Annotated in this window: 103 protein-coding genes and 3 pseudogenes (1 of these 106 cut by a window edge); 42 read left to right on the forward strand and 64 right to left on the reverse strand. The window is 71.5% G+C overall.

Features of this window, described 5'->3' with window-relative positions; all coding sequences use genetic code 11:
* Nucleotides 1-118 precede the first annotated feature (118 nt).
* The 3 genes from PCA76_RS22565 to PCA76_RS22575 all read left to right on the forward strand — a co-directional run bounded on the left by PCA76_RS22565 (nt 119) and on the right by PCA76_RS22575 (nt 2210).
* Complete coding sequence (locus PCA76_RS22565; protein WP_272612477.1) at nt 119-883, forward strand: TetR/AcrR family transcriptional regulator; 765 nt, start codon at nt 119-121, stop codon at nt 881-883.
* Between the two features lie 189 nt (nt 884-1072).
* Nucleotides 1073-1702, forward strand: a complete 630-nt coding sequence (locus tag PCA76_RS22570) for a DUF6230 family protein (RefSeq protein ID WP_272612478.1) — start codon at nt 1073-1075, stop codon at nt 1700-1702.
* A gap of 1 nt (nt 1703) precedes the next feature.
* Complete coding sequence (locus PCA76_RS22575) at nt 1704-2210, forward strand: DUF6114 domain-containing protein (protein ID WP_272612479.1); 507 nt, start codon at nt 1704-1706, stop codon at nt 2208-2210.
* 1 nt (nt 2211) lies between these two features.
* Here PCA76_RS22575 and murD read toward each other — a convergent pair whose 3' ends face one another.
* Nucleotides 2212-3558, reverse strand: coding sequence for a UDP-N-acetylmuramoyl-L-alanine--D-glutamate ligase (gene murD, locus PCA76_RS22580; RefSeq protein ID WP_272612480.1), 1347 nt, complete (start codon nt 3556-3558; stop codon nt 2212-2214).
* 82 nt (nt 3559-3640) lie between these two features.
* Between murD and PCA76_RS22585 the strand changes: the two genes are divergently transcribed.
* A complete protein-coding gene (locus PCA76_RS22585) occupies nt 3641-4990 on the forward strand; it encodes a hypothetical protein (protein ID WP_272612481.1) in 1350 nt (449 codons plus the stop codon).
* 95 nt (nt 4991-5085) lie between these two features.
* Here the strand turns inward: PCA76_RS22585 and PCA76_RS22590 are convergent, their stop codons facing one another.
* The 3 genes from PCA76_RS22590 to PCA76_RS22600 form a co-directional block, all read right to left on the reverse strand.
* The gene (locus tag PCA76_RS22590) at nt 5086-7005 is read right to left on the reverse strand and encodes a PucR family transcriptional regulator (protein WP_272612482.1); all 1920 of its coding nucleotides are present in this window, start codon (nt 7003-7005) and stop codon (nt 5086-5088) included.
* 68 nt (nt 7006-7073) lie between these two features.
* Nucleotides 7074-8525 carry an argininosuccinate synthase gene (gene argG / locus PCA76_RS22595; protein ID WP_272612483.1) on the reverse strand — a complete coding sequence of 484 codons (1452 nt, stop codon included), beginning with the start codon at nt 8523-8525 and terminating at the stop codon, nt 7074-7076.
* Nucleotides 8526-8606: 81 nt separating this feature from the next.
* On the reverse strand, nt 8607-9416 hold the full coding sequence (locus PCA76_RS22600) for a TrmH family RNA methyltransferase (RefSeq protein ID WP_272612484.1): 810 nt from the start codon (nt 9414-9416) through the stop codon (nt 8607-8609).
* A gap of 132 nt (nt 9417-9548) precedes the next feature.
* On the opposite strand from PCA76_RS22600, the gene PCA76_RS22605 reads away from it, so the two are divergent.
* Nucleotides 9549-11396, forward strand: a complete 1848-nt coding sequence (locus PCA76_RS22605) for a thiamine pyrophosphate-requiring protein (RefSeq protein ID WP_272612485.1) — start codon at nt 9549-9551, stop codon at nt 11394-11396.
* A gap of 114 nt (nt 11397-11510) precedes the next feature.
* Here the strand turns inward: PCA76_RS22605 and PCA76_RS22610 are convergent, their stop codons facing one another.
* The 4 genes from PCA76_RS22610 to PCA76_RS22625 all read right to left on the reverse strand — a co-directional run bounded on the left by PCA76_RS22610 (nt 11511) and on the right by PCA76_RS22625 (nt 16332).
* The gene (locus PCA76_RS22610; RefSeq protein WP_272612486.1) at nt 11511-13706 is read right to left on the reverse strand and encodes a transglycosylase domain-containing protein; all 2196 of its coding nucleotides are present in this window, start codon (nt 13704-13706) and stop codon (nt 11511-11513) included.
* Between the two features lie 124 nt (nt 13707-13830).
* Entirely contained in the window at nt 13831-14598 is a 768-nt protein-coding gene (locus PCA76_RS22615; RefSeq protein WP_272612487.1) for a hypothetical protein, read from the reverse strand.
* Between the two features lie 151 nt (nt 14599-14749).
* Nucleotides 14750-15853 carry an SPFH domain-containing protein gene (locus PCA76_RS22620; protein ID WP_272612488.1) on the reverse strand — a complete coding sequence of 368 codons (1104 nt, stop codon included), beginning with the start codon at nt 15851-15853 and terminating at the stop codon, nt 14750-14752.
* A gap of 5 nt (nt 15854-15858) precedes the next feature.
* The gene (locus PCA76_RS22625) at nt 15859-16332 is read right to left on the reverse strand and encodes an NfeD family protein (RefSeq protein ID WP_272612489.1); all 474 of its coding nucleotides are present in this window, start codon (nt 16330-16332) and stop codon (nt 15859-15861) included.
* Between the two features lie 120 nt (nt 16333-16452).
* Here PCA76_RS22625 and PCA76_RS22630 point away from each other — a divergent pair, with 120 nt between their 5' ends.
* A complete protein-coding gene (locus tag PCA76_RS22630) occupies nt 16453-17766 on the forward strand; it encodes a serine hydrolase domain-containing protein (protein ID WP_272612490.1) in 1314 nt (437 codons plus the stop codon).
* 442 nt (nt 17767-18208) lie between these two features.
* On the opposite strand, the gene PCA76_RS22635 is transcribed toward PCA76_RS22630, so the two are convergent.
* Nucleotides 18209-19021 carry a DUF3097 domain-containing protein gene (locus tag PCA76_RS22635; RefSeq protein ID WP_272612491.1) on the reverse strand — a complete coding sequence of 271 codons (813 nt, stop codon included), beginning with the start codon at nt 19019-19021 and terminating at the stop codon, nt 18209-18211.
* Nucleotides 19022-19588: 567 nt separating this feature from the next.
* Here PCA76_RS22635 and PCA76_RS22640 point away from each other — a divergent pair.
* The gene (locus PCA76_RS22640; RefSeq protein ID WP_272612492.1) at nt 19589-20383 is read left to right on the forward strand and encodes a hypothetical protein; all 795 of its coding nucleotides are present in this window, start codon (nt 19589-19591) and stop codon (nt 20381-20383) included.
* 407 nt (nt 20384-20790) lie between these two features.
* Here PCA76_RS22640 and PCA76_RS22645 read toward each other — a convergent pair whose 3' ends face one another.
* The 4 genes from PCA76_RS22645 to fabG form a co-directional block, all read right to left on the reverse strand.
* A complete protein-coding gene (locus PCA76_RS22645) occupies nt 20791-21570 on the reverse strand; it encodes an HAD-IIA family hydrolase (protein WP_272612493.1) in 780 nt (259 codons plus the stop codon).
* 15 nt (nt 21571-21585) lie between these two features.
* A complete protein-coding gene (locus tag PCA76_RS22650) occupies nt 21586-22614 on the reverse strand; it encodes a ferrochelatase (RefSeq protein ID WP_272612494.1) in 1029 nt (342 codons plus the stop codon).
* A gap of 99 nt (nt 22615-22713) precedes the next feature.
* The gene (gene fabI, locus PCA76_RS22655) at nt 22714-23481 is read right to left on the reverse strand and encodes an enoyl-ACP reductase FabI (protein ID WP_272612495.1); all 768 of its coding nucleotides are present in this window, start codon (nt 23479-23481) and stop codon (nt 22714-22716) included.
* Between the two features lie 29 nt (nt 23482-23510).
* Entirely contained in the window at nt 23511-24215 is a 705-nt protein-coding gene (gene fabG / locus PCA76_RS22660; protein ID WP_272612496.1) for a 3-oxoacyl-ACP reductase FabG, read from the reverse strand.
* Nucleotides 24216-24370: 155 nt separating this feature from the next.
* On the opposite strand from fabG, the gene PCA76_RS22665 reads away from it, so the two are divergent.
* The 4 genes from PCA76_RS22665 (at nt 24371) to PCA76_RS22680 (ending at nt 28511) form a co-directional block, all read left to right on the forward strand.
* Nucleotides 24371-25609: a sensor histidine kinase gene (locus PCA76_RS22665; RefSeq protein ID WP_272612497.1), complete on the forward strand. Its 1239-nt coding sequence runs from the start codon at nt 24371-24373 to the stop codon at nt 25607-25609.
* Nucleotides 25606-26268, forward strand: coding sequence for a response regulator (locus PCA76_RS22670; RefSeq protein ID WP_272612498.1), 663 nt, complete (start codon nt 25606-25608; stop codon nt 26266-26268). Before PCA76_RS22665 ends, PCA76_RS22670 begins: the two co-directional genes overlap by 4 nt.
* Before the next feature lie 99 nt (nt 26269-26367).
* Complete coding sequence (locus tag PCA76_RS22675) at nt 26368-27270, forward strand: alpha/beta hydrolase (RefSeq protein ID WP_272612499.1); 903 nt, start codon at nt 26368-26370, stop codon at nt 27268-27270.
* Nucleotides 27267-28511: an acyltransferase family protein gene (locus PCA76_RS22680; protein ID WP_272612500.1), complete on the forward strand. Its 1245-nt coding sequence runs from the start codon at nt 27267-27269 to the stop codon at nt 28509-28511. Before PCA76_RS22675 ends, PCA76_RS22680 begins: the two co-directional genes overlap by 4 nt.
* A 308-nt stretch (nt 28512-28819) precedes the next feature.
* Here PCA76_RS22680 and PCA76_RS22685 read toward each other — a convergent pair whose 3' ends face one another.
* The 3 genes and pseudogenes from PCA76_RS22685 to PCA76_RS22695 all read right to left on the reverse strand — a co-directional run bounded on the left by PCA76_RS22685 (nt 28820) and on the right by PCA76_RS22695 (nt 31852).
* Nucleotides 28820-29770: a VWA domain-containing protein gene (locus tag PCA76_RS22685; protein ID WP_272612501.1), complete on the reverse strand. Its 951-nt coding sequence runs from the start codon at nt 29768-29770 to the stop codon at nt 28820-28822.
* Nucleotides 29767-30767: pseudogene (locus PCA76_RS22690) on the reverse strand (DUF58 domain-containing protein). Before PCA76_RS22690 ends, PCA76_RS22685 begins: the two are co-directional and overlap by 4 nt.
* On the reverse strand, nt 30746-31852 hold the full coding sequence (locus PCA76_RS22695) for an AAA family ATPase (RefSeq protein ID WP_272612502.1): 1107 nt from the start codon (nt 31850-31852) through the stop codon (nt 30746-30748). Before PCA76_RS22695 ends, PCA76_RS22690 begins: the two are co-directional and overlap by 22 nt.
* Before the next feature lie 241 nt (nt 31853-32093).
* Here PCA76_RS22695 and PCA76_RS22700 point away from each other — a divergent pair, with 241 nt between their 5' ends.
* From PCA76_RS22700 to PCA76_RS22710, 3 genes and pseudogenes are all read left to right on the forward strand, one after another.
* Nucleotides 32094-32324, forward strand: coding sequence for a hypothetical protein (locus PCA76_RS22700; protein WP_272612503.1), 231 nt, complete (start codon nt 32094-32096; stop codon nt 32322-32324).
* A 56-nt stretch (nt 32325-32380) separates the two neighbouring features.
* Nucleotides 32381-32875, forward strand: coding sequence for a PH domain-containing protein (locus tag PCA76_RS22705; protein ID WP_272619526.1), 495 nt, complete (start codon nt 32381-32383; stop codon nt 32873-32875).
* A 43-nt stretch (nt 32876-32918) separates the two neighbouring features.
* Nucleotides 32919-34426, forward strand: a pseudogene (locus PCA76_RS22710) (PH domain-containing protein).
* Nucleotides 34427-34700: 274 nt separating this feature from the next.
* Here the strand turns inward: PCA76_RS22710 and PCA76_RS22715 are convergent.
* On the reverse strand, nt 34701-35792 hold the full coding sequence (locus tag PCA76_RS22715) for a phosphatase PAP2 family protein (protein ID WP_272612504.1): 1092 nt from the start codon (nt 35790-35792) through the stop codon (nt 34701-34703).
* A gap of 138 nt (nt 35793-35930) precedes the next feature.
* Between PCA76_RS22715 and PCA76_RS22720 the strand changes: the two genes are divergently transcribed.
* Together PCA76_RS22720 and PCA76_RS22725 are read left to right on the forward strand one after the other, a co-directional pair.
* Nucleotides 35931-36335 (forward strand): thioesterase family protein, encoded by a 405-nt coding sequence (locus PCA76_RS22720; protein ID WP_272612505.1) that lies wholly within the window; start codon nt 35931-35933, stop codon nt 36333-36335.
* A complete protein-coding gene (locus PCA76_RS22725) occupies nt 36332-37162 on the forward strand; it encodes an MBL fold metallo-hydrolase (protein ID WP_272612506.1) in 831 nt (276 codons plus the stop codon). The genes PCA76_RS22720 and PCA76_RS22725 overlap by 4 nt, the downstream gene beginning before the upstream one ends.
* 110 nt (nt 37163-37272) lie before the next feature.
* Here the strand turns inward: PCA76_RS22725 and PCA76_RS22730 are convergent, their stop codons facing one another.
* Entirely contained in the window at nt 37273-38208 is a 936-nt protein-coding gene (locus PCA76_RS22730) for a PfkB family carbohydrate kinase (RefSeq protein WP_272612507.1), read from the reverse strand.
* A gap of 109 nt (nt 38209-38317) precedes the next feature.
* Nucleotides 38318-39469 carry an XdhC family protein gene (locus PCA76_RS22735; protein ID WP_272612508.1) on the reverse strand — a complete coding sequence of 384 codons (1152 nt, stop codon included), beginning with the start codon at nt 39467-39469 and terminating at the stop codon, nt 38318-38320.
* A 356-nt stretch (nt 39470-39825) separates the two neighbouring features.
* Here PCA76_RS22735 and PCA76_RS22740 point away from each other — a divergent pair, with 356 nt between their 5' ends.
* Nucleotides 39826-40956 (forward strand): lytic polysaccharide monooxygenase auxiliary activity family 9 protein, encoded by a 1131-nt coding sequence (locus PCA76_RS22740; protein WP_272612509.1) that lies wholly within the window; start codon nt 39826-39828, stop codon nt 40954-40956.
* A gap of 83 nt (nt 40957-41039) precedes the next feature.
* Here the strand turns inward: PCA76_RS22740 and asnB are convergent, their stop codons facing one another.
* Nucleotides 41040-43001: an asparagine synthase (glutamine-hydrolyzing) gene (gene asnB, locus PCA76_RS22745; RefSeq protein WP_088951893.1), complete on the reverse strand. Its 1962-nt coding sequence runs from the start codon at nt 42999-43001 to the stop codon at nt 41040-41042.
* 133 nt (nt 43002-43134) lie between these two features.
* Between asnB and PCA76_RS22750 the strand changes: the two genes are divergently transcribed.
* The 3 genes from PCA76_RS22750 to PCA76_RS22760 all read left to right on the forward strand — a co-directional run bounded on the left by PCA76_RS22750 (nt 43135) and on the right by PCA76_RS22760 (nt 48639).
* Nucleotides 43135-44616, forward strand: coding sequence for an aminopeptidase P family protein (locus PCA76_RS22750; RefSeq protein ID WP_272612510.1), 1482 nt, complete (start codon nt 43135-43137; stop codon nt 44614-44616).
* Nucleotides 44617-44914: 298 nt separating this feature from the next.
* Entirely contained in the window at nt 44915-46672 is a 1758-nt protein-coding gene (locus PCA76_RS22755; RefSeq protein WP_272612511.1) for a right-handed parallel beta-helix repeat-containing protein, read from the forward strand.
* A 302-nt stretch (nt 46673-46974) separates the two neighbouring features.
* The gene (locus PCA76_RS22760) at nt 46975-48639 is read left to right on the forward strand and encodes a hypothetical protein (protein WP_272612512.1); all 1665 of its coding nucleotides are present in this window, start codon (nt 46975-46977) and stop codon (nt 48637-48639) included.
* A 97-nt stretch (nt 48640-48736) separates the two neighbouring features.
* On the opposite strand, the gene pulA is transcribed toward PCA76_RS22760, so the two are convergent.
* The 5 genes from pulA to PCA76_RS22785 form a co-directional block, all read right to left on the reverse strand.
* Nucleotides 48737-54232 carry a pullulanase-type alpha-1,6-glucosidase gene (pulA, locus tag PCA76_RS22765; RefSeq protein WP_272612513.1) on the reverse strand — a complete coding sequence of 1832 codons (5496 nt, stop codon included), beginning with the start codon at nt 54230-54232 and terminating at the stop codon, nt 48737-48739.
* Nucleotides 54233-54353: 121 nt separating this feature from the next.
* Nucleotides 54354-55031, reverse strand: coding sequence for a cellulose binding domain-containing protein (locus PCA76_RS22770; RefSeq protein WP_272612514.1), 678 nt, complete (start codon nt 55029-55031; stop codon nt 54354-54356).
* Between the two features lie 101 nt (nt 55032-55132).
* A complete protein-coding gene (locus PCA76_RS22775) occupies nt 55133-55813 on the reverse strand; it encodes a hypothetical protein (protein WP_272612515.1) in 681 nt (226 codons plus the stop codon).
* 134 nt (nt 55814-55947) lie between these two features.
* Nucleotides 55948-56337 (reverse strand): hypothetical protein, encoded by a 390-nt coding sequence (locus PCA76_RS22780; protein WP_272612516.1) that lies wholly within the window; start codon nt 56335-56337, stop codon nt 55948-55950.
* A gap of 37 nt (nt 56338-56374) precedes the next feature.
* On the reverse strand, nt 56375-57070 hold the full coding sequence (locus PCA76_RS22785) for a hypothetical protein (RefSeq protein WP_272612517.1): 696 nt from the start codon (nt 57068-57070) through the stop codon (nt 56375-56377).
* A 19-nt stretch (nt 57071-57089) separates the two neighbouring features.
* Between PCA76_RS22785 and PCA76_RS22790 the strand changes: the two genes are divergently transcribed.
* From PCA76_RS22790 to PCA76_RS22800, 3 genes are all read left to right on the forward strand, one after another.
* Nucleotides 57090-57278, forward strand: a complete 189-nt coding sequence (locus tag PCA76_RS22790) for a hypothetical protein (RefSeq protein WP_272612518.1) — start codon at nt 57090-57092, stop codon at nt 57276-57278.
* A gap of 64 nt (nt 57279-57342) precedes the next feature.
* The gene (locus tag PCA76_RS22795; RefSeq protein ID WP_272612519.1) at nt 57343-58065 is read left to right on the forward strand and encodes a dienelactone hydrolase family protein; all 723 of its coding nucleotides are present in this window, start codon (nt 57343-57345) and stop codon (nt 58063-58065) included.
* Between the two features lie 1049 nt (nt 58066-59114).
* The gene (locus tag PCA76_RS22800) at nt 59115-59774 is read left to right on the forward strand and encodes a C39 family peptidase (RefSeq protein WP_272612520.1); all 660 of its coding nucleotides are present in this window, start codon (nt 59115-59117) and stop codon (nt 59772-59774) included.
* An 81-nt stretch (nt 59775-59855) separates the two neighbouring features.
* Here the strand turns inward: PCA76_RS22800 and PCA76_RS22805 are convergent, their stop codons facing one another.
* A complete protein-coding gene (locus tag PCA76_RS22805) occupies nt 59856-60512 on the reverse strand; it encodes a DedA family protein (RefSeq protein ID WP_272612521.1) in 657 nt (218 codons plus the stop codon).
* A 282-nt stretch (nt 60513-60794) separates the two neighbouring features.
* On the opposite strand from PCA76_RS22805, the gene PCA76_RS22810 reads away from it, so the two are divergent.
* Nucleotides 60795-63647 carry an aconitate hydratase gene (locus PCA76_RS22810; protein ID WP_272612522.1) on the forward strand — a complete coding sequence of 951 codons (2853 nt, stop codon included), beginning with the start codon at nt 60795-60797 and terminating at the stop codon, nt 63645-63647.
* A 121-nt stretch (nt 63648-63768) separates the two neighbouring features.
* Here PCA76_RS22810 and PCA76_RS22815 read toward each other — a convergent pair whose 3' ends face one another.
* On the reverse strand, nt 63769-64014 hold the full coding sequence (locus PCA76_RS22815; protein WP_272612523.1) for a hypothetical protein: 246 nt from the start codon (nt 64012-64014) through the stop codon (nt 63769-63771).
* A gap of 60 nt (nt 64015-64074) precedes the next feature.
* The gene (locus PCA76_RS22820) at nt 64075-64506 is read right to left on the reverse strand and encodes a hypothetical protein (protein WP_272612524.1); all 432 of its coding nucleotides are present in this window, start codon (nt 64504-64506) and stop codon (nt 64075-64077) included.
* Between the two features lie 114 nt (nt 64507-64620).
* On the opposite strand from PCA76_RS22820, the gene PCA76_RS22825 reads away from it, so the two are divergent.
* Both PCA76_RS22825 and PCA76_RS22830 read left to right on the forward strand, forming a co-directional pair.
* The gene (locus PCA76_RS22825; protein WP_272612525.1) at nt 64621-65388 is read left to right on the forward strand and encodes a DUF5753 domain-containing protein; all 768 of its coding nucleotides are present in this window, start codon (nt 64621-64623) and stop codon (nt 65386-65388) included.
* Nucleotides 65379-65567, forward strand: coding sequence for a DUF397 domain-containing protein (locus tag PCA76_RS22830; protein ID WP_272612526.1), 189 nt, complete (start codon nt 65379-65381; stop codon nt 65565-65567). The genes PCA76_RS22825 and PCA76_RS22830 overlap by 10 nt, the downstream gene beginning before the upstream one ends.
* 17 nt (nt 65568-65584) lie before the next feature.
* On the opposite strand, the gene PCA76_RS22835 is transcribed toward PCA76_RS22830, so the two are convergent.
* The 9 genes from PCA76_RS22835 to PCA76_RS22875 form a co-directional block, all read right to left on the reverse strand.
* Nucleotides 65585-66811, reverse strand: a complete 1227-nt coding sequence (locus tag PCA76_RS22835) for an RNA polymerase sigma factor (protein ID WP_272612527.1) — start codon at nt 66809-66811, stop codon at nt 65585-65587.
* Between the two features lie 28 nt (nt 66812-66839).
* Nucleotides 66840-67166, reverse strand: coding sequence for a YciI family protein (locus tag PCA76_RS22840; protein ID WP_442930277.1), 327 nt, complete (start codon nt 67164-67166; stop codon nt 66840-66842).
* 104 nt (nt 67167-67270) lie between these two features.
* The gene (locus tag PCA76_RS22845; RefSeq protein WP_272612529.1) at nt 67271-67882 is read right to left on the reverse strand and encodes a GTP-binding protein; all 612 of its coding nucleotides are present in this window, start codon (nt 67880-67882) and stop codon (nt 67271-67273) included.
* Nucleotides 67863-68249 (reverse strand): DUF742 domain-containing protein, encoded by a 387-nt coding sequence (locus PCA76_RS22850; protein WP_272612530.1) that lies wholly within the window; start codon nt 68247-68249, stop codon nt 67863-67865. Before PCA76_RS22850 ends, PCA76_RS22845 begins: the two co-directional genes overlap by 20 nt.
* A 5-nt stretch (nt 68250-68254) precedes the next feature.
* Nucleotides 68255-68677, reverse strand: coding sequence for a roadblock/LC7 domain-containing protein (locus PCA76_RS22855; RefSeq protein WP_272612531.1), 423 nt, complete (start codon nt 68675-68677; stop codon nt 68255-68257).
* Between the two features lie 90 nt (nt 68678-68767).
* A complete protein-coding gene (locus PCA76_RS22860; protein ID WP_272612532.1) occupies nt 68768-71323 on the reverse strand; it encodes a sensor histidine kinase in 2556 nt (851 codons plus the stop codon).
* A gap of 123 nt (nt 71324-71446) precedes the next feature.
* Nucleotides 71447-73063: a prenyltransferase/squalene oxidase repeat-containing protein gene (locus tag PCA76_RS22865; RefSeq protein ID WP_272612533.1), complete on the reverse strand. Its 1617-nt coding sequence runs from the start codon at nt 73061-73063 to the stop codon at nt 71447-71449.
* Complete coding sequence (locus PCA76_RS22870; RefSeq protein ID WP_272612534.1) at nt 73056-73973, reverse strand: terpene synthase family protein; 918 nt, start codon at nt 73971-73973, stop codon at nt 73056-73058. Before PCA76_RS22870 ends, PCA76_RS22865 begins: the two co-directional genes overlap by 8 nt.
* Nucleotides 73970-75307, reverse strand: coding sequence for a cytochrome P450 (locus tag PCA76_RS22875; RefSeq protein ID WP_272619528.1), 1338 nt, complete (start codon nt 75305-75307; stop codon nt 73970-73972). Before PCA76_RS22875 ends, PCA76_RS22870 begins: the two co-directional genes overlap by 4 nt.
* Nucleotides 75308-75629: 322 nt before the next feature.
* Here PCA76_RS22875 and PCA76_RS22880 point away from each other — a divergent pair, with 322 nt between their 5' ends.
* Entirely contained in the window at nt 75630-75878 is a 249-nt protein-coding gene (locus PCA76_RS22880; RefSeq protein WP_272612535.1) for a DUF2630 family protein, read from the forward strand.
* A 43-nt stretch (nt 75879-75921) separates the two neighbouring features.
* On the opposite strand, the gene PCA76_RS22885 is transcribed toward PCA76_RS22880, so the two are convergent.
* The 4 genes and pseudogenes from PCA76_RS22885 to PCA76_RS22900 form a co-directional block, all read right to left on the reverse strand.
* Entirely contained in the window at nt 75922-76854 is a 933-nt protein-coding gene (locus tag PCA76_RS22885) for a serine protein kinase RIO (RefSeq protein WP_272612536.1), read from the reverse strand.
* A 220-nt stretch (nt 76855-77074) separates the two neighbouring features.
* Nucleotides 77075-77719, reverse strand: coding sequence for an HAD family hydrolase (locus PCA76_RS22890; protein WP_272612537.1), 645 nt, complete (start codon nt 77717-77719; stop codon nt 77075-77077).
* Nucleotides 77720-77784: 65 nt separating this feature from the next.
* Complete coding sequence (locus PCA76_RS22895; protein ID WP_336298013.1) at nt 77785-78573, reverse strand: carbon-nitrogen hydrolase family protein; 789 nt, start codon at nt 78571-78573, stop codon at nt 77785-77787.
* Nucleotides 78506-78643 (reverse strand): annotated as a pseudogene (locus PCA76_RS22900) (carbon-nitrogen hydrolase family protein); the annotation flags it as partial. The pseudogene PCA76_RS22900 and the gene PCA76_RS22895, both read right to left, overlap by 68 nt.
* A gap of 79 nt (nt 78644-78722) precedes the next feature.
* Here PCA76_RS22900 and PCA76_RS22905 point away from each other — a divergent pair.
* From PCA76_RS22905 to mug, 6 genes are all read left to right on the forward strand, one after another.
* A complete protein-coding gene (locus tag PCA76_RS22905; protein WP_184176807.1) occupies nt 78723-79295 on the forward strand; it encodes a TetR/AcrR family transcriptional regulator in 573 nt (190 codons plus the stop codon).
* A gap of 81 nt (nt 79296-79376) precedes the next feature.
* Complete coding sequence (locus PCA76_RS22910) at nt 79377-80306, forward strand: TIGR04222 domain-containing membrane protein (protein ID WP_272612538.1); 930 nt, start codon at nt 79377-79379, stop codon at nt 80304-80306.
* On the forward strand, nt 80303-81121 hold the full coding sequence (locus tag PCA76_RS22915) for a DUF692 domain-containing protein (RefSeq protein ID WP_272612539.1): 819 nt from the start codon (nt 80303-80305) through the stop codon (nt 81119-81121). The genes PCA76_RS22910 and PCA76_RS22915 overlap by 4 nt, the downstream gene beginning before the upstream one ends.
* Entirely contained in the window at nt 81118-81678 is a 561-nt protein-coding gene (locus PCA76_RS22920; RefSeq protein ID WP_272612540.1) for a hypothetical protein, read from the forward strand. Before PCA76_RS22915 ends, PCA76_RS22920 begins: the two co-directional genes overlap by 4 nt.
* The gene (locus PCA76_RS22925; protein WP_272612541.1) at nt 81663-82424 is read left to right on the forward strand and encodes an SDR family oxidoreductase; all 762 of its coding nucleotides are present in this window, start codon (nt 81663-81665) and stop codon (nt 82422-82424) included. The genes PCA76_RS22920 and PCA76_RS22925 overlap by 16 nt, the downstream gene beginning before the upstream one ends.
* On the forward strand, nt 82421-83083 hold the full coding sequence (mug, locus tag PCA76_RS22930; protein ID WP_442930150.1) for a G/U mismatch-specific DNA glycosylase: 663 nt from the start codon (nt 82421-82423) through the stop codon (nt 83081-83083). Before PCA76_RS22925 ends, mug begins: the two co-directional genes overlap by 4 nt.
* Nucleotides 83084-83188: 105 nt before the next feature.
* Here the strand turns inward: mug and PCA76_RS22935 are convergent, their stop codons facing one another.
* From PCA76_RS22935 to PCA76_RS22945, 3 genes are all read right to left on the reverse strand, one after another.
* Nucleotides 83189-85165: an ABC transporter ATP-binding protein gene (locus tag PCA76_RS22935; protein WP_272619535.1), complete on the reverse strand. Its 1977-nt coding sequence runs from the start codon at nt 85163-85165 to the stop codon at nt 83189-83191.
* A gap of 114 nt (nt 85166-85279) precedes the next feature.
* Nucleotides 85280-86047 carry an enoyl-CoA hydratase/isomerase family protein gene (locus tag PCA76_RS22940; protein ID WP_272612542.1) on the reverse strand — a complete coding sequence of 256 codons (768 nt, stop codon included), beginning with the start codon at nt 86045-86047 and terminating at the stop codon, nt 85280-85282.
* Nucleotides 86048-86093: 46 nt separating this feature from the next.
* Complete coding sequence (locus PCA76_RS22945) at nt 86094-86321, reverse strand: helix-turn-helix domain-containing protein (RefSeq protein WP_007462679.1); 228 nt, start codon at nt 86319-86321, stop codon at nt 86094-86096.
* 216 nt (nt 86322-86537) lie between these two features.
* Here PCA76_RS22945 and PCA76_RS22950 point away from each other — a divergent pair, with 216 nt between their 5' ends.
* Complete coding sequence (locus PCA76_RS22950) at nt 86538-87137, forward strand: cadmium resistance transporter (protein ID WP_272612543.1); 600 nt, start codon at nt 86538-86540, stop codon at nt 87135-87137.
* Nucleotides 87138-87191: 54 nt separating this feature from the next.
* On the opposite strand, the gene PCA76_RS22955 is transcribed toward PCA76_RS22950, so the two are convergent.
* Nucleotides 87192-88796: an ABC-F family ATP-binding cassette domain-containing protein gene (locus PCA76_RS22955; protein WP_272612544.1), complete on the reverse strand. Its 1605-nt coding sequence runs from the start codon at nt 88794-88796 to the stop codon at nt 87192-87194.
* Nucleotides 88797-89058: 262 nt separating this feature from the next.
* On the opposite strand from PCA76_RS22955, the gene ypfJ reads away from it, so the two are divergent.
* A complete protein-coding gene (gene ypfJ, locus PCA76_RS22960) occupies nt 89059-89976 on the forward strand; it encodes a KPN_02809 family neutral zinc metallopeptidase (protein WP_272612545.1) in 918 nt (305 codons plus the stop codon).
* Between the two features lie 61 nt (nt 89977-90037).
* Here ypfJ and PCA76_RS22965 read toward each other — a convergent pair whose 3' ends face one another.
* The 11 genes from PCA76_RS22965 to PCA76_RS23015 all read right to left on the reverse strand — a co-directional run bounded on the left by PCA76_RS22965 (nt 90038) and on the right by PCA76_RS23015 (nt 99582).
* Entirely contained in the window at nt 90038-90403 is a 366-nt protein-coding gene (locus tag PCA76_RS22965; RefSeq protein WP_272612546.1) for an SgcJ/EcaC family oxidoreductase, read from the reverse strand.
* A gap of 181 nt (nt 90404-90584) precedes the next feature.
* Nucleotides 90585-91247 carry an acVLRF1 family peptidyl-tRNA hydrolase gene (locus PCA76_RS22970; RefSeq protein WP_272612547.1) on the reverse strand — a complete coding sequence of 221 codons (663 nt, stop codon included), beginning with the start codon at nt 91245-91247 and terminating at the stop codon, nt 90585-90587.
* Nucleotides 91248-91316: 69 nt separating this feature from the next.
* Nucleotides 91317-91949 (reverse strand): LysE family transporter, encoded by a 633-nt coding sequence (locus PCA76_RS22975; protein WP_272612548.1) that lies wholly within the window; start codon nt 91947-91949, stop codon nt 91317-91319.
* An 840-nt stretch (nt 91950-92789) separates the two neighbouring features.
* Nucleotides 92790-93251, reverse strand: coding sequence for a metal-sulfur cluster assembly factor (locus PCA76_RS22980; RefSeq protein ID WP_272612549.1), 462 nt, complete (start codon nt 93249-93251; stop codon nt 92790-92792).
* Nucleotides 93248-93721: a Fe-S cluster assembly sulfur transfer protein SufU gene (sufU, locus tag PCA76_RS22985; protein WP_272612550.1), complete on the reverse strand. Its 474-nt coding sequence runs from the start codon at nt 93719-93721 to the stop codon at nt 93248-93250. The genes PCA76_RS22980 and sufU overlap by 4 nt, the downstream gene beginning before the upstream one ends.
* Complete coding sequence (locus tag PCA76_RS22990; protein ID WP_272612551.1) at nt 93721-95025, reverse strand: cysteine desulfurase; 1305 nt, start codon at nt 95023-95025, stop codon at nt 93721-93723. Before PCA76_RS22990 ends, sufU begins: the two co-directional genes overlap by 1 nt.
* Before the next feature lie 20 nt (nt 95026-95045).
* Nucleotides 95046-95819, reverse strand: coding sequence for a Fe-S cluster assembly ATPase SufC (gene sufC, locus PCA76_RS22995; protein ID WP_272612552.1), 774 nt, complete (start codon nt 95817-95819; stop codon nt 95046-95048).
* Nucleotides 95819-96145, reverse strand: a complete 327-nt coding sequence (locus PCA76_RS23000) for a non-heme iron oxygenase ferredoxin subunit (RefSeq protein WP_272612553.1) — start codon at nt 96143-96145, stop codon at nt 95819-95821. The genes sufC and PCA76_RS23000 overlap by 1 nt, the downstream gene beginning before the upstream one ends.
* Complete coding sequence (gene sufD / locus PCA76_RS23005; RefSeq protein ID WP_272612554.1) at nt 96145-97293, reverse strand: Fe-S cluster assembly protein SufD; 1149 nt, start codon at nt 97291-97293, stop codon at nt 96145-96147. The genes PCA76_RS23000 and sufD overlap by 1 nt, the downstream gene beginning before the upstream one ends.
* Nucleotides 97294-97354: 61 nt before the next feature.
* A complete protein-coding gene (sufB, locus tag PCA76_RS23010) occupies nt 97355-98785 on the reverse strand; it encodes a Fe-S cluster assembly protein SufB (RefSeq protein WP_088949238.1) in 1431 nt (476 codons plus the stop codon).
* Entirely contained in the window at nt 98782-99582 is an 801-nt protein-coding gene (locus PCA76_RS23015) for a helix-turn-helix transcriptional regulator (protein ID WP_442930151.1), read from the reverse strand. Before PCA76_RS23015 ends, sufB begins: the two co-directional genes overlap by 4 nt.
* A 98-nt stretch (nt 99583-99680) precedes the next feature.
* On the opposite strand from PCA76_RS23015, the gene PCA76_RS23020 reads away from it, so the two are divergent.
* The gene (locus tag PCA76_RS23020; protein WP_272612555.1) at nt 99681-100646 is read left to right on the forward strand and encodes a COX15/CtaA family protein; all 966 of its coding nucleotides are present in this window, start codon (nt 99681-99683) and stop codon (nt 100644-100646) included.
* A gap of 255 nt (nt 100647-100901) precedes the next feature.
* Here PCA76_RS23020 and PCA76_RS23025 read toward each other — a convergent pair whose 3' ends face one another.
* From PCA76_RS23025 to PCA76_RS23035, 3 genes are all read right to left on the reverse strand, one after another.
* Complete coding sequence (locus tag PCA76_RS23025; protein ID WP_272612556.1) at nt 100902-101822, reverse strand: ATP-grasp domain-containing protein; 921 nt, start codon at nt 101820-101822, stop codon at nt 100902-100904.
* 13 nt (nt 101823-101835) lie between these two features.
* Complete coding sequence (locus PCA76_RS23030; protein WP_272612557.1) at nt 101836-102171, reverse strand: hypothetical protein; 336 nt, start codon at nt 102169-102171, stop codon at nt 101836-101838.
* Nucleotides 102172-102470: 299 nt separating this feature from the next.
* The gene (locus PCA76_RS23035; RefSeq protein ID WP_272612558.1) at nt 102471-103424 is read right to left on the reverse strand and encodes a heme o synthase; all 954 of its coding nucleotides are present in this window, start codon (nt 103422-103424) and stop codon (nt 102471-102473) included.
* 266 nt (nt 103425-103690) lie between these two features.
* Between PCA76_RS23035 and tkt the strand changes: the two genes are divergently transcribed.
* The 6 genes from tkt to pgl all read left to right on the forward strand — a co-directional run bounded on the left by tkt (nt 103691) and on the right by pgl (nt 112315).
* Nucleotides 103691-105829, forward strand: a complete 2139-nt coding sequence (tkt, locus tag PCA76_RS23040) for a transketolase (protein WP_272612559.1) — start codon at nt 103691-103693, stop codon at nt 105827-105829.
* A gap of 15 nt (nt 105830-105844) precedes the next feature.
* On the forward strand, nt 105845-107023 hold the full coding sequence (tal, locus tag PCA76_RS23045) for a transaldolase (RefSeq protein WP_272612560.1): 1179 nt from the start codon (nt 105845-105847) through the stop codon (nt 107021-107023).
* Complete coding sequence (locus PCA76_RS23050; protein WP_272612561.1) at nt 107020-108669, forward strand: glucose-6-phosphate isomerase; 1650 nt, start codon at nt 107020-107022, stop codon at nt 108667-108669. Before tal ends, PCA76_RS23050 begins: the two co-directional genes overlap by 4 nt.
* A gap of 159 nt (nt 108670-108828) precedes the next feature.
* Nucleotides 108829-110343 carry a glucose-6-phosphate dehydrogenase gene (zwf, locus tag PCA76_RS23055; RefSeq protein ID WP_272619539.1) on the forward strand — a complete coding sequence of 505 codons (1515 nt, stop codon included), beginning with the start codon at nt 108829-108831 and terminating at the stop codon, nt 110341-110343.
* Nucleotides 110344-110377: 34 nt separating this feature from the next.
* The gene (locus PCA76_RS23060; RefSeq protein WP_272612562.1) at nt 110378-111394 is read left to right on the forward strand and encodes a glucose-6-phosphate dehydrogenase assembly protein OpcA; all 1017 of its coding nucleotides are present in this window, start codon (nt 110378-110380) and stop codon (nt 111392-111394) included.
* Nucleotides 111395-111544: 150 nt separating this feature from the next.
* Nucleotides 111545-112315, forward strand: coding sequence for a 6-phosphogluconolactonase (pgl, locus tag PCA76_RS23065; protein WP_272612563.1), 771 nt, complete (start codon nt 111545-111547; stop codon nt 112313-112315).
* Nucleotides 112316-112347: 32 nt separating this feature from the next.
* On the opposite strand, the gene PCA76_RS23070 is transcribed toward pgl, so the two are convergent.
* From PCA76_RS23070 to gap, 5 genes are all read right to left on the reverse strand, one after another.
* The gene (locus PCA76_RS23070) at nt 112348-112689 is read right to left on the reverse strand and encodes an RNA polymerase-binding protein RbpA (RefSeq protein ID WP_272612564.1); all 342 of its coding nucleotides are present in this window, start codon (nt 112687-112689) and stop codon (nt 112348-112350) included.
* A gap of 141 nt (nt 112690-112830) precedes the next feature.
* Nucleotides 112831-113091 (reverse strand): preprotein translocase subunit SecG, encoded by a 261-nt coding sequence (secG, locus tag PCA76_RS23075; protein WP_272612565.1) that lies wholly within the window; start codon nt 113089-113091, stop codon nt 112831-112833.
* 95 nt (nt 113092-113186) lie between these two features.
* Nucleotides 113187-113978: a triose-phosphate isomerase gene (gene tpiA, locus PCA76_RS23080; protein WP_272612566.1), complete on the reverse strand. Its 792-nt coding sequence runs from the start codon at nt 113976-113978 to the stop codon at nt 113187-113189.
* Entirely contained in the window at nt 113979-115172 is a 1194-nt protein-coding gene (locus PCA76_RS23085; RefSeq protein ID WP_272619541.1) for a phosphoglycerate kinase, read from the reverse strand.
* Nucleotides 115173-115233: 61 nt separating this feature from the next.
* Nucleotides 115234-115343, reverse strand: partial view of a type I glyceraldehyde-3-phosphate dehydrogenase gene (gap, locus tag PCA76_RS23090; RefSeq protein ID WP_030491582.1) — the 3' end only. Its footprint extends 895 nt past the window's final position; 110 of the gene's 1005 nt are visible here — the last part of the coding sequence; its start codon lies off the right edge, out of view — the gene reads right to left on this strand; its stop codon occupies nt 115234-115236.

Below are 115343 nucleotides of genomic sequence, written 5' to 3' on the forward strand. Positions count from 1 at the left end.
ACGAGTCAGGGCGACCATCCGGGGAGATCACCATAGGTAACTGGACACCAACCGAGCGTGAAGAAAGTTATAAACCCCGGAGGGTCGTAAAGTCAACGCATCAAAGGGGGTCAATGAGTTGACCACGCAGAGCCGCCCGCAGCCAGCGTCGGTGCCCCTGCCGGGTGCGCGTCCCGGTCGCGACCCCGACCGCGCGATCAAGCGCGGCCCGCGCCGGGTCTCCGCCGAGGTGGTGGCCGCGACCCAGCGTGACCGCCTCTTCGACGGGCTCGTGCACGAGGTGGCGACGAAGGGCTACGACACCGCCCGGGTCAGCGACATCTGCCACGCCGCCGGGGTGACGCGGCCGGCCTTCTACGCTCTCTTCACCGGCAAGGAGGACGCCTTCCTCGCCGCGTACCGACACGGCATCGCCGTGGTGTCACAGCTGATGGATATCGCCTACCGCGAGGCCGGCCCGGCCTGGCCGGACGCCGCCCGCGCCGCACTGCGCACCCTGCTGGAGGTGCTGGCGAGCGTGCCCGCGTTCGCCCGGATGGCGCTCGTCGAGGTGGACGCCGCCGGCCCGGACGCCCGCCGGGAACGGGACGCGCTGCTCAGCAGCTTCCGCCGGTTCTTCGCCGACGCCGGCCCGGGACCGGCGGTCGCCGGCGTGGACCGCGACGCGCTGGTGTCCACAGTGGTCGGCGGTGTCTACGCCACCATCCGCGGCCGCGTGGCACAGGGGCGGGCGGCGGAGTTGCCGCAACTGCTGCCGGTGCTCACCTACGCCTCCACCGCGCCGTTCCTTGGCACCGAGGGTGCGGCTCGGGCGACCCGGCCGATACGCCCGGACGACGGTCCGAGCACGACCGCGCCGTGCGCGCCGACCCTCCAGTCCTGACCACACGGTCGGAAACCGCAGCGGTTTTTCACTTTGGCCGCATTTGACAAATACCGCGCAACTGGCTGCTGCTACACGCTGTTGACCCGCCCTTTACCCGGCGGTAACTTCGGCTCTGCGCCTCGATACGCAGCATCCCGGGTCGCAATTCCCATTGTCACCGATGAATGATCTCTAAGGAGAGCACCCATGTCGGAGGAGACCGCACCAATCGAACCCGATCCGCCGCGGAGCGGTGTGCGCTGGCGCCGGTTCGCCGCCACGTTCGGCACCGTCGCGGCGGGTGCCGCCGGCATGATCGTGCTCACCGCCCAAGGCGTGCTGGGCGCGCAGTTCGCCATCTCGGGCATGCCGTTCACCGTCACCGCCGACAAGCTCACCGGCACCGGGTTCGAGCAGTTCGCCACCCTCGACCAGATGATCCCGGACAGCCCCAACCAGGGCGACACCGGCGGGCAGGTCCTGGTGATGGTCTCGGCGATCGACAAGGCGGAGCTGACCAACCTCTGCCAGAGCATCAACCTGGGTGGCGTCTTCCTGAAGATCACTGCCGGCAGCGGCGACAAGCCGGTCACCGCCCGGACCCTGGTGGTCGACGGTGACGAGATCGCCGGCAACGCCTCCTTCAAGAACATCGACATCGGCCAGGACGCCAGCACCCTGGACAAGGTGCCCGGCGTGAAGGGCAACCCCGGCGTCTTCTCCCAGCAGGCGGACTCGATCGTCATCGAAAACCTGCGGCAGAACAACTACGCCACCACGGCCGCCGTCTTCAACCTGCCCAACCTGCGCATGGCGTTCACCCCCGACGGGTGCTGACGTGAGCGCAAGACGACACCAAGCAGCGCCGGCCGTCCGCGAACCCCGTGGGCGGTGGCGCCGCTGGCGGCGGGGCCGCCCATTCACCGCCGCAGTGCTGATCGCACTCGGCGGCACGGAGATGCTGGTGACCCTGCGCGCGCCGCTCGGGGTGCTGCTGCACATCGGGCCGCAGGGGCTCGCCGCGTACCTGGTACCCACCATCCTGGTGCTCTGCGGGGTGCTGCTAATCACCACCCCGCAGCAGCGGGTCTTCTACGCCCTTGTCTCGCTGGTGCTCGGGCTGGTCTCCTGGTTGACCTCGAACCTGGGCGGCTTCGTGATCGGGATGCTGCTGGCCCTGGTCGGCGGGGCACTCGCATTCGCCTGGACCCCGGACAAGCACAGCCCGCCGGTCGTCGCGGCGGAGCCCGAGACACCGGAGCCGAGGGAGTCCGAGGACGACGCCGACACCGTGCTGCTGCCCGGAATGCAGACGCCGGACCCGGCCCCGGCCGACCGGGGCTGATTCAGCGGGCGGTGTCGGCGACCGCCTGCGCGAACACCTCGGAGCGGTGCTCGAAGTTGCGGAACCGCCCGTAGCTCGGCGCAGCCGGCGACAGCAGCACCACCCCGCCGGCCGGGGTCACCTCCCGGGACAGCCGCACCGCGTCCACCAGATCGTCGACCAGCTCGGTACGCACCTTGGGCAGCCCGGCGAGCGCCTCGACGATGCGGGGGCCGCTGTCCGGGATGCCGATCACGGTCAACTCCCGTTCGGCCAGGTGCTCGGCCAGCGGCGTGTAGTCCAGACCCCGGTCGTTGCCCCCGACGATCACGGTCAACGGCCGCCCGTCGTACGCGTCGATGGCGTGCATGGCCGCGTACGGGCTGGTGGCCAGGGTGTCGTCGACGAAGGTCAGCCCGGACGGGTCGGTGATCTCGGTGAGCCGGTGGGCCAGCCCCTGGAACTCGGCGACCGCGATGGCGAGGTGGTCCTTGCCGGCCACGACGTCGATGCCGAGCGCGTCGAGCACGGCGAGCGCCACGCACAGGTTGCCCTCGTTGTGCCGACCCACCAGCGGCAACACGGCCCGCGGAAAGAGCGGCTGGTCACCGAGGTGGAACCAGGGAGTGCCGTCCGCGCCCTCGGCGACGTGGGTGGTGTCGGGGCGGCCCGCCCGCACTGCCGGCAGCTCCCCCAGCTCGGCGGCGAGCCGGGGGTCTCCGCCGTTCACCACGATCGTCTGCGGGTCGTGGGCGAGCAGGTTGAGCTTGTCCCGGTAGTACTCCCGCTCCCCGCCGTGGGCGTCCAGGTGCTCGGGGAAGAGCGCGGTGACCACCGCCACCCGGGGCGAGTCGGTGAGGTCGCTGCACTGGTAGCTGGACAACTCCAGCACGTACAGCTCCGCGTCCGGCAGGTCCAGCGTCGGCACCCCGATGTTGCCGCCGAAGACGTTCGGCCGACCCGTCGCGGTGAGCAGGTGACTGATCAGGCTGGAGGTGGTGCTCTTGCCCTTGCTGCCGGTGACCCCGACGGTGCGCGCGGCGTGGTCGGCCATCCACAGCGCGGTGCCCTGGGTGACCATGACCCCGCGTCGGCGCAGCTCGACCAGCCACGGGTGGGTCTGCGGCACACCCGGGGAGCGGACCACCACGTCGGCGGCGGCCAACCGATCGAAGCCCGCCTCACCGGTGACCAGCGGCGCCGCCTCGGCCAGCGGGCCGTCCCAGGGCAGCGAGAGGAAGTTCGCGCTGTCGTCGACGGCGACCAGCTCGGCCGGGCCGTGCGCGGCGATCGCGGTCACAGCGGCCCGGCCCTCCCGGCCGGTGCCCCAGACGGCGACGGTACGTCCGCGCAGGTCAGACAGGCGCACGGGGCTCTCCTCGGGGGTCGCGGCGGCGTCAGGGCGGGCCCGGTCCGGACACGGCCGGACGAACCAGGGCCTAGTATGGCGTGTGCCCAACGAGCAGCTCCGGCGGATGGACGCCTTCACCTTCCCGTCATACTCGATCGACTTCGCCACCGGCGAGGTGTTGTTCGACTACGCGCTGACCGGCCCGGCCGGTGAGCAGCGATTCACCGAGGTGATCACGCTTCCGCTGCCGGCGGAGCCGCCCTCGGACGAGACGGTGGCGACCCTCGGCCGGGTGCTGGAAGTGCTGCACCTCGTCGCCGGCGTCAGTTACTACAAGGCCGCCGCACCACCCCGGCTCGTGCTGCCGGCGCCGCTGGGCGCGGCCACCGCCGACTACGTCACGGCCGTCTACACCAAGGGCCTCGCGGAGTACGCGTACCGCAACCAGCTGCCGCACGTGTTGGAGCTGCGCCCGGAGGTGCCGGCCGGCTCACCGGAGTCGCCACGCGTGTACGACGACTCCGACCGTCGTCCGCTCTCGGCGGTCGGTGGCGGCAAGGACTCGATCGTCAGCCTGGAGGCGCTGCGCCGCGCCGAGCTGGACCCGGTGCCGTTCTCGGTCAACCCGAACCACGTGATCGTCGCGGTGAACGAGGCGTCCGGGCTGACCCCGCTGGCCGCCCGGCGGCGGATCGACCCGGTGCTGTTCGACCTGAACGCGGCCGGCGCGCTGAACGGGCACATCCCGGTCACCGCGATCAACTCGCTGATCGCGGTGGCCACCGCTGTGCTGCACGGCCTGGGTCCGGTGGTGATGTCCAATGAGCGCTCGGCGTCCGACCCCAACCTGGTCTGGGACGGGCACGAGATCAACCACCAGTGGTCCAAGGGTGTCGAAGCGGAAGGGCTGCTGCGGGCGGCGCTGGCCGAGCACGCCGGCCTGACCGAACCGTACTTCTCGCTGCTGCGCTCGCTGTCCGAGCTGCACATCGCCCGGCTGTTCGCCGAGTTCACCCGCTACGACGACGTGGTGACCAGCTGCAACCAGGCGTTCAAGCTGCGCGACGCGAGCGAGCGCTGGTGCCGTGACTGCCCGAAGTGCCGGTTCGTGTTCCTGGCCATGGCCCCGTTCATGCCGCGTGAGCGGGTCACCCACATCTTCGGCGGCGACCTGCTCGCCGACGAGTCGCAGATCCCCGGTTACCGCGAGCTGCTGGGCGTGGACGGGCACAAGCCGTTCGAGTGCGTGGGCGAGGTCGAGGAGTCGGTGGTGGCCCTCGGCCTGCTCGCCGAGCAGGACCAGTGGCGCGACGCCCCGGTGATCCAAGCCCTGGTAGAAGCCGTCCCGGCAACAGCCTGGTCCGCGGTGGCCCAGTCGGACGTCTTCACCCCCGGCGGCCCCAACCACATCCCCCCCACCTACGCCAAAGCCCTAACCCCCCTCACCTAACCCCCACCCCCCGCCCCCCGACTTCGGTGATCAAGAGGTTTGCGTCATTGAGAGCGGGATTTCTGACGCAAACCTCTTGATCAACGCGGGGTGGGTTAGGGGGTGCGGACTGCTTCTAGGGCTAGGAGCGCTACGTGTAGGGACAGGGATGCCTCTACCGAGTCGAGGTCGACGTCGAGGATGCGGGCGATGCGGGCCAGGCGCTCGTAGAACGCGGGCCGGGACAGGTGGGCGGCGGCAGCGCCGGCGGTCTTGTTACGCCCCTGCTCCAGGTACGCACGCAGGGTGTCGAGCAACTGCTCCCGGGGGTGTCGGGCGTCGTAGTCCAGCAGGGCGCCGAGCTCGCGTTCCACGAAGGTCTGCAGGCGGGGCTCGTCGCGTAGCAGGTGCAGCAGCCCGGCAAGACCGACGTGCGGCAGCCGGAAGATCGGCAGCTCCCGTCGGTCCCGTCGGGCCGCCTCGGCGATCTGCCGCGCCTCGACGAGCGACCGTCGCGCCTCCCGCAGGCTGCCCACGCCGGAGCCGGCGGCCACGATGACCCCACCCGGCGCACTGCCGGCACTCCGGGACGGATCAGCACCGCCCGTCACCCGCCCGGCGTCCGTGCCGAACGCCGAGCGGGACGCGTCCGCGCCGAACGCCGACCGGGACGCTTCCCCACCGGATAACGACCGGGACGCCTCCGCGCCGAAGGCCGATCGGGACCCATCCGCGCCGAACGCCGACCGGGGTACGTCGCCAGCGGATGTAGCCCGGGACGCCTCGGCGCCGGACGTTGCTCGACCGGTGCCGGCGTCGAGGCGTACCCGACGAAGTGCGCTGGCGAACGCGGACAGCGCGCGGTCCTCGGCGGCCGGGTCGGTCAGGGCCAGCAGCGCGCCCACCGAGTTGTCGTCGACCGCGCTGGTCAGCGCGGTCAGCTTCGCCTCCCGCAGCGCCTGGCCGACCGCCTCGGACAGGTCCCGCAGACGGGCCTGAGCCGCCTCCGGGCCGCTCTCCCCGACCGGGTCCTCAGCCCGGTGTCGGACCATCACGCCGACCAGGTGCCGGCGTTCGAGCACCACGCCGAGCGCCTTGGCCCGCAGCGCGACTTCGTCCACCGGCCGGGAGTGGTCCAGGAGCGCGGTGAGCAGGGTGCGGTGGATCTGTCGCTCCAGCCCTTCGGCGTCGCGGCGGATCAGCCGGCCCAGCGCGAGGGTGGACGCGGCCCGCTCGATCAGGATGGTGAGCCGGGTGGGCGGTCCGACCTCCGGCGCGATCGGCTCGCTGGCCCGGCGGGTGACCACCTCCCCGCTGGCGGGCCAGCGCAGCAGCAGCCGCCCCCAGTCCTGCCCCCGGGCGCCGACGACCGTCACCAGCCAGCCGCTGTCCAGGTCGTACGCGGTCCGCCCGGCCGGTCGGATCCGGCGGGAGTGCTGCTCCCAGCCGTCGAGCAGCAGTTCGGCGCTCTCCCCCGCCGGGTCGTACCCCAGCACCTGCCGGGACAGGTTCTCCAGCACCACCGGGCAACCGGACAGCTCGGCGGCCTGCCGGATCACCTCGGCGGCGTCGGCGCCCTCGACGGACAGGTCGTTGAAGCGCTGGTGGATCTCCTCGGTGGCGCGCAGCTCGGTGAGCTGCGCGTCGACGATCAGTGCGTGCACCGCCTCGGTGATCCGCACGAACGGGGTGGCCCGCCGCAGCTCCACCAGGGGCAGCCCGCGCCGCTCGGCGGTGGCGACCATCACCCGGGGCACCCCGCTGACGTAACGGCGGCCCAGTTCGACGACGAGCCCGGAGACGCCGACGTCGGCCAGGTCCCCGATGAACGCGCGCAGCCCAGCGTCGTCCCCGGGCAGGCCGATGCCGGTGGTGAGGACCAGTTCGCCGCCGCCGAGCAGGGTGGCGATGTCCGGCACCTCGGCGACGTGCACCCAACGGACCGGCCGGTCCAGCCCGGCTTCCCCGGCGACCACGCGCGGTGCGCCGTGGCGGACGGGGTCGAGGGCGAGGACCTCACGGACGGTAGGAAACACGGCCGACACGCTACCGTCCGTGACGCCAGATCTCGACATTTGGTGCCCAGCGCGGCGGGTGGCCGGGCTCAGTCGACGCCGAACTCCATCGCGGCACGGTCGAGCGCCTCGTCGGCGGCGGAGGCGACGCCCCGGGAGGCGATGGCTTCCGCGCCGCCCTGTGGCATCGCGCCGATCAGCCCGGTCGAGGCCGCCTGCGCGGCGCCGATCATCCGCTGGGGTGTGCCGCCGCCGACCATGCCGATGGAGGCGTACTGCTCCAGCTTCGCCCGCGAGTCGGCGATGTCCAGGTTGCGCATGGTGAGCTGGCCGATCCGGTCCGACGGGCCGAACGCCGAGTCCTCGGTACGCTCCATCGACAGCTTGTCGGGGTGGTAGCTGAACGCCGGGCCGGTGGTGTCCAGGATCGAGTAGTCCTCGCCCCGGCGCAGCCGCAACGTCACCTCACCGGTGACCGCCGTGCCCACCCAGCGCTGCAACGACTCGCGCAGCATCAGCGCCTGCGGGTCCAGCCAGCGGCCCTCGTACATCAGCCGACCGAGGCGGCGACCCTCGTTGTGGTAGTTCGCCAGGGTGTCCTCGTTGTGGATGGCGTTGACCAGCCGCTCGTACGCGGCGTGCAGCAGCGCCATGCCGGGTGCCTCGTAGATGCCCCGGCTCTTGGCCTCGATGATCCGGTTCTCGATCTGGTCCGACATGCCCAGGCCGTGCCGGCCGCCGATGGCGTTGGCCTCCAGCACCAGGTCGACGGCGCTGCCGAACTCCTTGCCGTTGATCGTCACCGGGCGGCCCTGGTCGAAGCCGATCGTGACGTCCTCGGTCGGGATCTCGACCGACTGGTCCCAGAACCGGACTCCCATGATCGGGCTGACCGTCTCGATGCCGGTGTCGAGGTGCTCAAGGGTCTTCGCCTCGTGTGTGGCGCCCCAGATGTTGGCGTCGGTGGAGTATGCCTTCTCGGTGCTGTCCCGGTATGGCAGGTCGCGTTCGAGCAGCCACTCCGACATCTCCTTACGCCCACCCAACTCGGTGACGAAGGCGGTGTCGAGCCACGGCTTGTAGATGCGCAGCAGCGGGTTGGCCAGCAGCCCGTACCGGTAGAACCGCTCGATGTCGTTGCCCTTGAAGGTCGAGCCGTCGCCCCAGATCTGGACGTCGTCGGAGATCATCGCTCGCACCAGCAGGGTCCCGGTCACCGCCCGGCCCAGCGGGGTGGTGTTGAAGTACGCCCGCCCGCCCGAGCGGATGTGGAAGGCACCGCAGGTCAACGCCGCGAGGCCCTCCTCGACCAGGGCGGCGCGGCAGTCGACGAGGCGGGCGACCTCCGCGCCGTAGCTGAGCGCGCGACCGGGCACCGAGGCGATGTCGGGCTCGTCGTACTGGCCGATGTCGGCGGTGTAGGCGCAGGGCACGGCGCCCTTGTCGCGCATCCACGCGACCGCGACAGAGGTGTCGAGGCCGCCGGAGAAGGCGATGCCGACACGTTCGCCGATGGGCAGGGAGGTGAGAACCTTAGACACGGGAAAATTATGCAACAGAACGCATGGCCATGCAAGCCGGAGTCGCATGGTCCAGCACGGCCACATGGAGCGACGTCCGCGTCAGACAGGGTCCTCCCGGCCCAGCTCCCAGAAGGCGACCGCCGCCGCCGCGGCGACATTGAGTGAGTCGACGCCTCGGCGCATCGGAATCACCACCCGCACGTCACTCGCCTCTTGAGCGGCCGAGGTGAGCCCCGCACCTTCGGCGCCCAGGAGCAGCGCGGCACGCCTGCGCTGCTGCTCGGTCAGCCGCTGGATCGGTACGGCGTCCGGAGCCGGCGTCATGGCGAGCACGGTGAAACCCGCCGCCTGGATCTCGGCCAGCCCGTCCGGCCACGGCTCGATCCTGGCGTACGGCACCGCGAAGACCTCGCCCATGCTGACCCGCACGCTGCGCCGATAGAGGGGGTCGGCGCAGGAGGGCGACAGCAGGACGGCGTCCACTCCGAGTGCGGCCGCACCCCGGAACACCGCACCGAGGTTGGTGTGGTTGTTGACGTCCTCAAGGATCACCACCCGGCGCGCGGCGGCGAGCACCTCGGCCGCCGTCGGCAGGGGCCTGCGGTGGAACGACGCCAGCACCCCCCGGTGTACGTGGAAACCGGTGGCCCGTTGCAGCACGTCCTGCGTGGCCGCGTAGACCGGCGCGTCGCCGGTGTCCAGGTCGGCGAGTTGGTCGATGCGCTTGGCGTCGACCAGGTACGACCGGGCCGGGTAGCCCGCGCGCAGCGCCCGGCGCAGCACCAGCTCCCCCTCGGCGATGAACAGGCCGTGTGGCGGCTCCCAGCGGGTGCGCAGCTCGACGTCGGTGAGCGCTCGATAGTCGGCGATCCGGTCGTCGTCGGGGTCGGTGATCTGGTGGACGGGCACCCGACGATTCTGCCGGACGACGGTCCGGTCCTTCCGGGGCCGGTCCGGCGACCTCTCCGCTTGGGTGTTTTGTCCGGAAAGTAACGGGAATGGCGGGAGGCGTATGGGGACTCGACGGGAAGGACCAGCCAGGTGAGTACAGACCACGCCGCACCGGGCGAAGCAGGTGCCCTGCCTCGGCGCCCGACCGTCGCGGACCACATCGTGTCGCGACTGTTCAGCTGGGGCGTGCACCGCTACTTCGGCTATCCCGGCGACGGCATCAACGGCCTCACCTCCGCGCTGCAACGCACCAACGGGCGGGTCCAGTTCATCCAGGTACGGCACGAGGAGACCGCCGGTTTCGCGGCCTCCGCGCACGTCAAGTACGGCGGCGGGCCGCTGGGCTGCGCCCTGGTGACCAGCGGGCCCGGCGCCATCCACCTGCTCAACGGCCTGTACGACGCCAAGCTCGACCACCAGCCGGTGGTCGCCCTGGTCGGGCACACCGCGGTCACCGCCGAGGGCGGCGGCTACTACCAGGAGGTCGACCTGCTCGCCCTCTACAAGGACGTGGCCGCGGCGTTCCTGGCCCAGCTCGACCACCCGGCGCAGGTCCGCCACCTGGTCGACCGGGCCTGCCGCACGGCGTTGGCACGGCGTACCGTCACCGCCCTGATCCTCCCCCTGGACCTGCAGGACGAGCCGGCCGTGCTGGACCCACCCCACGCGCACGGCTACTACCAGACCAGCAACGTGCCCAGCAGTACGCCGACCGTGCCACCGGAGGTGGACGTACGACGGGCGGCCGAGGTGCTCGGCGGCGGGAAGCGGGTGGCCATGCTGGTCGGGCAGGGCGCGCTCGGCGCGCAGGAGGAGGTCCGCGAGATCGCCCAACGGCTCGGAGCCGGTGTGGCCACCGCACTGCTCGGCTTCACCGTCGTCGACCACCGGGAGCCCTGGGTCACCGGTGCGATCGGGCTGCTCGGCACCCGGCCCAGCTGGCAGCTGATGACCGGCTGCGACCGGCTGCTGATCGTGGGCAGCAACATGCCGTACTCGGAGTTCTACCCGCCGCCCGGGCAGGCCCGCGCCGTACAGATCGACCTGGACGGCACCCAGCTCGGGCTGCGGTACCCGACCGAGGTGAACCTCACCGGCGACGCCCGCCCCACCCTGCGGGCGCTCCTCCGCGAGCTGGGCCCCGGCCCCGGGCCGACCGCCTGGCGGGCGGAGATCACCGAGGCCACCTCGGCGTGGCGCCGCGTGCAACGCGACCTGGCCGAGCAGACCGCCGACCCGGTCAACCCGCAACTGCTCTTCCACACCCTCAATGAGCGACTGCCCGACGACGTGATGCTGGCCGTGGACTGCGGCACCGCCACCGCCTGGTACGCCCGCCACATCCAGGTCCGCCCCGGGATGCTGGCCAGCCTGTCCGGCACGCTGCTGTCCATGGGCGGCGCCATGCCGTACTCGCTGAGCGCCAAGTTCGCCCACCCGGAACGGCCGCTCGTCGCGCTGATCGGCGACGGCGCCATGCAGATGAACGGCGTCAACGAGCTGATCACCGTGGCCAAGTACTGGCGCAGTTGGGCCGACCCGCGATTCGTGGTGCTGGTGCTCAACAACCGGGATCTGGCGTTCGTCAGCTGGGAACAGCGCTCCACGGAGGGGACACCGATGTTCCCGGACAGCCAGCAGTTGCCGGACATCGCCTACCACCAGTGGGCGCAGGTGCTCGGGTTGCACGGTGAGCTGGTCGACTCGCCGGAGCAGGTGGCGGACGTGTGGGACCGCGCGCTCGCCGCCGACCGACCGGTGGTCATCAACGCCCTGGTCGACCCGGCCGAGCTGATGCTCCCGCCGCACTTCACCGCCGAGCAGGCCCGCAAGACCGCGGCGGCGGTGCTGCGCGGCGACACCGACTGGGCCGGAATAATCCGCCGCGGCCTACCCGCGACGATCAGCACCTACCGTCCCCGCCGCCGCGACCGCTGACCCCTCCCCACCCGCGCGATCTTGCACTCTCTGCCCCGGCGAAAGGGGCAAGTCGGGCGAGCCGCCGACGGAAAGTGCAAGATCGCGGGGTGCGAGGGGTCGGGGGTCAGGGGGTCAGCCGCGGCGGTCGAGCCAGCGTTGCAGGGCCGAACGTGGGTCCTCGGTGCGTTGTTCGCGGTCCGGGACGGCGGGGCGATCCACCGGGCGACGCGGTTCGCCGGCCAGCTCCCGGGTGGGCGCGGTGAACGCCTTCTCCGGTTGACCCTTCACGGCCGTGGCGATGACCCGGGCGACCGCGTCGATCACCTTGGTCTGCACCGCGGAGCCCACCGCATCGGCCGGGTCGTCCGGGTTGGCGGCGATGCCGGCCACCGCGACCTGCGGGGTGAAGCCCACGAACGTCTCGGTGGAGTTCTGCTCCGAGCTACCCGTCTTACCGGCCACCGGCCGGCCGTCCAGGATGTCGTTCACACCGGTGGCGGTGCCGCCGTTGCACTGCCCGAACGCCGACTGCTGGCCCACCGGGCAGCGAGCGGCGTCGGTCGCGGCACGGGCCACGTCTGCGTCGATGACCCGCTTGCAGGACGGCTGCCCGACCGGCACCTTCTCGCCGTTCGCGGCGGTCACCGAGACCACCGGCACCGGCGTGCAGTAGGTGCCCTCGGCGGCCACCGTGGCGTACGCGTTGGCCAGGTCCAGCGGGGTGGTGGCGGCCACGCCGAGGGTGAACGAACCCCAGTTCGCGGCGTTGTCCTTGGCGAAGGCGGCGTCCGAGTCGGCGCGGAAGGTGATGCCGAGCCGCTGCGCCATCTCCACCACCTTGTCCTGGCCGACCTGCTCGGCCAGCCAGACGAAGTAGGTGTTCACCGAACGGCCGAAGCCGTCCCACATCATCCGGTACCCGTCCATCCAGTCCGGGTTGGCGTTCGCCGGGCACCAGTGGCCGTCACAGCTGCCCGGGCCCTCGGCGGCGTACCGAGTGGGTAGCTTGGCGGGCGCGTCGAAGCCGGTGGAGAGGGTACGGCCCGCCTCCAGCGCGGCGAGCATGGTGAACAGCTTGAACGTCGAACCCGCCTGGTACCCGTCGACGCTCGACCCGCCGGAGATCAGCGGGTTGACGGTGTTCGGGTAGTTGGCCTGCCCGGCCGGGTTGTCGGCCAGGCTGAAGTGCCGGTTGACCGCCATCGCCAGCACCTGCCCGGTGCCCGGCTGGACAGCCGCGATCGGCAGGGCGCGCTTGTTGTCGTACCCGTAGACCTTGGTGGCCTGCTGCTGCGCGGTGGCCTGGATCTTCGGGTCCAGCGAGGTGACCACGGTGTAGCCACCCGAGCGCAGGGCCTGCTCGCGCTCCGCGACCGTGGCCCCGAACGCCGGCTGGGCCAGCCACCAGCTGCGCAGGTAGTCACAGAAGTAGCCCCAGTCGTCGTGGCCCTGGGAGACGGCGGTGCAGCCGTTGGGCTGCGCGGTGGGGCGCAGGGTCAGCGGCTCCGCCTTGGCCTGGGCCGCCTGCGCAGCGGTGATCGCGCCGGTGGCGACCATCGAGTCCAGCACGTACGAGCGGCGGCCCAGAGCGCCGTCCTTGTTCCCGTCGATCGGGCTGTACGCGTCCGGAGACTGCAACAGGCCGGCGAGCAGGGCCGACTCGGCGAGGGTCAGCTGCGCCGGAGGCTTGCCGAAGTACCGCTGGCTGGCCGCCGCGATCCCGTACGCGCCGGAGCCGAAGTAGGCGATGTTCAGGTACCGGTCGAGGATCTCGTCCTTGCCGAGGCTCTTGTCCAGCGCGCTCGCGTACCGGATCTCCTGGATCTTGCGCCCGACGGTGGGGTCGGTGGCGGCGGCGCGCTCCTCGGCGGTGCGGGTGGGGTCGGTCTTGAGGACGTTACGGACGTACTGCATGGTCAGCGTCGAGCCGCCCTGCTCGTTGCCGCCGCCCTTCACATTCGCCACCACCGCCCGGGCCAGGCCGCGCAGGTCCGCGCCGCCGTGGTCGTAGAAGCGCCGGTCCTCGGCCGCCACGATCGCCTGCCGCATCGTCGGCGCGATGTCCTCCAACGCGACGTCTGTGCGGTTCACCTCGTAGAACGTGGTGATCAGCGTCTTGCCGTCGTTGGCGTAGAGGTACGAGCGCTGCGGAGTGACCGGGGTGCGCAGCGCGGCAGGCAACGAGGCATACGACTTGAGCGCGGATCGGGCGGTGAACCCGAGCAGCAGGTTGCCCGGCAGTGCGGCGGCTGCCAGGACAAGCCCCGCCAACAAGCCGGCGAGCAGCACGGTGAACAGCCGCGACAGCGGCGAGCGAGAGGCGGCCATGCTCCCCAGGATTGCCACGAAAGCCGCCAACCGGCCACCCCCGCAGGCCGATTGTCAGCAATTTCACGGCCCCCCACCAACCTCCTCCCAGCCCCCTTCACCAGGCAGAAGCCGGGTGTGTGGATCAGGGGGTTGGGGTGGAGAGGCTGGCGCTGGCTGCGTCGCGGGCGGTTTCGCGGGGCATCAGGCGGCCGGAGCGGTAGCCGATGCCGATGCCGGCGATCAGTACGAAGATCGCCCCGAACGTCTGCAGCGAGCCGATCAGGGCGCCGCCGAGGCCGAGAAGCGGCGCGGCGATGATCAACATGACGCCGTCGCCGAGGCTGAAGGTGCCCGAGCGGGCCACCGCCCACCCGGTGAAGAACCAGCCCACGCTGTAGAACGACGCTCCGAGCAGGACCAGCGAGCGCGCGGTGGTGCCGAAGACGGGCGTCTGCTCGGCGAGCCCGGCGAAGGGCAACATCAGCACGGTGCCGGCGATGCTGACCAGCAGCCCGGCGGCGGCCACCCGGCGGCTACGAGTCGCGGCCAGCAGACCGGTGAGGGCCAGCAGCGCGAGCAGCCCGAGCCAGACCGCGGCCACCCAACCAATCAGATACACCGCCTGGCCGTCGGCCGGATAGGGGTCGTTGCCCACCCCTCCGTCACTGGCCATCGCCACCGCGCCATAGAGAATGGCGTACGCCGGCAGCAGCCACACCGCCGCCCGCGCGAACCGACGTAGCGACCAGGCCCAACTGGCGTTCGTCGCCGGGCCGGCCGGGGTCGGCTCGCCAACGAAGGGCAGTACGCCGAACCCTCCGCCGGCCCGTCGGGAGCCCAGTGGGCCGGCCGGGTCGTGCGCGCCGGGCACCGGGGCGGAGGACCACATCCGATTCGCCGGATCCTTCATGCGTCACCTCGCTCGTCCACGAGCGGTGCGAGACGCGCCGGGGCGCCCCGATTGCCTGGTCACCACCCGTCCTAGGACCGATCGTGGCAGGCGTCGGAGCGCCCCATGAGTCTTTCTCGCATTTAGCCGGCCGGGCGGCCGGCGTACTGGATCAGCCGCGCTCGCGCTGCTCGGCCGGATCGTTGACCAGGCTGGTCGGAGACACCGGCTCCGGCGCGGGCAGCCCCTGCGGCTTGTTGCCACCGGTGGCCTGCGCCTCGGCGACGCGTACCTCGTCGTGGATCTGCCGGGCCGCGGCGGCCGCGGCCTCAGCGACCTCAGCGGCCTCGCGCTCAACCTGGCTCGCGTGGTCAGCGGCCTCGGGCGTGGGAAGATCCCCCACCATCTGGCTCAGCCCACCGAGAGCGCCACCCATCCCCTCCAGGGCCTTGGTCAGCTCGGCCGGGATGATCCAGACCTTGTTGGCGCTGCCCTGGGCGATCTGCGGCAGGGCCTGCAGGTACTGGTAGGCGAGCACCTTCTGACTCGGGTTCGCCTGGTGGATCGCGTCGAACACCGTCCGGATCGCCTTCGCCTGACCCTCGGCCTGCAGGATCCGGGCCTGCCGGTCACCGTCGGCGCGCAGCACCGCCGACTGCTTGTCACCCTCGGCGGTAAGAATCACCGACTGCTTGTGCCCCTCCGCGGTGAGGATCGCCGCCCGGCGGTCCCGCTCGGCGCGCATCTGCTTCTCCATCGAGTCACGGATGCTCGCCGGCGGCTCGATTGCCTTGATCTCCACCCGGGTCACCTTGATGCCCCAACGGCCGGTGGTCTCGTCCAGCACCCCGGAAAGGTGCCGGTTGATCTCGTCCCGGCTGGTCAGCGCCCGCTCCAGGTCCAGCGAGCCAATCACGTTACGCAGGGTCGTGACGGTCAACTGCTCGATGGCCTGCAGGAAGCTGGAGATCTCGTAGGTCGCCCGGACCGAGTCGACCACCTTGAAGTAGAGCACCGTGTCGATCGAGACCACGAGGTTGTCCGAGGTGATCACCGGCTGCGGCGGGAAGCTGACCACCTGCTCCCGCATGTCGACCTTGGTGCGCACCGCGTCGACGAACGGCACCAGCAGGTTGAGGCCGGGGCTGAGGGTGCGCTTGTACTTGCCGAGCCGTTCCACCACGTCCTGGCGCTGCTGCGGCACGATCCGCACCGCCTTGGCCAGCGTTATCACGGCGATCAACGCCACCGCGATCAGCAGCACTCCTATAACCATCCCGTTCACCCTCTCGCTTCCGGCAGCTCGCCGGCGGAAGAAACATCGTCCTGCCAGACCAGGGCGGTCGCGCCCCGGACCTTTATCACCCGAACCCGTTGACCAGGGTCGAAACTCTGCGTCGTGTCGTACGAGCGGGCACTCCACAGCTCACCGTCGATCTTGACGAGGCCACGGTCAGCGTCCACCCGCTCCAGCACCAGCGCCGTGGAGCCCTCGATCGCCTCCACGCCGAACGGCTGTTCGCCACTCTCCAGCGCCGAGCGCTGATGCCGCCGGAGGACCGGCCGGGCCACCACCAGACTCAGTGCCGACACCACAGCGAAGACCAGCGCCTGCACCGCCACCGGCGCGCCCAGGGCGGCCGCACCTGCAGCGGCGAACGCACCGACCCCGAACATGATCAGAAATAACGTCGTCGTAAAAATCTCGGCGACCGTCAGCAGCACACCCAATACGATCCACACCACGGCGTCCACCCCCCGATCGTGACACGGAAACGCACGCGCGACCTCCCCGCGAAGATCAGTAGGCTCGGCGAAGCCCTTTCCGGCCCGCTAAAACACTCCGAATCGGCGGCCCCACCCGAGGAGATCACGTTGACTCTGCTGCCCGAGACCGCCCGACAGATCGACACCCAGGTCGCCCAGGCACAGGCCGACGGTCACGCCCCGTCGCTGGTGGTGGGCGTGGTCCGCGACGGCGCACTGGTCCACCTGGCCGCCGCCGGCGAGCATCCCCACCCGGACGTCGACCTGCAGTACCGGCTGGGCTCGATCAGCAAGACGATGACCGCCACCCTGATCATGCAGATGCGCGACGCCGGCCGACTGGCCCTGGACGACCCGCTGGAACAACACCTGCCGGGCACCGGTGTGGGCTCGCTCACCCTGCGCCAACTCCTCGCGCACGCCAGCGGCCTACAGCGCGAACCCGAGGGCGACTGGTGGGAGCGGACCGCGGGCGTCGACCTGCCCACCCTGCTCGCCGGGCTCACCGTCGACAAGATCGCCTACCCGCCGCACCGCACGTACCACTACTCCAACCTGGCGTACGGGCTACTCGGCGGATTGCTCGAACGGCTCAGCGGAAAGCCCTGGGTCGACCTCCTCGCCGAACGGCTCCTCACCCCGCTGGGCATGCGCCGCACCACCTACGCGGCCACCGAGCCGTACGCCCGCGGCTACGTCGTACACCCCTGGCACGACACGCTGCGCGAGGAACCCCGTACCGACACCGGCGCCATGGCCCCCGCCGGGCAACTCTGGTCGACGATCGAGGACCTGGGCCGGTGGGCGGCATTCCTGGCCGACCCCGACCCGTCGGTGCTGGGCGCCTCGACGCTGACCGAGATGTGCTCCCCCGTGGTGATCAGCGACCTGGAAGCCTGGACCCACGGGCACGGCCTCGGGCTGGAACTCTTCCGGGAAGGCAACCGGGTGTACGTCGGGCACGGCGGCTCGATGCCCGGCTACGGCGCCGCGCTGGCCGTGCACCGCCCCAGCCGCACCGCCGTGGTCAGCCTGGTCAACGCGTACACCCTGCGGGGCGTGCACCTCGGCGCCCTCGGACGGCAACTGCTCACCCTGGTGCTGGACGCCGAACCCGCGCCGGTCACCCCCTGGCGGCCAGCGGCCGCCCCGCCGCCCGCCGAACTCGCCGAGCTGACCGGCCGCTGGTGGTGGATGGGCACCACCATCGAGGTGTACGCGGACGCAGCCGGCGAACTGCACGCCGGCCCGATCGGCGCACCGGACCTCCACTTCGTCGCCGAAGGCCCGGACCGCTGGCGAGGCCGGGCCGGCGGGCAGGACGGCGAGATCCTCACGGTGCGCCGCGACGAACAGGACCGGGCGGTCGCTCTGGACATCGCCACCTTCGTCTACACCCGCACCCCCGACCAGCAGCCCTGAGTCGCGCGCTACCCCCATCCAGTGCCGGACCCGCCCCGCCCTGGCCCGGCCCGCCCTGGCCCGGCGCGCCCCGCCCTGGCCCGGCCCGCCCCGCCCTGGCCCGGCGCGCCCCGCCCTGGCCCGGCGCGCCCCGCCCTGGCCCGGCGCGCCCCGCCCCGCCCAAGATCCGCGCAACATCCCTGATGTTGCTGCCTCCGGGAGCCTCGAGGCAGCAACATCACGGAAACTGGGCGGATCTTGCAAGCGGCGCGGGGCGGCGGGCGGCGCGGGGCGGCGGGCGGCGCGGGGCGGCGGGCGGCGCGGGGCGGCGGGCGGCGCGGGGCGGCGCATTGCCGGGGTCGGGCGGTGCGGGGAGCGTTCGGGCGGCGCGTTGCGGGGCGGGCGGCGCATTGCCGGGGCGGGCGGCGCTCCCGGCGTGGGGCGTGCCGCTGCTGCGGGCGGGTCAGGTTGGCTCGGTGACGAAGTCGATCAGGCGTTCCATCGCGTTGATCAAGGGTGTTTCCACGTCGGCGAAGCTGTTCACCCGGGACAGGATGTGCCGCCACATGTCGGCCGGCTCCGCTACCCCGAGTGCCGCGCAGACGCCCTCCTTCCATGGCCGTCCCGGCGGCACCACCGGCCACGCCGAAATGCCCAGCGCCGCTGGCTTGACCGCCTGCCAGACATCCACGTACGGGTGTCCGGTCACCAGCACATACGGCGAGTCCACGCGGGCCACGATCCGGCTCTCCTTGCTGCCCGGCACCAAGTGGTCGACGAGCACGCCGAGTCGTCGGGTCGGGCCGGGGCCGAAGTCCCGTACCTCGGTGTCGAGGGCGTCGATGCCGTCCAACGGCTCCACGACCACGCCCTCGATCCGCAGGTCGTCACCCCAGATCCGCTCGACCAGCGCGGCGTCGTGGATGCCCTCCACCCAGATCCGGCTGGCCTTGGCCACCTGCGCCCGAACGTTCTCCACCGCCACTGAACCGGACGCGGTCCGCCGACGCGCCGCCGGCACCGACGCGCGGGTCGGGCGGCGCAGCGTCACCGGTCGACCGTCGAGCAGGAACGCCGCCGGTAGCAGCGGGAAGTTGCGCCGTCGGCCATGCCGGTCCTCCAGCACCACCGCGCCGGCCTCGAAGCCCACCACCGCTCCGCAGAATCCGGAGTCGGCATCCTCCACCACGAGATCCGCGTCGGCGTCCACCTCGGGGGTGACCTTCCGCCGTCGCCAGTCCCCCGCCAACACGTCCTCGCCGTATCGCCCAGCCATGTCGATCACGCTAACTCCCGCGCCACCAGCCTCGCCTCCCGACACACCGCCCCACACCACCCCCCACTCCGTCGACCATGGAGTTGTGGTGCCTCACGAAACGCCCGCACGGGGAACTATCGCCCACCACAACTCCATGATCGACATGGGTGAGGGTCGGGCGAGGGCCGGCGCGGGGCGGGGTGCGAGCGGTGGGGCGGAGGCGGGCTCGGACGCCGGGGCGCGCGAGGGGTGGGCGGCGGGGCGGGCGCGAACGGCGGGCGCGAACGGCGGGCGCGAACGGCGGGCGCGAACGGCGGGCGCGAACGGCGGGCGCGAACGGCGGGCGCGAACGGCGGGCGCGAACGGCGGGCGCGAACGGCGGGCGCGAACGGCGGGCGCGAACGGCGGGCGCGAGCGGCGGGCGCGAGCGGCGGGGCCGAGGCGGGCGCGGACGGCGGGGGCCTGCGAGGGGCGGGCGGGATTGCGCGAGGGGCGGGATCGGGGCGAAGGGGGCAGTTCGGGGCAGGCCGGGCGGCGGGAGCGGCAGTCGAGACAGGGCCGGTCGTGACCACGTACCCTTTCGGCATGTCCACCCCCGCAACGGGCGCGGCCACACTCGCGCCGCGCCGGTCGAGCCGGTTCGTTGCCTGGGTGCGCGCGTGGCGCGCCGGGTTGGTGCCGTACGACGAGGTCGCCGACGCCATCGCTGGCGACGAGGAGCATCTCGTCGCGGACGCCCCCGGCACCTGGACCGACGTCCCGCTGGGCGCCGCGCTGCCCACCCTGGCCAAGCTCTCCCCGGACGACATCCGCCTGGTGCTGCCCGCGCCGGGTGATCCCCGAGGGCTGCCCGGCCCTGGCGACTTCGCCGGTGCGGCACTGGTGACGGGCGAGGCGGTGGTCGCCGGTGGGCTCGGGTTGATTCCCCAGGTGCGGATGCACACCTCCGGCTCGGGGGACTGTTTCGAGACGGTGCTCTGGCGGGTGTACCCGTTGCCGGCCAACGCGCCGGCCGCCTCACTCGCACTGCCTGGTGCCGCCGAGGCGGAGGCCGAGCTGGCCGCCGCACTGGCCGAGACGACCGCCGCGCTGACCCGTCTCGACGTTGCCCAGTGGCGGCCCGAGTTGGCCGGTGCGCTGGCGGCCCTACGCCGCCCGGACGGCGCCACCGACCTGCCACCGGGCTTCGACCCGCGTGCCCGCCGGCTCTTCGCCCGGGCCGCGGTGCTCGACCGGGTGCTCGCGTTGGCCGGGCACGCCGCGCCGGGTGGCGCGATCAACAACTACGAGGCGCAGCAACGGGACGCGGCTCTCCGCCCGCTCACCACGGCCTGCCGCCAGGCGCTCGTCGCCGCCTGCAACGCCCCACTGCGCCCCTGACTCCACCCGCCGCTCCACGGCGCCCACGCAAAGCACCCCACCGCGCCCCATCCACCGCGCCCACGCACCGCGCCCACGCACCGCGCCGCACCCCACCGCACCGCGCCGCACTCCACCGCGCTGCACCGCGCCGCGCCCCACCGCGCCGCACCCCACCGCACCCCACCGCGCCGCACCCCCGCCGCGCGCCACCGCCACCGCGCCGCGGCAATGCCGACCGGACCTAGGCATGATCGTGCTCGATCCAGGATGCAGTGGCCTCCGGTGGGAGGGTGACCACTACATCCTGGTTGCAGCGCGATCAGCACCGAGCCAGCACCGAGCCAGCGCGATCAGCACCGAGCCAGCGCGATCAGCACCGAGCCAGCACCGACAGCCAGCACCGACCCAAGGGCGGCGGACGCCCGTCAGATCTCGTCGAGCAGGTCCGCGACCGAGTTGATGATCCGGGACGGGCGGTACGGGTAACGCTCCGCCTCGGTGCGGCTGCTGATTCCGGTGAGCACCAGGATGGTCTCCAGCCCAGCCTCCAGGCCGCACAGGATGTCGGTGTCCATCCGGTCGCCGATCATCGCGGTGCTCTCCGAGTGCGCGTTGATGGTGTTGAGCGCCGAGCGCATCATCATCGGGTTCGGTTTGCCGACGAAGTACGGCTCCACCCCGGTCGCCTTGGAGATCATCGCGGCGACCGACCCGGCGGCGGGCAGGGCGCCCTCGACGGACGGGCCGGTCACGTCGGGGTTGGTGCAGATGAACCGGGCTCCGTCGTTGATCAGACGGACCGCCTTGGTGATCGCCTCGAAGCTGTAGGTGCGCGTTTCGCCGAGCACCACGTAGTCGGGGGCGAAGTCGGTGAGCACGTAGCCGACCGCGTGCAGCGCCGTGGTCAGTCCGGCCTCACCGATCACGTACGCGGTGCCGCCCGGCCGCTGGTCGGCGAGGAACTGGCCGGTGGCCAGCGCGGACGACCAGATCGACTCCTCCGGCACGTCCAGCCCCATCCGGCTGAGCCGGGCCGTCAGGTCGCGCGGGGTGTAGATCGAGTTGTTGGTCAGCACCAGGAACGGCTTGCCGGAGGAACGCATCCGGTTGATGAACTCCGGTGCGCCGGGCACCGGCTGGCCCTCGTGCACCAGCACGCCGTCCATGTCGGTCAGCCAACTCTGCACGGGTTTGCGGTCCTGCATGATGATCCTCAGAGGTCAGGGGCGACGGGTCGGCACGCAACAGACGGTCGCGCAGGTGTCCCACATCGGCAGCTCGCCCAGGCGGCGGCGTAGTTGCGCACCGTCCGGGTCGGTCCGCTCGGTGACCAGCTCACGCACCATTGTCACGAAGCGCGGGTCGGTGCCCGGGGTGGCGGCCCGGACGAAGTCCAGGCCGAGCTGCTTGGCCGTCTCCAGCGCCTCGGTGTCCAGGTCCCACACGACCTCCAGGTGGTCGGAGACGAACCCGATCGGGCTGACCACCACACCGGTGGTGCCGCCCTGCGCGAGGGCGGTCAGGTGGTCGTTGATGTCCGGTTCGAGCCACGGCATCTGCGGCGGGCCGGAGCGGCTCTGCCAGACCAGGTCGTACGGCAGGTCGGGTGCGGCGGCCGCGGCGACGAGCCGGGCGGTCTCGTGCAGCTGCGCCTCGTACCGGCCGCCGTGCGGGCCGGCGTTGGCGGCCATGGAGGTGGGGATGGAGTGGGCGGTGAAGACCAGGCGGGTGGTGTCCCGTTTCGCCGGGTCGAGCTGGCCCAGGGCTGCCCGGACCGCGTCGGTGTGCGGCTCGACGAAGCCGGGGTGGTCCCAGAACTGGCGCAGCTTCTCGATCACCGGGGCGTCCGGGCCGACGGCGGCCCGCGCGGCGGCGATGTCCTCCTGGTACTGCCGGCAGGACGAGTAGCCGCCGTACGCGCTGGTGACGAAGGCCAGCGCCCGGGTGACCCCGTCGTCGCGCATCTGGGTCACGGTGTCGGCGAGCATCGGGTCCCAGTTGCGGTTGCCCCAGTAGACGGGCAGGTCGACACCGTGTGCGGCGAAGTCGGCGCGGACGGCGGCCAGCAGGTCTCGGCACTGCTGGTTGATCGGGGACACCCCACCGAAGTGCTGGTAGTGCTCGGCGACCTCGGCCAGCCGCTCGGGCGGCACGCCCCGGCCCCGGGTCACGTTCTGCAGGAACGGCATCACGTCCTCGGGCCGCTCCGGCCCGCCGAAGGACACCAGCACCACCGCGTCGTACGACATGGGTTCATTCTCGCCCCTGGGCCGTGACGGCCCGGCGACGCCCCCTGCTCCGGACGCGTGGGTCACGCGGACGGTGGTCGGGGGCGTCGTCGGGGGACGTCAGGAGCCGATGGCGTGGTAGCCGCCGTCGACGTGGACGATCTCGCCGGTGGTGGCCGGGAACCAGTCGGAGAGCAGCGCCAGGCAGGCCCGGGCGGCGGGCTCCTGGTCGGTGAGGCTCCAGCCCAGCGGGGCCCGCTCGGCCCAGGCGTCCTCGAACTGGTCGAAGCCGGGGATCGACTTCGCGGCGATGGTGCGCAGCGGCCCGGCGGCGACCAGGTTGCTGCGGATGCCCTGCTTGCCCAGGTGCATTGCCAGGTAGCGGGACGCCGATTCCAGGCCGGCCTTGGCCACGCCCATCCAGTCGTAGACCGGCCACGCCTTCGTCGCGTCGAAGGTCAGGCCGACCACCGCGCCGCCGGGCGACATCAGCGGCAGCGCCGCCATGGCCAGCGACTTGTACGAGAAGGTGGAGACGTGCAGGGCGGTCGCCACGTCCTCCCAGGGGGCGTCGAGGAAGCCGCCACCCAGGCAGCTCTGCGGGGCGAAGCCGATCGAGTGCACGACGCCGTCGAGCCCGTCGACGTGCTCGCGCACCCGGTCGGCGAGGCTGGCCAGGTGTTCGGTGTTGGTGACGTCCACCTCGATGATCGGGGCCGGCTCGGGCAGCCGCCTGGCGATCCGCTCGACCAGGGAGAGCCGGCCGTAGCCGGTGAGCACGACCTGCGCGCCGTTCTCCTGGGCGAGCTTCGCCACCGAGAAGGCGATCGAGGCGTCGGTGATGACACCGGTGACGAGCAGCCGCTTACCGGCGAGCAGTCCGGACATGCAGTGGTTCCTCCGTACGTAGATAAGGGTCAGTGGCCCATGCCGAGGCCGCCGTCGACCGGGATCACGGCGCCCGAGACGTACCCGGCGCTGTCGGAGGCCAACCAGGTGACCACCCCGGCGACCTCGTCCGGGCTGGCCATCCGGCCGGCCGGGATCGACTTGCGGATCTCCGCCTTGCGGTCCTCGGACAGGCCGGCGGTCATGTCCGTGTCGATGAAGCCGGGCGCCACCACGTTCGCGGTGATGTTGCGGCTGCCCAGCTCGCGGGTGATCGAGCGGGCCACGCCGACGAGACCGGCCTTGCTGGCGGCGTAGTTGACCTGCCCGGCGCCGCCGGCGAGGCCGACCACCGAGGAGATGAAGATCATGCGGCCCCACTTGGCGCGGAGCATCTTGCCGGAGGCCCGCTTGGCGACCCGGAACGCACCGGTGAGGTTGGTGTCCAGCACACCGGTGAACTGCTCCTCGGTCATCCGCAGCAGCAGCGTGTCGGCGGTCATGCCGGCGTTGGCGACCAGCACCTCGACCGGCCCCAGCTCGGCCTCGACGGCGGTGAACGCGGCGTCGATCGAGGCCGCGTCGGTGACGTCGGCGCGTACGCCGAACAGCCCTTCCGGAGCCTCGCCGCTGCGGTGGGTGACCGCCACCCGGTCGCCCTGCTTGGCGAAGGCCTGCGCGATCGCCAGGCCGATCCCCCGGTTGCCCCCGGTCACCAGCACGGTACGGGCCACTGTTCCCCCTTGCGAATGGTCAGCACGGACGCGTCGGAGCCTAGGCGTTACCGGCAGGTAAGCGCTAACGGGAGTCAGGTCACACTGGGGTACGACACCGGGATCAACCCCTGGTGGCACGCCTCGCGGCGGGGTCGGCCCGTAGCCTCCCGATGGTGAGCCGGCAACCGATCGCCGTGGCCCTGCGGGCCCTGCGGCAGACCCTGCTGGGCCCGGACGCCCCGGCCGGCCGGCCGCTGGCGGCCCGCTGGCCGCGGCTGGCCCCTTACGCCGCACCGGTCGGCCTGCTCGCCGCCCTCGGCCTCTTCCTGATCACGCTGACCGTGGAGAGCGACTGGGGCCTGCCGACGACGATCGCGGTCCTGTTCGCGGCGATGACCGTGGCGCCGCTGCTGGCGCTGCCCCGGCGTCCGCTGCTGGCCTGGCGGCTGACGGTGCTGGCTCTGCTGATCTGCACGTTCAACGCGCCAGCCGGCCAGGCCTGGCCGTGGACCCCGCCGCTGGCGCTCGGGTCGATCGCGGTGCTGGCGGTGGTCGTCGCGCGGGTCGACCGGCCGGTGCTGGCCTGGGTGGTGACGATCAGCACGGTGCCGGTGCTGTTCCTGGTCCACCCCAACAACCGGGTCCCTGTCCTGCTGCTGCTCGGCGCCCTGGCGATCGTCGGCGACCTGATCCGGCACAACCGGCTGTCCCGGCACGCGCTGGCCGCGCAGACCGAGCTGAGCGAGCGGGAGCAGGAGCGCCGCGCGGTGCTGGAGGAACGCACCCGGATCGCCCGGGAGATGCACGACGTGGTGGCCCACCACATGTCGTTGATCGCGGTGCAGGCGGAGACCGCCCCGTACCGGCTGACCGACGTGCCGGCGCCGGCAGCCGCGGAATTCGTCGCCATCGCCGCCTCGGCCCGCGACGCGCTGAACGACATGCGGCGGCTGCTGGGGGTGCTGCGCAGCGAGTCGACCGGGCCACAGACCGCTCCGCAGCCGGACCTGACCGACCTGGGCGCGATGGTGGACGCGGCCCGCCGAGCCGGCATGCCGGTGACCCTGGACGCCGGTCCGGTGGACGACGGACAGGTGCCCGCACCGGTCGGGCTCGCCGCGTACCGCATCGTGCAGGAGGGCCTGGCCAACGCGGCCCGGCACGCGGCCGGGGCCGCGGTGCGGGTCACCGTCCGCGCCGGTCCGTCCACCCTGGGGGTACGCGTGCAGAACGCGCCGCCCGGCGACGTGCGGGCCGATCCGGACACCGAGACGGACGCCGGGCACGGGTTGACCGGCATGCGGGAGCGGGCCAATTCGTTGGGCGGTACGTTCACCGCCGGGCCGCTGCCCGACGGGGGTTACGCGGTGGCGGCCGAGTTGCCGTACGACGCGGAGGGCGGGGACCGATGATCCGGGTGCTGATCGCCGACGACCAGGCGATGGTCCGGCAGGGTTTCGGTGCGCTGCTCGCCGCCCAACCGGATCTGCTGGTGGTGGGGGACGCCGCCGACGGCGCGCAGGCGGTGGCCGCCGCCCGCCACCTCGACCCGGACGTGGTGCTGATGGACGTGCGCATGCCGGTCATGGACGGGCTGGAGGCCACCCGCAAGCTGCTCGGTGACCGGTCGGCCCAGCGACCCCGGGTGCTCATCCTCACCACCTTCGACCTGGACGACTACGTGTACGAGGCGCTACGCGCCGGGGCCAGCGGCTTCCTGCTCAAGGACGCGCCGGCGGCCGATCTGGTCCAGGCGGTGCGGGTGGTGGCGGCCGGGGACGCGCTGCTCGCCCCGGCGGTCACCCGCCGGCTGATCGCCGAGTTCGCGGCCCGCCCGGACCGCCGCCGGCCGCGCCCCACCGACCTGGCCGGGCTCACCCCACGGGAGACCGAGGTGCTGCGGTTGATCGCCCGAGGCCGCAACAACGCGGAGATCGCGGGTGACCTGGTGGTGGCCGAACAGACCGTGAAGACGCACGTCGGGCGGATCCTGGCCAAGCTGGGGCTGCGCGACCGGGCCCAGGCCGTGGTGCTGGCATACGAGACAGGTCTGGTGGCCGCCGGCGAGTAGCCCCGTGGAGCCACCCCGCAGACGGCTCCCCGGAACGACGACCGAGCACCGCCCTCCCGCGCACTCTCCCAACGGACGACATTCCGGAGGGAGAACGTGATGCGACGACGAGGTGCCAGCCGTGTGGCGGTGGCCGCGCTGCTCGGCGTGAACCTGGTCCTACCGACCCGACCCGAGCCGGTCGCGGCGGCGGGGTTCGTCGAGGCGTACCCGGGCACGGCGGCGGCGATGCGCGCGGCCGGCCGCCCGTACGCGGACTGGGCGGCCGACGGGCGCCGGTTCCTGCTGTTCGACCCGCGTGGCGACGGCCGCGCGGTCGAGGTGCTCGGCGACCTGGCCGGCGCGGACCGGATCGCGGTGCTGGTGCCGGGGGTGGGCAGCACCCTCGCGGACTTCGACCGGGGGTTGGGCGGGGTGGCCCGCCGGGCACCGGCGGTGCAGGCCGGGCAGCTCTACCGGGAGCTGCGGGCGAGCGACCCGACGGCGCGGGTCGCGGTGCTGGCCTGGCTCGGCTACGACCCGCCCGACGGGGTGTTGACCGCCGCCGGTGGTCTCGGCGCCCAGCGGGGCGCGGCCGGGCTGGCCGTGCTGTTGCGGGAGCTCGCGACACGCAGCCCGGCGGCGACGATCACGCTGGTCGGGCACAGCTACGGGGCGCTGGTGGTGTCGCTGGCGGCCACGGACGCCCCGGCCCAGGTCACCGACGTGGTCAGTCTGGGCGGCGTCGGTGCCGGGGTGCAGCGCGCCGACGATCTGCAAGGACGACGGTTCTGGGCTGCGGAGGCGCCCACCGACTGGATCCGTCGGGTGCCGCAGGTGCGACTGCTCGGCCTCGGCTTCGGCCGACGCCCCGGCGATCCGGCGTTCGATGCCCGGCCCCTGCCGGTGGGCGGGGTGGCCGGGCACGACGGCTACCTCGCGTCGGGCAGCGCCGCGCTGGTCGCGGTGGCGGCAGTCGTCCTGGGCGCCGCCGACACCGACCGGGTCGGGGACGCCCGATGAGCCGCGACCGTACCGTCGACGCGCTGCGGGCGTACGCCATCGGCGGGGTGGTGCTGGGGCACTGGCTGGTAACCGGGCTGGTGCTGACCGGTGACGGTGGGCTGCACCAGGCCAGCCCGCTGACCGCGTTGCCCGGTCTGGCCCCGGTGACCTGGGTGCTGCAGACGCTCGGGTTGTTCTTCTTCACCGCCGGGTTCGGATCGGCCCGGTCGCTGGCCCGCCACGGGGGTGGCCCCGGCGGTTGGCTGGCCCGTCGACTGCGCCGGCTGCTGCTGCCCACGGTGGCGCTGCTGGGGGTGGGCGCCGCCGTGCTGCTCGCCGCCACCGTCGTCGGCACCCCGGACGACACGCTCACCGTCGCGCTGCGGCTCGCGGTCAGTCCGTTGTGGTTCCTGGTGCCGCTGGTCTTCCTGGTCGCGATGACCGGCCCGGTGCGCGCCGCCGTACGTCGATGGGGGGTGGCGCGATGCGTCGCACCGGCGGTGGCGGTGATCGCGGCGGCCGACCTGGCCGTCCGCCTGCTGCCGAACGGCACCGACCTGCCACCGGTCACCGTGGTGGTGGCCTGGTCGGTGCCGTACCTGCTGGGCGTCGCGCACGCCGATGGGCGGTTGGACGGCCGGCGGGCGGCGGGCGCCCTCGCGGGCGGCGGGGCCGCCGCACTGGCGGCGCTGCTGGCACTGGGCTACCCGGTGAGCGCCGTCGGAGTGCCCGGGGACGGGGTGTCCAACCTGAGTCCGCCGTCGCTGCTGGCAGTGGCGCTGGCGGTCACCCAGGTCGGGCTGGGGCTGCTCGCTCGGCCGGCGCTGGAACGGCTGGTGGCCCGGCCACTGCCGGGCCGAGCGGTGACCGAGGTGAACCGTTCCGCGGTCCGGATCTACCTGTGGCACCAGCCGGTACTGGTGGCGGTGACCGCGCTCACCGCCCGCAGCGGGCTGACCCTGCCGGGGCTGCACACCGTTCCGGACGACCTGGGCTGGGTGCTGGCGCGCTGCTGCTGGCTGCCACTGCTCGCCGCGGTGCTGGTCACCGTGGCGCGAACGGCCCAGCCGGCCGGTCACCTGAGGAGGCGGCGTCAACCGGGCGGTGGAGGGGTCGCCGGCCGCTCGGCCGAGTGCGTCCCGTCGGCACCGCAGGTGTACGATCATCGACGTTCCGGCCCGCCCGACTTGCAGGAGGTGATCGCTGTGCGAGATAGCGATCCTCCCAGTCGTGGCCGGGCCGATGGTCAGCCCCGCTGAGCCACGTCTCAGACTGGTGAGCTGACCCCGCTCCGCTCCCCCACCGCTTCGGTCCAGGCCGAGGTGCGTGTGCCGCGCCGCCCGATCCCGGGCGGTCGCCGGGAGCCGCCCGGTCACGACTTCGTGTGCGCGTCCCCACCCCCTGCGGTCCGCCCCCGCAAGCGGACCGTCCAGCCGCCACCCGGAGCCGTCCATGAGCCGCTACGTCGCCCCGCTGGGCTTCACCCTCGCCGCCGTCTGGGTGGCCATCGTCTTCGTGCTGGCCGGCGGCGGTCACTGAGTCGCGCTGACCACCGCCGGCCAGCCGCTCAGAGCATCCGCGACGACCAGAGCAGGCTGAGCGCACCGGCGCAGAGCGCCAGCAGCAGCGCCAATCCGGCGTACCACTGGGTCACCTCACGCGGCTCGGTGCGGAAGCCGATCGAGCTGCCCATGTCCTGATAGACCTGCTTCAGCTCGCTCACCGAGGCCGCCTCGTAGAAGTAGCCCTCGGTGGTCTCGGCAAGCTCAGCGAGGGCCAACCGGTCCACCGGCACCCGCTGCAACTGCCCGCCGATGTCGACCTGGCCGGTGTCGGTGCCGAAGGCGATGGTGGAGACCGGGACGTTGGCCGCCTGCGCGGCGGCCGCCGCCTCCTCCACCGCCCGCCCGGAGGTGCGGAACCCGTCGGAGAGCAGCACGATCCGCGCCGGCGGGATGCCCGCCGCGCCGTCGGCCGGCACCGACCGGATCGCCTCCAGGCAGGTGAAGACGGCCTCGCCGGTCGCGGTCGCCTCGGCCAGCACCAGCCCGTCGATGGCACTGGTCACCGCGTCCCGGTCCTTGCCCGGCGGCACCAGCACGTTGGCCGCCTTGGCGAACGACACGAGCCCCAGGTTGTAGCTCTCCGGCAGCTCACTGACGAACTGCTTGGCCGCCTCCTGCGCCGCTTCCAGTCGGTTCGGTGCCACGTCGTCGGCCTGCATCGACAACGACACGTCGATGGCGAGCATCACGGTGGCCCGCTCCAGCGGCTCCTTGGTGTCCACCGCGGGCCGGGCCAGTGCGGTGGCCAGCACCAGCAGGCAGAGCAGGAACGCGGTCGCCGGGACGTGCCGACGCCAACCGAGCCCCTTCGGCGCCACCGTACGCAGCAGGTCCACATTGGTGAACCGGATCGCGTACGCCCGGCGGTGCAACTGCCGCCAGACGTAGAACGCGGCAAGTGCGAGCACCGGCAGTACGGCCAGCAGCCACCACGGTTGCATGAAACGGATCATCGTGTCGTCCCCCGGGTGCGCGCGTGCCGCTGCGCGGCCACGAATCGCACCATGTCCAGCAGCCAGTCTCGGTCGGTACGCAGACGCAGGTGGGCCGCGCCGGCGCCACGCAGGGCGGCGGCGATCGTGGCCCGTTGGGCGGTGGCGGCATCGGCGTAGCGCTGCCGCAGCCGCGGGTCGGCGGTCTGCACCTCGTGCAGCTCACCGCTTTCCGGGTCGACCACCGGCAACACGCCAACGTCGGGCAGTTCCAGCTCTCGCGGGTCGATCACCTCGATGGCCAGCACGTCGTGGCGGACCCGCAGCTTGCGCATCGGCCGCGCCCACTGCTCGACCGGCGCGAGGAAGTCTGAGACCACCACGGCCACCCCGCGTCGGCGGGGCGGACGGTTGAGCATCTCGATCAGGGCACCGAGGTCACCACGGCCAGGCTGGATGGTGGTGCCGGCGACGGCACGGAGCAGAACCTGCGCCTCCTTGCGGCCGGAGCGGGCCGGCAGCCGGGTGAGCACCCGGGCCCGGCCGGCGGCGGTCCACCTCGCCAGCGCCGGGCCGGCGCGGACGCACCGCCGCCGGTGCCGATCACGGCGCCGATCCGGTTGCCACCGCGCACGGTCAGATGCGTGATGGCGGCCGTGGCGGCCACCACCACCTCCCGCTTCAACCATTGCCCGGTGCCGAAGTCCAGGCTGGCGGAGAGATCCAGTGCGAGCCAGGTTTCCAACTCCCGGTCGGCGACCGTACGCCGCACATGCGGTGTCGTGGTTCGCGCGGTGACCGGCCAGTCCATCCGGCGCACATCGTCGCCCGCGCGGTACTCCCGCGACTCACCCGCCTCGCTGCCCGGTCCGGGCAGCAGACCGGCGTAGTCGCCCTGGAGCAGACCGTCGAGCTTGCGGGTGACGAGAAGCTGAAGCCGGGACAGCACGGCCTCGCTACGGTCGGCGAGGGGGGCGGGGCGAGGGGTGGGTGAGGTCACGGGCGCTGCCCGGGCCAGCCAGCGCCCGGCGGCGGCACGGTCGACGACGGGGTGGCCTGCTGCCGGGGCGAGACCGCCGGAAGTGGGATGGTCGACATCACCCGGTGCACGATGTGGTCGGCGGGCACGTCGTCGGCGAGCGCGTCGTAGCTGAGCACCAACCGATGCCGCAGGATGTCCGGGGCGATGTCCTGCACGTCCTGCGGCAGGGCGTAGTCGCGCCCCCGCAGCAGCGCCAGCGCACGGGTCGCCCGGACCAGACCGAGCGAGGCGCGCGGGCTGGCCCCGTACTGGATCAGTTGCGCGACGTCGGGCATGCCGTGCTCGGCCGGGGCGCGGGTGGCCAGCACCAGCCGGACCGCGTAGTCGACCAGGGCATTGTGTACGAAGACCTGGTCCGCCTTGCGTTGCAGGGCGATCAGCTCGGGTGTGTCGAACACCGCGGTCGGCTCGGGCGCGGCCACGCCCATCCGGTAGACGATCTCCCGTTCCTCGGCATCGGTCGGGTAGCCCACCACGATCTTCATGAGGAACCGGTCCCGCTGCGCCTCCGGCAACGGGTAGACGCCCTCCTGCTCGATCGGGTTCTGGGTGGCCATCACCAGGAACGGCTCGGGCACCCGGTGGCTCTCCCCGCCGATGGACACCTGCCGCTCGCTCATCACCTCGAGCAGCGCGGACTGCACCTTCGCCGGAGCCCGGTTGATCTCGTCGGCGAGCAGGAAGTTGACGAAGACGGGGCCCAACTCGACGTCGAACTTCTCGCTCGACTGCCGGTAGATCCTGGTACCCATGATGTCGGACGGCACCAGGTCCGGGGTGAACTGCACCCGGGCGAAGGATCCGCCGACGACCTTCGCGAGAGTCTCCACCGCCAGGGTCTTGGCGACCCCGGGCACCCCTTCGATCAGGCAGTGACCGCGGGCGAGCAGCGCGACGAACATCCGCTCCACCATCCGGTCCTGCCCGACGATCACACGTTTGATCTCGAACAGCGCCCGCTCCAGCAGGGTGGCGTCCTGCGCGGGTGTGGTCACCGGCGCAGGTGTCTGCGGTGCCGCCCCGTTCGGCGTCGGGGCGTCGGGCATGGTCGGCTGGGCCACCGGTCCTCCACAGCGTTGGTCGGTCGTCGCGGCTCGTGCGGTATCAAGACTCGCACGCCTTGCTGAGTGTCGAGGTGGGGAGAAGCCGATTTTCGCCGCGCCGTCCGGAGCAGCCGAATTGCGCATCGCGGGTGTGCACGGACCGGCCCGTCGCGTGTACGATTCACCCGTCGCCGGGCGGCTCCCCCCGTGGTCGCCCGGCGCTTAACATCTCGCATCCCGCCGCCCTACACTGGCCGGGATGAGCATCCCCTCCCCCGCCGACGAGGCCCTGGTCTGCTCGGCCCGGGGTTGCCGAGCCGTCGCCGTCTGGGCGCTGGAGTGGAACAATCCCCGTCTGCACGACGCCGATCGGCGCAAGACCTGGCTGGCCTGCGCCGAGCACCGGAGCAGCCTCGGTGACTTCCTGAGCGCTCGCGGCTTCCTGCGTGCCATCACTCCGGTGCCCGGATCGCCTACGCTCGACACGTGAGCACCCCCGGCGTCCCATCGCCTCCCGGACCCGATGCCATCTCGGCGGCTGCACCGATGGGCCGGGGGCCGCTGGAGCCCTGGCCGGACAGCGTCCACTGGCAGCCGATCTCGTCCGACCTGATCTGGGTGGAGCTGATCCGGCTGGCGGTCGTGGTCGCCATCGGGCTGGCGGTGACGGCGGTCGGCTGGGCGTTGAGCGGCCACTGGCTGTTCGGGCTCGCCCTCGCCTTCGTCCTGGTGCTCGGCGTGTGGCGGGCCGTCGCGATCGTCCGCGCGGTCCGGGCGTGGGGTTACGCCGAGAGGGAGAACGACCTGCTGGTCCGGCACGGGCTGCTGGTCCGCCGGCTCTCCATCGTTCCGTATTCGCGGATGCAGTTCGTCGACGTCAGCGCCGGCCCGTTGGAGCGCGCCTTCGACCTGGCCACCGTGCAGTTGCACACGGCGGCTGCCGCGAGCGACGCCCGGGTGCCCGGGCTGCGCCCGGCGGAGGCGTCCCGGCTCCGCGACCGCCTCACCGCGCTCGGCGAGGACCGGGCGGAGGGGCTGTGACCACCCACGCGGGCGACCGCCGACCGTGCCGGGGGCCGGCCCGATGAGCGACAGCCCCGCCGAGCCGAGCACCGTGCCACTCGGTCCGACGCCCGACGAACCGGTGCCAGCCGCCGGCCCGGCGCCCCACGCTCCGGCACCCCAGGCTCCGGTGCCACCCGCTGCCTCGGTGCCCCACGCTCCGGTGCCGCCGGTGGCGCCCGCTCCGTGGCCGGCACCGTCGAGCGGTGGCGAGGGCGAGCCCCGGCAGCGACTGCATCCGCTCAGCCCCGTACTGCACGGTGCCAAGTCACTGGTCGTGGTGATCGCCGGGTTGTCCTGGTCGACGTTGTCCCGGGTGGGCTTCGGCTGGTTCGCGGCCATGGTGGCGGTGCTGGCGCTCGGCGCGACCGTGCTGTCGGTGATCAGCTGGTACAACACCGGCTACCACGTGGTCGGCCGCGAGCTGCGGGTGTACGAGGGGCTGCTCTGGCGGCGTACCCGGGCCATCCCGTTGGAGCGATTGCAGGCCGTGGAGGTGGTCCGGCCGCTGCTCGCCCAGCTCACCGGCCTGGCCGAGCTGCGCCTGGAGGTGGTCGGCGGCGGCAAGACCGAGGCGCCACTGGCGTACCTCGGGGTGGCCGACGCGGCCCTGCTACGCGAGCGTCTGCTGGTGCTGGCCGGGCGGGTGGCGCAGGCGCCCACACCGGGCGACGCGGCGCCCGCGGCAGTCCCGGGGCGGCGGCGCCAACGGCCGTCGCCGGCCGGCCACTGCACGCGGTACGCAACCAGAGCCTGCTGATCAGCCAACTGCTCACGCCGCAGGCGTTCCTGCTCCCATTCGGTGTGGCCTTCGTCGTGGTGCAGTTCCTCACCGCGGGGTCGTGGTCGTTCGTCGCGGTGGCGAGCACGTTGACCGCGATGGCCGGTGTGCTGCTGCAACCGATCCGCCGGGTCCTCGACGACTGGAACTTCCGGCTGGCCCGCGACGGCGGCACGCTCCGGGTGCACAACGGCCTGTTGGAGACGCGGGCACAGACCGTGCCGCTGGAGCGGGTGCAGACCGTGCGGGCCACCTGGCCGCTGCTCTGGCGGGTGAACGGCTGGCTGCGGCTGCGCCTGGAGGTGGCCGGGTACTCCGTCGCGGAGGCCGACGACCGCAACCGGCCCGACCGCCTGCTGCCGGTCGGTGACCTGCCGACGGCGACGATGATCGTCGCCGAGGTGCTTCCGGGGGTACGCCTCGACGCGCTCGCGCTGAGCCCGCCGCCGCACCGGACCCGTTGGCTGCATCCGCTGGGCCGTAGCGCGTTCGGTGCGGGGCTGTTCGAGCGGGTGTTCGCCACCCGGTCCGGGCGGCTCACCCGACAGTTGGTGATCGTGCCGTACGCCCGTATCCAGAGTGTGCGGGTGGTGCAGGGGCCGGTCCAGCGCCGCCTCGGGCTGGCCTCCGTACACGCGGACACCGCGGGCGGGTCCGGTGCCACGGCCCAGGACCGGGACCTGGCCGAGGCGTGGGCGTTGGCGGCCGAGCTGAACACCCGAGCGCACGCCGCCCGCAACCCCCGCTAACCCAACGCCCAGCCCTCGTCCCCCACGTCGGTCCAGCGATCTTGCAGGTTCGGTCGCCGTTTTGCGTGACATGCCCCTTAGGTCGGGGCAGAAAGCGCAAGATCGCGCAGGCGGAAGCGCCAGCCTCGTCGATCATGGAGTCGTGGTGCCCGTTTGGCGCTATGAAGGACGCTTTGTCGCCCACCACAATTCCTTGATCGACGAGGCAAGCCCACCCCGGGCAGGGGCCCGGGGGTGGGGGTGGGGGTGGGGGTGGGGGTGGGGGTAGGGGTGGTCAGCGGTCGGCGGGTATTGGTGGGTGGTCGGTGGTCTCTGGGGTCGGCTGGTCAGTGGCCGACGGTCCGGCGGGTGCGGCGGGGTCGGTCGGGTGCCCTGGTGGTTCCTCGACGGCTGGTTGCGTCGCGCCCCTCGGGTGGCTGGCCCGCCACGCCGCCCAGCCGCGCTCGGCCAGGCCGACCACCAGGAAGGTCAGCCCCACGTACGCCCAGCCGACCAGCACGTCGATCACGTAGTGCTCACCCGAGTAGACCAGGGTGAACGTCATCGCCAGCGGGTACGCGAGCAGCAGCGGCCACCAGCGGCGGCGGGTGCTGGTCAGGAAGAACAGCACCACGAACAGCGCCCACGCGGTGTGCAGCGACGGCATCGCGGCGACCGGGTTGGAGGCGATCTGGCCGGCGTTGAGCACGTTGCCGGCGCCGTGCATGCCGAACGCCTTCCAGCCCCGGGTGGAGATCCGGGCGACCTCGGTGATCAGCCCGTTCTGCGCTGCCCACCAGGGCGGGGCGGCCGGGTAGATGAAGTAGGTGACCAGGCCGGCGGCGCAGAGGAAGCCCCAGCGCCGCATGTACGCGGCCCAGCGGTGCCGGTCGCGTATCCAGAGCACGGCGGCGGCGGTCAGTGCCACCACGAAGTGCGAGAAGTACACCCAGCTCGCCGCGACGTCCCACCAGTGCACCTGCGGGTGGTAGAGGTGCTGCTGCAACCAGACGGTGGGCACCTCACCGCCGGTGGCCCAGCCGAACATGAACCGGTCGGCGACGATCAACTCCATCGCGTGCGGGGTGGCCCCGTTGTCGGCGAACCCGCGCGACAGGTTGTAGAGGACGAACAGCAGCACCACCGGCACCCAGTCCCGGACGAAGCGCAGGTGACTGCGCCAGGGCCGGTCGCTGTTCCAGGCGATGGTCGCGGCCCAGATCCAGACGAAGGCGTACGTGGGGTCGGTGGGCAGCCCGATGGCCAGCCACGCGGCGACGAAGGCGACCGCCCAGACGGTCATGGCGATGACACGCCGACGACCCCCGTCCGGGGACGCGGGCGGGTCGGTCCGGGCGGGGGGCTGGGGGTCAGTCACGACGGCCATCGTGGTCAAGGTTAACGACGGCGGCGGCATCGACCGACGGGGACCACCCGGCGACGCCGTGCACAGGTCGGAGGGGGTCGGTGCCGGGATCCTCGGGCGCGTGCTCGGCGGGCTCGGCGAGCACCTAGGCTGACGACCATGCAGGAGCAGCCCGAGCCGGCCTTCGCGCCGGGTCTGACCGCCCAGGTCGAGTTGACCGTCACCGACGAGGACACCGCCCAGGCGGTCGGTTCCGGGGACGTACCGGTGCTGGGCACTCCCCGGGTGCTCGCACTGGCCGAGGCAGCCACCGTCGCGGCGACGGCGACCGGGATGCCGCCCGGGTCGACGACCGTGGGGACCCGGGTCGAGCTGGAGCACCTGGCGCCGACCGTGGTCGGCCGGACGGTCCGGGCGCAGGCCCTGCTGGCGACCGTCGACGGTCGCCGGCTGTCGTTCGAGGTCACGGTCAGCGACGGTGACCAGACGGTGGCCCGGGGCCGGGTGGACCGGATCCTGGTGGACCGGCAACGCTTCGTGGAGCGCGCCGGGCGGGCGTCGTGAACGCCGGTTTCGTCGAGGTCGCCGACCGGGTGCACGTGAGACGTGAGCCGCTGCTGCGGGTCAACGTCACCCTGGTCGTCGGCGACGACGAGGCGCTTCTGGTGGACACGCTCTCGTCGGCCGTCCAGGCCACCGAGCTGGCCGCCGCCGTCCGGGCGGTCACCGACCGCCCGTTGACGCTGGTCAACACCCACCACCACTACGACCACTGCTTCGGCAACGCCGTCCTGGCCGGCGACCCACCCCGCCCGGTGTACGCGCACGAACTGGCAGCCGCGGCCCTGCGCGACGAGCCGGAGCGGCTGCGCCGGGAGGCGTACGAGGAGGTGCGCATGGAGCACCCGGCGCTCGCCGCCGAGCTGGCCGACACTCCGCTGCTCGCCCCGACGCACACCGTGCAGATCGAGACGGCGCTCGACCTTGGCGGCCGGCGGGTGCTGTTGCGGCACCCGGGGCGGGGGCACACCGAGGCGGACCTGGTGGTGCACGTGCCGGACGCCGACGTGTTGGTCGCCGGGGATCTGGTGGAGCAGAGTGGTCCGCCCGCCTTCGAGGACTCGTACCCCCTGCAGTGGCCGGACGCCGTCGCGGACCTGCTGCGGCTGACGACCGCGCGCACGGTGGTGGTGCCGGGGCACGGTGACCCGGTGGACGTCGATTTCGTCCGCGCCCAGCACGCGGAGCTGGCGAAGCTGGCCTGGCTGATCCGGGCCGCGCACACCGGCAGCGCGCCCCCGGAAAGGGTGGCCGCCGAGGCACCCTTCGGTGCCCGCGCCGCCCTGACTGCTGCCCGCCGCGGCTACCACCAGCTCGACGGCAAGCTCTAGGCCGTTCCACCCCGCCGATCTTGCACTTACTGTCGCGGCAAAAGCGGCGAGAGCGGGCGAAATGCCTACCGAAAGTGCACGATCGACGCGGGAGAGGCGGCGGGCACCGGTCACGCCCCGAAGCGGCGCTGGAGGTCGGCGCGGGTGGGCATGGCGGTGGCGCCGCCTCGGGACTCGCAGACCAGGCCCGCTACCCGCAGCGCGAAGGCGACCCGCTCGGCCCAGCCTTCCGGGGAGCCTGGCTCACCGTCCTGTAGCAGGTCGGCGATCAGCCCGGCCATCACCGCGTCGCCGGCACCGGTGGCGTCGATGGCGTTGACCTTCGGCGCCGGCACCCGGACCGGGTCGGCGTCGGCGGCGGCCAGCACCGCACCGGCGGCGCCGAGCGTCACCACCACCGTGGCGGCCCCCAACTCCCGCAGGTACGCCGCCACCCCCTCGACCGGTTCACCCGGGTAGAGCAGCCCGGCGTCGGCGGCGCTCAGCTTGACCACGTGCGCGCCGGCGGCGAACTCGGCCACCACCCCGCGCAGCCCTTCCAACGCGGCCGGCCCGTTGAGCAGCCGGGGACGCACGTTGGGGTCGAAGACCCGCAGGCCGGTGGCGAGCGACCAGGCACGTCGGGCGGCGGCCAGCGTGCCGGGTTGGAGCAGCACGATCGAGCCGCAGTAGACCACGTCGGCGCCCTCCAGCAGCGCGAGGTCCAGGTCGTCGGGGCCGAGCAGGCCGTAGGAGGCCGGCTCGCCGTAGAAGCGGAAGTCGGGTTCCGGCCCGGCGTACGTGACCACCGCGAGCGTGGTCGGCGCCGGCACCGTGACCGCACCGGCCACCCCGACGTCGGCCGTGGTCAGGAAGGCGCGAATCCGGCCGCCCAGCACGTCGTCGCCGAGCGAGCCGACGAACTGTGCCGCACCGCCGAGGCGGGCCACCCCGACGGCGACGTTGAGCGGCCCGCCGCCGATCGCCTGCCGGTAGACCCGCTCGCCGTCGCACTCGCTGTCGAGCAGGTCGACGAGCGCCTCGCCGAGCACCACCGCGTATCCCATGCCGATCCTCCCGTCGTCGCCAACCGCCACGGCCGCCGCACACCGAGCCGATCGCCGTGGCACCAGGCTGGCACAGCGCACGCTCCGGTGTGCGGCACAACGACCTGCGCTACCCCGGCTGATGGATCGGCCCGTCGAGCGCCGCCAGCGGGCGGCCGGTGCCACCCCAGCGGGCCGCGACGATCTGCGCGGCCACGCTCACCGCGGTCTCCTCCGGAGTACGCCCACCGAGGTCCAACCCGATCGGGGAGGCGAGCCGGGCGAGTTGCGCCTCAGTCAGCCCCGCCTCGCGCAACAGCTTGTGCCGATCGTCGTGGGTGCGCCGCGAGCCCATCGCACCGACATATGCCAGCGGGTGGCGTAGCGCCAGCTCCAGCAACGGCACGTCGAACTTCGGGTCGTGGGTGAGCACGCACACCACCGTCCGCCCGTCGACCCGATCGGCGTCCAGCTCCGTACGCAGGTAGCGGTGCGGCCACCGCACCACCACCTCGGCCGCCTCGGGAAAGCGACGCGCGGTGGCGAAGACCGGCCGGGCGTCGCAGACCGTGACCCGGTAGCCGAGGAACGCGCCGATCCGGGCCACCGCGGCGGCGAAGTCGATCGCGCCGAACACGATCATCCGGGGCGGGGTGGCGTACGCGGTCACGAAGAGGCTGATGCCGCCACCTCGGCGTTGCCCGTGGTACCCGTACCGGAGCACCCCGCTGTGCCCGGCGGCGAGCAGCCCGAGGGCGTCGGCGCAGGCGGCGTCGTCGAGTCGGTCGTCGCCGAGCGAGCCGATCGGCCGGTCGCCGGTCAGCACCAGCCGGCGACCCAGCCGCCGTTCCGGGTCGCTCGGCACCGCGTCCGGTGGGTCACCGGCATCGGCCGCCACGCAGGTGACCACTGCCGTCGGTTGGCCGTCCCGGCGGGCGGCGGCGACCGCGTCCAGCGCCGGCAGGGCGCTCGCGTCGACGCGCTCCACGAAAACGTCAAGGATCCCGCCGCAGGTCAGGCCCACGGTGTACGCCTCGTCGTCGCTGATCCCGTAGCGGGTCAGCTCGGGTGCGCCGGTGTCGAGCACGCGGCGGGCCCGTTCGTAGAGATCCGCCTCGACGCAGCCGCCGGAGACGCTGCCGGTGACGGTGCCGTCGGCCGCGACCACCATGGTGGCGCCGGGCGGCTGCGGCGCGGAGTGCCAGGTGGCCACGACGGTGGCCAGGGCGACCGACTCGCCGGCGCGGCAACGGCGGTGCACCTCGTCGAACACGTCCGGCACCGGGTGCAGCCTCTCCGTCGCGTCGTCCCCGTACGCAGGATATGGCGTCCCACGACGATCGGCGGGTCATCTCATTCATCGAGGAACGACTATTGCGGTGTGACCGCGCGGCGTGGTGGGATGACGCGTACCGGGTGGTGCGAGGGCTGCCGCGCCGCCGGTTGCCGGGTTCGTTGGGCGCGAGGGCACCGGTCCAGGACAGGACCGTCGACGGCGCACGTCCACCGGCCGGTTTTCCTCCGGGGCACGTCGCCGTGATCGTCGCACCGCTCACGACAGCGGGGCGATCAGGCCACATCCCATCCGCTTGCGGCGGGGCGGCTCGGGCAGCGCGCCTCGCAGGTCAGGAGAAACCCGTGAACCGTTCCCGTACGGCTGCGTTGCTCATCGCGGCCGTGACCCTCGCGCTGGGCGCTGTCGCCCTGGCGCCCAGTCCGCAGCCAGCCGCCGCGCACGGCGCGGCCATGACTCCGGGCAGCCGCACCTACCTGTGCTGGCAGGACGGCCTCAGCCAGACCGGTGAGATCAGGCCGAACAACCCCGCGTGCTCCGCTGCGGTGGCACAGAGTGGGGCGAACTCGCTCTACAACTGGTTCAGTGTGCTGCGCTCCGACGCGGGCGGGCGGACCACTGGCTTCATCCCGGACGGGCAGTTGTGCAGTGGTGGAAACTCCGGTTACCGCGGCTACGACCTGCCTCGCACCGACTGGCCGTTGACCCACCTGACGGCCGGGGCGCGGTTGGACTTCCGGTACAGCAACTGGGCGCACCACCCGGGCACCTTCTACTTCTACGTGACGAAGAACAGTTGGAGCCCGAACCGGGCGCTGGCCTGGGGTGACCTGGAGGAGCAGCCGTTCCTCACGGTGACCAACCCGCCGCAGCGCGGCGCGGTCGGCACCAACGACGGGCACTACTACTTCAGCGGCAACCTGCCGTCGGGTAAGAGTGGCCAGCACATCATCTACTCCCGTTGGGTGCGCGCGGACTCGCAGGAGAACTTCTTCGGCTGCTCCGACGTGACCTTCGACGGCGGCAACGGCCAGGTGACCGGGGTGGGTCCGGGTGGCACTCCGCCGCCGACCCCCACTCCGACCCCGACCACCCCGACGCCCACACCGACCACGCCGACGCCGACGCCGACCACGCCGACCCCGGCCCCGTCGACACCACTGCCGCCCACCGGTAACTGCATGGCGGTCTACAAGGTGGTCAGCGCCTGGCAGGGCGGCTTCCAGGGCGAAGTAATGATCATGAACCACAGTAGTGCGCCGTATTCGGGCTGGACCGCGAGTTGGACCTGGCCCAGCGGGCAGGCGATCAGTCAGGTCTGGGGTGCGACACAGACGTCGTCCGGCTCGACGGTGACGGCGACAAACGTCTCCTACAACGGCACGGTCGCACCGGAAGGCACCACGACCTTCGGCTTCCTGGCAAGCACCACAGGAACCAACGGCATCCCAACGGTGACCTGCTCCGGCCGCTAGCCCCCTGAAATGATCAAGAGGTTTGCGTCACCGGAACCGCTCCGGATGACGCAAACCTCTTGATCAACAAAGTGGAGCCGAAGTCAGCGGACCATGGAGCCGACAACCGGCTTCGTGAGCAGGGCGGACTGGTTGCGCTGGATGCCCGGGTCGAGGGTCTTGGCCACGAAGATGGCGTGCCAGATGCAGAAGATCAGCACCGTCCACACCTTGCGGGAGTGGTCGGCCTCCTCCCGCTTGTGCTCGTCGAGCAGCCGCAGCGCGTACGACAGGTCGAGCAGGTCGCCCGCGCCGGAGGTGCTCAGCACGTGCCGGGCCCACTCGTACATCTCGCCGCGCAGCCAGACCCGGGTGGGGGTCGGGAAGCCCAGCTTCTTGCGGTTGACGATGGCCGGCGGCACGACGCCCTGCAACGCCTGGCGCATCGCGTACTTGGTGGCGTCGGAGCGCGGCGGCAGCTTCAGGTCGACCGGGATCTTCGCCGCGACGTCGAACACCTCACGGTCGAGGAACGGCACCCGCACCTCCAACGAGTGCGACATCGAGATCCGGTCGGCCTTGACCAGGATGTCGCCCCGCAGCCAGGTGTAGAGGTCGACGTACTGCATCTTGGTGACGTCGTCCAGCTCCGTGCACTCGGCGTAGATCGGGGCGGTGACGTCCGTGTAGCGCACCGAGGGGTCGTAGCGGCGCATCAGGTGCTGCTTCTCCTCCTCGGTGAACATCCGGGCATTGCCGTAGTAGCGCTCCTCGATCGGGGTGGTGCCGCGCTCCAGGAAGCTCTTGCCCTTGACCCCCTGCGGGATCGCCTTGGAGACCGCGCGCAGCCCCTTCTGCACCCCGCCGGGCAGGCCGTTGACGGTGCCCAGCGACAGCGGCTCCCGGTAGATGGTGTAGCCGCCGAAGAACTCGTCGGCGCCCTCACCGGAGAGCACCACCGTGACGTGCTCGGCGGCCTTCTTGGCCACGAAGTAGAGCGGCACCAGCGCCGGGTCGGCCACCGGGTCGTCCAGGTGCCAGACGATCTTCGGCAGCGCGTCGATCATGTCCTGCGGACCGATCTTGGTGGGGATGGTGGTGACGTCCAGGTGCCGGGCCGACTCCTGGGCAACGTCGATCTCCGAGTACCCCGGTACGTCGTAGCCGACGGTGAAGGTGAGGATGTTCGGGTTGAACTCCCGGGCCAGCGCGACCACGGCCGTGGAGTCGATGCCGCTGGACAGGAACGAACCGACCGGCACGTCGGAGCGCATGTGCATGCGCACGCTCTCCCGCAGCGTCTCCCGGATCTCGTGGTAGAGCTTCTGCTCGTCGTCGACCGGTGCCGGCCGGAACACCGGCCGGTACCACCGACGCACGTCGATCCGCCCGCCCGGGGTCCAGTTCAGGTACTCCCCGGAGCCGATCCGGCTGATGCCCTTGTGCAGGGTGCCGGGCTCGGGGACGTACTGCAGGGTCAGGTAGTGGCTGAGGTTGGCCGTGTCGACGCCCGCGTCGCCCTGGTAGTTGCTGTGCGCGAACGGCAGCAACGCCTTCTTCTCCGACGCCAGGTAGAGGCCGTCGGCGGTCTCCAGATAGTGCATCGGCTTGATGCCGAAGTAGTCGCGGGCACCGAACGCGCGCCGCTCCTGCCGGTCCCAGATGACGAAGGCGAACATGCCCCGCAGCCGGGTGAGCACCTGCTCGCCCCAGAAGTGGTAGCCCGCGACGATCACCTCACCGTCACCGGCGGTGGCGAACTGGGCACCGAAGTTCCTGATCAACTCCTCGCGCAGCTCGATGTAGTTGTAGATCTCACCGTTGAAGGTGAGCAGGTAACGGCCGTTCGCGTAGGGCAGCGGCTCGTGGCTCGACGCGACGTCGATGATCGCCAACCGCTTGTGGGCGAACACGCCGTCCGCGTACCGGCCGGAGGCGTCGCCGACCACCTCGACCCCGGTCTCGTCGGGGCCGCGATGGTGCAGGCATTCCAACGCTCCGGCGATGTGGTCGCGGTGCGCGGCGGCGTTACCGTTCGCGCTGAAGAAGGCCAGAAGTCCGCACATGGTGGTCATCTTTCCACGGGCGCTGTCGGCCCATCGCAGCCGTCCGTCGATCCGCCCGGCTCCCGGGGGGCGTCACCGCGAACCGGGCGCGCGGTACGGTCGGGACCAGCAACGAAGCGGAGGGAGCGGCGCAATGACCGAGGGACGCACCGACGGTACGCCGACAGACGGCACGGAATCGCACGATCCGGACTTCCCGGAGGCGTTCCTGTCCTTCATGCGGCAAGGTTGGCGCGACACCGCGCTCCCCGTGGCGCCCCGGCCGGAGGTGCCCAACTACGCCAAGCGGCGGGCGGCGCTCTCGGCGGCCTTCCCCGGCGAGACGCTGGTGATCCCCACCGGCGCCGAGAAGGTCCGGGCCAACGACACCGACCACCCGTTCCGGCCGGGCAGTGACTTCGCCTACCTGACCGGCGACCACGACGCGGACAGCGTGCTGGTGTTGCGCCCGAACGGTTCGGGGCACGACGCGACGCTGTACATGCGGCCCCGGTCGTCCCGGGAGACCGATGAGTTCTTCCGCAGCCGCAACGGTGAGCTGTGGGTGGGCCGGCGGCACACACTCAGCGAGAAGTCGACCGAGCTGGGCCTGCCCACCGCCGACCTGACCGGCCTGGAGGCGACGCTCGCCGACCTGGCGCCGGGGCGTACCCGGGTGCTGCGCGGTTTCGACACCCAGGTGGACGCGGCCGTCCGCCCGTACGACGGGGTCCGCACCAAGGGACAGCCGGCCCGGGACCGGGAGCTGGCGATCGCCATCTCGGAGATGAAGCTGGTCAAGGACGAGTGGGAGATCGGCCAACTCCAGGACGCGATCGACGCCACCGTACGCGGCTTCGAGGACGTGGCCCGGATCCTTCCGGCGGACCGCGCCGTCTCGGAGCGGCTGCTGGAGGGTGTCTTCGCGCTGCGGGCCCGGCACGACGGCAACGACGTCGGGTACAGCTCGATCGTCGGTGCCGGCGAGCACGCCACGATCCTGCACTGGGTGCACAACCACGGTGCCACCCGGCCGGGTGACCTGCTGCTGATGGACATGGGCGTCGAGGGCCGAAACCTCTACACCGCCGATGTGACGCGGGTGCTGCCGGTGAGCGGCCGGTTCACCGCCCTGCAGCGCCAGGTCTACGACATCGTGTACGCCTCACAGCAGGCGGGCATCGAGGCCATCCGGCCCGGGGTGAAGTTCAAGGATGTCCACCTGACCTGCATGCGGGTGCTCGCCGAGGGCCTGGCCGAGCTGGGTCTGCTGCCGGTGAGCGTGGACGAGGCGATGGACGAGAAGTCGACCGTCTACCGGCGATGGACGCTGCACGGCTTCGGCCACATGCTCGGCATCGACGTGCACGACTGCTCGAACGCCCGCAAGGAGACCTACCGCGATGGCGCGCTGGGCGAGGGCTACGTGCTCACCGTCGAGCCGGGGCTGTACTTCCAGCCGGAGGACGAGTTGGTCCCCGCCGAGCTGCGCGGCGTCGGCATCCGGATCGAGGACGACGTGTTGGTCACCGCGACCGGCGCGGTGAACCTGTCGGCCGGGCTGCCCCGCACCTCCGACGAGGTGGAGATCTGGCTGGCCGAGCAACGTGAGGCTGGCCCGCGCCTGCCCGGCTGACTCCGGCACCCATACCGACCCTCGGCGGACCTCGCCGCCGGGCCGCGACGTTTCGACGTCCGCGCGCTCGGCGTCGGGGTCCGTCGGTGTTTGCGCTGGTCAACCCCTTTCCGCCGACCCGAACCGCTTGGCCGCCCTCAGCTGACCTGGGCCAAATGCGTGGTTATCTCGGATACGTCCGCATCACGAAGATGGTTCTCATACGGTGGGGATCAGAGGCTGCAACCTATTTGTAGCTGGTCGTGGCGCCTCGGGCGGTGCGACCCCGTCTGGTAGCAGGAAAGGGCGGAAGGCTCTGATGTCCAACGACGTAACGAGTACCGACGGCGGGGCCTCGACAGCTCCGCCGACACGACGACGACGGGTCCTCTGGGTCGCCGGCGTGGCCGGGCTGACCGGCGTGGTCGGCCTGGCGGCCCTCGGCGGCCTGGCCGCCAGGGACGACAAGCCCAGCTCCGACAAGGTGTCCGACGCGCAGTCGTCGACCAACCGGCAGAACGTCAGCGACGCCGGCGGCGCGGACGACAAGGGCGCCAAGGATGACGTCGCAGGGGACGACGAGTGGAGCGGCGACGGCTGGAGCGGCTTTGACGACCAGTCCGGCAAGGACGACAAGGGCGGCGACAAGGGCGGCGACAAGAACGACGAGAAGGACCGCGCCAAGCAGGTGCCGTGCGACACCGACAAGCTGATCCAGGAGATCGTGTTCGCCAACAGCAGGAACGGCGGCGTACTGGAGCTGGCCAAGGGCTGCACCTACAACCTGACCCGCAACGACTACGAGGGCAACGGCCTGCCGGTGATCACCGAGCGGATCACGCTCAAGGGCGAGCACACCACCATCGGCCGCGACGCCACCGCCGACTACTTCCGCATTCTCAACGTCGGCCCGGGCGGGCACCTCACCCTCAAGGGTTTGAGCATCAAGGGTGGCCAGACCCTCCAACGGGCGATGACCATGGACGCGGCGACGGTCTGGGCGCCGTACTCGGCCCTGGTCCGCTCCACCGCGTCCGGCGTGGAGGCCAAGCCCGCAGCGGCAGTCAAGGCCCCGGCAACAGTGGCTGCCAAGCCCGCGGCAACAGTGGCTGCCAAGCCCGCGGCAACAGTGGCTGCCAAGCCCGCGGCAACAGTGGCGGCGAAGCCGGCGGGTGCCGGGCCGGCGGCGGTGCCGCTCGTGGAGGAGCCCGGATTCAACGACGGCGCCGGGGTTCTGGTGCAGCCCGGTGGTCGTGCGGAGATCCTGGACAGCGAGTTGCTCTACAACCAGGCCGGTGGCAACGGCGGCGGGCTGGCCAACTTCGGCAGCACGAAGCTCAGCAAGACGACGGTGGCGCACAACACCGCCTTCTTCTACGGCGGCGGCATCTTCAATGCCGGGGTGCTTCAGGTCGATGAGTCGAAGGTCAAGGACAACACCGGGATCATCGGCGGCGGCGGCATCTCCAACGGCGCTGCCCGGATCTTCACCGACGACGTCGACGGCGGTTCGGTCTGGGTCTACAAGAGCGAGATCACCGACAACGAGACGCTCGGCTTCGGCGGCGGCGTCCTGGACGTCGGGGGCACCACGACGTTGCACGACACGACGGTCAGCGGCAACACCGCGGTCCTCGCCGGTGGCGGTGTCGCGGTGGCCGACGGTCAGCTCACCCTCAAGAACGCCACGGTGGCCAAGAACAGCACTGCTGGCGTGGGTGGCGGCCTGGCGGTGGCCTTCGACAGCACCGCGACCGTCGAGAACACCAAGATCAAGGACAACACCGCCGGGTTCTTCGGCGCCGGCCTCTTCAACGAGGACAGCGTCACCACGCTGCGCGACAGCGAGGTGGTGGGCAACCGGGCCATCGGTCCGCTGGCCCGCGGTGGCGGCATCTACAACACCCACGGGGGCGAGGTCAGCCTCCACCGGACGAAGGTGGCGCACAACTTCGCCACTCGTGCGCCCGGGGGCATCTTCAACCAGCTCGGCAGCACGGTGACCCTGGACGACAAGTCCGCGGTGACCGCCAACCGGCCTACCAACTGCGAGAACGTTCCGGACTGCTTCGCCTGATCGGGTGGGGCTGATCCACATAGAGAGGGTGCGCCCCTCCGAGCCGCTCACGGCCCGGAGGGGCGTACCTGTTTGGGCAGCCCACAGGCTCGCCACCCGGGTTGGGCGATCAGGTGCCATCCCGGGGCCTCCAGGCACTCCTGGAGGGAACATGAACCTAATGTGGGGTTCTTTCGGATAAGCCCGCCAGGCGAGGAACATTCTCATACGGTGTTTTTGGGAGCTACAACCGATTTGTAGCAGGGGACGTCCGTCTGACGGCGGCGACCCTGTCTGGTACGAGGAGAGGGCAGAGAGCTCCGATGTCCAACTACCTAACGAACAACGAAGCCTCCGGGCGTGCGACGGCCAAGCGCCGCCGCAAGCTCTGGCTCGCCAGTGGCGTGGCCGGTTTGACGGGCGTGATCAGTCTCGCGGCGGTGGGCGTCGCGGGCAGCGCCGGAGCGGGCGGCCTGAACTGGAACACCGCGCAGGTCACCAAGGACGGCGACCAGCGGGGTGACGAGGCGCGCGACTGGGACAAGGACCAGGACAAGAACAAGGACCGGGACAAGGACCGGGACAAGGACAAGGACAAGGACCACGAGCGCGGGAAGGAGGTGCCCTGCGACACCGACAAGCTGATCCAGGCCATCGTGTTCGCCAACAACAAGCACGGCGGCGTGCTGGAGCTGGCCAAGGGCTGCACCTACAACCTGACCCGCAACGACTACGAGGGCAACGGCCTGCCGGTGATCACCGAGCGGATCACGCTCAAGGGCGAGCACACCACGATCGTCCGCGACGCCACGGCCGACTACTTCCGGATCCTCAACGTCGGCAGCGGTGGGCACCTCACCATCAAGGGCCTGACCATCAAGGGCGGCCAGACCCTCGAGCGGTACCTGCCCGTCGAGCCGGCAGCGGTCTGGGGGGCCTACTCGGACTCCGAGGCGCTCGCCGCGCAGGTGAAGGCCGGCGTCCCGCTGAACCAGGCGCTCACCACGCGGCAGGCCAACCCGAAGGCGGCGCTCAAGGCCGCGCCGAAGGCCGCGCTCAAGGCCGCGCCGGCCGCTCAGGGGGGCGTCGTCACGCCGCTCGTCGAGCAGCCGGAAGACACCGACGGTGCCGGCATCCTGGTCCAGCCGGGCGGCACCGCCGAGATCCTGGAGTCCGAGGTCGTCCTCAACCAGTCGGGCGGCAACGGCGGCGGCGTGGCCAACTTCGGCACCACGAAGATCTGGCACAGCACCGTCACCCGTAACACCGCCTTCTTCTTCGGTGGCGGCGTCTTCAACGCCGGCCTGCTCAAGGTCGAAGAGTCGAAGATCACCGACAACACCGCCGTCATCGGTGGTGGCGGTATCTCGAACGGCGCCGCTCGGATCTTCACCGACGACGTCGATGGCGGGACGATCGAGCTCAAGAAGGCCGAGATCAACGACAACGAGACGCTCGGCTTCGGCGGCGGCCTCCTCGACATCGAGGGCAACACCACCGCGTACGAGACCAAGTTCGTCTCGAACACCGCGGTTCTCGCCGGCGGCGGTATCGCGGCGGCGGACAGCCAGCTGAACCTGCACCAGGTCGCGGTCGAGAAGAACAGCACCGCCGGCGTCGGTGGCGGTGTGGCCATCGCCTTCGACAGCGCGGTCACGTTCGAGAAGAGCACCATCAAGGACAACACCGCCGGCTTCTTCGGCGGCGGGTTGTTCAACGCCGACAGCGTCACCACGCTGCGCGACAGCGAGGTTGTCGGCAACCGGGCCATCGGCCCGATCGGGGTCGGCGGCGGCATCTTCAACATCTTCGGCGAGGTCAACCTGTCGAGGACGAAGGTCGCCCACAACTTCTCCACCTTCGCTCCGGGCGGTGTCTTCAGCTTCTTCGGAGAGGTGAACGTGGACAACAAGTCCGCGATCACCGCGAACCGTCCGACCAACTGCCTGGCTATCCCGGGCGGCACCATCGAAAACTGCTTCGCTTGATCACCCTCGGGTGACGTGCGGCCGGGAACGGCGGCACGACGGGCAGGCAACCGAACCGGCCCCCTTCCGCAGGACGCGGAAGGGGGCCGGTTCACGGTTACTTCTGGACGAAGACCGCCACGCTGCGCGCCGGGACGGTGAACGTTCCGGCCGCCCGGTCGAACGAGGCCGTACGCAGCGCCGCGTCGGCCGAGTCGACCAGCACCGGGTGCAGTGCCACGTCCGCCCCCCGCAGACCGGTCAGCGTCTGCTTCGCCGTCTCCGGGGTGCCGTTGAAGACGACGGTCACCGACTTCCACGTCCCGCCCAGCCCGCGAGCGTCCAGGGTCATGGTCAGCACTCCCGGCGTCTCCTGCGCCCCGGAGAGCGGGAACGCCACCCGCTGCTGCACCTGCTCGGCGGTGGCCAGCCCGAACACCGGCGACGACGCCCGGATGCGCAGCAACTCGGCGTACCGGGCGTCAGTGGTGTTGATCGCCGCGCAGTCCGGCACCAGCGCCGGGTCCGCCAGCAGGGGCTTCGCGTACGACCACTTGTCCTCGTTGTCCTGCGCCGGCGGCAGACCGGCGCCGAACCCGTTGCCCCGTTCGCAGCCCCAGCGGATCTGGTTGAACCAGTCACCGGAGTTGTACGAGTTGCGGTCCAGCGACTTCGACCGCAGCCGTTCGGTGCCGGCGGTGACGAACCCGGTGCCCTGTCCCAGCACCACCGTGCCCAGCGCCAGCACCTGCATCCGGGAGCGGTCCGCCGCCGTGGTGGCCTGCGGCAGTTTGTACGCCAGCGCGTCGTACAGGATCTCGTTGTCGTGCGCGTCGGCGTAGGTGACGGCCTCCCCCGGCGCGGCGGTGTAACCGGCCGGGGAGCCGTTGTAGTCCACCTGCGCCCCGGTGACCTGCTGTCCGGCGGTGTCGGTGAACCGGTATCCGCGCAGGTTGCCGGTCAGACCCACCTTGATCAGGTCGTGGGCGTGCAGCAGCCGGGCCTTCTGCTCGGCTGGTGACCCGTTGACCGCGTCGCCGTTGGGGTCGGTGTAGAGCCCGGAGGCGAAACCCTGCACGCGCGGGTTCGTGTCGAACGGTCCACCGCCGCGCACCGCGTCGCGGAGCCGGTCGTTGAAGGTGCCGATGCCGGTGCCCGCCATGTTGGCCTGGGTGGCCTGCACGAAACGGGCGTCGTTGGCGACCTCGCCGAAGTTCCAGCCCTCGCCGTAGAGCAGGATCGACCTGCCGTCCACGCCGTCGCGGGCGACGGTCAGGCGGTCCAGTGCCCTGCGAACGGCCAGGATGTTCGCCTTCGGGTGGTGACCCATCAGGTCGAACCGGAAACCGTCCACCTTGTACTGCTTCGCCCAGGTGACCAGCGAGTCGACGACAAGTTTGCCCATCATGGCGTGCTCCGGCGCGGTGTTGGCGCAGCAGGTGGAGTTGGCCACCGTGCCGTCCTCCAACAGCCGCTGGTAGTAGCCGGGCACGATCTGGTCAAGTACCGACTTCGCGTCGGTGCCGGCCGCCGACGTGTGGTTGTAGACCACGTCCATGACCACCCGCAGGCCGGCGTCGTTCACCCCGGCGACCATCCGCCGGAACTCGGTGGTCCGCGCCGCGCCGACCGGGTCGACGGCGTAGCCGCCCTCGGGCACGGTGTAGTGCAGCGGGTCGTACCCCCAGTTGTAGCCGTCGTTCTCGGCGACGACGGCCACGCACTTCTGCTGCTCCGGCGAGTCCGGCGGGAGCGCCGCCAGGTCGCAGGCCGGCTGACGCTGGTCGGCCCGCTTCTCCGGAATCGTCGCGAAGTCGAACGCCGGCAGCAGGTGCAGGTGGGTGACACCGGCGTCGCCGAGCGCCGCCAGGTGGGTCATGCCGGCGGACTTCGGGTCGCTGAAGGCGAGGAACGTGCCCCGCCGCTCGACCGGCACGGTGTCGTCGGCGATCGAGAAGTCCCGCACCGACAGCTCGGAGATCTGCGCCTTCGCCGCAGGCATCGGCGCCGGTTTGCGCAGCGTCCGCCAACCCGCCGGGGCCAACGCCGCGTCGTTCAGGTCGACCAACTGGCTGTGCGTGGAATCCGCGGCGAGGGCCACCGAGTACGGGTCGGTCACCGACGCGGTGACCATCTTCTGCGCGGCCGGCTGCCACGCCTGCACCTCGTACCGGTAGTACTTCCCGGTCCAGGTGTGGTTGCCCCGCGCCGACCAGACGCCGGTGCGGTCGTCGCGGCGCATCGGCACCGCCCTCGGCGGGGCGGTGGGCGAGTCGAACAGTTGCAGCGTCACCGTCCGGGCGGTCGGCGCCCACAACGCGACGCTCGGCGTCCGGTCCGCGAACGTCGGCCCGAGGGTGGCGTCGGCGGCCTGCGCGTACACGTCGTCGAGCACGCCGGGGATCTGCACGCCGGTCGCCGCGAGCAGGGCACCCGAAGCGTCGCGCTCGGTGACCAGCAACTGCCCCCGCAGCGCCGCCGGGACCTTGGCGAGGTCCGCCCGGTCCAGGGCGAAGCTACGGTACGACCACAGGTGCGGGAACGCGGTGCGCTGGGCCTCGGTGAGCCCGTTGCGCTGCGCCCGCAGCGGCAACGTGGCGTACGTGCCGGTCAGCGCCCCGTCGACCACGCTGACGCCGCCGGTGGGTGCGGCGACCAGCGCGTACGTCCTGCCGTCGGTCGGTGGGGTCTGCCACGCCACGGTGGACCGGTCGATCCAGTGCGCCTTCTGCTTGCTGATGTCGGTGTCCCCGCTGGCGCTGGTGGCTGTCGACGGCAGTAACCGGCCCGGTGTGGCGGCGAGCAACCACACCTCGCGGCCCGCGCTGGCGAAGTCGAGCCGCTGGTCGTCTGGCAGGTCCTTGGTGTCGCCCTGGTGGATGATGTAGTTCAGCCCGGTCGCGCCGGCTGCCAGCGGCACCCGGAACACCGCCCCGAACGCGTCGACGGACGTCGGCCGCAACGGCGCGGACCACTCGGTCGGGTTGGCGGCGCCATCCCACAGGTGCAGGCCCCAGCCGTCGTAGTTGCCGTCGGCCCGCCGGTAGTGGATCACGGCGGTGCCCTCCTCGACCGGCGGGGCCGGCTCACCGGTGGCCGCCTGCCTGCTCGGGTAGATCGCCGGGTCGCCCTGCTTGAGCCAGATCTCACCGGTGGACGTGACGTCGATGCTGCGGTCCTGGGCGACGTCCTTGTTGCCGTCGGAGTCGACCACGAGGAAGCTCACCGACGTCGCGCCCGGCTTGAGCTTCACCCAGGCGAACCGGCCGTAGGAGTCCTCTCCGGCGAACGGCTGCCCCTTGGGCCACTCGGTGACGTACGCCGGGTCGATGTCACCCCAGGCGTACAACCCCCAGTCGTCGTACCCACCGGCGGGGCGCTGGTAGTGCACCACCGCCCACTCCCGCGACTTGCCCTGCGGCGGTGTGCCCACGATGGCGGTGGACCGGGCGGTGGCGGTACGCCCGCGGCCGTCGCGGACCACCGCCTTGTACTCGACCCGGGTGCCGCCGGCCAGGCCGGTCAGGTCGTGCTGCACGGTGTACGGCGCGTGGTCGGCGCTGCCCAGCAACGTCCACCGGCCACCCGCGACCCGGGCGGCGACGGTGACGGTGGCCAGCGGGTCACCGGTCACCTGGGCGGTGACCGCCGCCCGGGTGGCGACCGGCACGTCCGGCGCGGGCGCGGTGATGGTGATGCGCGGCGCGGCGGTCGGGCGTGCGACGGGAGTGCCGGCGCGGTGGACCACCGCCGACAGCGGCGGCACGGTCAGGGTCAGCCTGCCGTCGGCGCCCGCCGTGGCGGTCTGGCTGCCGCCGTAGATGCCGGTGAACGTGGCGCCGGCCGACCAGGTGTCCACGGTGACAGTCTGCGCCGTGTCGGCGTTGTTCACCGCCACCACGTACTCGGTCCGGTCGCCGGGGGCGATCCGGGAGGCGGCGAATACGCCCGGCCCGTCGGCGGCGTAACGGGTGACCTGCACGCCGTCGCGCAGCGCCGGGTGCGCCTGGCGCAGCCGGCCCAGCTCGGCGATGGTCCGATACAGCGGGTGGCCGGTGTCGAACTGGTCGCTGGCGTGGGTGCGGTCGGTGCCGAGCAGGTCGTCGTCGAGGTAGTCGGCGACCGACGATGCGAACATGTCCTGCCGGGCGTCCTTGTCCCCGCCGGGGCCGGTGAAGCCCTGCTCGTCGCCGGAGTAGATCACCGGCTGGCCGCGGGTCAGGAACATCAGCTGGTGCGCGAGCTGGTCGCGGCGCAGATGGCTGGCCGGGTCGGTGCCACCCCCGGCGACGAACGAACCGATCCGGCCCATGTCGTGGTTGCCGAGGAAGGTGGTCAACCGGCCGGCGTCGGTGTCCCGGGCGGCGTAGAGGTCGTCGCGGGCGTACACGTCGGCGAGCGCCTTCGCCGAGCCGGCGCCGGCGGTGTAGCCGCGCGCGGCCTCCTGGAAGGCGAAGTCGAGGGTCGCCGGCAGACCACCCTGTCGGACGTAGCTGGAGCTGATTTCCGGGTCGGCGCTGTACACCTCGCCGAACATGAAGAAGTCCTTCTTGCCTGCCTTCTCGGCGGCCCGCTCGATCCCCTGGCTGAACTGCGGCCAGAAGTCCATGTTGACGTGCTTGACGGTGTCCAACCGGAAACCGTCGACGCCGGTCGCGCCGATCCAGTCCCCGTACGCCTTGGTCAGCCCCTGGACCACCTCGGGGCGCTCGGTCCACAGGTCGTCGAGGCCGAAGAAGTCGCCGTACTCGCTGTTCTCGCCAGCGAAGGTCGAGTCGCCCCGGTTGTGGTACATGGTGGCGTCGTTCAGCCAGGCCGGCACCTTGACGGTGGCGTCCTTCGGCTCGGCGAACGTCGGGGTGTACGGGAACGACTGCTGGTCGACCGCCGGGAAGGCGCGGCTGCCGTCGGCGTAGTTGCGGTCCTCGAAGGCCCGTCCCTGCGCGTCGGTGTACGGCGAGGTCGCCTTGTCCACGTACGCATAGGTGTTCTCGGCGTACTTGATGACGTCAGCGGTGTGGTTGACGATCACATCGAGGTAGATCTTGATGCCGCGCTGGTGGGCGAGCTTGACCAGCCTCTTCATCTCTTCGTTCGTGCCGAAGTGCGGGTCCACCTGGGTGAAGTCGGTGATCCAGTAGCCGTGGTAGCCCGCCGAGATGTCGTTGCCGGCACCCTGCACCGGCCGATTCTTGAAGATCGGGGCGAGCCAGATGGCCGTGGTCCCCATCCCCTGGATGTAGTCCAACTTGTCGATGACGCCCTTGAGGTCGCCGCCGTGGTAGAAGCCCTTGTCGGTCGGGTCGAGCCCGGTGGCCAGCCGGTCACCGGCGAGGCCACCACGATCGTTGCGGGGGTCACCGTTGGCGAACCGGTCCGGGAGGACGAAGTAGAACTGCTCGGCCCGCGCCGAGTTACCGCCCGCCTTCAGCAGTTCCTCGGCCGTGGGCTCAGCGCGCCACTGGGTCGCACCGCCAACGGCGAGGAAGGCACTGCCGGGTGGTTGGGCGGCCGCGGCGGCGGGTGGCACGGCGACCGGAGTGCCGACGAGCGTGAGAGTGAGCAGGGAGACGAGGGCCAGCAGGGCGGTGCGCGGTATCGGCGGGGGTTTCATCGACGCCTTCCTCTGGTCGCTGATTGGCCGCACGCTAACCCTTGCCGAAACATTCTGCAATACCTTGCAAACATGGTCGCAACAAAGCAGCATCCTTGCGGAAGCGCCCTGGCCGCGCCGCTCAGAACCCGCTGCAGCGCACCCCGTCGACAGTGCACTCCCGTGGCGTACCGCTGGTCCGTTCCAGATGGAACCGCAACGACACGGAACCACCGGGCCGCACGTCCACCCCACTGACGTACGTGAAGCCGCCGTCGGTCTGCCGGAGCGTCCCCTGTGGTACGCCCTCCACCCAGGTCGTCACCAACCGCCCACCGGAGAACTCCAACCGCACCGTCCAACCACGGCTCTGGGCAGACGAGTTGACCATCGACACCTCGCCGATGAAGCCCCCGTCGAAGGTTTGCACCACCCGGTACCGTCCACTCACCGCCGGCTGACCCTGCGGAGCCCGGCTCGGCGACCGCGTCACCGTCGGCGCGCCCGTCCGGCCGGCCGGCGGTGACACCGAACCGGCCGTGGCACTCGGCGGCAGCCCGCTCGCACGCCCGGACAACCCCGGCCGCACCGGCGCCGACGCCGGGCCCGGAGCGCTCGGCGCGGCCACCACCGACGGCGGCGGCAACGCCGGCGGCAGCGACGCACCACCCGGCGCGGGACTACGCCCCCGGTACGCGCCCAACGCCACGAAGAGCAGGACCACCATCACGACGACACCAGCGCCCACCACGATCCAGGGCGACGACACGATCGCGACCGGACCGTTCGACAGTCGCGGGGCGCGACGCATGCCGGACATGTACCTCCCTCAGCGGACCGTCCGGGCAGCGTATCGACCGGCAGGCCGCCCGGGGAAGCGCCGACGACGCACCCGCGCCGCGCCACCAACCCGCCTCCGACTCAGCCGAGCCGACAGTCGACCCCGTTGATCGTGCACCGCAGCGGCCGCTCCGCCGACTCACCCCAGCCGAGGCGCAGCCGCAACGTCCGAGAATCACCAGGGTCCAGCGAACGGGTGCCGCGCAACACGAACTCGCCGTTCCCGCGCCCCCGCACCGAAACTCCCGAGTCGTCAGCGACGCGCAGAGCCCACATGTCGTCGTCGAACGCCAACTCCACCAACCAGTCCACCGACCGACTCGAATCGTTGGCGATCGACAGCACCGCCGCGTCCCCGTCCCAGCCGTTCGTACCGACCTGGTACCGGGCGCTGACCGTGTCGTCCGCCGGCACCGCCAACAGCGGTGAGGCGCTCGTCCGTCCCGGAGTCACCGAACCGGCCACAGTGGGCCTCGGCGACGGCGCCCGACTGCTGCGCGACGGCCGTGGCGACACCGAGCGCCGCTCCACACCGGCCGGAGTCGGCCCACCCGTGGCCGACGCGGCGGCCGGCACCGTCGGCAAAAACACCGGAGGCGCGGCCTGCGGCGGGGCATCCCGCTCCCTGGTCCGGAACGACAGCAGCGCGACCACCAAAAGCACCACCAGCGCACACACACCGAGCAGCACCACGACCCACGGCATCGATGCCAACACCCGGGCCGCCCGCGCCCCTGCCACACCATCCGGCCGCACCGCCATCAGGTCTCCCCTCGTCCCCACCGACGCGACAGCGTAGCCAGCACCGGGCAAACCGGAAACCAGGCGGGTACGGATCCGACCGACCGGTTGGTCCGCTCCGGAAAACGGCTCGGCCTGCGGACGATCCCGGTCGGTCAGCCCGTCCGGACGACCGTGCAGATGGCCGGCCCATCATCCGAGGTACGCAGCAGATAGCGGTACCGCTCCCCCGGCACCGCCTGCCCCCGGCTGTCCAGGAACTCCCACTCCACCGCCACCATCGTCAGCAGCGCGGACACCGGCTGCACATCCTCGATCCGGGCATGCGCCGCAATCAGCTCCCGGTCCTGGTAATCCGGTGCGGCGCCCACGAACGACAACGCCACCGCCGCCGGCGACGAGAACGAGAAGCTGTACGTGTCCGCCACCACCAGACCTGGCAGGGCGTAACAGCCAGCGATGGCCGGCACGTCGCCGGAGGTCAACGCCACGCCGTACCGATCGAAGAAGTCGGCCAACGTGTCAAGATTCGTGGAGGCGGTCACGGCGACAGCAATTGCCAGTCGCCGCCCAGGTCAAACCTCAACGCGGCGGCACCCGCACCTCGATCTCCGAGCCCAGGCGGGCGTCCGCCACCAGACCCAGGTCGTCCCCACTCCAGAACCGCCCCGGGTCATACCAGTTCGGACGCCGGCCCGCCGGCAGCAACCCCATCGCCTCATAGGTCACCGCCACCACCTCGGCGCAGTACGCCGTCTCCAACGCCCGATCCCGCTCCCCCGGAGAGCTGGCCGGGGTCGACCGAGGCGCCGGCCGGCCGGGGCGCGGCAGCGCCGGCAGGCCGGGGAGCGGCAGCGCCGGCACCCGACCACGCACCCACCGCCACGCCAACTGGGCCGTCGACGGGAACGGCGTGCCATCCAACCGCGCGATCGTACGCAGCACCGCCCGCTCCATCTCCCCGTCCGCCGGCGGATCAAGCTGCCGCAGCCAGGCCCGTTGGCCGTACCGGTTGGCCCAGACACCAACCGCGTCCCGCAGGTCGTGCAGCTGGACACCGCGCTGGTGCGTGCCCGACCACAGATCCGGCAACGACCGGCCCAACTCCGCGTGCCACATCAACGGTGGCATGTCATCCAGCACCACCGCCATCCCGACGTGGTTGACCGGGCTGTTGGTGGTGAACTGGATCGCCCGGTCCGGCACGCTGCGACCCCGGAACACCCACACGTCACCGGTGCGGGTCAACTCGACGGCCTCATCCAGGCTGATGCTCATGAGGGTCTAGCCTAGGCCGATGCGGCAACGAATGCGGTGGTGGAAGGTCCTCGGGCTGGCCGGCCTCGCCGGCGTCGCGGCCTCCGGCGTGGTCATCGCGCGGGCCGAACGACGTCGACGCGCGTACACCCCCGAGGAAATCCGGCAGCGGCTCCTGGAGCGGCACGCCCAGGCCGGCGACGCCGCGAAGCCCACCGACCAGGCCTGACCACTCTCCCCGCTGGACGGTCAACGGGGCAGCTGGGCGGGCTGATGATCGATACCATCGGGGCATGACGACGCCCGTCGCACAACGGCCCTTCGTCCTGTCCACCCCCGCCGCGCCAATCGAACGGCACGGCAGCGTCGACCTGCACCTCCCCACCCGCACCGATCCGGCACCCGCCGTCGTGGTGGTGCACGGCGCCCCACTGCCACCCGGTGTGCCCGACCCCCGCGACTGGCTGCTCTACCGCGGCTACGGCGCGCTGCTCGCCGACAGCGGCGTGGTCACCGCGTTGGTCAGCTACCAGGTGGCCGACCTGTCGGCGCTGCCCGCCGCAGCCGACGACATCGCCGCGATGGTCGACCAGGTCCGCGCCGACCCCCGGGTCGACGCCGAGCGGGTGGTGCTGTGGTTCTTCTCCGGAGGGGGCCTCTTCGCAGCCGACTGGCTCCGCAGCGCGCCGCCATGGCTACGCGGCATCGCGCTGACCTACCCCCTGCTCCTCCCGTTTCCCGGATGGGAGGTCGACACGCGGTTCCTGCCCGTCGAGGCGCTCGCCTCCGGTCGGGACGTTCCACTGGTGTTGACCCGGGCCGGACAGGACATCCCCCCGGTCCTGGCCGGCATCGACGCGTTCCTCCCGGCAGCGGCCGCGCAGGGCTGGCCGATGCAGGTGATCGAGGTGCCGGACGGGCAGCACTCCTTCGAGATCGTCAACCACACTCCCCAGTCGGAAGCGGCCGTCCTGGCCGCCCGCGATGCGGTCCTCGACCTGCTCGACGCACCCTGACCGCTGACCGCTGACCGCGTCCCGCGCCCGCCGTCCCGCGCCCGTCGCCCGTCGCCCGTCGCCCGTCGCTCACCGTCCCGCCCGCCGTCCGCCGTTCCGCGCCCGCCGTCCGCCGTTCCGCGCCCGCCGTCCGCCGTCCGCCGTTCCGCGTTGACGTTGGCGGCCGGCTGTCGTCCGGTTCCGCCAGCGGGCAGGTGGTTGGTGCGCCTGTCTCGCATGATCGTGCTCGATCCTGGTTGTAGTGGCTTCATTCGCGGCCGAGGGCCCTATTTCCCGGATCGAGCACGATCTTGGGTTCTCCAGCGGGGCGGCGGGGCAGCGGGTCGCGCGCTGGTGGACTGGGGCGTTGAGCCGGGGCGTTGGGCTGCGCGTGGGTTGGGCGGTGTGGGTGGGTTGTCACGTTCTGGTGTGAGCGATTGCCGCCGCGTTGGCTGTTCTGTTCGGGTGGCGTGTCCGTTTTCGGGTGCGGCCCATGTGGTTTCGTCGGGCGCTGACCTTCGGCCTTGATGGGTGCCCTCGGTGACCGGTGGGCGTCTGTTGCGTTCTTCGGGTGGTCATGATCGGCGCAGTTTCAGGGATGTTGCTGTCTCCGCGGGTCGTGAGGCAGCAGTTTCGGTGATTGTGTGCGGATCTTGGCCGGGGTGGGGTTTGGTGCCAGTTGGGGGTTGGTGTCTGGGTCGGTGTGCGCCCGGGTGCGGTGGGTTGTCCGGTTTGGGGTTGGGTGTCCTGTGGTCGGGTCCACTCCGGTGGTGGAATCGGCGGCGGGTCGGGGGCGTTATACCTGGCATACCGCCACGGCCTCCGGGCTTTGGCGTGCGGCGCCCGAGCCGGGAACACCCTGCGGGCCGCCACAGTTACATCCCCCGTAGCCGCGAGCGACGATGGTTGCGCCCAGCCGGGAACACCCGCCGGGCCGCCACGGTTACATCCCCCTGAGACACCCGACGCCGGCCCCCCGGGGCCGCCGGGCAGATCCCCTTGGACTTCTTCGTGCAGCCCGCCACCCCCCTGGTGTGTTGCGCACCCCCGATGCAGAGGAGCACGCCATCATGCGTACCGATCTGATTCGTAAGACCGCTCTGACCGCTGCTGGGCTCGCCTTCACCGGCGGCGCGATCGTCGGCCCCGTGAGCGCCGCGTTCGCCGCCCCCACCACCGCCAAGCCGGCCGGTCAGACGCAGACCGACCGCAAGAACGGTGAGCGGGAGTTGGGTGTGCGCTACGAGGCGCAGCCGAACTTCTACTACTGCGGTCCCGCCGCGACCCGTAACGCCCTGAGTGTGCAGGGCAAGAACATCAACGTCGACGACATGGCCAAGGAGATGGGCACCACCGAGGCCGGCACCAACTCCATCAACGACATCACCCCGGTGCTGAACAAGGAGACCGGTAAGGCCGACGCCTACCACTCCGTGGAGATCAGCACCCCCGCCGCTGACGCCAAGCAGACCGACAAGCTGCGCACCGACGTCATGACCACCGTCGACGACGGCCGGGCCGTGGTCGCGAACATCGCCGGCACCAGCACCGACACCGACGGCACCACCCACTCCTACGAAGGTGGGCACTACATCAGCGTCGTCGGCTACCGCGACAACGGCCAGACCGTGAAGATCGCCGACTCCGCCGACCCGAACACCGCCTCCTACTGGATCAGCGTCGAGCACCTCGCCGACTGGATCGCCACCCGCGGCTACTCCACCAGCTGACCCACCAACACAACACCGAAGGGCCGGACCCCCCACCACGGGGGCCCGGCCCTTCGGCATCGGTCAAGCGTCGACCAACAGTCAGGTTTCGCTGCTCGCGCGGACCGGCTCGGCGTCCGGGGTCGGCTCGGTCGCCTCGAACCGGTGGGCCCGTCGGCGCAGCCACCAGGTGCTGGCGAGACCGGCGAGCACCGCGAGGACGAGACCGGCCCAGGAGATGTCCTTGAGCCAGTGCTCGGCCGCCCGGCCGACGGAGAACAGCAGGTAGGTGGTGCCGAACGCCCAGACCAGGCCGCCTGCCGCGTTCGCCAGCAGGAACCGCCGGTACGGCACGCGCAGCGCCCCGGCGAGCGGGCCGGCCAGGATCCGCAGCAGTGCCACGAACCGACCGAAGAAGACCGCCCAGACGCCGTACCGGGCGAAGCTCTGCTCTGCCTTGGCGAGTTGAGCGGGGCCGAGGTGGCGGGGGAAGCGCCGGCCCAGTCGGGCCAGCAGTGGGCGTCCACCGCGACGGCCCACCGCGTACCCGATGGAGTCGCCGACGATCGCGCCGGTGGCGGCGGCCGTGGCCACCCATTCCGGTTCCACCACTCCCGTGGCGGCGAGCAGGGCGGAGCTGACCAGGACGATCTCGCCGGGCAGCGGGATGCCCATGCTCTCCACGCCGATCACCCCGCCGACGAGCAGGTAGACCGCGATCGGCGGCAGCGACACGAGCCAGTGCTGGACGTCGAACAACGGTTGACTCCTTTGCTGGCCGGCTTTGAACCCTACCTTCGGCGGGCCGAACGCAGGTGCCGCCGAAGCACGCGGCCGTGGGCGCCCGCACCCGCACACCCCGTAGGCCGTCCTAGGAGGCTAGGGGTGGAGGTGGAGCCGGGGAGCTGACGCTCGGGTTGCACAACTAGCAAGACGGACGTACGGTTTTGTAGAGAGCGGAATCGGCGGTAAGTGTCACCTAACCTCGGCGGCACCCCGACCGGTGCGACAGACTGCTCAGGACTACTCACGGTCGCTGGTGTGAAGGAGTACGACGTGGCGAGCCTCGACACCTTCGGTGCGAAGACCCAGCTACGCGTCGGAGACGCGAGCTACGAGATTTTCAAGATCGACAAGGTGGACGGTCAGGCCCGGCTGCCGTACAGCCTGAAGATCCTGCTGGAGAACCTGCTGCGGACCGAGGACGGCGCGAACATCACCGCCGACCACATCCGCCAGCTCGGCGGGTGGGACCCCACCGCCGCCCCGAGCGTCGAGATCCAGTTCACCCCGGCGCGGGTGCTCATGCAGGACTTCACCGGTGTGCCCTGCGTGGTCGACCTGGCCACCATGCGCGAGGCCGTGCGTGACCTGGGCGGCGACGCCACCAAGGTCAACCCCCTCGCCCCGGCCGAGCTGGTCATCGACCACTCCGTCATCGCCGACCTGTTCGGTCGCGCGGACGCCTTCGAGCGCAACGTCGAGCTGGAGTACGAGCGCAACAAGGAGCGCTACCAGTTCCTGCGCTGGGGCCAGTCCGCGTTCAACGAGTTCAAGGTCGTCCCGCCGGGCACCGGCATCGTGCACCAGGTCAACATCGAGTACCTGGCTCGCACCATCATGGAGCGCAACGGCCAGGCGTACCCGGACACCGTGGTCGGCACCGACTCGCACACCACGATGGTCAACGGCCTGGGCGTGCTGGGCTGGGGCGTCGGCGGCATCGAGGCCGAGGCCGCGATGCTCGGCCAGCCGGTCAGCATGCTGATCCCCCGGGTCGTCGGCTTCAAGCTGCACGGCGAGATGCCGGCCGGCACCACCGCCACCGACCTGGTCCTGACCATCACCGAGATGCTGCGCAAGCACGGTGTGGTCGGCAAGTTCGTCGAGTTCTACGGCCCCGGCGTGAGCGCCGTACCGCTGGCCAACCGGGCCACCATCGGCAACATGTCCCCGGAGTACGGCTCGACCGTGGCGATCTTCCCGATCGACGCGGAGACGATCCGCTACCTGGAGCTGACCGGCCGCGACGCCGCGCAGGTCGCGCTCGTCGAGGCGTACGCCAAGGAGCAGGGCCTCTGGCACGACCCGGCGGCCGAGCCGGCCTACTCGGAGCGCCTGGAGCTGGATCTCAGCACCATCGAGCCGTCGCTCGCCGGCCCGAAGCGCCCGCAGGACCGGGTGCCGCTGGGCGCTGCGAAGACGCTGTTCCGTTCCGCGCTGACCGACTACGTGGCCGACGACTCCGTGGGTGAGCGCGACCTGAAGCCGGGCGTGCCCCGCGAGGAGCTGCCGCGCGGCGCCAACGGCCCGGCCGACGAGGCCAGCGCCGAGTCCTTCCCGGCCAGCGACCCGCCGGCCAACGAGTTCAGCGACCCGGCCGACGAGCCGCGCGACCTGGAGACGGCCGCGGTCGGCTCCGGCGGCCGGGCCACCAACCCGGTCCGGGTCACCAGCCCGGACGGCGTCGAGTACGAGTTGGACCACGGCGCCGTGGTGATTGCCGCGATCACCTCCTGCACCAACACGTCCAACCCGCAGGTGATGATCGGTGCCGCGCTGCTGGCCCGTAACGCGGTGGAGAAGGGCCTGACCCGCAAGCCGTGGGTGAAGACCACCCTGGCGCCCGGCTCGAAGGTCGTCATGGACTACTACGAGCGGGCCGGCCTCACGCCGTACCTGGACAAGCTCGGCTTCAACCTGGTCGGCTACGGCTGCACCACCTGCATCGGCAACTCGGGCCCACTGCCCGAGGAGGTGTCCGCCGCGGTCAACGAGCACGACCTGTCGGTGGTCTCGGTGCTCTCGGGCAACCGGAACTTCGAGGGCCGGATCAACCCCGACGTCAAGATGAACTACCTGGCGTCCCCGCCGCTGGTGGTCGCCTACGCCCTCACCGGCACCATGGACATCGACCTGGCCAACGAGCCGATCGGTGAGGACACCGAGGGCAACCCGGTCTACCTGCGCGAGATCTGGCCGAACAGCGCCGAGATCCAGGACGTCATCGCCCAGGCGATCGGCGCCACCGGGTTCAGCGCGGCGTACGCCGACGTCTTCGCCGGTGACGAGCGGTGGCAGTCGCTGCCCACCCCGACCGGTGACACCTTCGCCTGGGAGAACGACTCCACCTACGTGCGCAAGCCCCCGTACTTCGAGGGCATGCAGCGCGAGCCGCAGCCGGTCGTCGACATCTCCGGCGCTCGGGTGCTGGCCAAGCTGGGTGACTCGGTGACCACCGACCACATCTCGCCGGCCGGCTCGATCAAGGCCGACTCCCCTGCTGGCACGTACCTCGCCGAGCACGGCGTACCGCGCCACGAGTTCAACTCGTACGGCTCCCGCCGCGGCAACCACGAGGTGATGATCCGGGGCACCTTCGCCAACATCCGGCTACGCAACCAGCTGGTGCCCGGGGTGGAGGGCGGCTTCACCGTCAACCACCTCACCGGCGAGCAGACCTCGATCTACGACGCCTCGTCGGCCTACCAGGAGGCCGGCATCCCGCTGGTCGTGCTGGCCGGCAAGGAGTACGGCTCGGGCTCGTCGCGGGACTGGGCGGCCAAGGGCACGATGCTTCTGGGCGTCCGGGCGGTCATCGCCGAGTCGTACGAGCGGATCCACCGCTCGAACCTGATCGGCATGGGTGTGCTGCCGCTGCAGTTCCCGGTGGACACCACCGCCGAGTCGCTCGGGCTCACCGGCACGGAGACGTTCACGTTCACCGGGGTGACCGCCCTCAACGACGGCGAGACCCCGCGCACCGTGCACGTCACTACCGACACCGGCGTCGAGTTCGACGCGGTGGTCCGGATCGACACTCCGGGTGAGGCGGACTACTACCGGCACGGCGGCATCCTGCAGTACGTGCTGCGCCGCATGATCGCCAACTGATCGCGTACGGCTGGTCGAAGGCCGCTCCCGCTTCGGCGGGGGCGGCCTTCGCCGTTCGAGCCGAGGAAGGCTTGCGGTCAGAGCGCTCGGCGTCGAACGGCACGGGCGGGATGCCAGCCGGTCACGCCGGTCCGCTCCGGGTGTCCGGGAGCGCGAGGGCAGCCAGCCGTTGGTCTATCGCCGCATCCACCTGCCGCATCTCGTAGCCACGTAACCGCCGTCGCAGGCTGGCCGCCCGAAGCGCGTCTCGCGCGGCAGCCCGTGACACAGCGCTGTCGGTAGCCAGAGCCCCGTCGACCTCGGCAAAGAGACTCTCGACCTGACGCATGTCATAACCGCGCAGAGCAAGTTCGAACGGCAATTTCATGCGGCCACCATATCGGTCGCCGGCTAGTGTCCAACAGGGATGCGCGACAGGGGTGGACCCTCAGCGCAGCCGCAGCGCGACCGCGCGGGCCTCCTCGTCGGTGAGGGGCAGGAACCAGAGGAAACGGCGGACGATGGCGACCGGATCGGGGCCGCCCGGCTGGCCGCGCAGGTCGCGGATCGCCCGGCGGGTGATCCGCGAGAACTCGGGGATCAGGGTCGCGCGGCGGGCGGCGTTGGTCGGGATCGCGCGCAGCGCCGGGCAGGGCCAGTCATGACCGCAGGCGTCGCACGTCCACAGAGGGCCGCCGGCGGTGTGCGCGACAGGCGGGCCGCACCGGGACCGCCAGCGTGCTTCGGGTACGACGTTCGCTGGGCGACCCGGGCCACGGTACGGAGGGTGCCGTGGCCCGGTCGGGCGGGTCAGGCTCGGCCGGACCGGCGGCGGACCGCCCGTCGGCTTCGGGTGGTTCCGGGGCTTGTCCTCGGGCATCCTGCGCTCCCTCCGCGGTGCTGTCTCCACAACACACTGCCGAGGGTTGCCAAGCGATCACACCGCGTAGAAGTATCTCCTCTCGACGTCTGGAACGTTCTGGGAGGGGTGGAGATGAATCGAGCCGTACAGGCGGCGATGGCCGAGAGGGGTCACACAGCGGACAGTCTCGCTGCGCAGATTGGTGTCGATCCGAAGACGGCCGCGAAATGGGCGAGCACGGGACGAATTCCACAGACGCGTCATCGCGCCCGGGTCGCCGAGGTGCTCGGTCGGAACGTCGACGAGCTGTGGCCGGACGCGCTGAAGCGCCGGACGCCGGCCTGGTTTCGACCCTGGGCCGAGATCGAGCGCGACGCTCTGTCGCTGCGGTCGTTTCAGCTCGCGTGGATACCGGGCCTCCTTCAGACGAAGGCGTACGCGCTGGCGACGCTGGTCGGTGAGGCGCTGACGCCGGCCGAGGCCGACGATCTCGCCGAGGCGCGGCTCAGCCGGCAGGCCATCCTGCGACGGGAACGCCCGCCGCTGCTCGTCGCGGTCCTCGACGAGGGAATCCTCCGGCGCACCCTCGACGGCGACCGGGCCATGATGCGGGAGCAGTGCGAGCGGCTGGCCGAGCAGGCCGCGCTGCCGAACGTGTCGCTGTTCGTCGTGCCCGCCGACGTCGGTATGTATCCGGGTCTCGGTGGGCCGTTCACCGTGGCCGAGATGCCGGACGGGGCGCGGGTCGCGCACGTCGACAGCCAGGCGCAAGCGCAGCTCATCGACAAGGCGGCCGACGTTGCTACGCTCGACCGACGGTGGGAACGCATTCGTGATGGAGCCCTGTCGCGTGCGCAGTCCCTCAACCTCATCAGAGAAGCGGCAGCATCATGGATCTGACCGGCGCTCGGTGGCGCAAGAGCACCAGGAGTGGCAACAACGGCGGCGACTGCGTCGAGGTGGCCGACAACCTCGCGGGCGTCATCGGCGTACGTGACTCCAAGGACCCGGCTGGTCCGACGCTCGCCTTCGACCCGGCGGCCTGGGCCCGATTCCTGGCGATGGCCAAGCGCGGCTGACCAACTGTCCTACCCGGTCAGTTCGTCAGCCCGGTCGAGCAACGCACGGCGCTCCGCCGCCGAGCCGACCGTCGCCGCCGCCTGGCGGAACAGACTGGCGGCGCGCGTCCGGTCGCCCTGCCGGGCCACCAGGTCGGCCTCCACGGCCACGGCGAGCGGGTTGCCGTCCAACCCTCCCCGGCGCGCGCCGCTTCGAGCAGGCCCAACCCGGCGGCCGGCCCGTACGCGTAGCCGTGCGCGACCGCGCGGTTGAGCGCGATCACCGGTGAGGCCCGGATGCCGATCAGCGCGTCGTAGGCCCGTGCGATCGCCGGCCAGTCGGTGGCGTCGACGGTCGCCGCGGTGGCGTGGCAAGCGGCGATCCGGGCCTGCCACGCGTACGGCCCGTCGTGGCGTACCCGGTCGAGCGCGGCCAGGCCCTCGGCGATGGCGGCGCGGTCCCACCGGCGGCGATCCTGTCGCTCCAGGGTGAGCAGGGTGCCTTCGGCGTCGCGGCGGGCGTCCCGGCGGGAGTGCTGGAACAGGAACAGGGCCAGCAGCGCGGCGACCTCGGACTGCTCGGGCATCAGCAGGTCGAGCAGCCGGGCAAGCCGGACTGCCTCGTCGGCGAAGGCCGGCTCGCCGTCGGCGACGTAGCCTCGGGTGAACAGCAGGTACAGCACGGCGAGGACGCCGGGCAGCCGCTCGGTCAGTGCCGGCCCGCTCGGCACCCGGTAGGGGATGCCGGCCTGCGTGATGCGGGTCCGGGCCCGGGTCAGCCGTCGGGTCATCGTCGAGTCACTGACCAGCAGGAGCCGGGCGATGTCGGCGGTCGGCACACCGCAGACGGTCCGCAGCGTCAGCGCCACCCGGGCCTCGATCGCGAGCGCCGGGTGGCAGCAGGTGAAGATCAGGCGTAGTCGGTCGTCCGCCACGTCCTCCCCCACCTCAGGGTCGGGCTGCGCGTCCGTGGGCGTGAGTAGCGCCAGGTCGTGCAGCTTGCGGCGCTCCACGGTGGCCCGACGCAGCACGTCGAGTGCCCGGTTGCGGGCCACCGTCATGAGCCAGCCACCCGGGTTGGTCGGCACACCGTCGGCGGGCCAGCGCTCCAGGGCGACGGCCAGCGCCTCCTGGGCGCAGTCCTCGGCCAGCGCCCAGTCCCCGGTCACCCGGATCAGGGTCGCGACGATCCTGGGGTACGCCTCGACGCCAGCGGCCGCGACGGCCTCCGCCGCCGCCGCGCCGGCCGGTGCCTGGGTGCGCATCGGCCGGCGCCGCGATGTGGACAACCCGTCAGGCGGGCAGGTCCGCGAACGGGCGCAGTTCCAGCCGCCCGTGGCGGGCCATCGGGTGTGCCCGCGCCACCTCGATCGCCTCGTCCAGGTCAGCGCAGTCGAGCAGGTCGAAGCCCACGATCACCTCAGTGGTCTCCGCGAACGGCCCCTCGGAGACGAGCAGCTCGCCGGCGCGTACCCGGACCGTGGTGGCCGCGCTGGTCGGAGCCAGCGGGTCGCCGTCGAGGCGGCGACCACGGGCGTCGTTCTCAGCCACCCACTTGTCGATGTCGGGTACGTCGGTCGGGTCGGTGTCCGGCTCGCTGTCGGTGCAGACGAACATCATGTACTTCATCTGGTCGCTCCCTGGTGTCTTCGGGTATCGCCAGCATGACGATCGGCCGAGGCCATTCCGGACAGCCTCCACCGGAAAACCTCGCCGATCATCGGTCAGTTGTCGCCGGCGGCGCGGCGGCGGGCCTCGCGGGTCTTCATGGCGTGCTCCATCAGCGTGACGAGCACCTCCTTGCTGGACTCCCGCTGCCGGGCGTCGCAGAGCAGCACCGGCACCCCCGGGTCCAGGTTCAGCGCGGCCTGCACCTCGTCGAGCCGGTAGTGCCGGGCGCCCTCGAAGCAGTTCACCGCGACCACGAAGGGCGTGCCCCGGCCCTCGAAGTAGTCGATCGACGGGAAGCAGTCGGCGAGCCGGCGGGTGTCAGCAAGCACCACCGCGCCGATGGCGCCCAACGCCAGCTCGTCCCAGACGAACCAGAACCGGTCCTGCCCGGGCGTACCGAACAGGTACAGCACCAGGTCATCACTGATGGTGATCCGGCCGAAGTCCATGGCCACGGTGGTGGTGGTCTTACCCTCCACCCCGGACAGGTCGTCGATGCCGACCCCCGACTCCGTCAGCACCTCCTCGGTGCGCAACGGCCGGGTTTCGCTGACCGCGCCGACCATGGTCGTCTTGCCCACACCGAAACCGCCAGCGACCAGGATCTTGATCGCGGTGGGCAGTGGGGTCGCTCCCGCCGGCCGGTCAGAGTGCCCGTAGTCCATTGATTACCGCCTCGAAGATGCTGTTGTCGGGAAGTCCGGCCGTGGTCTGCGGCTCGCGGACCTGCACCAGGCTGCGGGCCGCCAAATCACCGAGGAGCACCCGGATGGTGCCCACCGGCAGGTCGAGATGAGCGGCGATCTCGGCGACGGACTGTATGCGCTGACACAGCCCGACGATCGCCAGGTGCTCCGGACCGATACCGACCTCCGGCGTGACCTCGGCTCGGGTCGCGGTGACCAGGGAGATCAGATCGAACGTGCCGGTGACCGGGCGGGCCCGACCGCGCGTCATCGCGTACGGACGCACCACCGGACCCGCATGGTCATCCACCCACTGATGGTCTGCGGACTCCCCCTGGACCGTCATCGCCGCTACCTCTCGCCGGCCGGCTGCTCGGTGCCACGGGACGGGGATGCGACGTACTTGCCGACGCGGGTGACCAGCATCGCCATCTCGTAGGCGATCAGACCGACGTCGGCGTCCTCGGTGGCCAGCACCGCCAGGCAGGCGTTGCGGCCGGCTGCGGTGACGAACAGGAACGACGACTGCATCTCGATGATGGTCTGCTGCACCTGCCCGCCGCCGAAGCGCTTACCGGCGCCTCGGGCGAGACTCTGGATACCGGCGGCCATCGCGGCGAGGTGCTCACCGTCGTCTCGGCTCAACCCCTGGGAGGAGGCCATCATCAGGCCGTCGGTGGAGAGCGCGACCGCGTGCTCGGCCTGCTTCACCCGGCCCACCAGGTCATCCAGCAACCACGTCAGGTCGGCACTCGAAGCCGTCTTCTGGGTCACTTCGTCGTCCTCTTCTCGCCCGGCTGTGCGCCGTGTTCGTCTGGGGCTTGACCGTCACACCGCGCGGGAACCCGCGTCGTCGGTGCGCCGTCAGGTCGCTTGTGGATCCTCGTCGGTCGGCTCGTCAGGCGCCGCCGCCGGAGCGCCGGAAGCGCCGCCGAGCAGCCGAGCCGCGTCGGTCCGACCACGCCGGGTGCCGGTCTGGTAGGAGCTCATCATCCGGCGTACCTGCTCCGGTGGACGCACCACATCCTCGTCGTCGGTCTCCGCCACCGCTGGGTCGTCCAGCAGCTCGGGGACGATGTTCGCCTGTCGGACCCGGACGGGCAGGCCCGAGTCGGTCTGTTCCGCCTCGGCGCGGGCGGACGCCGGATCACCGTCGCCGGATTCGACCGGCGCGTCGGTGTGATTCGCCGGTCGGGTGCGGTCGACCGCGGGCAGGCCGGCGGGTGTCGTCGGGACTTCCAGGGCTGGCTGGGCCGGGCCCCGCCGGGCACGGGTGGGCAGCTCGGGCGTACCGGTGGTCGGTGTCGTCCGCTGTCGGGTGGGCAGCACGGTCTCGGTCTCAGCCTCGTCGGCCGGGGTGGCGAAGTCCGCCGACATCGGCGCCGGGCCGACCGGGGCCGGTACGTCCGGCGCCGCGCTCGTCGGTGCGGCCAACGCGACCGGTGCGAGGAGGGCCGGGCGGCCGGTGTCGGCGGAGGGCGCCGACGGCATCGGGATGGCCGTACCGGCCCGGAACGCGCCGGAGTCCTCCGGGCCAGCGCCGGTCTCGGTGACCAGCTCCAGCGGGATCAGCACGACCGCCGTGGTGCCGCCGTACGCGGACTCCTTCAGCCGTACCCGCACGCCGTGCCGCTCGGTCAGCCGGCTCACCACGTAGAGCCCGAGGCGGGCGGCGTTGGCGAGGTTCAGCTCGGACTGGTCGACGATCCGGTGGTTCGCCGCGGCCAGGTCCTCGTCGCTCATGCCGAGGCCCCGGTCCTCGATCTCGATGGCGAACCCGTTGGCCACCAACTGGCCGCGGACCTCGACCGTCGTGTGCGGCGGGGAGAACGACAGGCCGTTCTCGATCAGCTCGGCGAGCAGGTGGATGATGTCGCCGACCGCGCGGCCGGCGAGCGAGATCGGCCCGAGCGGCAGCACGTTGACCCGGGTGTAATCCTCCACCTCGGCCACGGCACCGCGCACCACGTCGACCATGGGGACGTTGCGCCGCCAGGCCCGACCGGGGGTGGAGCCGGAGAGCACGATCAGGTTTTCCGCGTTACGCCGCATCCGGGTGGCCAGGTGGTCGACCCGGAACAGGTCCTCCAGCTCCTCCGCGTCGTGTTCGCGGCGCTCCATCGCGTCCAGCAGGGTGAGCTGGCGGTGGACGAGCGCCTGCGTCCGTCGGGCCAGGCTGAGGAAGACCTCGCGGACGTTGCGGCGCAGGTCGGCCTGCTCGATGGCCGTACGCACGGCGGTTTCCTGAACGGCGTTGAACGCCTTGCCGACCTGGCCGATCTCGTCGGTGCCGAACTCCAGCGGGGGCGCCTCGGTGGCCACGTCGACCTCCTCGCCGCGCCCGAGCCGCTCCACCACCCGCGGCAGCCGCTCGTCGGCGAGCTGCCAGGCGGCCTGGCGCAGCCGGTCCAGCTGGCGCAGCAGGGTCCGTGCCGTGGTGATCGAGACGACGACGGAGGCGATGACGGCGAGCAGGCCCAGACCGGTGGCGAGCACCAGGCGAACGACGACCATCACGGCCACGCCGGTGGCCCGGCCCACGATGCCCTCGCCGCCGGCGGTCACCGCGTCGTTCACCTCGGCCAGCGCCGGCTCGACCGTTCCGCGCCACTGTTCGGAGCCGATCGGCAACTGGGTCGACGGCCGGCCCTCACGGATGATGCTGTCCTGTACGGCGCGCAGTCGGGTGAACTCCTCGCCCTCGACGAGCTCCCGGTAGCGGCGTTGGTCGGCGTCGGCGAGCCGGACGCGGGCCTCCTCGCCGACGAACCGCTCGGCGCCGACCAGGGCGACGTACCGGGCGTACTCGGGACCACTCATCCGGCCGTTGCCGAAGAGGCCGCTGAGTAGCGCATCCTCCTGGGAGATCAGCTCCTTCATCCGGTTGAGCTGGATGAGGGCGGCCGCTTCGCCGGCGATCGTCTTGTCGTCCAGACTGCCCGTGACGTCGTAGATCTGGAAGATCGACTCGATCGCGCCGGTGTACGCCTCGGCGGCGGCGATCCGGTCGATCTTGCGGTTCAGCACCTCCGCACGGGTCTGCTGAAGTGCGTCGATCTGGGCGATCGTCGCGTCGAGCTGGACGTCGAGTGCGGAGCTGCCGGCCACGTCGACCTGCCAGTTACGGACCGAGGCACCGAACTCATCGGCCAACTTGACGGCCTTGCCCTGCTCGGCCTCGAGTGCCGTCCGCTGCGCGGCTCCGGGATTGCTCAGGTACGTCTGGGTCAACCGCCGCTCCACCTGGAGCTCCTGCAGCAGCGGCTCGCTCGGGGCGTAGACCTTGCTGTTGAGCAACTGGACACCGAGCAGGTTGAACCCGTCCCGCAGGGTGACCCACGCCGCGAACATCCAGAGCGCGACCAGGGAGAGCAGTAGGGCGACAACCTTGGTGCGGATACTCGTACCGCGAGAACGCATTGAACCGTCCCAGGCCGGGCGTTGACTCAGCTCATCAACGGGTGATCATAAGGGCAACGTCCCACCGCAGCGGGGCATACGGGGCTGAGGCTCTGCGTACGCTAGCAGTGTCCACACAACCCCTCAAGTTGTTGTTTTTGTTGCCTGGTAACCGCAATCCACCACCGATCGGTCGACCTCGGTGGTGCGGAGGCCGGCCAGGCGGCAGGCGGCCAGCACCGCGGCGCGAACGATGACGGTCGGACAGTACAGCTCCTTGCCGTACCACAGTGGAGGGTGCTCCCGATCGGCGGATTCATGCAGGTAGGTGTGCCCACGGGCCAGGGCGTCGTCGACCCACGGCACCGTCGCCGGCACCGCCAACAGCACCTGCAGGGCGTACGCCGTCTCCTCGGCGGTGCCGTTCCACCGCCCCCACGAGCCGTCCGCCCGCTGGCTGTTCAACACCCAGCCGGCGGCCCGGTCCACTGCCTCGGCGGCCGCCGCGCTCCGCCCGAACTCCGTCAGCGCCAGCACGCAGCAGGCGGTGGCGTAGTACGGCGAGGCGTGCCAGCGGTCCTGCCAGGCGCCGTCCGCGCGCTGATGCCCGGGCAGGACCGCGCTCAGCCGGTCGACCGTCCGGTGGTAGCGCGCGTCCGCGTCCGGGTGCCGGGTCAGGTGCTGACCGAAGGCGTCCAGCACGTGGGCGTTGGTGGTGACCGAGAAGCCGTCCTCTCCCGGCCAGGTGCAGAAGCCGCCGGTCGTCTCGTACGCCCAGAGGCTGGCGGGGTCGGCCGGGCGGCCGAGCCGGGCCAGCGCGTCGAGTGACACCGCGGTGGTGTCGGCGTCCGTCGGTAGGCCGTCGCCGGTGGCGATGCCCTGGGCGCTGGTGGCAGCGGTCAGGCTCGCCAGGACGGAGGTCGGCGGGTTGATCGCGACACCGGCGCGGCGCAGGCCGCTCAGCACCCAGGCCCGCTCGAAGACGGTGATCGGGGCCGGGCAGGGCACCGGGCCGCCACCGTCGCGGATCAACGTCTGCAGGAAGGCGTGCGCGGCGGGTCCGGCGGCCGGGCCGGCCGCGGTCAGCCAGGTCGCGGTCGCGGCGGGCGAGGCGCCGACCGCGGTGAGCGTCGGCCCCGCGCCCGCGGGTGTCGCGTCCAGGATCTCGTAGAAGTGGGCCAGCTTCGGCGGCAGCGCCGTTCCGGCGGCCACTGCGGACCGCACCGCGCGCAGCCGGTCCCGGTTGAGCCCGGCGGGCAGCGGCAACGGCGGGCGGGGCAGTCGGTCGGCGGTGGCCCGCTCCAGCCCGGCGAGCCGGTCGTTGATCGTGTCGACCAGCGCCGGAACGATGAGATCCAGCGCGGGGGTGTCCGGCAGAGTCCGTGCGTCGGTGGGGAGCAGCGTGCCGACGAGCGCGCCGAGCCCACGGGCCACCGGGGCGAGCAGCTCCGTCCCGGCCCGGCCGTCGGCCAGCGCGGCGAGCAGCGCGTCGGTGGCGCTCAGCGTCGGCACCAGGGCGTACCCCTCGGGTGGGCCCCACGCCCCGTCCGGGCGCTGACTGCGCAGCAGGAACGCGATCCGCTGGTGGTGCCCGGTCAGCCAGGGAGCGACGGCGACCAGCCGCCCGGTCTCGTACACCGACGCGGCGACCTGCCCCCACGGCCGCAGGCCAAGGCCGGCGATCAACTCGCGGGCGGCGTCGGCGACCGGGTCGGCGGCGGTCGCCGCGTCGGCGAACACCCGGGTGGCGCCGTCACTCATCACGCTCCCCCCAGAAGTCCGACAGTTGGTAGAAGCCGCCGGTGAAGGAGATCTGCCGGTTGAGGTAGTCCGCCTGGCGGGGGCACCGCTCGGCGAGGGCGGCCAGGTCCCCCCGGGACCGGGCGGTCAGCTCGGCCAGCCGGTCGTGCACCTGCGCCGGGTCGTCGACAAGCGAAAGGGCGTTCAGGTCACCCCACTCGGCGTCGCGCCCCTGCGTGGCGAGGTCGTTGACCAGCCGCAGCACCCGCTGCACGCCACGTCCGGCGTCCAGCAGGTCGGTCAACTGGGCGAGTGTCCGGTCGTCGCCGGTGGCGATCCAGTGCGTGACGTTGACGAAGGAGCAGGCGAGGTTGTCGGCGTTGTCCAGGTAGCGGTCCAGGTCTGGCAGACGCCGCCCGGTGGCCGGGTCGGTCGGCAGGTTCTTCCAGTCCCACTCCCGGGCCACGGCGGCGAGCATCCGGGCCAGCTCGTCGCGCCAGATCGGCCGCAGCCGGGCGAACGCCGACACGGTCGTCAACTCGTCGCGCAGGTCGGCCAGTAGCCGCGCCAGGTGCCGACCCGGCGGCGGTGCGGCGCCGTCGGCCACCGCGAGGCAGTCGGTCACCACCGCCCGAACGTCGTCGACAGACCGGGCGAGGTAATCGACCTGCCAGTCGGCCGCGAAGACCCAGAGCAGGGTACGGGTGGTGATCCGCAGCTCGGCGGCGGTGTGCCATGGCGCGGTGAAGGCGATCGCGGTGGCCACCGAGCTGAGCAGCGCCGCATCGAACGGTGCGGCGTCGAAGAGCTCCGGGTGGGCGGCGGTGACGTCCTGGAGGTCGCGTACGCCGCGCACGGCGAGCGCGCATACCCGGCCCTGCTCGGCGACGGCGTCCTGACCGGCCCGCGCCGGTCGCGGGGTCTCCGTCACGATGCGACCGGACGCTCGACCGGGGTGAGGATGAGCTCGGCCCGCTGCTTGGGTTGCAGCGAGGCGCCCATTCGGGGCGTGAGGTCGACCGGTTGGCGCAGCCGGAAGCGGTAGCGGCTCAGCACGGTGCTGACGATGAGCTGGGCCTCCAGCAGGAACAGGTACTGCCCGAGGCACTGGTGCGGGCCTCCGCCGAACGGGAAGTAGGAGTAGCGGTAGCGCCGCCGAGGCAGCTCCGGCGCGAACCTCTCCGGGTCGAAGAGCGCCGGGTCGGTCCAGAACGTCGACATCCGCTGGGTGACGTACGGGCTGACCAGCACAGTGCCGCCCGCCTTGATCCGCACCCCGCCCAGGACGTCGTCGCCGACCGCGGTTCGCGGGATCATCCAGCCGGCTGGGTAGAGCCGCAGCATCTCGTCGAGCACCATCCGGCCGTAGCGCAGCTGGGGCAGGTGTTCACGGCCGACCCGTTCGGCGCCGACGACCCGTTCGATCTCGTCGGTCATCCGCTCGGCCACGTCGGGTCGGGAGGCCAGCACTGGCCAGAGCCAGGAGAGCAGGGCGATGGTGGTCTCGGTGGCGGTGGAGAACATCGCGACCACGTCGCCGCGGATCGCGTACTCGTCGGGTTCGCTGCCGTCGGCTCGGGGCCGGCAGAGGGTGGAGATGATGTCGTCGCCGTCGGTGGGGCGGGACCGGGCCTCCCGGATGATCGGCAGCACCACCTCGTCGATGGTGCGCACCGCCTCGCGGAAGGGCCGGTCGCCGGGCATCGGCACCGCGTACGGCACTGCGGGCATCAGCAGTCGCGGAAGCATCGCGGTGGTGACGGTGTCCAGCGCGGCGCTGATCCGCAGGGCGTCCGGCACCGAGATGCGGTCGGCGAAGAGCACCCGCATGGTGGTGCGCAGCACGATCCGGGTCAGCTCGGCTCCGCCGTCGATCGGGCGGCCGTCCCGGGCCGGCTCCAGCCACTCGTCGACCGCCTCGTTGATCGCCTCGGCCATCTTGTCGACGAGCGTCTCGGCCCGTTTGGCGGTGAACAGCGGTTGCAGGGCGCCCCGGCTGGACTCCCAGACTTCGCCCTCGGCGACCAGGATGGCGTCGCCGACGATCCGACGGACCGGTCGCCAGAGCAACCCGTCACCGTCGCGGGTGTAGTTGGCAACGTTGTCCCTCAGCACTCGTTGTAGGTGCTCAGGGTGGCTGACCAGATAGGGGCGGAACGAGCCGAGGTTGAGCCGGATGACCTCGCCGTCGGCGGCCTCCGCGAAGTCGACAAGCGCGCCGAGCGGATCGCGGACAAGTGCGGGCAGCGCACGCCGCAGCGGAATCATCCGGGGTTCGGTGCTGGCTGGGGCGGGGACCGCCTGGGACACCTGCGACATCGAACCACGTCTCCTCGTCGTCCCGCCGACCGCAGCGGTCCACTTCGGTCGGGCAGGTGGTTGAACCTTCACCTTTTGGGCCGACGGAAGCATCTCACCAAATGCGAGGCGCCTCTAGACTTGCGGGCGGTGGAATTTCTACCCACATCAATATATGGGCGTCGATGCTGCTGCCCGCCATGGTCGCCCTACCCGAAACCGTGACCGAGGACGCACGGGTACCCCCGAATCCGGGCAGAGCCGGGCACCCTGTGCCAGGCTCTGTGGCATGGACGACAAGACCATCCTGAACCGGATCTCCGAGCTGGTCGACGAGGAACACAAGCTGCGTGCGGACGCCCAGGCCCACGAGTCGGGCACCGAGGGCGAGCCCAGCGAGCGACTGCGTGCCCTGGAGGAATCCCTCGACCAGTGCTGGGACCTGCTGCGCCGTCGGCGGGCCGCCCGGGAGACCCACGGCGACCCGGACGCGCAGGGCGAACGCCCCAAGCCCGAGGTCGAGCGCTACCTGCAGTAACGGCGGAGCGGGTCGGGCGGTCCGGCCGCCCGACCCGCTCCCGTCAGCGGATGCCCGCCTCGCGTAGCAGCTCTCCGGTCAACGCGCCGGGATCGACCTGCTCGGCGGGCAAACCCCGGGCCGCGAACCAGGTGCCGACCACCCGCACGTCGCGGGCCAGGAACTCCGGCCCCTGCGGGTTCGCCACCACGTCGACCACCTGCGGCAGGTCGATCACGACCAACCGCCCCTGGTGCACGAGCAGGTTGTACGGCGACAGGTCGCCGTGCGCGTAGCCGGCCCGGGCCAGCACGCGCAGCGCCTCCACCAGCTGAGCCCACAGGTCGCGCAGCTCGGCCGGGCCGGGTCGCAGCTGAGCCAGCCGGGGCGCCGCCTGCCCCGACTCCGCGTCACCGACGAACTCCAGCATCAGCTCGGTGCCCCGCAGCTGCACCGGGTACGGCACGGCGATCCGGTCGTGCCCGGCGCCGATCTCCCAGAGCCGGGCCAGGGCGGCGAACTCGGCCGCGGCCCACTGCCCGGCGATCATCTGCCGGCCGAACGCCGTCCGGCCCTCCATCGCCCGGTTCTCCCGGGATCGGCGCACCCGACGGCCCTCCAGGTAGCCGGCGTCCCGGTGGAACAGCCGGTGCTCAGGGGCGCGGTAGCGTTTGACCGCCAGCAGGCAGGACCGGTCGGTGTCGGGCACCGCCCGACGGACCAGGTGGACGTCCGCCTCCTTGCCGGTCTTCAGCACACCCAGCTCGGTGTCCTTGGCGGCCAACTCGGTGATCAGCCAGTCCGGGTGCGGCTGCGGCCCGTGCACGGCGTCGTCCCAGGACGACCAGTGCTCGCCGGTGTCCGGGTCAGGTTGGCTGTCCGGGTCTGCGGGCGGCTCGGTCGGCCGCCCGCGCTTCAGAAATTGTGGTTCGTCGTCGTCGAAGCGGCTCTTGCCGCGGCTCCGGCGCTCAAGCGCCGGAAGGTCGTGATCGCGCACTGTGGTGAGGTTCCCTTGGTCGAGGCTGAGAAAGGCAGCTGGAAGCGACCTGCGAAGACGGCCATGACCGACCCCCTCTTCTTCTCGACCGGGGCACGCCCGGGATGCACCATGCGCCGACAATGCTCGCCGCCGCACCGCAGCCGGTCAACCGATTTACCGAACCGCCGTCCGAACAGCGACGAGACCTGGCGAGCGACAACCAGAAGCGAGCGAAACCTCAGCGGGCGAGGACGGTGGCGACCGCGGCGATCAGCCCGTCCGCGGTGTGACTCGGCGCGAATCGAACGTCCGACCAGGTGCGCCCCCGGTGCAACCAGACGCTGGGCAGCCCGACCGCGGCGGCACCACCGATGTCCGCCTCCGGGCTGTCGCCGACCACCCAGGCGCCGCGCAGCGGCATCCGGACCCGCTGGGCGGCGAGCGCGAAGATCCGCGGGTTGGGCTTGCTGACTCCGGCCTCTTCGGAGATCACCCAGTCGGCGACGTAGCGGTCCAGGCCGGTCCTGCGAATCTTGGCGTCCTCGACGCGTACCGTGCCATTGCAGACCACGACCGGCACCCAGCCCGCGTCGTCGGCGATCCGCAGCGCGCAGGCGGTCAGCGGGTCGAGCCGGGTCTGCGCCACCACCCCGTCGTGCAACTCCTCCACCAGGTCGATCGAGGGGATGCGCAGCTCGTAGCGGTCCCGGATGGCGTCGGCGAGATCCCAGCGGTCGGTCAACCCGTCAGCGTCGATCGAGGCCAGCCAGTCGATGTCGGTGGGGGGCGCGCCGATGCCGTCCAGGAAGCGCTCACCCCAGCGGCGGAACGGCCCGGCCCGATCCAGCAGGGTGTTGTCCAGGTCCAGCAGGAGCAGTGGCACTCGGGCACCCTACGGGACCGACGTGTCCGCCAACAGATCCGGCGGGTATCGAGCTGAGGACGGGCTCAGCCGGACATCGACAGCCGAGGGCCGCCCTGGTCCGGGAGTCGATCGGCGAGCATCGAATGGGCCGCCCGGGTGGCCGCGAGGACGTCCGGGTCCAACGTCGCCACCAGCACCGCCGTGCCGTCGTCGGCGCCCCGGGTCAGCACCCGTCCCTGCGGGTCGTAGATCGCCGCGCCGCCGTTGAACCGCCACGGGTCGACGCCGCCGACCGCGTTGGAGAAGACCACGAACATCGTGTTGTCCAGGGCTCGCGCGGCGTAGTACAGGTCCCGACGGTGCTCGGAGCCGGTCAGGTATCCGCTGGGGCACAGGTAACCGTGTGCGCCGTCGAGAGCTGCGGCCCGGCCGTGCTCCGGGAAACAGCCGTCGTAGCAGATGCCGAGCCCGAGCCGCCAGTCGTCGACGAGCAGCGTGGCACCTCGGCCGCCGGCGCTGAACAACTCGCGTTCGTCGCCCCACAGCTGCTGCTTGTCGTACCCGACCCGGGCCACGCCGGCCCGGTCGATCACCAGCGCGGCGATGGTCCGCCGGCCGTCCGGGTGCCGGGCGGCGGCACCGACCAGCGCGGTGACGCCGGCCTCGCGCCGCGGCGCGCAGCGGGTCGAGCCGGGGATCCGCGACCATCCCGGTCGGGTCGGCCGCGACGTCCGTGCCGGCCGGGTCGGCGGCGAGGGTCGGCGGGTGGTACGCGCAGAGGAACAGCTCCGGTAGGACGGCCACCCGGGCGCCCAGCTCGCCAGCTTGGCGGACCAGGTCGGCGGCGGTGACCGCGTTGCCGGCGACGTCACCCGGCGTCGGCGTGGCCTGAACGGTGGCCACGGTCAGCGGGGCGGTGGGCACGGTGCGGGGCAGGGTCACGGGGCGATGGTAATCGGCGCGGCAAACCAAGCCGTACGTACGGTTTGCATGCCCAGGTCTGACCTGCAACGATCGACGCGTGCCCAGAGTAAGCCAGGACCAGCTCGACGCGCGCCGGCAGGAGATCCTCGCCGCCGCACGGGCGTGTTTCGCCCGGCTCGGCTACGAGGGGGCGACCGTCCGCCGCCTCGAGGAGGCCACCGGCCTGTCCCGGGGCGCCATCTTCCACCACTTCCGCGACAAGGACTCGCTCTTCCTGGCCGTCGCCGAGGACGACGCCGCCGCCATGGTCGAGACGGTGGCCCGCAACGGTCTGGTGCAGGTGATGCGCGACCTGCTCGCCCGCGCCGTCTCCCCCGACACCACCGGCTGGCTGGGCAGCCAACTGGAGGTCTCCCGCCGCCTGCGCACCGACCCGGCGTTCGCCCGGCGCTGGGCCGAACGATCCGCCGCGATCGCCGAGGCGACTCGGGACCGGTTGGCCCGCCAGCGCGACGCCGGGGTGCTGCGCGAGGACGTACCCATCGATGTGCTGGCCCAGTTCCTGGAGCTGGCCTACGACGGCCTGGTGCTGCACCTGGCCATGGGCCGACCGGCCGGTGACCTGGGCCCGGTGCTCGACCTGGTCGAGGAGGCGGTTCGCCGCCGCTGACCGCGCGGACACCCGACTGCCGACCGTGGCGAGGCTGCTCCACAATGGGGCCGCGCATCCCTCCGGTGACAGGAGCAGTCGATGATCATCCACGCCGCGTCCGGCGACACCTGGGGCATCTCCGGCCCGACCTTCCTCCGGTACTACCTGGTGGCAGCCGCTCTGGTGGTGGCCGTCGCGGTGTACCACCGGGTCCGTCTGGCGGCCGCGTCGAACGCTGCCATGACCGCCGATCCACTCGGGCCGCAGCAGGTCGCGTACCTCAACGGTGGACCCCGACTCGCCGTACACGCCGCACTCGGCGGATTGCGCGGCAGCGGCGCGATCGGCGTGCGGCCGGACCGTCGACTGACCACCATCGGGGCCGCTCCGACCGGGCTCACCCCACTGGACCAGGCCATCCACTGGGCCGCGCATCAGCACGCCCGGGTCGGGGACCTGCCGCAGGACGAGCGCGTACGTGTCGCGCTGCACCAGATCCGCAACGGCCTGGAGCAGCGGGGCCTGCTGACCGACGACGCGCAACGCGCGCGTGCCCGCTTCTGGACCACGATCCTGATCGCCCTGCTGGGCCTCGGCGTGCTCCGCTTGGTCTCCGGTCTGTTCAGCGGTCACCCGGTCGGCTACCTGCTGCTGACCCTTGTTGCGCTCCTGATCGTCACGCTGGTGCTGCGCCGGGCGCCCGTGCTCACCCGGGCCGGTCGGTCCACGCTGCGCGGTGTACGCCGCGAGCACACCCACCTCGCCCCGGCCTCCGCGCCGGCCTACGCCACCTACGGAGCGGCCGGCGCGGCGATGGGCGTGGCCCTGTACGGCACCGCCTCGCTCTGGGCGCTCGACCCGGGCTTCGCCGAGCAGGCCGAGATTCAGCGCCAGGCCGCCTCCAGCAGCGGCTGGACGGGTGGCTCCGACGGCTCGTCGGGTGGCGGAGGCGACAGCTCCGGCGGAGACGGCGGCAGTTCCTGCGGTGGAGGCGGTGGCGGCTGCGGCGGCGGGGGGTGCGGCGGATGACCGGGCCGTCCGGGGTCGGCATCGGCTGGCGTCCGGAGATCGCCGGGTTCGTGGCCGAGCTGCCCGGGCTGCGTTTCGTCGAGGTGGTGGCCGAGGCGGTGCCCGCGTCCGGGCCGCTCCCGCCGGGCCTGGCACAGCTGCGTGAGCGCGCGGTGACGGTCGTACCGCATGGTGTGCGGCTCTCCCTGGGCGGCGCCGAGCCGGTCGACCCGGCCCGGGTCGCACACCTTGCCGCGGTGGCGCAACGCGTCGACGCCCCGTTGGTCAGCGAGCACATCGCGTTCGTCCGAGCCGGCGGTCTGGAGGCCGGGCACCTGCTGCCGCTGCCCCGCAGCCGGGAAGCTGTCGACGCGGTCTGCGCCAACGTGGCACGGGCGCAGGCCGAGCTGCCGGTGCCGATCGCGCTGGAACCGATCGCCGCGTTGGTCGACTGGCCCGACGACGAGTTGGACGAGGCGGACTTCCTCACCGAGATCCTCGACCGGACCGGGGCACTGTTGCTGCTGGACGTGGCCAACGTGCACGCCAACGCCCGCAACCGGGGCACCGACCCGCTCGCGTTGCTGGACCGTCTGCCCCTGGAGCGGGTCGCGTACGCCCACGTGGCCGGCGGCGCAGAGCACGGCGGTTTCTACCACGACACCCACACCGACCCGGTGCCGCCAGTGGTGCTGGAGCTGGTCGGTGCGCTCTGCGCCCGGCAGCGACCGCCGGCGCTGCTGCTGGAACGCGACGGCCACTATCCACCGGCAGCCGAGCTCCGCGCCGAACTGGACGCCCTGGCCACCGCCGCGGGCTTCCCGACTGTGACATGACCGCCGCACGCGACGGCGCCGGCACGCGGCCATCCGGCGATCTCGCGGGGCTCGCCGAACGCCAGGCGGAGCTGGTGGCGACGCTGGTCGCCGGAGGGCCGCCACCACCCGGGTTCGCACCGGCCCAGTTGGCCGCCACCCGCGCGGCCCTGCTGCGCAAACGTGCCGGTGAGGTGGCCCGGCACTGGCCACTGCTCGCCGCCGGCCTCGGTGACAGGTGGTCGACGACCTTCGCCGGCTGGGCCGCCCGGCGACCGACCGCCGGGTCACTGCGCGACGGTTGGGACCTGGCCCGTGCGCTGCACGAACAACGTGCGCTGCCCCCGGCCGCCGCCGAGGAGCTGGCCGTCCGGGAGGCGCGCCTGCACTACGACGGGCTTCGGGCGCCGCGTGTACGCCGGTTACCGGCGGTGGGCCGCGCTGGCGGCGCCGTCGCGGTGCAGATCGCCGGACGGGTACGTCTGCTGCGCCCCGCTCCGCGTCCAGCGACCGCGCCCACCTTTCGCGGCGAGGGTGTGCCGGATACGGCAGGATCTGCCTCATGGATCTCGGACTGACCGACCGCGTGTACGTCCTCACCGGCGCCTCCCGCGGCCTGGGTTACGCGACCGCACAGTGCCTCGTCGCCGACGGGGCGCGGGTGGTGCTCTCGGCCCGGGACCCGGACGCCGTGGCCGCCGCCACGGAGCGGCTGGGTGGTCCGGAGCACGCCGTCGGGCTGACCGCCGACCTGAGCGACCCGGAGACCCCGGGGCAGCTCGTCGCCGCCGCCCAGGAGCATTTCGGCCGGCTCGACGGCGCCCTGATCTCGGTCGGTGGGCCACCGCCGGGCAACGCCGCGGCGGTCACCGACGAGCAGTGGCGGCTCTCCTTCGAGACCGTCTTCCTGGGCACCATCCGCGCGCTACGCACGGTCGCCGGCGCACTGCCCGACGGCGGTGCGATCGGGTTGGTGCTCTCCACCTCGGCCCGGGGCCCGGTGCCCGGCCTCGGCATCTCCAACGGTCTACGGCCCGGCCTGGTCGGGGCCGCCAAGGACATCGCCGACGACTACGGCCCGCGCGGGGTTCGGGTGGTCGGCCTGCTGCCCGGCCGGATCCTGACCGACCGCAATCGGGAGCTCTTCTCGGCGTCCGGCGACCCGGAGCGGGCCCGCGCCGAGGCGGAGGCCGCCATCCCGCTGCGACGACTCGGCGACCCCGCCGAGTTCGGCCGGGTGGCCGCGTTCGTGCTCTCCCCCGCCGCGAGCTACCTGACCGGTATCACCCTGCCGGTCGACGGTGGCGCGCTGCGCGGGCTGTGACGCCCGATCCGGTCGAAGAGGCCCGTGCGGTGTTGCCCGATCCGGTCCGTTCGCTGGCGCTCGACGGGGCTCCAGAGGCCCGTGCGGTGTTGCCCGGGAAGGCCCGGCCGACCCGGGCGGATCTGGCGGCCGCCGCGGACCGGACCATCCCCGACGTCCTCACGCCGGGGTTGGCGGTGCTCTTCGTCGGTATCAACCCGGGCCTCTGGTCGGCCGCAACGGGTTGGCACTTCGCCCGGCCCGGAAACCGCTTCTGGCCCGCCCTGCACCGGGGAGGGTTCACTCCCCGACTGCTGCACCCCAGCGAACAGGACGAACTGCCCGCCCTCAGGCTCGGCATCACCAACATGGCCAGCCGGGCGAGCGCCCGCGCGGACGAGTTGAGCACCGCGGAACTCCTCGACGGCGCCGCGATCCTGACCGACAAGGTGGCCCGGTTCCGGCCGCGCTGGGTGGCGGTGGTGGGGGTTACCGCGTACCGGATCGGTTTTCGCCGGCCGAAGGCCACCTTCGGGCCGCAGCCGGAGTCGCTGGCCGGCGCCCGGCTGTGGGTGCTGCCCAACCCGAGCGGCCTGAACGCGCACTTCACCCCGGTCACCCTGGGCCTGGCGTTCGCCGAGTTGCGGGTGGCGACCGATCTGCCGGAACCGAGCCCTTGATCGACTGGGGTTCAAGGAAGTCGGGCTGTCGACGCGACCAGAACACCGCGACTTCCAGGAACCCGAGCCGAGGCACCAGACCGACCACCCGGGCCTGGCTAGACGTCAGTTGGCGGCGGCGGGCGGCAGCACCTCGTCGGCGCGGTAGCTGCCCAGTGGCATGATCACCGGCTCGGGGCCGGTCGCGTCGACGAACGGGGTGGGCGAGTCGGCGACCGCGAACTGGGTGCGGTACAGCTCGGCGTAGAGCCCGCCGACCGCGACCAACTCGTCGTGCCGTCCCCGCTCGACGATTCGCCCACCGTCCAGGACCAGGATCTGGTCGGCGTCGCGCACGGTGGAGAGCCGGTGTGCGATCACCAGGGCGGTTCGCCCGGCCAGCGCCACCGACAGTGCCCGCTGCACCGCCGCCTCGCTCTCCGAGTCCAGGTGTGCGGTCGCCTCGTCGAGGATCACGATTGACGGTGCCTTGAGCAGCACGCGGGCGATCGCGATGCGCTGCTTCTCGCCGCCGGAGAACCGGTAGCCGCGCTCTCCGACGGTGGTGTCCAGCCCGTCGGGCAGCGACCGGACCAGGTCGGCCACCTGCGCGCCGGCCAGCGCGGCCCAGATCTCGTCGTCGGTGGCGTCCGGCTTCGCGTAGCGAAGGTTCTCGGCGATCGTCTCGTGGAACAGGTGCGAATCCTGGGTGACCACACCGATCTCGTCGCGCAGGGAGGCGAGCGTGGCGTCGCGGACGTCCACCCCACCGACCAGCACCTGCCCGTCGGTGACGTCGTAGATCCGGGAGATGAGCATCGACAGTGTCGACTTGCCCGCACCGGACGGGCCGACCAGCGCGACCATCTGCCCGGGCTGCACGCTGAACGAGACCCCCTTGAGCACCGGCTCGTTGACGGTCCGGTCGAGTGTGGCGACCTCCTCCAGGGAGGCGAGGGAGATCTCGGCGGCGCTCGGGTAGCGGAATCGGACGTCGCGGAAGTCGACCCGGCCGGTGCCCCGGGGCACCGGCACCGCGTCGGGCTTCTCCTCGATGCCCGGCTTGAGGTCGAGCACCTCGAAGACCCGGTCGAAGGACACCAGCGCGCTCATCACGTCCACCCGGACGTTGGAGAGCGCGGTGAGCGGACCGTACAGGCGGGTGAGCAGCAACGCGAGCGTCACCACGGTGCCCGCGCTGACGCCGCCGGTCACCGCGAGCCAGCCACCGAGGCCGTAGGTGAGCGCCTGCGCCAGCGAGGCAACCAGCAGCATGGCCACGAAGAAGGTGCGGGAATACATTGCGGACTGGATGCCGATGTCGCGGACCCGCTCGGCCCGGTCGGCGAACCGACGGGCCTCGATCTCGGGCTGGCCGAAGAGCTTCACCAGCAGCGCTCCGGCCACCCCGAACCGCTCGGTCATGGTCGCGTTCATCTTGGCGTCGAGGTTGTACGCCTCGCGGGTGATGTCGGCCAGGCGCCGACCGACCCGGCGGGCCGGAATGATGAAGATCGGCAACAGCACCAGCGAGAGCGCGGTGATCTGCCAGGAGAGGGTGAACATCACCGCCGCGGTGAGCACCAGCTGGATGACGTTGCTGACCACACCGGACAGAGTGGAGGTGAAGGCCCGCTGGGCGCCGAGCACGTCGTTGTTGAGCCTGCTGACCAGGGCGCCGGTCTGGGTACGGGTGAAGAACTGCAACGGCATCCGCTGCACGTGGTCGTACACCCGGGTGCGCAGGTTGAGGATGATGCCCTCGCCGATCCGGGCGGAATACCAGCGTTGGGCCAGTGAGAGCAGTGCGTCGGCGACCGCCAGCGCGGCAATGAACAGGGCGACCCGCACCACGAGTCGGCCGGCCTCGGTGCCGCCCCGGTTGATCGCGTTGATCACGTCGCCGGCGAGCACCGGGGTGGCCACGCCGATGATGGCGGCCAACACCACGGTGGCCAGGAAGACGACGATGTCGCGCCGGTAGGGCTGGGCGAAGGCCACGATGCGGCGGGCCACCCCCCGCTTCAGCCGGTGGGTGGAAACCTCGTCGCGGTTGCGCATCGACCGGAGCATGCTCCACCCGGCCATGCCACCGCCGGACATCGGGTTGGACATCGCTCACCTCCGGGTCGTCGGGCAGACCGCGCCGTCAGGTCAATTCTCCCGACGACTGTGACAACCTCGGTCGTAACCCGGATCTTCCCGTGCGGTCCTTACCTATTCTCCCTGGCCAGCCAGGTCGCGCAGCCGGCGGGTCTGCGCCTCCCGCTCGGCGCGCTGCTGGTCGGCGTGCGACCGCCCGGCCGCACCGGCGAGCAACGCCTTGATCTCCACCACCGCGTCGCGGGGCCCGGAGAGCAGACCAGCGGTCAGGTCCTGGACCGCGCCGTCCAGCTCGGCTGGCGGCACGACCAGGGTGGCCAGCCCGATGCGGTCCGCCTCGGCGGCGTCCAACCGGCGGCCGGTCGCGCAGATCTCCAGCGCCCGCGCGTAGCCGACCAACTCGACGAGGCGTTTCGTGCCGGCCAGGTCGGGCACCAGACCGAGGGTCACCTCAGCCATCGACAGCTTCGCGTCCGCGGACAGCACTCGCAGGTCACAGGCGAGCGCGAGCTGGAAGCCAGCACCGATCGCGTGGCCCTGCACGGCCGCGACGGAGATGACGTCCGGCCGGTGCAGCCAGGTGAAGCCGGTCTGGAACTCCGCGATGCGCTCGGCGCACTCCTGCTCGGGCAGCGTGGCCAGCTCCGCGAAGGAGCCCGGGCCGGAAGCACCAGCCACCGCGAGGTCGAGGCCGGCGGAGAACGCACGCCCCTCACCCCGGACCACCACCACCCGCACGTCGCCGGGCAGATCGCGGGAGAAGTCGCTCATCGCTCGCCACATGGCGGGCGTCTGAGCATTGAGCACGTCGGGCCGGCACAACGTCACCGTGGCAACCGGCCCGTCGCAGGTCAGCCGAACCCCGGTCGCCTCGGCGGTCACCGGGCGGCCCGGGGCGCGGCGCTGGTGGGCGACGCTGAGTGGCGGGTCACGCCTTCTTGCGGCGCCGGGCACCGCCGCGCTGACGCAGCTGCACCCCGGATTCGGTGAGCACTCGGTGGATGAACCCGTAGGAACGGCCGGTCGAGGCCGCCAACGCGCGGATGCTCTCCCCCGAGGTGTACCGCTTTACCAGGTCCTTGGCGAGCGTCTGACGCTCGGCTCCGACGATCCGGCGACCCTTCTCAGTGCTGGTGGCTGTGCCAGTGGCTGCCATGCTGTGTCCTCACGTCCCAGACTGTGCGGTTCGGATACGGTCCCACCTATTAGACCGCCTCGAACGATCATGCGCCAGATATCAACTCTTCGCCAACCGACACGCTATGCAATGTCAGCTTCCCGATAGAGTGATCCCGGCGATCGGCCCCGCCGAAGCGTCCCCGCGTACCACTGCGGCGTGCTGGCACCTGCCGATGACCCGTAGCCTTCGGTCGTGATCGACCTGCTGAGCACCGCGGCCGGAGCTGCCGTGGTCTTCGCTGCCACCGACATCGACGACATCGTCATCCTGACCCTGTTCTTCGTCGCAGCCCGCACCACCGGCCGGCCCCGCACCTGGGAAATTGTCGCCGGCCAATACCTCGGCATCGGTGCGCTCGCGTTGGCGAGCGCGGTGGTCGCGGCCGGGCTACTGGTGGTGCCGGACCCGTGGACGGGGTTGCTCGGCCTGCTGCCGATCGCGCTGGGCATCCGCGCTCTGCGCGGCTCCGACGACGACGAGACCCCGACGGTCGTCACCGGAATGCTCGGTGTGGCCGGGGTGACGATCGCGAACGGGGCCGACAACGTGGCCGTCTACGTACCCGTGTTCCGGGCCCTCGGCGTCGGCGACAGCGCGGTGTTCCTCGTGGTCTTCGTGCTGCTCATCGCGCTGTGGTGCGCCGCCGGAGCCTGGTTGGGCGGCCACCCCCGGGTGGTCCGACTGGTCGAGCGCGCCGGCCACTGGCTGGTGCCGGCGATCTTCATCGCCATCGGGGTGGTGATCCTGGTCAGCTCCGGCGTGCTCAGCCGGCTGGTCGACCTGCTCGGCTGAGGCTGGGCCCCGCGCCTCGGCGCAGGCTGGGCCGAGCGCCCGTCCGGGACACGATCAGGCCAGCTCGACCAGCTCGAGCAGGTCGTCGCTCCAGGCATCCTCGTCGCCGTCGGGCAGCAGGATGGCCCGGTCCGGCTTGAGCGCCAGCACAGCGCCCGGATCGTGGGTGACCAGGACGATCGCGCCCGGGTAGTTGGCGATGGCGTCGAGCACCTGCTCCCGGCTGACCGGGTCGAGGTTGTTCGTCGGCTCGTCGAGCAGCAGCACGTTGGCTCCGGAACAGACCAGGGTGGACAGGGCCAGCCGGGTCTTCTCACCACCGGAGAGCACCCCGGCGGGCTTGTTCACGTCGTCACCAGAGAAGAGGAACGCGCCGAGGATCTTGCGTAGATCCGTGTCGGACTGCTCGACAGCGGCGGCGCGCATGTTTTCCAGGACCGTCCGCTCGACGTCCAGCGTCTCGTGCTCCTGGGCGTAGTAGCCCAACCGCAGGCCGTGGCCCGCGTGCACCTCGCCGGTGTCCGGGTTGAGCAGCCCGCCGAGCATCCGCAGCAGGGTCGTCTTGCCGGCGCCGTTGAGCCCGAGGATGGCCACCCGGGAGCCCCGGTCCACCGCGACGTTGACGTCGGTGAAGATCTCCAGCGAGCCGTACGACTTGGACAGGCCGGTCGCGGTGAGCGGCGTCTTGCCGCACGGAGCGGGGCTGGGGAACCGCACCTTGGCCACCCGGTCGGAGACCCGCACCTCCTCCAGGCCGGAGATCAGCTTTTCGGCGCGGCGGGCCATGTTCTGCGCGGCCACGGTCTTGGTGGCCTTGGCCCGCATCTTGTCGGCCTGCGCCATCAACGCGCCAGCCTTCTTCTCCGCGTTGGCCCGCTCCCGGCGGCGGCGCCGCTCGTCGGTCTCGCGCGCCGCCAGGTACGCCTTCCAGCCCAGGTTGTACACGTCGACCACGGACCGGGTGGCGTCGAGGAACCAGACCTTGTTGACCACCGACTCCAGCAGTGCGCCGTCGTGGGAGATCACGATCAGGCCGCCCTTGTGGTTGGCGAGGAAGCTGCGCAGCCAGGTGATCGAGTCGGCGTCGAGGTGGTTGGTCGGCTCGTCGAGCAGCAGGATGCCGCCGCCGTTCTCGCCCGCGTCGCGGAACAGGATCCGGGCCAGCTCGATGCGCCGGCGCTGACCACCGGAGAGAGTGCCGATGGTCTGGGCGAGCGCCCGGTCCGGTAGGCCGAGGTTGGCGCAGATCCGGGCGGCCTCGGCCTCGGCGGCGTACCCGCCCAGGGCGGCGAACTGGTCCTCCAGTGCGCCGTAGCGACGGACCAGCTTCTCGCTGGCGTCCTCGGCGAGGCGGGCCTCGACCTCCTGCATCTGAGCCATCAGGACGTCCAGACCGCGCGCCGAGAGCACTCGGTCGCGGCCGGTCACCTCCAGGTCGCCGGTGCGCGGGTCCTGCGGGAGGTAGCCGATGGCGCTGCGCTGGTCGATCTGGCCGCCGTACGGCTGCCCCTCACCGGCGAGCACCTTCAGCGTGGTGGTCTTGCCGGCGCCGTTGCGACCGACCAGGCCGATCCGGTCACCCGGCTGCACGCGCAGGGTGGTGTCGGACAGCAGGATCCGGGAACCGGCACGCAGTTCCAGGCCGGTGGCAGTGATCATGTTTTCGGGCTCGCTCTCGGGGTCTGGAAGGCTGACTCGGGGCACGCGAAACGGCCGGCGGGCTCAAGGGGCCCGACGGCGCGGGGCGGTTCAGCCTTCGCAGCGCAGCACCCGACAAGTGTACCGGGCGTCGCTGAGCGACCCGCCCGGATTACCAATCAAGATCATCGGGTACCGGAACCGCTGTCCGGACCCCGTCCGGCATTTCAACGACAGAACGACATCCAGACGACAATCACGGCATACGGCGATCGGGGTCAGCATGGAACTCAACGAGCGGGCCGAACTCGACACGTCCCAGGTCACTGACCGGGGCCGGGGCGGTGGGGGCGGCGGCATGGGCATTCCACTGCCCGGCGGCGGTGGTCGCGGCGGGCTGATCGGCATCGTGGTGGCCGTGCTGGTCGCGCTGCTCGGCGGTGGTTTCGGCCTGAACGCGATGACCAACGGCGACGAGGGCGGGCAGGCCGGCGGCACCGACCTGGAGCAGTTGTGCTCGCGCGAGAACCCCAAGCGCTTCGACGACGTACGCTGCCGCAACCTGCTGTTCGTCAACAGCATCCAGGGCTACTGGGAGAAGGCGTACCCGGAGCTGGGTAAGGGGAAGTACGAGCCGACCGACACCAACTACTTCCAGGCCGCCGTGAACACCGGCTGCGGCCAGGCCGACTCGGGCGTCGGCCCGTTCTACTGCCCGGCCGACCGGCAGGTCTACATCGACCTGAGCTTCTACGACGAGCTGGCCTCCCGGTTCGGCGCCAAGGGCGAATTCGCCCAGCCCTACGTGCTCGCCCACGAGTACGGACACCACATCCAGAACCTGCTCGGCACCAACGCGAAGGCCGGCCAGGGCGACCAGAGCGGCCCCCGCTCCGCCTCCGTCCGGTTGGAGTTGCAGGCCGACTGCTACGCCGGCGCCTGGGCCAAGCACGCCACCGAGAGCAAGGACAAGACCGGCCAGGAGCCGCTGTTCACGTCGATCACCCAGACCGACATCAACGAGGCGTTGAAGGCCGCCGAGGCGATCGGCGACGACAGCATCCAGGAACGCTCCGGTGGGCAGGTCAACCCCGACTCGTTCACCCACGGCACCTCCGCACAGCGGCAGCGCTGGTTCCAGCAGGGCTTCGACAGTGGCGACCCGAAGACCTGCGACACCTTCGGCACCGACCAGCTCTGACACCTCCGGGTCGTGGCAGGGCCCCGAAAGGTCCTGCCACGACCATCGCCCTGCGGACGGGTCAGCCGAGCCGCGACACCTGGTAGTGACTGATGAGCCAGACATCGTCGACCCGCCGCACGATCACGCCGAGGTGGACAGTGAGCGTCGGCCGGTCGGTGAAGCCGAAGTCGACCTCCAGATAGCCGAGGACCAGGTCGTCGGCGAGACGCCGGGTCTCCCGGATGTCGTACGTGGCGGTCAGGCCGAGTGGCTGCGCGGCGTAGTACGCGGCGACGCCCTCGGGTCCGACGGTGTACGGGTGCAGACCCTGGAAGATCGCGTCGTCGGTGAAGTACGACGCGACGCGATCCGGCTCGTGGGCGTCGACCGCGGACCGCCAGCGGTCGAGGACGGTACGCAGGATCTGGGCCTCGGCACTGGACAAGATGATCTCCCTGGTCCTTGGGGTGGAACGGGCGCGGTTCAGGGCTACCGGGACGGCTGACCGGAATCGTTCGGATGCGGTGTCAGCGGGGTGACGTGCCCATCCTCCGAGCGCCGGCCCGACCCTGTCCCAGAAATCCCTGTATCGCGTGCGATCGCCTGCCCGCCGACTTCGCCTGAGGTCAGCCGGCTCGGTCGGGTGCCGGGTCGCGCAACCGGATCCACACCGCCCGGGCCGCGCCCACCGCGGCGACGAGCACCGCGTGCCGAGGCTCCGGCACATCGAGCAACCGCTCAGCACGCAACGGCACGAGCGGAGCCAACCGCCGGTCAGCCAGCACCGTGTCCACCGCCCGCCGATCACCACCGCAGACCACCGCGGCGAGGGCCGCAGCCTCCGGCAACAGCAGCCGTACGGCCAGCTCTGCCGCGTCACCCAACGCCGCCTTGGCCTGGTTGTCGCGCCGACGGGCGAACCTCTGCTGCGACCATCCCCCCGCGGCAGTGCGCCCCTGCACGTACTGGCGGTCCACCTTGGACGCGACGAGGTCGGCGCCCTCGGCCACGCCGACGGCCACCGCGCCCTTGCGGGCCAGCAACAGGCCGATCCGGCGGGGTGCGACGGCGGCGGCCACGAACCCGGCGACGTCGACGCTGGCCGGCGCCCCAGGTGGGGCGTACAGCTCGGCGGTGGATCCGTCGGGGGCGGCGAGCAGCAGCCCGTACTCCTGGCTGGTCGTGGTGGGCGGGCCGTGCCGGTCGGCGAAGCCTTCGATCCAGCGGCCGACGCGGGCCGGGTCGACCTCGACCCACCGGCCGCCCCCGGCTGCGGGTCGACTGGTCACCGCCCGACCGTACGGCACGCCGGGCGAGACCGGGCCGTCGGGCGAGACCGGGCCGTCGGGCGGGACCGCTCAGCCCGGCAGGAGCGCGACCACCGCCAGCGCGGCGATCAGCGCGCTGGAGACCAGGCCGGTGACCAGCCGGCCGCGCGGCCCGGTCAGCGCTCGGCCGACCACGGTGCCACCGCCGGCGATGAGCAGCTGCCAACTCGCCGACGCCAGGAACACGCCCGCCACGAAGAGCGCCGCGGAGCCCGCGTCCGCGTCGGCGGTGTCCCGACGGCCAAGCACGAGCGCGGTGAAGTAGAGCACCGTCATCGGGTTCAGCAGGGTCAGCCCGAGCAACGCCGCGTACGCCCGCCCGGGAGTGCTCAGACCCCGACCGGCGGGTGCCGTCGGAGTCCGCCGCGAACGGTGGGCGCACCAGGTCTGCCACAGGCCATGCGCGGCAAGACCCAGCAGAACCGCGGCGGCGACCACCCGCAGCGGCCCGGCGACCGGCGCGATGACCCCGGCCAGGCCGGCGCCGCCGAGCGCGGCGACCGCCGCGTAGAGCCCGTCGGCCGTCGCCACCGCGAGCGCCGCGGCCGCACCGACCCGGAACGAGGTACGGGCACTGAGCCCCAGGATGAGGATCGCGATCGCGCCGACGGGGATGGCGACGCCGTAGCCGGCGACGAGACCGGCGAGGAACGCCCCGCTCACGGACGTCGGTGCCGCGTCGAGGCCCGTCCCCGGAGCGGCCGCTGTCGGGGCACGGCAGTCGCCGCACGGACAAGGACCTGCTTCGGGTACGCCTCAATCACACGCGCATCGTGCGCGCCAAAGCGGCGTCTCCGCCACCGGATTTCCGCCCCCAGCAGAGCATCCAGTCCCCCCAACCACCGTTCCAGGAGGCGCGCCGCGCTCCCCGCCCCTCCCCGCCCCTCCCGCCAACGTTGATCAAGAGGTTTACGTCACCAAGACCGCAATTTCTGACGCGAATCTCTTGATCAACGTGGGCGAGAGGTGGGGGCAAGGTCCGCCTGGGCCAGATCGTGCTCGATCCTCATTTTGGTGGCCTCACTGCATTGATACCACTCCAACCAGGACAAAACCGTTGCGTTCAGCGTTCAACCCCTGGATCACGGAGCCCGGTGAGTCCCGGTGCCCAGGCCCACCCCTCAAGGACACCCCTACTGCGCCGATCTTGCAGTTCCGGTCGCCTAAATGCGGGGAATGCCCCTTACGCCGGGGCAGCAACTGCAAGATCGCGCAAGCGGCGATCTCGACCCCCGTCGATCATGGAGTAGTGGTGCCCGGTTGGCGTTATGACGAGTATTTTGTCGCCCACCACAAGTCCTTGATCGACGGGGGCCGGGCGGGTTGACAGACGGGCGCGCACCTGACGCGTTGACTACCAGGATATTGCGCGATCTTGCCCCTCGGGACGGCGTGGCGGGGCTACACAGCGCGAGGCGACACGGTCCGCTCGGGGTGGAACGCGTCGAGCGCGACGCCCCGGGCGGGGTGTCGCGCTCGACGGGAGGAACCGACCAGGTCGGGTCAGACGTTGAAGCCGAGGGAACGAAGCTGGTCCCGACCCTCGTCAGTGATCTTGTCCGGGCCCCACGGCGGGAGCCACACCCAGTTGATCCGGATGTCGTTGACCAGGCCGCCGCCGGGGCCGGTGGTCAGCGCCTGCCGGGTCTGGTCCTCGATGACGTCGGTCAACGGGCAGGCCGCCGAGGTGAGCGTCATGTCCAGGGTCGCGACGTTCTCGTCGTCGACGTGCACGCCGTACACCAGGCCCAGGTCGACCACGTTGATGCCGAGTTCCGGGTCGACGACGTCCTTCATCGCCTCTTCGACGTCGGCGATCATGGCCTTGCTGACGCCACCCGCCGGGGCGGCGGCGTCGCCATCCGGCGTCACGGCACCGTCGGTCGTCACGGCGTCGGTCTGCGGCGCCGCGGTGGCGTCACCGACCTCCGGCGTCGCTGCGGTAGCGGTGTTCTCGCTGCTCATGCCTTCACCTCCGGGCTCACGCCCACACCGGCGCGTGCCGCGGCGTCCTTGAACGCCATCCACGGCAGCAGCGCGCACTTGACCCGGGCGGGGTAGCGGGCCACACCCGCGAAAGCCACCCCGTCACCGAGTACGTCCTCGTCGGGCGTGACCTGGCCACGTCCGGACATCAACTCCACGAACGCCTCGTGCACCTCGAAAGCTTCCCCGGCGCCCCGACCGCGCAGCAACTCGTGCAGCACGCTCGCCGAGGCCTGGCTGATCGAGCAGCCCATCCCGTCGTACGAGATGTCGTGCAGCACGGCGCCGTCGGTGGCCACCCGGACGGTGACCTCGTCACCGCAGGTGGGGTTGACGTGGTGCGCCTCCGCGACCCGGTCGCCCGCGTCGTCGGCGTCGCGCAGACCACGCCCGTGCGGGCGCTTGTAGTGGTCCAGGATGATCTCCTGGTAGAGCTGGTCGAGCTGCATCAGTTGAACACCTTCCGCACCTGCTCCAGACCGGCCACCAGAGCGTCGATCTCCTCGGTGGTGGTGTAGAGGTAGAACGAGGCCCGGGTCGTCGCCGGGACGCCGAACCGGTTGCACACCGGCTTGGCACAGTGGTGGCCCACGCGCACCTGCACGCCGAGCGAGTCGAGCACCTGACCCACGTCGTGCGGGTGTACGTCACCGAGCGCGAACGAGATGGTGCCACCCCGGCCCACCGGCACGGTCGGGCCGAAGATCCGCAGGTCGGGCACCGAACCGAAGGCGTCCAGCGCGTACGCGGTCAGCTCCTTCTCGTGCCACTGGATGGCCTGCATCCCGATGCCGGTCAGGTAGTCGACCGCCGCGCCGAGCGCGACCGCCTCGGCGATCGGCGGGGTGCCCGCCTCGAATCGGGCCGGTGGCGCGGCGAACGTCGAGCGGGCCATGGTGACCGTCTCGATCATCGAACCGCCGCCGAAGACCGGCGGCATGGCCGCCAGCAGCTCGGCCCGGCCCCAGAGCACACCGATACCGGTCGGGGCGAGCATCTTGTGCCCGGTGAAGACGATGTAGTCGGCGTCCAGGTCGACCACGTCCATCGGCAGGTGCGGCACGGACTGCGAGCAGTCCAGCAGCAGCAGCGCCCCCACCTCGCGGACCCGCGCGGTGATCCGGGACGTGGCGTTGATCGTGCCGAGGATGTTCGACGTGTGCACCAGCGAGACGATCTTCGTCCGCTCGGTGACCAGGTCGTCGAGGCCCGACTCGTCCAGCCGGCCCTGATCGGTGACCGGGAACCAGCGCAGGGTCGCGCCGGTCCGCTCGCAGAGCAGCTGCCACGGGACGATGTTCGAGTGGTGCTCCATCTCGGAGATCACCACCTCGTCGCCCGGGCCGAGCCGGAACCGGGGGTCAGCGTCCGGACGCAGCGAGGCGTTGGAGAACGCGTACGCCACGATGTTGATCGCCTCGGTGGAGTTCTTGGTGAACACCACCTCGTCCGGGCTCGGGGCGTTGATGAACGCGGCGATCTTCGCCCGCGCCCCCTCGTACGCCTCGGTGGCCTCGGTGCCCAGGGTGTGCACCGAGCGCGACACGTTGGCGTTGTGCCGCGCGTAGTGCTCGTTCAACACGTCGAGCACCTGGCGGGGTTTGTGCGAGGTGTTGGCGCTGTCGAGGTAGACCAGCGGATGCCCGTTGATCTCCCGGTCCAGGATCGGGAAGTCGGCGCGGACGCGGGCCACGTCGAACCGCGGCACGTCGTCGTACTGGGGCATCCCCGGCGGAATCGCGATGCTGGTCATCTCGGCAGCGCCTCTCTCGCTCAGGCCTGGGCCGTGCCGGCCCCGGCGGCGTACCGCTCGTAGCCCTCGGCCTCGAGCTTGTCGGCCAGCTCCGGGCCGCCCTGCTCGACGATCCGGCCGGCGATGAACACGTGCACGAAGTCCGGCTTGATGTAGCGCAGGATCCGCGTGTAGTGGGTGATCAGCAGCACGCCGGTGTCGCCGTTGTCGCGGACCCGGTTGACGCCCTCGCTGACCACGCGCAGCGCGTCGACGTCGAGGCCGGAGTCGGTCTCGTCGAGGATCGCGATCTTCGGCTTGAGCAGCTCCAGCTGGACGATCTCGTGCCGCTTCTTCTCACCGCCGGAGAAGCCCTCGTTGACGTTGCGCTGGGCGAACGCCGGGTCCATCTGGAGCCGCTCCATCGCCCCGCGCAGCTCGCCACCCCAGGTGCGCAGCTTCGGCGCCTCGCCGTCGATGGCGGTCTTCGCGGTCCGCAGGAAGTTCGCCACCGAGACGCCGGGCACCTCGACCGGGTACTGCATGGCCAGGAAGAGGCCGGCGCGGGCCCGCTCGTCGACGGTCATGGCGAGCACGTCCTCGCCGTCGAGGGTCACCGAGCCGCCGGTGATCTCGTACTTGGGGTGACCGGCGACCGAGTACGCCAGGGTGGACTTGCCGGAGCCGTTCGGGCCCATGATCGCGTGCGTCTCACCCGACTTCACGGTCAGGTCGACACCGGCCAGGATCGGCTTGAGCTCACCCTCGGGCAGCTTGACCGACACCTTCAGGTCGCGGATCTCCAGGGTGCTCATTATCGGGTCACTCCATTACTCGGCGTCAGGCTGAGGTAGATGTCGCCGTCGCGGACTTCGACGGGATAAACGGGGACGGGTTCGGTGGCCGGGAGCCCGGAGGGCTGCCCGGTGCGCAGGTCGAAGCGCGAGCCGTGCAGCCAGCACTCGAGTGTGCAGCCGTCGACCTCACCCTCGGAGAGGGCGACCGAGGCGTGCGAGCACTCGTCGTAGGCGGCGTAGAAGTTGCCGTCCTCGCCGTGCACCAGCGCGATCGGGGTGCCGTCGACGTCCGCGCTGATCGCGGTGCCCTTCGGCACGTCCTCGGCGGAGCAGATCCGGATCATCAGGCGCCCGCCTTGGTGAGCCGGGCCTCGATCGCGTCGCCGAGGCGCTCGCGCAGCGACTCCACCGGGATCTTGTTGATCAGCTCGGCGAAGAAGCCACGGACCACCAGGCGGCGGGCTTCGCTCTCCGGGATGCCGCGGGCCATCAGGTAGAACAGCTGCTCGTCGTCGAAGCGGCCGGTCGCGCTGGCGTGGCCGGCGCCGGCAATCTCGCCGGTTTCGATCTCGAGATTGGGTACGGAGTCCGCACGCGCGCCGTCGGTGAGCAGCAGGTTCCGGTTGATCTCGTACGTGTCGGTGCCGGTCGCCTCGGCCCGGATCAGCACGTCGCCCACCCAGACGGTGTGGGCGTCCGCGCCCTGCAGAGCGCCCCGGTAGCCGACGTAGCTGCGGCAGTCCGGGACGGTGTGGTCGACGAGCTGCCGGTGCTCCAGGTGCTGACCGGAGTCGGCGAAGTAGACGCCGTACAGCTCGGCCTCGCCACCCCGACCGGTGTATTCCACCGAGGTGAACTGCCGCACCAGGTCGCCACCGAGGGAGACCTGGATGTGGATGACCCGGGCGTCCCGACCCAGCTTGATCGTGACGTGCTGCGCCTGGACCGTGTCCTCGGCCCAGTCGGCGATCGTGACCAGGGTCAGCTTCGCGCCGTCGCCGACCAGCACCTCGACGTTGTCGGCCAGCGTGGCCGAGCCCTCCTGGGAGAACACGACCGTGGCCTCCGCGAACCGACCAACCTGGACCTGGGTCCGGGCGAAGGAAAGCTCCTCGGGGTACGCGCCCAGCAGCCGGACGATCGCCGCCTCGGACACCACCGCCTCGGCCGCCACCTCGACCAGCGCGACCCGCGCCGCGCCGCCGTGGGCCAGCGCGCTGACCCGGTCGGTCGGCACCGACGCGGACGCGACGCTGGCGTCGGTCGGCTCGACGAGTCGCACCGACACCCCGGCCGGCAGGCCCGGGTGCTCGATGGTGACGCCCCGGCCGGTGGCGGCTGAGGTGTCCGCCGTGGCCAGGCCGCGGAGGCGCTTGAGCGGGGTGAAACGCCACTCCTCCTCCAGGCCGGTGAGGGCCGGGAAGTCGGCGACGTCGTACGAGCGCAGCGCCTGCGACTTGGTGCTGGGCGGCGCGGAAGCCTGGGTAGTCATGTCTTCCTTGGTCTGTTCTGCAACGACGGTGTCTGGTGCTTGGACGGCGGGGCGGGCGGCGTCAGCCGACCGCGCCCTCCATCTGGAGCTCGATCAGGCGGTTGAGCTCCAGGGCGTACTCCATCGGGAGCTCCTTGGCGATCGGCTCGATGAAGCCGCGCACGATCATGGCCATCGCCTCGTCCTCGCTCAGGCCCCGGCTCATCAGGTAGAAGAGCTGGTCGTCACTGATCTTGGAGACGGTGGCCTCGTGCCCCATCGACACGTCGTCCTCGCGGATGTCGACGTACGGGTAGGTGTCCGAGCGGGAGATGGTGTCGACCAGCAGCGCGTCGCACTTGACCGTGCTCCGGCTGTGGTGCGAACCCTCCAGCACCTGCACCAGACCCCGGTACGAGGTGCGGCCGCCGCCCCTGGCGATCGACTTGGAGATGATCGTCGAGGAGGTGTGCGGCGCGGCGTGCACCATCTTGGCGCCGGCGTCCTGGTGCTGACCCTCGCCGGCCATCGCCACCGAGAGCACCTCGCCCTTGGCGTGCTCGCCAGTCATGTAGACCGCCGGGTACTTCATGGTCACCTTGGAGCCGATGTTGCCGTCGACCCATTCCATGGTCGCGCCCTCGTGGCAGACGGCGCGCTTGGTGACCAGGTTGTAGACGTTGTTCGACCAGTTCTGGATGGTCGTGTAGCGGCAGCGCGCGTTCTTCTTGACGATGATCTCCACGACCGCGCTGTGCAGCGAGTCGGAGGAGTAGAGCGGCGCGGTGCAACCCTCGACGTAGTGCACGTACGCACCCTCGTCGACGATGATCAGCGTCCGCTCGAACTGACCCATGTTCTCCGTGTTGATCCGGAAGTAGGCCTGCAGCGGGATCTCCACCTGCACACCCTTCGGCACGTAGATGAACGAGCCACCGGACCACACGGAGGTGTTCAGCGCGGCGAACTTGTTGTCGCCGACCGGGATCACCGTGCCGAAGTACTCCTTGAAGACGTCCTCGTGCTCGCGCAGCGCCGTGTCGGTGTCCAGGAAGAGAACTCCCTGCTCCTCAAGGTCCTCACGGATCTTGTGGTAGACGACCTCGGACTCGTACTGCGCGGCGACACCGGCGACCAGGCGCTGCTTCTCCGCCTCCGGGATGCCCAGCCGGTCGTAGGTGTTCTTGATGTCCTCGGGCAGGTCCTCCCAGCTGGTGGCCTGCTTCTCGGTCGACCGCACGAAGTACTTGATGTTGTCGAAGTCGATCCCGCTGAGGTCCGCGCCCCAGGCCGGCATCGGCTTACGGCCGAACAGCCGCAGGCCCTTCAGCCGCAGGTCGAGCATCCACGCCGGCTCGCTCTTCTTGGCCGAGATGTCCCGCACCACCGCCTCGTTGATGCCGCGCTGGGCGACCGCCCCGGCGGCGTCCGGGTCGGACCAGCCGTACTCGTACCGGCCCAGGGCGGCAAGCTGCTCTTCCTGGGTCAGGGGCTGGACGATCTGCTCGGTCATCTATCTGTCCTCACAGTGGTGACGGGATTACCGGATTGAGCACGGCCCGGCTGGGTCGGGATGTGCGTGGTGCACACCCCGTCGCCGTGCGCGATGGTGGCCAGGCGCTGCACGTGGGTGCCGACCAGACGGGAAATCACCGCGGTCTCGGCCTCGCACAGCTGGGGAAACTCGGCGGCCACGTGCGCCACCGGGCAGTGGTGCTGGCAGAGCTGACCACCGGAGGCGATCGTGGTCGCGTTGGCAGCGTAACCCTCGGCGCTGAGCGCTGCGGCGAGTGCCTCGGCTCGCGCCAGGGGGTCGTCGCCGGCGTCCTCCAGTGCCGCCTGACAGCGGGACTCGAGGGCGGACACCTGCTCGGTGGCGAACGCCTCGACCGCGTCCGAGCCGCCGCTGCGGGCGATCCAACGCAGCGCGGCGGTGGCCATGTTGTCGTAGTGGTGGGTGCCACAGCGGACCCGGGCGGCCTCGGTCAGCATGAACACCTTGGCCGGGCGCCCCCGACCACGGCTGCCCTGCACGGTCTGCTCGCGGGCGTACACGTCACCGTCGGCGAGCATCGCGTCCAGGTGTCGGCGGATCGCCGCCGGGCTGAGCCCGAGGGCCACGCCGAGCTGCGCGGCGGTGGTGGCCCCCCGCTCCAGCAGCAACTGGGTGACCCGGTCCCGCGTGGAGATCTCGGCCGCAGCGGCAGAGCCGAGGGCGGCCGACGTGGTCACGACAGGCGCGGACGCGGACGCACCGACGGCCGGAACAGCCGTCGGCTGGTGCCCGGAGAGCGCCGCCGCGTTTTTCACAACGCCAACGTTACGTAATTACCCGGAGGGTCGCAAACCCAGGCCCCGGTGATCCGAACCACCGAGCCGACGGAGTCGAACGAACCTCGATCACTACGGTGCGTAGGATTTGCGCCGTGAACCGAATCGTCCGTCCGGTCTCCGGCACCCTGCTACGCCGCCTCGCGCTCGCCTCGATCATCGCGAACGTGGGCATCGTCGTCACCGGCGGGGCCGTCCGGTTGACCGCCTCGGGCCTCGGTTGCCCCACCTGGCCCCGGTGCACCGACGAGTCGTACGTCACCACGCCCGAGATGGGCGTGTACGGGGTGATCGAGTTCGGCAATCGGATGCTGACCTTCGCGGTGGGCCTGATCGCGCTGGCCACCCTGCTGGCCGTGCTGGCACACCGGCCGCGCCGCCCCGGCCTCCTGACGCTGGCCGTCGCGGTCTTCCTGGGCATTCCCGCGCAGGCGGTGATCGGTGGCATCACCGTGCTCACCAACCTCAACCCGTGGGTGGTCGGGCTGCACTTCCTCGCCTCGATGGCGGTGATCGCCGCCGCGTACGCCCTCTGGCGGCGCATCGGCGACCCGGACGGCCCGACCGTGGCGGTGGTGCCCACGCCGCTGCGCACGCTGGCCCGGGTCACCACCGGCGTCAGCGTCGCGGTGCTGGTCTTCGGCACCTGGGTCACCGGCAGCGGCCCGCACGCCGGCGACCACGGCGCGGCCCGCAACGGGCTGGACCCGGAGTCGATCTCCCAGGTGCACGCGGACGGCGTCTTCCTGCTGATCGGTCTCTCGGTGGCGCTGATCTTCGCGTTCCGGGCCGTCGGCGCACAGCGGGCCACCCGTGCCGCGATCGTCCTGGTCGCCGTGGAGCTGGGACAGGGTGTGATCGGCTTCGTGCAGTACTTCACCCATGTGCCGGCGCTCCTGGTCGGCGCACACATGCTCGGCTCCTGCCTGGTGCTGCTGGCCACCCTGTCGGTGCAGTGGTCGACCCGCGAGCGCCGCCCGGTCGCCCCGTCACCCGAGACCGTCCCCACCGACGACGCCACCCCGGTCCCGGTCACCGCCTGACATCACGCGGCGCCGCAGGCCGCGCGCCCCGCGCGCTGAAGATCGTGCGCGATCCCGGAAGTAGTGGCCTCACGCCGCCCCGATGCCACTCGATCCTGGATCGAGCACGACCTTGCCGGCCGACCACGACTCCTCCTCGCGACACACCGCCCGGGCGACGGGGTTCGAGACGGCAACCGACGCCGGCCCAGAATCCGCGCAACCCCGCCGAAGCCGAGACGAGGGGCAGGCGCGCGCGGCCAGGGCGTGGACGGCTCAGGTACGCAGTGTCAGGTGGGTGGCGATCGCGGTGGCGAGGCGGTCGGGTGCTCCGTCGGCGTACGCGATGAACAGTGACGGCTCGGTCAGCTCCAGCTCGACCAGGACCGGCTCGCCGTCCGGGCCGGGGATCAGGTCGACCCGGGCGTAGAGCAGCTGCCGCGTGCCGCCGGGGACGGCTGCGAGCGTCTTCTCGGCCACCGCCAGTTGTTCGGGTCGGGCAGTGCGGGCGGTGATCTCCTCGGCCTTGTAGAGCCCGTCCGGGCCGAGGTCCGGCCCGGTCAGCATCGGACCCTTGCGGATCGCGTGGCTGAACGCGAGCCCTTCCGGGCTGGCCAGGAAGAGCAGTGCGGTCTCACCCTCGGTGTCGACGGCGCGCAGGTACGGCTGGACCATGGTCACCCGGCCGGCGTCGGAGAGCCGGCGGACGTGTGCGGCGGCAAGATCCCGGTGCTCCGGGTCCGCCAGGTCGTACCGGCCGGTGTCCTGACTGCCGGCGCTCACGGCGGGCTTGAGCACGTACTCGCCGCTCTCGGCGGGCGGCTGCCAGGTCTCCCCTGGCTCGACCCACGACGTCGGCACGGTCGGCACCCCGGCGGCGCTCAGCTCGGCGAGGTAGCGCTTGTCGGTGTTCCAGCGAACCACGTCGGCCGGGTTGACCAGCGCCGGAACGGTGGTCGCCCAAGCGACGAACTCGTTGCGGCGCAGCGCGTAGTCCCACGGTGAGCGGAGCACGACCAGGTCGTAGGCGGACCAGTCGACGTCGGGGTCGTCCCAGACCGCGGTGTCGACGGCGACGCCACGGGCGGCGAGCGGGGCGAGAACCAGCCGGTCGTCCGGGTCGAGATCGACCAGTTCGGCACAGGTGACGAGAGCGACCCGGGGTTTCCCCCGGGTCGACTGGTTGTGGGTGGTCAATTCAGCTGTCTATCTAGCGGGCCATCGTGCGCCGGGCCATCGACCGCCAGAGGTCGTTGCTCGGGCGCATCTGGTCCATCAGTTCACGCTCCCAGGCGTTCTCGACGGTGACTCCCGCCGTGGCGCACGCCTCCCGTGCGGTGACGGTGTCGTCGGCGAACTGGTCGCCCCACTCGCCGTCAGAACCCACCAGGACGATTCGCGCGCCGCGCTTGCCGACGTACTCGATGACCGCCTTCGCACCGCCGTGTCCGGCGGCGAACGCCTTGAGGCCCGCGACCAGGCCGTGGGGCGTCTGCTCGCCGGCGGTCTGCTCGGCCGTCAGCGTCGTATCGGAACCATCTGCCATGACGCGAAGCCTAAGCAGACTGCCACCCCCTCGGGCGAGAACCATGAACCTTTTGTGATGCCAATTACCTACAGGTTTAAGGATGACCACAGGTTTGCTGTCCGTTTATATCCGGACTTTTGAGATCAAAGCACGTAGGCAAACCACCGTCCACCCACCGCAGGTTGAGCCCATCCGACTCATGCCGAAAGTTACTCTGATGTGACCTTAAACCCGGACAACTCATCCATGGCCATGATTAGTCAGGAGATCATCGGCGAGGCAGGCAGACCGGCAGGAAGCCGCAGCGCGCGAACGGGTCAGATCAGCGCGTCGAGCGCGACGGCCACGAACACGATCGTCAGGTACGTCGTCGACCAGTGGAACAACCGCATCGGCTTGACCGCCTCGCCGCGCGTCGCGCGCCGGCAGAGTCGGTGCGCCTCGACGATGAAGATGGCGCCCACCACCAGGGTCGGCACGCCGTAGATCGCGCTGAGCCCCAGCGGCCAGACAGCCAGGGAGGTGAGCACCGTCAGCCACGCGAAGATCAGGATCTCCGCGTTGACCCGGCGGGTGGAGGCGACCACCGGCAGCATCGGAATGCCGGCCCGGGCGTAGTCGTCCTTGTACTTCATCGCGAGGGGGTAGAAGTGCGGCATCTGCCAGAAGAAGACCACCGCGAAGAGCCCCCAGGCGGCCGGCGCCAGTGAGCCGGTCACCGCCGCCCACCCGATCAGCACCGGGGCTGCCCCGCAGGCGCCACCCCAGAAGGTGTTCGCCGGGGTGGACCGCTTGAGCCACAGGGTGTAGACGAGGTCGTAGTAGGCGATCGCCGCGAGAGTCAGCCCGGCGGCCAGCAGGTTGGTGAACGCCGCCATCAGGGCGACCGACACCGCCGCCAGCACCAGACCGAAGATCAGCGCGCTACGCGGCGACACGGTGTGCGCCGGCAGCGGCCGACGCTTGGTACGCCGCATCAACTGGTCGATGTCCCGGTCGATGTAGCAGTTGAGCACGCTGGCCGCGCCAGCGGCGAGCGAGCCGCCGATCAGCACGATGGCCATCAGCCACAGCGACGGGAGCCCGCCATCGGCGAGCATCATCGCCGGAATGGTGGTGACCAGCAGCAGTTCGACGATCCGTGGCTTGGTGAGCGACACGTACGCCGAGAGAACCGCGCGTACGTCCCGCCGGGCCACCGGGCCCTCGGCCGCCCGTGCCGGGTGCTGCCCAGCCGGGTTGCTCGCGGGGCGCTCGGTGATCATGCTCACGGATTGCCACCTTCCGGCATCGGCACGGGGAGATCGGATCGGGCGGGCCCGCTCGGGTCCGCACACCGACCCACACACTACGCGTCGTCGTTTTGGCTGCCCGGCCGACCCGACAACGGTGCGGGCCGTCACACCACCGGGTTGAACCGGGCATTCGGACGGTCACGTAGCGCACACCATGCAGAGATCCCTGGGCGCGCGTTTAGGGACGCTCGATAGGGTCATCAGTGAGGGTTCCGCCCATCTGCCGAGGAGCACAAACCATCGTGGCTGCCAAACGACCCGAGCACTCCGCACTGAACTGGTCCGACCTCGATCGGCGGGCCGTCGACACCGTCCGCGTGCTGGCCATGGATGCCGTAGAGAAATCCGGCAACGGCCACCCGGGCACCGCGATGAGCCTCGCGCCCGCGGCGTACCTCCTCTTCAATCGGGTCATGCGGCACAACCCGGCCGACCCGAACTGGCCCGGGCGGGACCGGTTCGTCCTCTCCGCCGGCCACTCCAGCCTGACCCTCTACATCCAGCTGTTCCTGTCCGGTTACCCGATGAGCCTGTCCGACCTGAAGTCGTTGCGGCAGTGGGGCTCGCTCACGCCGGGTCACCCTGAGCACGGGCACACCCCGGGCGTGGAGACCACCACCGGCCCGCTCGGGCAGGGCCTGGGCAACGCGGTCGGCATGGCCATGGCGGCCCGCCGCGAGCGCGGCTTGTTCGACCCCGAGGCCGAGCCGGGCGCGTCGGTCTTCGACCACGACATCTGGTGCATCGTCTCCGACGGCGACATCGAGGAGGGCATCAGCCACGAGGCCAGCGCCCTCGCCGGGCACCAGCAGCTGGGCAACCTCACCGTGATCTACGACGACAACGAGATCTCGATCGAGGACGACACCCGGATCGCCAAGAGCGAGGACGTGGCCGCCCGCTACGAGGCGTACGGCTGGCACGTGCAGACCGTCGACTGGCGCAGCGGCGACGCCGACCAGGGTGACTACCACGAGGATGCCGAGGCTCTGCACGGGGCGCTGCTGGCCGCCAAGGCGGAGACCGGCCGTCCCTCCTTCATCGCGCTGCGCACCATCATCGGCTGGCCCGCCCCCAACAAGCAGAACACCGGCAAGATCCACGGCTCGGCGCTCGGCGCCGACGAGGTGAAGGCCACGAAGCAGATTCTCGGCTTCGACCCGGAGCAGACCTTCCAGGTCGACGAGGAGGTGCTCGCCCACGCCCGGGGTGTGATGGGTCGCGGCTCCTCCGAGCAGCAGGAGTGGACCACCGCGTTCGACGCCTGGAAGAAGGCCAACCCGGAGCGCACCGCGCTCTACGAGCGGATGGCTGGCCACGTACTTCCCGACGGCTGGATCGACGCGCTGCCGGTCTTCCCCGCCGACGCCAAGGGCGTGGCCACCCGGGCCGCCTCCGGCAAGGTGCTGGAAGCCCTCGCGCCGGTGCTGCCGGAGCTGTGGGGTGGTTCGGCCGACCTGGCCGAGAGCAACAACACCACCATGAAGGGCGAGCCGTCGTTCATCCCGGCCGCGCACGCCACCAAGGACTTCCCTGGTCACGAGTACGGCCGCACGCTGCACTTCGGCATCCGTGAGCACGCCATGGGCGCGATCCTCAACGGCATCGCGCTGCACGGCGGCACCCGCCCGTACGGCGGCACGTTCCTGGTGTTCAGCGACTACATGCGCCCGTCGGTCCGGCTGGCCGCGTTGATGAAGCTGCCGGTGACCTACGTGTGGACGCACGACTCGATCGGCCTCGGCGAGGACGGCCCGACCCACCAGCCGGTGGAGCACCTGACCGCGCTGCGCGCCATTCCGGGCCTGGACGTGGTTCGCCCGGCCGACGCCAACGAGACCGCCTGGGCCTGGCGTCTGGCGCTGGAGCACACCGACCGGCCGACCGCGATGGCGCTGAGCCGCCAGCCGCTGCCGACTTTCGACCGGGAGGTCCTGGGCGGCGCGGACGGTGTGGCCAAGGGCGGCTACGTGCTGGCCGAGGCGTCCAACGGGAAGCCTCAGGTGATCATCGTCGGCACCGGTTCCGAGGTGCAGCTCTGCCTGACCGCCCGGGAGCGGTTGGAGGCCGACGGCACCCCGACCCGGGTGGTTTCGATGCCCTGCCAGGAGTGGTTCTACGAGCAGGATGAGGCGTACCGGGAATCGGTGCTCCCCCGCGGGGTAAAGGCACGGGTGAGCGTGGAAGCGGGAATCGCCATGTCCTGGCGCGGCGTCGTCGGCGACCTCGGCGAGAGCGTGAGCCTGGAGCACTACGGGGCGAGCGCCCCGCACACCGTGCTCTTCGAGCAGTTCGGGTTCACCCCCGACCGGATCGTCGCGGCGGCTCATGCCTCGCTGGCCCGGGTGGGCGACATCACCGGTTTCACGACCGGCAACTGAGGGAGCGTGGACGGCATGACGGACAAGCTGAATGAGCTCACCGCCGCGGGCGTGGCGGTCTGGCTCGACGATCTTTCCCGAGTACGGCTGAGCTCCGGCGGGCTGGACCAGCTCCGCCGCGAGAAGCACGTGGCCGGAGTCACCACCAACCCGACGATCTTCGCCAAGGCGCTGAGCGACGCCGACGAGTACAACTGGCAGCTGCGCGATCTCGCCACCCGTGGGGTGGAGGTCGAGGAGTCGGTGCGCATGCTCACCACGTACGACGTGCGGTGGGCCTGCGACGTGATGCGCCCGTCGTACGACGGCAGCGCCGGTGTCGACGGCCGGGTCTCCATCGAGGTGGACCCCCGACTGGCGCACGACAGCGACAAGACCGTGGCTGAGGCCAAGGCGCTGTGGTGGCTCGTCGACCGGCCCAACCTCTACATCAAGATCCCGGCCACCGAGGCCGGTCTCCCGGCGATCACCGCCACCCTGGCCGAGGGGATCAGCGTCAACGTCACGCTGATCTTCGGTCTCGACCGCTACTCGGCCGTGATGGAGGCGTTCCTCGCCGGTCTGGAGCAGGCCAAGGCCAACGGCCACGACCTGTCCACCATCGGCTCGGTCGCGTCGTTCTTCGTCTCCCGGGTCGACTCCGAGGTCGACAAGAGGCTGGAGAAGGTCGGCTCCGAGCAGGCCAAGGCGCTGAAGGGCAAGGCCGCGATCGCCAACGCCCAGCTCGCGTACGAGCGCTACAGCGAGGTGTTCTCCTCGGACCGCTGGAAGGCGCTCGCCGACGCGGGCGCACACCCGCAGCGGCCGCTGTGGGCGTCCACCTCGACGAAGAACCCGGACTACCGCGACGTCATCTACGTCGAGGAGCTGATCGCCCCCGGCACGGTCAACACCATGCCGGAGTCGGTCATCCACGCGTACGCCGATCACGGCGAGACCCGCGGCGACACCATCACCGGCTCGTACGACGCGGCGCGCAAGGTCTTCGCCGACCTGGAGTCGGTCGGGGTGGACATGGACGACGCGATCGCCACCCTGGAGCGCGAGGGCGTGGAGAAGTTCGAGACCAGCTGGCAGGAGCTGCTCGAGGGCGTCCGCAAGTCGCTGGAGGCGGCGGGTGCGGGCAAGGGTTCGCCGAACAAGGCCGCCAAGGGCAACGCCAAGGCCGCCGAGAAGGCCGGTGGTAACGCATGAGTGACCTTCTCGCCGGGCCGGTGGAGGCAGCCGCGGGGCTCGCTGTGTACGGCGCGGACGCGGTCGACAAGTCCGCGCCCGCCTCGACCCGGGACGCGCTGGTCAAGGCCGGCGTCCCGGGCAAGTTGGCGGGCAAGGACGCGAGTCTGTGGGGTCCGGACGCCGAGGCTGAGGCGAAGGTCCGGCTGGGCTGGGTGGACACCCACCAGCGCAGCCGGGAGCTGTTGGTGCAGCTGGCCGAGCTGACCGCGGAGCTGGCCGACCTGGACCACGTGGTGCTCGCCGGCATGGGCGGCTCGTCACTGGCCCCCGAGGTGATCACCCGGACGTTGGGTCGCCCGCTGACCGTGCTGGACACCACCGACCCGGGCCAGGTCCGGGCGGCGCTCGGTGACCGGCTGGAGCGCACCGTGGTGGTCGTGGCCAGCAAGTCCGGCTCGACGGTGGAGACCGACAGCCACCGACGCGCCTACTGGCAGGCTTTCCTGGACGCCGGGATGACCGAGGCGGAGGCCGGGCGGCACTTCGTCATCGTCACCGACCCGGGCTCGCCGCTGGAGACCACCGCGACCGAGATGGGCGCGTTCACCGTGCTCGCCGACCCGAACGTCGGCGGCCGGTACTCGGCGCTGACCGCGTTCGGCCTGGCGCCCTCGGCGCTGGCCGGCGTCAACGTCGCCGAACTGCTCGACCAGGCCGACGCGCTGGCCGCGTCGCTCGGCGCGGACCGGGACAATCCGGCGCTGGCGCTGGGCGCCGCCCTGGGTGCGGCGGCCACGCTGGCCCGGGACAAGGTCGCCCTGGTCTCCGACGGCACCGGCATCGACGGGCTCGGCGACTGGGCTGAGCAGCTGATCGCCGAGTCGACCGGCAAGGCCGGGGTGGGCATCCTCCCGGTGGTCGTGGAGTCCCCGCAGAGCCCCGGCGCCACCGGGTCGGACGTGCTGACCGTCAGCTACGGCGGTGCGCTGGCTCCCGGTGACGTGCCGGGTGGCGGCGCCACCCCGGACGTGGCCGTCAACGGCCCGCTGGGCGCGCAGTTCCTGGCCTGGGAGTACGCCACCGCGGTGGCCGGCGTGGTGCTCGGCATCGACCCGTTCAACCAGCCGAACGTCACCGAGTCCAAGGAGAACACCAACAAGATCCTGGCCTCGGGTCTGCCGGCGGAGACGCCGTCGTTCACCGAGGGCGCGATCGAGGTGTACGCCCCGCAGGGCGCTCCCGGTGACCTGGCCGGAGCGCTCCGCTGGCTGCTCGACGGGCTGGGCGACGACGGTTACCTCGCGGTGATGGCGTACCTCGACCGGTTCGCCGACGCCGACGCGGCCCGGCTGCGGCCGCTGCTGGCCCAGGCTGGTGGCCGGCCGGTCACCTTCGGCTGGGGGCCGCGGTTCCTGCACTCGACGGGCCAGTACCACAAGGGTGGCCCCCAGGTGGGCAGCTACCTCCAGGTGACCGGTGCGGTCGCCGAGGACCTGGAGGTGCCGGGCAAGCCGTTCACCTTCGGTGAGCTCCAGGCGGCGCAGGCCGCCGGCGACCGGCAGGCCCTCGCCGGCCGGGAGCGGCCCGTGCTGCGGCTGCACCTGACCGACCGGGCCGCCGGTGTCGCCCAACTGCTCGACGCGGTCGGTGAGCTGCGCGCGTGAGGATGGACGACGTGACTGAAGCGGAAGCGAGGGGGCACCGTGAGCGCGAGGAGTGAGCCGGGGTTGCGAGCCCCGCAGTCGCGAACCGACGGTGGCTCGGTGAGCGCGAGGAGTGAGCCGGGGTTGCGAGCCCCGCAGTCGCGAACCGACGATGGCTCGGTGAACCCGCTGCGCGACCCGCAGGACCGCCGGTTGCCCCGGATCCCGGAGCCGTGCGCTCTGGTGATCTTCGGGGTGACCGGCGATCTGGCCCGGAAGAAGCTGCTCCCCGCGGTCTACGACCTGGCCAACCGGGGGCTGCTGCCGCCCGGCTTCGTGGTGCTCGGCTTCGCCCGCCGCGACTGGGGTGACGGCGACTTCGAGACGTTGGCCTGCGAAGCTGCGCGCAAGCACGCCCGTACGCCCTGGCGGGACGAGGTGTGGGCACGGCTGGCCGGCAACATCAAGTTCGTCGGTGGGTCGTTCGACGACGCCGCCGCCTTCGACCATCTCGCGGCGACGCTCGACGACCTGCGGCAGAGCCATGGCATCACCGGCAACGCGGCGTTCTACTTCTCCATCCCCCCGGCCGCGTTCCCCGTCGTGCTCAAGCAGTTGGCCCGCACCGGGATGGCCGACAACGACAAGTCCGGCGGTTGGCGCCGGGTCGTGGTGGAGAAGCCGTTCGGCAACGACCTGCCCTCGGCGAAGGCGCTCAACGACCTCGTCGACGACGTGTTCACCCGGCAGGACGTCTTCCGGATCGACCACTACCTGGGCAAGGAGACTGTTCAGAACATCCTCGCCCTGCGGTTCGCCAACAACCTGTTCGAGCCCCTGTGGAACTCCAAGTACGTCGACTCGGTGCAGATCACCATGGCCGAGGATGTCGGCATCGGCACCCGCGCCGGCTTCTACGACACCGTCGGCACCGCCCGTGACGTGCTGCAGAACCACCTCCTGCAACTCCTCGCCCTGGTGGCGATGGAGGAGCCGACCAGCTTCGACGCCGACGAGATCCGGGCCGAGAAGCTGAAGGTGCTCAAGGCCATCACCCTGCCCAAGGACGTCAGCCGGGACACCGTACGCGGCCAGTACCTGCCCGGCTGGGTGGGCGGCGAACGCGCGGTCGGTTACCTGGAGGAGCGGGACGTCCCCACCGACTCCACCACGGAGACGTACGTGGCGGTGCGGCTGGGCATCCAGAACCGCCGGTGGGCCGAGGTGCCGTTCTACATCCGGGCCGGCAAGCGACTGCCCCGCCGGGTCACCGAGGTCGCCATCATGTTCAAGAAGGCGCCGCACCTGCCGTTCAACGACGCCGACATGGAGTCGCTGGGCAACAACCAACTGGTCATCCGGGTGCAGCCGGACGAGGGCGTGGTGCTCAAGTTCGGCTCGAAGGTGCCGGGCACCACGATGGAGGTCCGCGACATCGCGATGGACTTCCAGTACGGCGAGGCGTTCACCGAGTCCAGCCCGGAGGCGTACGAGCGACTGGTGCTCGACGTGCTGATCGGCGACCGCACCCTGTTCCCGGACGCGGCCGAGGTCGAGCAGAGCTGGCAGGTGATCGACCCGTTGGAGCACGCCTGGGTGGGCACCACGCCGGAGCCGTACCGCGCCGGCGAGTGGGGGCCACGGGCCTCCGACGAGATGCTGGCACGCGAGGGCCGCGCATGGCGGCGCGCATGAGTGGGCGCGGCATGACGCAGACCAGGAGGCTCCAGTGATCGGGCTGTGGGACACCACCGGCAACGAGGTGGTCAAGGCGCTCGCCGCCGAGCGGCGCAGCGCCGGCGGGGTGGCCAGCGGCATGGCGCTCACCCTCATCGTGGTCGTGGATGAGAAGCGGGTCCGGGAGGCGGAGGCGGCGGCGACGATTGCCGCCGCCGCCCACCCGTGCCGGCTGGTGGTGGTGGTCCGCTCCGAGATCGAGCGGGACCGCAACCGACTGGACGCGGAGATCGTGGTCGGTGGCCGGCTCGGCCCGTGCGAGGCGGTGGTCACCCGGATGTACGGTCGGCTGGCCCTGCACGCCGAGTCGGTCGTGATGCCGCTCCTGGTTCCGGACGTACCGGTGGTCACCTGGTGGCACGGCGAACCTCCGGCGGAGATCGCCACCGACTTCCTCGGGGTTGTCGCCGACCGCAGGATCACCGACTCGGCGCAGGCCTCCGACCCGGTGGAGGCGCTGCGGCAGCGAGCCCGGGACTACGCCCCGGGCGACACGGACCTGGCGTGGACCCGGATCACCCCGTGGCGGACCCTCGTCGCCGGGGCGTTCGACACCACCAGCGAGCGGGTTGTCGAGGCGACCGTGGTCGCGCCGCCCACCGACCCGACGGCGTCGCTGATGGTCGGTTGGCTGGCCAGCCGGCTTGGCATCACTCCGCGCCGGGTGGACTCCGACGAGTTCCCCCGGATGCGGGAGGTGCAGCTGAGCTGCGCCAACGGTGACCAGCTGACGCTGACCCGCGAGGACAGCATGGCGGTGTTCCGGCGGACGGGCCAGGACGACCGGGCCCTGCCCCTGGTCCGCCGACCGCTCGGTGACGAACTGGCCGAGGAACTGCGCCGTCTGGACGCCGACCAGGTATACGCGGAGGCGCTGGGCGCGACGGTCGGGTTGCGTGGGCTGGAGCAGCGTCCCCCGCAGCGGGTGCACGTCTGGAAGGATCCGGCCACCGCGCAGCGCGCCGAGGCCGGGGTGGCCGCGCACGCCGGCACGAGCGGCGAGGGCTGAGCCCAGCCGGGCACGATGTCGGGGCAGGGCCGGGGTGACACCGGCCCTGCCCCACAACCTCCGGGGCATTCGCCCCGCCACCTCGGGCGTACACGCCCGGGCACGACGCGAGAGCGACCGCCCCGCGGTCGGGAAACGAAGGCGCATCCCATGAGTGAGGCGAGTGTCGCCGTCCACGCCGACGCCGACCTGCTGGCGCAGGCCGTGGCTGCCCGGTTGCTGGTGAAGCTCCTCGACGCCCAGGCCGACCGGGGTGAGGCCTCGGTGGTGCTCACCGGTGGTCGGATCGCCGCGGCCGTGTACCGGGCGGTGGCGACGCTGCCGGCCCGCGACGCGGTGGACTGGTCCCGGGTCGACGTGTGGTGGGGCGATGAGCGGTTCCTGCCCGCCGGTGATCCGGACCGCAACGAAACCCAGGCCCGTGCCGCCCTGCTGGACGTGGTGCCGCTGAACCCGGCCCGGGTGCACCCGATGCCGGCCTCCGACGGCCCGGCCGGCAACGACCCCGAGGCGGCGGCAGCGGCGTACGCGGAGGAGCTGGCGCGCGCCGCCCGCCCCGGGCACGCCACGCTGCCGCACTTCGACGTGCTCATGTTGGGCGTCGGCGAGGACGGGCACGTGGCCTCGGTCTTCCCCGAGCACCCGGTGCACTACGAGACCCGGCCGGTCAGCGCGGTGCGGGGCAGCCCCAAGCCGCCGCCGATGCGGACGACGCTCACCCTCCCGGCGATCAACACCGCCGAGGAGGTCTGGCTGGTGGCCGGCGGCGCTGACAAGGCTCGCGCGGTGGGCATGGCGTTGGCCGGCGCCGGGCCGGTGCAGTTGCCGGCCGCCGGGGTGCACGGCGTGGACCGCACCCGCTGGCTGCTGGACCGAGCGGCGGCGGCCGACGTGCCCGCCCGGCTACGCAGCCTCCGCTGACCGTGAGGAGGGGCCCCGTCCGCGGGGCTCCTCTACTCGCCTCGGCGGCGACGTAGCGCGGCGAGCGCCTCGGCCAGCAACGCCTCCCCCTCCTCGGCGGTGCGCCGCTCCTTCACGTACGCCAGGTGGCTCTTGTAAGGCTCGGCGCGGACCCGCCCTGGCGGGTTCTGCGCGTCCCGGCCCCCGGGCAGGCCGCAGCGGGGGCAGTCCCACAGCGGGGGCGCCTCAGCGTCCGCGGCGATCCGGATGTCGATCCGGTGATCGTTGCGGCACCAGTAGGTGACGTCCTGTCGGGGGGCGGGTTGGTGCCGCTCGTCGGGGCGCATGGGCGCGGACCCGACTCGGGCGCCGCGGATAACGTTGCCACTCGGCACGGCTGCTCGCTCCTGTCGTCGGAGGGGACCCGCCGGCTTTCAGAGGTGGGACGGCGGGCGACGCGGTGCAGCGGAGAAAAGCCTGCGCGCGGCCCGTCGAGTGACGAACCGCGCGCAGATTGTACGACTTTACGAGCCTGCTCAGGTGCCGCTGTTCATCTGGAGGCGTAGCCAGAGCCCGAGCCCGATGATGGCGGCGAACCAGACGACGCTCACCAGAACGGTGTATCGGTCCAGGTTCTTCTCCGCGACCGAGGAGCCGGCGAGGCTGGAACTGACGCCACCGCCGAACATGCTCGACATACCGCCACCCTTGCCGCGGTGCAGCAGGATGAGCATGGTGAGCAGAATGCTCGTGATGACCAGCAACACGATCAACGTGTATGCGAACCAGATCGGCATGGCTGGGGTCAGTCCTCTCGTAGCGATCCTCGCCCGGACAGGTCGGGCACAGCGGCACCGGCCGGTGGACGGGCGGTGTCAAGGATAGCGAGCGATCAGCGGGCGATGTGCTCGGGGAACCGGCAGATCTGCGCGAATTCCTCCGCGTCCAGGCTGGCGCCGCCCACCAGGCCGCCGTCCACGTCCGGCTGGGCCATGATCGAGGCGACGTTGGACGCCTTGACCGAGCCGCCGTAGAGGACCCGGACCTGGTCGGCGGTCTCCTGGTCGAAGCGTTCCGCCAGTCGCTGACGGACCGCCCCGCAGACCTCCTGGGCGTCCTCCGGCGTCGCGGTCTTGCCCGTGCCGATCGCCCAGACCGGCTCGTACGCGATCACGACCTGCCGCACCTGCTCGGGGGTGAGCCCGGCCAGGCCGCCGTCGAGCTGGTCGGAGCAGTGCGCCACGTGCGTGCCCTGCTCGCGCACGTCCAGCCCCTCCCCCACGCAGAGGATCGGGGTGAGGCCGTGCGTCAGCGCCGCCTTCACCTTGGCGTTGACCAGCGCGTCGTCCTCGTGGTGGTAGGCCCGCCGCTCGGAGTGCCCGACCACCACGTACGTGCAGCCGAGCTTGGCCAGCAGTGGGCCGGAGATCTCCCCGGTGTACGCGCCGGACGCGTGCGGGGAGAGGTCCTGCCCGCCGTAGCCGATGAGCAGCTTGTCCCCGTCCACCGCGGTCTGCACGGTACGCAGGTCGGTGAAGGGCGGCAGCACGACCGTCTCGACCGCGGTGAGCTGCTTCTCGGTGAGGCTCGCCGCCAGCTTCTGCACCAGCAGGTTGGCCTCGAGGTGGTTGAGGTTCATCTTCCAGTTGCCGGCCATCAACGGCCGACGGGTGGTGCTCGACATTCAGTTCTCCAGGGCCGCGATGCCGGGGAGGGTCTTGCCCTCGAGGTATTCCAGGGAGGCGCCGCCGCCCGTGGAGATGTGCCCGAAGGACGACTCGTCCAGCCCCAGGGCACGGACCGCCGCCGCCGAGTCGCCGCCACCGACGACGCTGAACGCGTCGGCCTTGGTGATCGCCTCGGCGATCCCCCGGGTGCCCGCCGCGAATGCCGGCATCTCGAACACGCCCATCGGGCCGTTCCAGAAGATCGTCTTCGCCTGGGACAGCACGGCGCTGAAGCCGGCCACCGTTTCCGGGCCGACGTCCAGACCGAGCCGGTGGCTCGGGATGCCGTCGACGCGGACCGTGTCGTGCGTGGCGTCCGGGGCGAACGCGTCCGCGACCACCACGTCGACCGGGAGCATGATCTTGCCGCCGGACCGCTCCAGCAGGTTGCGGCAGGTATCGACCATGTCCTTCTCGAGCAGCGAGGTGCCCACCTCCAGACCCTGGGCCTTGAGGAAGGTGAAGCACATCCCGCCGCCGATGAGCAGCCGATCGACCGTGGGCAGCAGTGCCTCGATCACGGCGAGCTTGTCGGACACCTTCGACCCACCGAGCACCACCACGTACGGCCGCTCGGGGTCGGCGGTGAGCTTGGAGAGCACCTCGACCTCACGCAGCACCAGCCGGCCCGCGACGTGCGGCAGCCGGGCCGGCACGTCGAAGACGCTGGCGTGCTTGCGGTGCACGGCACCGAACGCGTCGTCCACGTACGCGTCGCCGAACGCGGCGAGCTGGTCGGCGAAGGCACCCCGCTCGGCCTCGTCCTTGCTGGTCTCACCCGCGTTGAAGCGCAGGTTCTCCAACAGGGCGACCTGGCCGTCGGCCAGGTCCGCGACGGTGGAGCGGGCGGAATCGCCGACGGTGTCCGTGGCGAAGTGCACCGGCGCGCCGAGCAGCTCACCGAGCCGCCCGGCGACCGGACGGAGGCTGAACTGCGGGTCCGGAGCGCCCTTCGGGCGGCCCAGGTGCGAGCAGACGACCACCTTCGCGCCGGCCTCGACCAGCGCGCCGAGCGTCGGCAGCACCGCGCGGATGCGGCCGTCGTCGCTGATGTCACCGGTCTGCTTGTCGAGCGGGACGTTCAGGTCGGCGCGCACCAGCACGCGCCGACCCGACACCCCCTCGGCGAGCAGGTCGTCGAGGGTCCGGATGGCACTCACAGAGCTAGCCTTCCGTTCGCGACTGCGGGGCTCGCAAGCTCACTCCTCGCGCTCACAGCGAGGAACCGACCAGCTTGACCAGGTCGACCAGACGGTTGGAGTAGCCCCACTCGTTGTCGTACCAGCCGACGACCTTGACCTGGTTGCCGACGACCTTGGTCA

The sequence above is a fragment of the Micromonospora sp. LH3U1 genome (assembly GCF_028475105.1).
Classification (GTDB): Bacteria; Actinomycetota; Actinomycetes; order Mycobacteriales; family Micromonosporaceae; genus Micromonospora.

Coding starts and splice junctions, on each gene's coding strand:
- PCA76_RS22570 (WP_272612478.1), top strand. CDS start 1,073: ATGTCGGAGGAGACCGCACCAATCGAACCCGATCCGCCGCGGAGCGGT.
- PCA76_RS22610 (WP_272612486.1), bottom strand. CDS start 13,706: ATGGCCGCCTCTCGCTCGCCGCTGTCGCGGCTGTTCACCGTGCTGCTC.
- PCA76_RS22615 (WP_272612487.1), bottom strand. CDS start 14,598: ATGAAGGATCCGGCGAATCGGATGTGGTCCTCCGCCCCGGTGCCCGGC.
- PCA76_RS22620 (WP_272612488.1), bottom strand. CDS start 15,853: ATGGTTATAGGAGTGCTGCTGATCGCGGTGGCGTTGATCGCCGTGATA.
- PCA76_RS22635 (WP_272612491.1), bottom strand. CDS start 19,021: ATGGCTGGGCGATACGGCGAGGACGTGTTGGCGGGGGACTGGCGACGG.
- PCA76_RS22640 (WP_272612492.1), top strand. CDS start 19,589: ATGTCCACCCCCGCAACGGGCGCGGCCACACTCGCGCCGCGCCGGTCG.
- PCA76_RS22645 (WP_272612493.1), bottom strand. CDS start 21,570: ATGCAGGACCGCAAACCCGTGCAGAGTTGGCTGACCGACATGGACGGC.
- PCA76_RS22650 (WP_272612494.1), bottom strand. CDS start 22,614: ATGTCGTACGACGCGGTGGTGCTGGTGTCCTTCGGCGGGCCGGAGCGG.
- fabI (WP_272612495.1), bottom strand. CDS start 23,481: ATGTCCGGACTGCTCGCCGGTAAGCGGCTGCTCGTCACCGGTGTCATC.
- PCA76_RS22670 (WP_272612498.1), top strand. CDS start 25,606: ATGATCCGGGTGCTGATCGCCGACGACCAGGCGATGGTCCGGCAGGGT.
- PCA76_RS22675 (WP_272612499.1), top strand. CDS start 26,368: ATGCGACGACGAGGTGCCAGCCGTGTGGCGGTGGCCGCGCTGCTCGGC.
- PCA76_RS22680 (WP_272612500.1), top strand. CDS start 27,267: ATGAGCCGCGACCGTACCGTCGACGCGCTGCGGGCGTACGCCATCGGC.
- PCA76_RS22685 (WP_272612501.1), bottom strand. CDS start 29,770: ATGATCCGTTTCATGCAACCGTGGTGGCTGCTGGCCGTACTGCCGGTG.
- PCA76_RS22700 (WP_272612503.1), top strand. CDS start 32,094: ATGAGCATCCCCTCCCCCGCCGACGAGGCCCTGGTCTGCTCGGCCCGG.
- PCA76_RS22705 (WP_272619526.1), top strand. CDS start 32,381: ATGGGCCGGGGGCCGCTGGAGCCCTGGCCGGACAGCGTCCACTGGCAG.
- PCA76_RS22715 (WP_272612504.1), bottom strand. CDS start 35,792: ATGGCCGTCGTGACTGACCCCCAGCCCCCCGCCCGGACCGACCCGCCC.
- PCA76_RS22720 (WP_272612505.1), top strand. CDS start 35,931: ATGCAGGAGCAGCCCGAGCCGGCCTTCGCGCCGGGTCTGACCGCCCAG.
- PCA76_RS22730 (WP_272612507.1), bottom strand. CDS start 38,208: ATGGGATACGCGGTGGTGCTCGGCGAGGCGCTCGTCGACCTGCTCGAC.
- asnB (WP_088951893.1), bottom strand. CDS start 43,001: ATGTGCGGACTTCTGGCCTTCTTCAGCGCGAACGGTAACGCCGCCGCG.
- PCA76_RS22750 (WP_272612510.1), top strand. CDS start 43,135: ATGACCGAGGGACGCACCGACGGTACGCCGACAGACGGCACGGAATCG.
- PCA76_RS22755 (WP_272612511.1), top strand. CDS start 44,915: ATGTCCAACGACGTAACGAGTACCGACGGCGGGGCCTCGACAGCTCCG.
- PCA76_RS22760 (WP_272612512.1), top strand. CDS start 46,975: ATGTCCAACTACCTAACGAACAACGAAGCCTCCGGGCGTGCGACGGCC.
- pulA (WP_272612513.1), bottom strand. CDS start 54,232: ATGAAACCCCCGCCGATACCGCGCACCGCCCTGCTGGCCCTCGTCTCC.
- PCA76_RS22770 (WP_272612514.1), bottom strand. CDS start 55,031: ATGTCCGGCATGCGTCGCGCCCCGCGACTGTCGAACGGTCCGGTCGCG.
- PCA76_RS22775 (WP_272612515.1), bottom strand. CDS start 55,813: ATGGCGGTGCGGCCGGATGGTGTGGCAGGGGCGCGGGCGGCCCGGGTG.
- PCA76_RS22785 (WP_272612517.1), bottom strand. CDS start 57,070: ATGAGCATCAGCCTGGATGAGGCCGTCGAGTTGACCCGCACCGGTGAC.
- PCA76_RS22790 (WP_272612518.1), top strand. CDS start 57,090: ATGCGGCAACGAATGCGGTGGTGGAAGGTCCTCGGGCTGGCCGGCCTC.
- PCA76_RS22795 (WP_272612519.1), top strand. CDS start 57,343: ATGACGACGCCCGTCGCACAACGGCCCTTCGTCCTGTCCACCCCCGCC.
- PCA76_RS22800 (WP_272612520.1), top strand. CDS start 59,115: ATGCGTACCGATCTGATTCGTAAGACCGCTCTGACCGCTGCTGGGCTC.
- PCA76_RS22815 (WP_272612523.1), bottom strand. CDS start 64,014: ATGAAATTGCCGTTCGAACTTGCTCTGCGCGGTTATGACATGCGTCAG.
- PCA76_RS22820 (WP_272612524.1), bottom strand. CDS start 64,506: ATGCCCGAGGACAAGCCCCGGAACCACCCGAAGCCGACGGGCGGTCCG.
- PCA76_RS22825 (WP_272612525.1), top strand. CDS start 64,621: ATGAATCGAGCCGTACAGGCGGCGATGGCCGAGAGGGGTCACACAGCG.
- PCA76_RS22830 (WP_272612526.1), top strand. CDS start 65,379: ATGGATCTGACCGGCGCTCGGTGGCGCAAGAGCACCAGGAGTGGCAAC.
- PCA76_RS22835 (WP_272612527.1), bottom strand. CDS start 66,811: ATGCGCACCCAGGCACCGGCCGGCGCGGCGGCGGCGGAGGCCGTCGCG.
- PCA76_RS22840 (WP_442930277.1), bottom strand. CDS start 67,166: ATGATGTTCGTCTGCACCGACAGCGAGCCGGACACCGACCCGACCGAC.
- PCA76_RS22845 (WP_272612529.1), bottom strand. CDS start 67,882: ATGGACTACGGGCACTCTGACCGGCCGGCGGGAGCGACCCCACTGCCC.
- PCA76_RS22850 (WP_272612530.1), bottom strand. CDS start 68,249: ATGACGGTCCAGGGGGAGTCCGCAGACCATCAGTGGGTGGATGACCAT.
- PCA76_RS22860 (WP_272612532.1), bottom strand. CDS start 71,323: ATGCGTTCTCGCGGTACGAGTATCCGCACCAAGGTTGTCGCCCTACTG.
- PCA76_RS22865 (WP_272612533.1), bottom strand. CDS start 73,063: ATGAGTGACGGCGCCACCCGGGTGTTCGCCGACGCGGCGACCGCCGCC.
- PCA76_RS22880 (WP_272612535.1), top strand. CDS start 75,630: ATGGACGACAAGACCATCCTGAACCGGATCTCCGAGCTGGTCGACGAG.
- PCA76_RS22910 (WP_272612538.1), top strand. CDS start 79,377: ATGATCATCCACGCCGCGTCCGGCGACACCTGGGGCATCTCCGGCCCG.
- PCA76_RS22915 (WP_272612539.1), top strand. CDS start 80,303: ATGACCGGGCCGTCCGGGGTCGGCATCGGCTGGCGTCCGGAGATCGCC.
- PCA76_RS22920 (WP_272612540.1), top strand. CDS start 81,118: ATGACCGCCGCACGCGACGGCGCCGGCACGCGGCCATCCGGCGATCTC.
- PCA76_RS22925 (WP_272612541.1), top strand. CDS start 81,663: ATGGATCTCGGACTGACCGACCGCGTGTACGTCCTCACCGGCGCCTCC.
- PCA76_RS22935 (WP_272619535.1), bottom strand. CDS start 85,165: ATGTCCGGCGGTGGCATGGCCGGGTGGAGCATGCTCCGGTCGATGCGC.
- PCA76_RS22945 (WP_007462679.1), bottom strand. CDS start 86,321: ATGGCAGCCACTGGCACAGCCACCAGCACTGAGAAGGGTCGCCGGATC.
- PCA76_RS22955 (WP_272612544.1), bottom strand. CDS start 88,796: ATGATCACTGCCACCGGCCTGGAACTGCGTGCCGGTTCCCGGATCCTG.
- ypfJ (WP_272612545.1), top strand. CDS start 89,059: ATGGAACTCAACGAGCGGGCCGAACTCGACACGTCCCAGGTCACTGAC.
- PCA76_RS22980 (WP_272612549.1), bottom strand. CDS start 93,251: ATGAGCAGCGAGAACACCGCTACCGCAGCGACGCCGGAGGTCGGTGAC.
- sufU (WP_272612550.1), bottom strand. CDS start 93,721: ATGCAGCTCGACCAGCTCTACCAGGAGATCATCCTGGACCACTACAAG.
- PCA76_RS22990 (WP_272612551.1), bottom strand. CDS start 95,025: ATGACCAGCATCGCGATTCCGCCGGGGATGCCCCAGTACGACGACGTG.
- sufC (WP_272612552.1), bottom strand. CDS start 95,819: ATGAGCACCCTGGAGATCCGCGACCTGAAGGTGTCGGTCAAGCTGCCC.
- PCA76_RS23000 (WP_272612553.1), bottom strand. CDS start 96,145: ATGATCCGGATCTGCTCCGCCGAGGACGTGCCGAAGGGCACCGCGATC.
- sufD (WP_272612554.1), bottom strand. CDS start 97,293: ATGACTACCCAGGCTTCCGCGCCGCCCAGCACCAAGTCGCAGGCGCTG.
- sufB (WP_088949238.1), bottom strand. CDS start 98,785: ATGACCGAGCAGATCGTCCAGCCCCTGACCCAGGAAGAGCAGCTTGCC.
- PCA76_RS23030 (WP_272612557.1), bottom strand. CDS start 102,171: ATGGCAGATGGTTCCGATACGACGCTGACGGCCGAGCAGACCGCCGGC.
- tal (WP_272612560.1), top strand. CDS start 105,845: ATGACGGACAAGCTGAATGAGCTCACCGCCGCGGGCGTGGCGGTCTGG.
- PCA76_RS23050 (WP_272612561.1), top strand. CDS start 107,020: ATGAGTGACCTTCTCGCCGGGCCGGTGGAGGCAGCCGCGGGGCTCGCT.
- pgl (WP_272612563.1), top strand. CDS start 111,545: ATGAGTGAGGCGAGTGTCGCCGTCCACGCCGACGCCGACCTGCTGGCG.
- secG (WP_272612565.1), bottom strand. CDS start 113,091: ATGCCGATCTGGTTCGCATACACGTTGATCGTGTTGCTGGTCATCACG.
- tpiA (WP_272612566.1), bottom strand. CDS start 113,978: ATGTCGAGCACCACCCGTCGGCCGTTGATGGCCGGCAACTGGAAGATG.